Origin of the sequence: Dyadobacter sp. NIV53 (assembly GCF_019711195.1) — a bacterium.
Lineage (GTDB): Bacteria > Bacteroidota > Bacteroidia > Cytophagales > Spirosomataceae > Dyadobacter.
On record NZ_CP081299.1, the window covers coordinates 3171933 to 3287275 of the forward strand.

The following is a 115343-nucleotide window of genomic DNA, read 5'->3' on the forward strand; positions in this document are numbered from 1 at the left end:
ATGATTTTACAGGATCCATCAGAGCAGCTTTGATACTTTGGAAACTCACCGTAAAAAGTGCTACACTCATTGAGATAAGAGCCGCAATTATAAAGATCTCCCATGAGAGATCAATATGATAAACAAAGTTTTTCAGCCAGGTATTCATTGCATACCAGGCTAATGGAGAGGCTAGAATGATGGATACAAAAATCAGTTTCACAAAATCTTTTGAGAGTAATGCGATAACACCGGCTACATTAGCACCCAGCACTTTTCTGATTCCGATTTCTTTGGTCCGCTGTTCAGCAGTAAATGCAGCCAGGCCCAATAACCCCAGACAGGAAATAACAATAGCCAGAATTCCAAAATACCTGATCAATGTATTAACGATCATTTCTGAACGATACATCTTCTCATAATCTTCATCCATAAAATGATAGGAAAAAGGATAATTCGGATTGAACTCACGCGCTGTTTTCTCAATGTGTGATACCGCTTCCTGTGTTTTTCCAGGCTTTGTCCTGATCATCATATATGAAGTGTTCAGGCCTTTATAATTGACCAGGATTAGCGGCTGGATTGCTGTATGAAATGAACTGAGGTGGAAATCTTTCATTACGCCGACAATCGTTCCTTTTCCCATCCAGAATTTCACCTGTTTTCCCACCGGGTCTTTCATTTTCATCATTTTTGCAGCAGCCTCGTTAATGATATAATTGGCAGTATCAGCTGCAAATTCCTGTGAGAAATCCCGACCGTCCAGCATTTGAATATGCATGGTTTTGGCAAAATCATAACCCACAAAAGTAGCATTGACCGTATTGACCAGATCTTTATCCCGGCCATCCCAGTCCAGATCACCCGAATTGCCCTGAATATTGGTTGGCATGGAACCTGTTGTTGTAGCAGCAGAAATGTACTGTGAATTCAGTATTTCCCGACGAAAAACTTCCAGCTTGTTATACAAATCGCCTTCAAGAGAAATATACAGAACGTTTTCCTTATCCAGACCAAGACGTTTTGTCTGAATGTAATTCATTTGGCGGGCAATCACGAGCATGCCAATAATCAGAAAAATTGATAATCCGAACTGAAAAACCACAAGGCCTTTTCTCAGAAATGCACCTTTGTTCGTAAAAGTTAATCTTCCTTTCAAAATTCTGATAGGCTGCAAGGAAGACAGATACAAAGCCGGGTAACTGCCCGCAACCATTCCAGTAATGAGTATTAAAGCAATGACAGAAAACCACAGAGACGGATCAAATGCGGTAAGGGTGATCAGTTTTTGTACGACTTCGTTGAATGCAGGTAATAAACCAATAACAAGTATAATGGCCAATGAAGCCGCCAGTATGCTTACAATCAGAGATTCACCCAAAAATTGCATGATCAAAAATTTCCTTTCCGCACCTACTACTTTTCTCACACCTACCTCTTTCGCTCTTTTGACGGAACGTGCAGTAGACAAATTCATAAAATTAACACAAGCGATCAGCAGAATAAATATAGCTACTATGGAAAATACACGTACATATTCAATGCGTCCGCCGGAAGGTTTCAGATTTTCATATTCCCCGTGCAGGTAAACATCTCTTAATCCCTGAAGAATGGGAAAACTTACAAACTGAGGCGGGGTATTCTTCTTAATTACCTGCTTAATAACCATTTCCGCATGCAAGGGATCCGCCTGCGGTGTGAGCCTGACAAAGGTTCTGAAACTGAAATTTCCCCAGGTTTTCATCCAGTCCTGTTCCTGCACTTTGAAGTTAACAACCCAGTCCAGCTGAACGGATGCGTTTTGAGGTATATTCTCAAAAACGGAACTTACTGTAAAATCACTTGCATTATTTAGTTTGAGTGTTTTGCCAACGGCATTTGATGTACCAAAGTACTTCTCAGCGAGTTTACGGGAGATGGCTATGGATGTTGGCTGACTGATGGCTGAGCTGGCATTTCCTGCTACAAATGGGGTTTGAAATACTTTAAAGAAGTCCTGAGTGGCATATATTCCATTTTCTTTCGTTGATTTTTCTCCGACCTGGACAAGGAAATCACTATTCCAGGTAATTTTGGTTATCGCCGCAACTTCCGGAACTTCCTTTTGAATGGACTCCGACCATGGTCCCGGCGTAGCTTCTCCAACACTTTTTTCGCCTTTCCAGTCGGCCCCGGAACGAACGAGATAGATTTGTTCAAGATCAGGGTAAAAGCTGTTATAAGAAATTTCATCTTTTACCCAAAGCCATATCAGAAGACTACACGACATGCCCAAAGCAAGCCCAAAAATATTGATAAACGAGAAAAGCTTATTTTTCAACAAACTGCGGATCGCGATTTTAAAATAGTTTTTGAGCATGATCACATCATTTTAACATAAGAAAATTCAAATCGTAGCTGTACTCCAATTAGAGCTGGATTTTTCTTTAAAATTGATGTACCAATGAAAAATAACTTTTTAATTGGCTTTAAATCAATTAGTTAATTTGAGTGAAGTTTATAAAAAATGTCCGCTTCTGAACATGGATGAACGTAAACGGACGGCGGAGAAAATAAAAAGTATTTGAAACCAGACTTTCCAAGGCTTAGACCGAAAGCCTGTCAACCAATTTCAAAAATTCCTCTTCCCAACATTAAAACTAATCACCTTACTTCCTGCAACGCCTTTATTTGTAATTCCCTGAATAACCACTTTATAATTGCCCACCTGGTCAGAGGTATAAAATTGTATCTGTGCCTTGCCGTTTGTGTCCGTTGTTACATCCGGAGCCCAATGCAGCAGGTTTCTGAAATCAGGAACACGTGTTGACATATTGATCTGGTTGTCATATTTGGGTGCATAAAATTCTCTTTGCGCCTGCACGCCTTCATACGGCAAAACCAATACTTTCGGATCCAGTTCAAAACCAGCCAGGTCATTTTTATACGTCGAGAAACTGGTGATTCCGGTAAAAGACATAGAACCCAAAAAGAAACGTGAACTCATTAGTTCAATCTTTTTGATTTTCAACGGATCAATTTCCATGAATTTGTCATTATTGAATATTGGAATACCATCCAGTAAAACCAGCGGATCAGTTACGTAAAAAGTGCTTGGAACCAGTTTATCTATCATTCGGAAATGAAATTTTTTCTGTCTCTTTCTTACCATAACTCCTTTTACGTATTCTCGCAAAACCTCCTCCATCGTCGGGAACCTGGTAAAATCGTCCAGAAAATACTTTTCATCGGGTAATCCAAAAAAAGTAAGGGAATCTGTTAAAACCTTCTTCCGTTCGGAAAATATACGCGGTAAAAATGCATTACCGGTTTGCATATTAATACTGCGCGTCAGCAACTGCTCTTCCAGATTTTTATTAAACAAAAATGACGGAATAATACTGGTAGAAAATTGTTTTGAAAACGGATTGCTGATTTCGAATTTATAAATGGAATCCTTTGATATATCTGTTTGTAAAGTCAGTTCTTTTGGCCCTGTAAAGTTTTTCAATTCGAACATGATATTTCCGCTTCTGTCACTTTGATTTACATACAGTTTTGCAGGAAAATCAAGTGCAGCCATATATGTATCAATACCCGAAGCCGGGGAATTGTCACTGGTTTTTAGAACTTTACCATAAACAAAATGTCCGTCATATTCCGGTATATGCTGATACTTGGGGATCGTACTGTCAAAAACTTCTTCCCATTTGAATCTCCTCCATCCCTGCGAGATCATTAAATTATCCAGATCCTGATCGGTTTCTTTTGTATTATTTTCAAAATAATACGCCGGATTTTCAACATTTCCTTTGAGATCCGAAGTCAGGAAAATATAACTGAAAATATCATTTTGCGGCAAAGTCCTGATACTGTCCGACAAGAAAACAGACACCGACATATTGGCAAGATCAGATAAATTGGTTCCGGTACCTGCCGTCATATCCAACGTCACTTTTTCCCTTCCCGCGTACTCCCTTTTGTCTGTATTTGCACCTATATTCAATTGTTCTGCCGGACGCTTGAAATACAACCTTTCACAAACTGGTTTAAGCCTTTCGTTCAGGATAGTGATATGGGAAATCCCTTCTCCAAGCTGTTCCTTTTTGATAAAAAACTCAGTCTGATTATTTGTTAAAAGATGCTTCTCTACAATTTGATTGGCATGCCTTGTGTGCGTAATAATATATACCGGCACTTTATCTTCCTGTTGTAATGTACTTAAAACCGTTACTTTTAACTGATCAGAAGCCGAGTCAGTCACACGCATTACATACCCTCTTTCCTGAACTTCGGGCAATGAAAATGAGCTTTGTTTTCCTTTAACATCTATAATAATAGCCTTATACCCACTTGTTTTTTCGGGTTTAAACATAAAATAACCTATTCCGAACTTTCCAGGCCGAAATCTTGCAATCGTATCATTTTCAGGGCCAACGATCAAACCTCTGAAATCAATTCCTTTTGCATCCTGCCCTACTGCCCTGAATGCCATTTTACTTTCAATACCTTTTACCAGATATCCGCCTTCCGGGAAGAACTGGACATCATAAGCCGTTTCTTTATTTGCATCGGGTTCGGGATCAAATTTTACAAAAGGATTGATGATGGAAACATTGGTCTCAAAAAAGTAATCCGCATTGAAATTTTTCATCCAGTTGGTGTAACATCTTACTTTGTAATTACCACTGGCAATAGCTGCCGGGATCAGCAATGAACCATTCCCTTTTCCGCTAAGCAGCGAAAATTTGGTTTGGGCTACTGCATTATTCTCTTTATCCAGGATTTCCAGATAGGCAACCTTGCTCATATCCAGAAAGCGATAAGCAGAGCCATCCAGATAATACGCTTTGAACCACATCGTTTCACCAATCAGATATAATGAGCGGTCTGTGTGCAGGTAGATTTTTTCCTGCAAAGACGTTTTGCCATACAGGTCAAATCGTTCCTTTATGGATTTCACCATCGGATCTTCCTGCCCGTATCCCAACGCAGGAATAATCAGAAGGATAACAGAAAAAAATATAATTGCTTTATGTTTCATTTTATTCAAATATCAATCATGAATAATATTATTCCCAAAAAGGAGGTTTAGTCGTGGTTCCACCTTGTGTACGACAATCCGCACAACCGGTTGAAGTGCTCAAAACTTTCTCTGACCGGTCTCCGGTATAACTTATGAGCATTGCACCGGGACTACTTATTGCCTCTCCTATCGTCAGAGTATCCGGAGGATCGCACCTGGGATAGCTACCCAATCCGGGAGTCATGAAAATTCTTTTTGCAGCTACTGTTGAAGCACTGAAATACCCAAATACCAGTTCTTTTGCATCAGTCGTATTTTTAATGTTGCCGGTTACCTGTGAAGGTTGCGGATCAAACAAGCTACCTGTTCCCTGCGTAGTTTTTGCCAGATCAGTCCAATACTCAAATGCTTCCTGTGACAGGCCATACTGCTTCACCAGAATGCTGTATTTAATGTAAAATTTATTGGTATTTACAGGCACGACATTAAGTGGAAGATCCCTGATTTCATCAGCGCTTAATTTGATGGTAGAACCCAGCATAATGTTGGTCGACTTATTTGTTTTCCAACACAGATTAATATCATCTTTTCTGAAAACCAGTGTTTTATTTATAACATCGACTATCAAAGTTGAGTAATAAGCCGCCCGGTACTGAAACGTTTCTTCAAATTTCCATCTGTAAAACCGTGTATTATTCTTCGGATCGTGTGTATTTACACTAATTACCACCGCATCACGGCCAGCATCGTAGCGATAGCCAAGGCTGTCAATAGGAGGTGTTGTAATTACTGCTACGTCATTTGATACATATTCCTTGCCATTCAAAGTTTTAACAACCAGATGATATTTTACGGTTCCACTCATATTTGCCGGAGGAAGGAAATATACCCCGTTTCCTGCTTCAGTAAAATCATACGTTTCCCCGTTTTCACTTGCTACTGATACTCTGGCACCGGTTTCAGATATGTATGATGAAAAATCATTGGTATTTTGTGTGTATCTCAGCTCAACTTTACTGGTATCGCTGCCTATATTCAGAAAACCATCTACAACCAGAAATTGAATGGGTGAATTGATTTCAGGTGGAGAAAATGGTTGTATACAGCCAAATACCAAAACCGATAATGCACAAAGTGTGATAACGGTTTTGTATATTTTTTCTTTCCTGTCAATTTATTCCACATTATTCAGTGAGTTAATGATTACATATAGGGCGGCCTGGTAGTAGTGCCACCCTGTAAACGGCAGTCCGCACAGGAAGGAGCAACAACAAATACAGAATCAGACCGCCTTCCATAAGTTTGCAAAAGCAATTGTGAAGTTTTCAGACCACATTCAGAAACCTGATCAGAACATTTTATAGGTATCGTATCCGGGTCCATACATCGTGGATAACTTCCTACTCCCGGCGCAATCACAATTCGTTTTTGTGTTTCGGTAGACGCACTGAAATACCCAAAAACCAGATCGTCTAAGTTCGTTGTACTCCTTATATTACCAGTAATTTGTGATGGCTGAGGATCAAACAATGTTCCCGTACCCTGCGTGGTTTTGGCCAAATCAGTCCAGTATTCAAATGCCTGCTGGGACAATCCGTATTGTTTTATAAGAATGCTGTATTTGAAATAGAGTTTATTTGTAGATATAGCAACTATGTTTAGCGGAAGATCCTTGATAATATCACTGCTCAGTTTTACCGTAGAGCCAAGCAAAATATTGGTCGACAGCGATTTTTGCCAGCATATATTAATATTGTCCCTTCTTGGTACAACTTCTTCATTAACTACTTCAAGACCTGAATAATGAGCTGCGCGGTATTCCCAGGTTTCTTCAAATTTCCAGCGGTAAAACCGTGTATTATTCTGAGGATCGTGTGTATTTACATAAAATACGGCAGCTTCGCGGCCCAGATCAACTTTATAACCAATACTGTCGATAGGCGGTGTTTTGGATACGCCTACATATTCCGAAAGGTATTCCTGTCCACCCGAAGTAATGATCCGCAAGCGATATTGGTCAGAGTCGCTAAACTGATCAGGAAGTAAAACATATTGCCCGTTGTTTTCCTCACTAAAAAAATACTGTCCGCCTGTTTCACTTTCCACGGTAAGTTTCGCGCCTGATTCCACAACGGGATTTGTAAAATCATTTGTGTTCTGAGTCCTTCTCAGCGTAATCCTGCTCGTATCCCGCCCGACATTCAGGAAGCCATCCACAACCAGATAAGAATATGGCGAATTTACTTCCGGCGGGGAAAATGGCTGTATGCAGCTATCCACGAGAAGTATCAAAGCAAAAAAACTAATTTTCAGCAAATAGTATTTCATCACTTTTTTCTAGAATCTAAAATTGTAAGTAATGGTTGGTATCGGCTGGCCAAATATGGAAAGCTGATATCCGTTAACCTGCCCGGCAATAGTCTGGAAATAAACCGACGAAGCATTTTTTCGTCCCAGAACGTTATACACGGCCAAAGTCCAGGAACTATGCGCCAGTTTTTTTACCCGGTGATTTCCTTCAATATTCATCGCAACGTCCGCGCGGTAATAATCCGGAATCCGGAACTGATTTCTATCTGCATAATAGACTCTGTATCCCCCATCAATATAATATTTACCGATTGGAGGCGTGTAAGGCCGGCCTGTACTATATGTGAAATTCGCAGAGATACTAAAACGATGAGAAAGCCGGTAGTTGGTGATCATCGTAAAATCGTGCGGCTTATCATAATTGCTTGGATAGAAATTGCCATGGTTCGGTGCATCAGGCGATTCCCTGTCTATGGCCCTGAGTAGTGTTCTCGAATAGGTATAACTTATCCAGCCATTCAGTTTTCCGGTTGCTTTCTTTACCAGAAACTCAACTCCGTAAGCTTTTGCTTTGGTATTAAGCACGGCTGCTTCAATATTATGGTTCATGATAAGCGAATCACCACCTTTATAATCCAGGAAGTTTTTAATGTTTTTGTAGTAACCTTCCAGTGAAACTTCAATTTTGTTGCCTCTGAAATTCCTGTATAATCCTACCGAAAGCTGGTCGCCAATCTGTGGCTTAACGTATTTATCACTTAGTTTCCAGATATCCGTTGGAGAAACGGTCATGGTGTTGGTCAGCAAATGGATATATTGTCTTAATGTATTGTAGCTGACTTTAAGTGAAAGATTATCAAAAACGCTGTAACGAACCGAAGCACGATATTCGGGGCCGCCATAGTTCTGGATCTTTTTACCGGAACCATATACTTTGGTACTATCCTGATAAATGTAATCAATCGGAAAACCAGGAACGTAGGTATTTACTGTTTTAGGGCCTAAATATTGAAAAAAGGAATAGCGGATACCGGCAGTAATAGAAAGCCTTGGATTTACTTCAAATTTATCTTCTATAAAAACAGCACTTTCTGTGGCTTGTTCGGCTTCCAGCCTGTCTGATATAATCAGGGATTGTGTTCCCCGTGGTGTAAACGTTCCGGGATTTAGTTTATAATAAATGGAGCTCAGCCCGAAATTAAGCGTATGGCGCGGATCAAGTTCGTAGCTTAAATCCGCTTTAAAATTGGACTGGTTAATATTGAATTTCAGGTCAAACGAATTAAGAGGCAACCCTGACGCGCCCATTGCATACTGGTACCTGCTGTGGGAAGCCGTGAAAACACCATATAATTTTTCATTGAAGGTATGTTTCCATTTCAGGGCAGCCAGTTTGTTCTGATAGCTATAAAGTGTATCGCCGTATAACCGGAAACGGTCATCGCTCACATAACCTGTTAAAAGCAGGCTGTTCTTTTCATTAATTTCATGACTTACATTCAGGTTCAGATCATAAAAAGACGCAGAACTTTGGTTGTATGCAGGATTGTCCAAGGCTTTGATCACCCAGTTGGAATAGGTTGATCGTCCGCCCAAAAGAAAAGAAGTTTTATCCTTAATAATTGGCCCTTCAACGGTCAGCCGGCCTGTAACCAACCCGATTCCACCTGAAGCAACATATTTTTTCTTATTGCCATCACGGCTGTTGATGTCCAGCACAGACGATAACCTACCTCCGAATTTTGCAGGAATTGTACTTTTATAAATTTCGACATCCCGCAGTACGTCCGGATTGAATGCCGAGAAAAACCCGAAAAGATGGGAAGGATTGTAAATAACCGCATCATTGAACTGGATCAGGTTCTGGTCTGTCGAACCTCCGCGTACATTGAGCCCGGTGCTATTTTCTCCTACAGATTTTATTCCGGGCAAGGTCATAATCGTACGAAGCAAATCAGTTTCACCAAAAACGGTCGGAACCTGTTTAAGATCCTTGATGGTAAGTTTGACGGTTCCCATTTGAGTTCCGACCACATTTTTATCCATTCCTGCTTTTACAAAAACTTCCTTTAGGGCGATAACACTTTCACGCATTTCCACGTCCAGTTTTCCGTCCGAGTAAAGAACGATCTGACGTTGTGTTTCACGCATTCCGGTACTTTTGACTTTGATCAGATGTTTTCCTCTTGGGATTGTAAGTGCATATAATCCAAGAGCATCGGTAGTTACACCAATAGAAGGAGATTCTATAAAAATGGCAGCTCCAATAACAGGTTCGCCGGTTATTGCATTGCGGATGTAGCCGGTAAGTGTAGAGTTTCCGGGAGATATACGTGTTTTTTTTATTCCAATTTCATGCAGTTTGCTCTCCGCAGAAGACAACAGCTTTTCCTTAGCATCATTTTCAGGGCCTTCATAAGAAACCGGACCATCACCTGGGCTATCAGGATTAAATAATCCCGGCTGAAGCTGTGTAATGATCTTTTGCCCTGCTGTTATATAAATCCTGTTCTGTTTATCGATCGCATACTCAAATTCTGAGCCTTTGAATACCTGATCCAGCACTTCACGAATAGACTGGTTGCTTACATTCAGGTCAAGGGCCAGGCTGTCGAACCTGGTAGCATCGTAATAAAAATAATAATTGGTCTGAGATTCTATCTGTTTTACAAAATCATAAAAACGTGCTGAATCCAGCCGCATGGTGATCTTTTTTTCCGGTTCATTTTGTGCATAAGAATTTTGAAAACCCAATATTGAACAAAACAGAATAATAAAGAGTAAAGTTATCTTCATGGCTTGGTTAGGTCATCGTATGTTGCTACAATTTTGGCAATGGCAGTTTCACGGTTTTGCCTGAATCTGATCCTTTCATCCCTAAGCGCTTTTCTCAGCTCTCTTTTTCGTTCCGGGAATAATTTCAGGACAGATTTTTTGGTCCGGACAGAATGATACGAGCCGTTTGTGCGGATATAATAGAAATCCTTTTCCGGAAAAAATGCAATTATTTTTTTATCTACGATTTTTTCCTGCCGCTGTTTGCTCCTGCGTACCAGTGTTCTTGATTTGCCTTCATACAAAATATCGTAAAAGCCTGTACGCATTTGCGGATTGATATCTTTTCCCGCTTCAAACCTTCTGAATGTATGATTGTCTTTTAAAAAGTAATTTACTTTTTCAGATTGCAGCATTTGATGATCACCATAAAAATGTTTGATAATCAGTTCATCTTTTACAATATCATAGATCATCGGGATGCTGTCAAAACGTTGTCCATCGTAAAATACGACTCCTTTTTGCCATTTCCTGTCACCAAAAAACTGATGTTCTTCCATTCTTGCATCATATAAATAATACAGGCGGCCGTTGTAAATATTCTGGGACTGGGCAGTAGCTTCCTTGTATAAGGAAATCGGAAATTTTGTTTCAGGCAGGACTTGCAGTTTGTTTATTTCTAATAAGTTCTCATCCCTTACAACGAAACCGGAATCAGTTTGTGAAAAAGACAAACAGGATTGAACTACCAGAAAAAATAAAATGGTACAAAAACGCATATATACACTGTATTTTATTTCTATACGAAATTATAATTGTTGTTTGTTGCAAAGAACAGGTAATAAATATACAAACAAGTACACGTAAGTTACTTAACATTTTTCGGAAATATTAAGGCGTCTGGGGATTATACAATTCCTTAAACAGTGCGGCAAAGCAAAAAAATATTTATATAACTACCCTTTCTTATTGAATGATTCTAACTTTGAAGCTTAATTCATCCACACATCTACTCAAATTTTATTCATTAATATTTTTCTATGAAAATTCTTATTACAGGAGGAGCAGGTTTTGTTGGTTCTGCTTTGGCTATATCACTAAAATTAAACTATCCGCATTACCAAATATTCGCATTAGATAACCTGAAACGCCGCGGTTCAGAACTAAATTTGAGCAGACTCAAACAACATGGAGTAGAGTTCGTTCATGGTGATATCCGTAGCAAAGAAGATTTTGACAATATACCGGCAGTAGATACGGTAATAGAGGCATCTGCCGAACCTTCTGTTCTGGCAGGATTGGACGGAACACCTGATTATCTGATTAATACAAATTTATTCGGCACTGTAAACTGTCTCAATTTTGCATTAAAACATAAGGCAGCTTTTATCTTCCTTTCTACAAGCCGCGTTTATCCAATCAAAACCATTGAAACCTTAAATTTCGTGGAAGAGGAAACCCGGTTTTCTTTATCGGATGAACAGTCGGTACCAGGTGTTTCTTCAAAAGGAATTGCTGAAGATTTTCCTTTAACCGGTGCAAGATCATTGTATGGAACCACTAAGCTTGCTTCAGAACTGATCATTCAGGAATACAATGAATTTTATAATCTGCGTACCGTTATCAATCGCTGCGGCGTAATTACAGGCCCATGGCAAATGGGCAAAGTGGATCAGGGTGTGATGGTATTGTGGATTGCAAAGCATTATTTTGAACAGCAACTGGGTTATTTCGGCTACGGAGGTACTGGCAAACAAATGCGCGATATGCTGCACGTTGCGGATCTGTACAGACTGATTGACTGGCAATTACATAATCTGGATAAAGTTAACGGGGAAATAATAAATGCAGGCGGCGGTTTACAAAGCAGTGCTTCGTTACAGGAACTGACCAAAATATGCCAGGAAGTTACAGGCAAAACGATTCCAATTAAGGTAGTCCCTGAAACCCGTACAGCAGATATCCGTTTGTACCTGACCGACAATACAAAAGTTACGGCAATGACAGGATGGGAACCAAAAATCGGCATTCGCCAGATTGTAGAGGAAATTACGGCCTGGCTTGCAGAAAATGAAAAAGATCTGGCTCCGATTTTGATGTAGCCGATTGCCTGCTCCGATTTGCAATCGGGGCGGTAATGGTTTCGCGTTTGTAACGCGTTAAATAATAAATGTGTTAAGCGCGTTACAAACGCGAAACCATGGAAACCCCGATTGCAAATCGGGGCTAGCCACATGAAAATCATCGAATGTCCGAGAGATGCATGGCAAGGCCATCAACCTTTCATACCGACGGAACAAAAAATCAATTACCTGAACAAATTGCTTCGGGTAGGTTTTGACACGATTGATTTTGGAAGTTTTGTTTCGGCCAAAACAATGCCGCAGGTAAGCGATACTGCGGCGATTATTGAAAAACTCGATCTCAGCCATTCTTCCACAAAATTAATGGCTATTGTTGCTAATGAACGTGGTGCAGCAGATGCATGCCAATTTGATCAGATCACTTACCTGGGATACCCGTTTTCTATTTCTGAGACTTTTCAGCTGCGCAATACGAATGCAACGATAGCAGAATCAATTTTGCTTGTACAAAGAATAGCTTCACTTTGCAGACAGTCAAAGAAGGAACTGGTAATTTATATTTCCATGGGCTTTGGAAATCCATATGGTGATAACTGGAACCCGGAAATTGTATTGGAATGGATAAAAACACTGAGTCAGTTTGGAATCAAAATTTTTTCACTGGCTGATACTGTTGGTGTTGCCAAAGTAGAAGACATAGAATCTTTGTTTTCAGAAATTATCCCAAAATGGCCGGGCCTGGAATTTGGAGCACATTTCCATACAATTCCGGATAACTGGAAAGAAAAGACAGAGGCTGCATACCTGGCTGGCTGCCGTAGATTTGATGGCGCTTTATTTGGATATGGTGGCTGTCCAATGGCTCAAAACGACCTGGTCGGAAATATGCCAACAGAAAAACTGATTGATTTTAGCAATGAAAAGAAGGAGTTGTCAAATCTGAACTTAAAAGAATTACAGGAAGCAAAGGCTATGTTTCTTCAATTGATCGGTAATTAAGCATCAGTCAACCTCCTTTATATTGCGTTTCCAAAGACCGTATCCCAATGAAAAATGATGCGACCATGCTAGCTGAGCATGCGAATGAACTGCATAATCAAAATAAAACTTCCCTCCTTTGAAACCAGCCCCGAAATGATTGGTAAGCGGCCGTGAAGCTAAACCCGTTCTCAAATACAATTGTTTCCAAATCTGATATTCCAAACCTGCTTTTACTGAAACCGGCAGATCTGTATTCTTATTAATTTCTGTACTTAAAGAAATTGTTTTTTGAGGCTTGTAATTAAATCCGGCACGTAAAGTGGTAGGAACTTTGTTACCATAATCTCCGGAGAAAGAAGATTGCGTAATATTAAAGGCATGAGCCCCAAATGAAAAATCAGATGAAAGCTGAACAATACCACCGAATTCAACAACCACCGCTTTTCTATTGAGTACTAATGTCGGAGCATTTACTACATTTTGAAGATAATTGACTTTAATACCCAGGCTTACTCTTCCAAGCCGGTGTCCTGCCCCAATTCCCAAAGAAAGCTGATTGTATAAATTATCACCAAAACGCTGAACAGAAAATCCAGTGCTCAGATCATCATTAATCGGCAATATGCCTGCAAAACCCAACGTATTGAGACCATCAAAACCATAATGTGAATCATAACTTGAAAAAAGCATAGCTTCCTTCAATCCACCAAGACCGGCAATATTATTCATGCCGGATGAATAATCGGAGCGCGCTACTGTCGCGTTTCCTATTCCCCAGGATGTGGCACCAAGAGGAAATGGAAAACCCTGCGCAAGACTTTTTGAAGGGCTCAGGCAAAAAACCAGGAAAATAAGAATGAAGTTTTTCTGTCGAGATAAATATCCAGATTGCTCTTTCATATTCTCTGCGGCAGTTAAATGCTTCCGGTTATGTACCGGAAGACTTTATATCATACAAATTACTTCATCCTAAAAGCCGTTATTTATAAAAGCTCCTAAAATAAATAGTCCTTAGTTAAATTTTCTCTTTACAATATTCAGAAGTTCCAGAACTGCTTCCCCATTTACATCCCATGCATATTTAGACGCATATCTGTGCCAGATCAGATTTTTGGCTTCTTCAAAACTTTTTACTGAATCCAATTCATAAATAGCTTTGTCAAAATGTTCACTATTCTTGCTAAATAGCTGATTAACAAACATAAAACGCTGACCTAAGGGAATAGAAGAGGCAATACTTTCTACTTTCATAGGTATTGTCCCGTACGATTTGTCCTCTGAAGGCCTGGGAATATCTACTTTATACCGGCTGTTAACAGATTCTCTTTCCTGGGCATTGGTTTTGGCAATAATCTCTGATAAAACAGCCACGCCCGATTCAGCACGCTGAGGTGCAGATGGAACGGGGGACGAAATTGTTACCGGCTTGGTAACTTCCTGTTCTATAAATGCAGAATCAAAGAATGATTTTGATTCATGCCTGGATGCTGAATGTGCATGAGCGCTTTTTGTATCTTCCTTGGGTACGAGCTCATCCAGGTTCAGCGGGAATATTTCTCCGAACTGAATAAGATACGGCTCTTTATCATCAAGCAAACCAGCATTGTTCTTGATTTCATATATCCAGCTTGTAGCCTGAGTCTGATAAACTGAATCAGAGCCACTATCTACCAGTTTTTGGAGCAGCGCATCTCCCATTGCATGGTGAATGTGTGTATATTTAACCAGCTGCTCGGCCTTTTCAATGGTGAAATCAGTTTCAGAAGCTGCCCTTATTTTCTCCTCAAAATAAATTTCCGGAGTAAATAATAATTTCAATGCATCTTTAACCGAATCAAGCAATAATGGTTCAAGATCACTGCGTTTTACAGCAATGTGCTGAGAAGCAATATTCATGAATGCTTCCAGGGCTTCCTTTACTTCTTCATTTTCAAAATCAAAATATATACTTCTGAATGACTCGGCGTTGGTTTTCCACTGTTCGAATAAACGATTAAGTATCCCTAAATTAACCTGACGTACTGGGGTGATTTTCAGCAGTTCAGCACCTGTAACTATATCTTGCGAACGGTAAACTTCATTTAAAATGGTAGTTGAAAACCGTGCAGCGTATTGATTGAGAGCTATTGAATTCAAATTATTCGGCATGACGAATTTGAGCTTTTTAACGAACGTGTTTGAGAAAATTGTGTTTGCTTTGTAAAGATAAATAAAATTGGCTGTTACCTCAGGCAGTTATTGATCAATTTATATTGAGCACATGTTCATCGAACCATTAAACAGGAAGGAATATCAAACCCAACGAACGGGCTGGATCGAAGTGATCTGCGGCTCAATGTTCTCCGGAAAAACAGAAGAATTGATCCGCAGACTTAACAGGGCCAAAATTGCAAGGCAGCAAACACAAATTTTTAAGCCTGCTCTGGATAAACGATATCATCCCGAGAACATTGTTTCTCATAACGACAATTCTATACCGTCCATTCCGGTATCATTTGCTCAGGAGATCATTCAACTTGCAGGAGATAGCGAAGTAGTCGGACTGGATGAAACCCAGTTTTTCGATGAAAATATTGTGGAAGTTTGTAATATCCTGGCCAATTCCGGCAAACGTGTAATCATTGCCGGTCTGGATATGGACTATCTTGGAAAACCTTTTGGCTGTATCCCACAACTGATGTCCATTGCCGAATACGTAACGAAAGTACATGCTATATGCATGGTTTGCGGAGAAATTGCTTCATATTCATATCGCCTTTCATCTTCCAATGAAAGGGTTTTATTAGGGCAGACTGACTTATATGAAGCGCGTTGCAGGAGATGTTTTAATCTGGGAGAAAACGCTAAGTACCGTGAATAGATAGCGCGAACGTCCCCGTTCGTGACCCTTATTTTGAGGCCTCCGGTCGGTTTGATCAGTTCAGGACAAAAAACCGGCCGGAGGCCTTAAAATAAAATCACGAACGGGGACGTTCGCGCTATCCTTACTTCAATTCCTCTTTCAAAAAATATCCGGTATAACTTCCTTTTACTTTCGAAACCTTTTCCGGTGTACCTTCTGCAATAATCCGGCCTCCCAATGCACCGCCTTCCGGGCCAATATCTATAATATGATCAGAAACTTTGATCACATCCATATTATGCTCAATAATGAGCACTGTATTTCCTTTTTCAACCAGCTTGTTTAATACGTTTAGTAAATGCCGTATATCCTGAAAATGAAGCCCGGTTGTTGGCTCATCCAATATATACAGCGTTTTTCCGGTATCTCTTTTTGAAAGCTCTTCCGAAAGTTTCACACGCTGTGCTTCGCCGCCCGACAATGTTGTAGCATGCTGTCCTAACGTAATGTAACCCAGGCCTACGTCATTAAGCGTTTGTACTTTTCTTAAAATGCGTGGAAGGTTTTCAAAGAACTCCAATGCTGTTTCTACCGTCATGTCCAGAATATCTGCAACAGATTTTCCCTTAAACCTTACTTCAAGCGTTTCCCGGTTAAACCTTTTTCCCTTGCAGGTTTCACAGTTCACATGTACATCCGGCAGAAAATCCATTTCAATTTTTTTCATCCCCGCACCTTCACAATCCTCACATCTTCCGCCTTTTACATTGAAAGAGAAACGGCCGGGTTTGTAACCACGTATTTTAGCCTCAGGTAATTCAGCAAAAAGCGAACGGATATCAGTAAAAAGATTGGTATAAGTAGCCGGATTAGAACGTGGTGTACGCCCAATTGGCGACTGGTCTACTTCAATTACTTTATCAATATGTTCCAGCCCATCAATACTTTTATAAGCCAAGGGTTCACGCCTGGATTTATAAAAATAATGGTTTAATAATGGAAATAACGTTTCATGTATCAATGAAGATTTTCCGCTTCCGCTTACGCCCGTAACAGAAATCATCGTTCCCAATGGAAACGTCATGTTCACATTTTTAAGATTGTGCCCTGTACAGCCTTTCAGAGAGATAGTGCTTCCATTTCCTTTCCTGCGCTTTTTAGGAATTACAATACTTTCCCGTCCACTCAGATATTCAGCTGTCAGTGATCCGTTTTTCAGAAATTCTTCCGGTGTTCCTGCACCCACAACATGGCCTCCATGGCGGCCTGCACCTGGCCCTATATCCAGGATATAGTCCGAAGCAAGCATCATGTCTTTGTCATGCTCAACTACCAGAATCGTATTGCCAAGGTCACGCAAGCTTTTTAAGGAATTGATCAGCCGTACATTATCGCGCTGGTGTAATCCGATACTCGGCTCATCCATGATATACAATACGCCGGTAAGCTGGGTGCCAATCTGCGTTGCCAGCCTGATCCGCTGCGCTTCACCACCCGAAAGTGTGCGCAATGCACGGTTTAGCGTAAGGTAATCCAGCCCGACATCTAAAAGAAAACCGACACGTTTACGAATTTCCTTTAATACTTCATGAGCAATTACGCGTTGCCTGTCTTCCAGTCTGTCTTCCAGGTCCGTAAGCCATTCTGATAGCTGGCGAATGTCACTATTGGATAATTCTGCAATATCTTTCTGATCTACTTTGAAATGTAGAGATTCTTTCCTCAAACGTTTTCCCTGACATTCAGGACAGGTTTGTATGGTCATAAAATCCTTTAACCAATCCTGTATCTTGTCATTTCCTGTTTCCTGCTGGCGTTTCAAAAAGTTAATAATCCCGTCAAATTTTGTTTCCCATTCTGTTCCCGGATATTTTTTTGAAGGAACTGGTACAGCATCTTCACTGCCATAAAGAACCAGCTTGATTGCTTCTTCCGGAAATTTTTCCAGCGGAGTTGCAAGGGTCACTTTAAATGGTTTCAGCAAAACTTCCAGCTGCTTAAAAATCCATGCTTCCCGGTATTCACCCATTGGAGCGATACCACCATGGGTAATACTTAATTTTTTGTCCGGAATGATAGAATCTTCCGTTATTTCCTCCACAACACCAAGGCCCTGGCAAGTCGGACACCAGCCATATGGTGAATTAAAAGAAAAAGCATTAGGCGCCGGGTCATCATAACTGATGCCAGATTCAGGATCCATCAGATTTTGGGAAAAATAGTAAGTTTCACCTTTTTCATCCAGAATCATTAATGCTCCTTTTCCCTGCTTAATAGCAGTAGCAACTGACTGGCTTAACCTGTACCTTGATTGTGGATCCTGTTCTTCCGTCTTGGGAACAACCCGGTCTATCACAATCTCAATGTCGTGAACCTTGTAACGGTCCAGCTGCATTTTTGGGACTATATCCTGTACTTCTCCATCTACGCGTACCTTCGTATAACCCAGACGGGCAATTTGTACAAACAACTCACGGTAATGTCCCTTCCTGCCTTTTACAGCCGGGGCAAGCAACACTGTCTTTTGCCCCAAAAACTGGGTCATCAATTGATTAACAATCTGATCCTGTGATTGTTTAACCATTTTTCGCCCCGTAACATAGGAATAAGCTTCTCCAGCACGTGCATAAAGCAGCCGAAGAAAATCATAGATTTCTGTTACTGTACCAACCGTAGAGCGCGGATTCCTTGAAGTTGTTTTTTGCTCAATGCTGATTACCGGCGAAAGCCCGCTGATCTTATCTACATCAGGGCGCTCCATTTCACCAATAAATCCCCGGGCATAGGAGGAAAAGCTTTCCATGTAACGCCGCTGGCCTTCAGCATAAATTGTATCAAAAGCTAAAGAAGATTTGCCGCTTCCACTAATTCCTGTTACTACCACCAGCTGGTTGCGGGGAATATTAACATCAATATTTTTCAAATTATGCTCGCGGGCGCCCTGTACTTCTATCAGATCCTGCCCTGCAAGTTCATTATCATTCAAATGTTTCAAAATAGTCGTATTGGTTTGAAGCTTTAATCAGAACAAAGTATTACTGAATAACCACAAAAGTAAGTGTTGAGTTGCAAAAAGTTCAAGTGATTGTCCGACATATAAAGCATTTTTCTATCAGCATAAAATCCGCATTTAGAAATATCCATAAATCACTGATAATTACTTACCAGTCACAAAAATACAAACAAGTAACCATTAGTATATCAATATTTATTCTCAAATTAATTACTTATTAGTATTTAATTATCGTGGTCAATTCGTATTTTTGATATTATTCTGATAAAAACTAATACATATTTTACATTTTAACTATCCCCCTTTTATGAAACAAAATTTACGTTTTCTGTTCTCTGCTGCTATTCCATTGCTTTTAGCAATACTTATGAGCAGCACTGTGTATGCACAGGAAAAGCAGGTCACTGGTAAAGTAACTTCTTCCACAGATGGAATAGGTTTGCCCGGTGTCAATGTACAAGTTAAAGGCACTACAACAGGTACCGTTACCGATACTGATGGAAAGTATACGATCTCTGTAAAAGATAATAGTGCCACACTTGTATTCTCTTCCATTGGATTTGGGAAACAGGAGCTGCTGGTCGGCTCCAAATCGGTTTTGGATGTAAATCTGGTTGATGACGTAAAGAGCCTGAGCGAAGTCGTTGTTACGGGTTATGGGTCACAATCCAAGAAAGAAATCACCGGTGCCGTTGCAACGCTGGATTCCAAACAATTGCTGACCACTCCGGCTACCAACCTGGGCCAGGCATTGCAGGGTAAAGTACCAGGCGTTGTGATTGGTAACGAAAACAGTCCAGGAGGTGGTGTTTCTGTACGTATACGCGGGTTCGGTACCATCAACGACAACTCACCTTTATATGTAGTAGATGGTGTTCCGACAAAAGGTGTAGGAGCAAATGGCGTATCCAATACTCTGAACACGCTGAACCTGAATGATATTGAATCCATGCAGATTTTGAAAGATGCTTCTGCGGCTTCTATCTATGGATCACGTGCAGGTAATGGTGTTGTTATTATAACAACAAAAAGAGGAAAAGTCGGCAAACCTGTTTTCACCTATGACACATATTATGGTACACAGCGCCCAGGCAAGTTATTAGACATGCTGAATACGCCACAATACGCAGACCTGACCTGGAAAGCCAGAATCAATACGCTGAATCAGGCATCAATGGTAGATGGTGCATTTCCAACAGGTACCACTTTGGTGTACCCAAAACATGCCCAGTTTGGTAATGGTGAAACACCTGTTATTCCTGATTATATTTTCCCCGCAGGGGCAGGTGCTCTGGTAAAGGATCCAGTGACAGGTGTACTTGGACCTGACCCAAGATTGGCTCAAAATCCGGACGGAACCTATGTTAATTATAGTACGGATGTAAACTCTGCTAATTTTAATAAAACCAAATGGTTAATTACAAAAGCCAATAAGACAGGAACCAACTGGCTGAAAGAAATTTACCAGCCTGCTCCTATTCAAAACCACCAGATTGGTGTATCCGGTGGAAGTGAAACAGGACGTTATGCCATGTCATTGAACTATTTCAACCAACAGGGGTTAATGATTCATACGAGCTTTAAACGCTATACTTTACGTTCCAATACTGAATTTAATATCAGTAAGCGTATCAGAGCCGGTCAGAATTTCCAGGTTGGATATGCTTCAAGAATTGGCCAGCCCAATGGAAACAATGCTGAAAGTAACCCAACATCTTTTGGTTACAGGGTTCCTCCGATTGTTCCGGTTTATGATGTAGCAGGAAATTTTGCAGGAACACGTGGAGCTGATGTCGATAATTCGGTTAACCCGGTTTCATTGCTTTACCGTAATAAGGACAACCAGCAAAACGAGGTAAGATTATTCGGTAATGCTTATGCAGAAGTAGATATCCTTAAAAACCTTACAGCCAAAACCAGTTTTGGTATCGATTATAACTTGTATAATTATCGCAACTATGTTCCCCGTGACATTGAATCCGCGGAAGCAAGGAGCACACAAAGTTTGACAACGACCAATAACTATGAATGGACATGGACATGGTACAACACTTTAACCTACAATGTTGTATTGAAAGATGCTCATAAACTTAACATTATTGCTGGTACAGAATCCATCAAAAACAACTATGAAAACTTTGATGCAAGCCGTACAAACTTCCTTGTAGATGCATTGGACAACCGCTTTTTGAGCGCCGGTACCGGTGTACAAACCAACAACGGAGGAGGTGCCAACTGGCAGCTTGCTTCGGAATTCGGAAGAGCAAGCTATAGCTATTCAGGAAGATATTTATTCGATGCAACCATCCGTCGTGACCGGTCATCCCGGTTCTCTGCTGCGAATAACGTAGCTTATTTCCCGGCTGTAAGTGCCGGATGGGTTCTATCCGATGAAAGTTTTGCAAAATCATCAGCAAACTGGCTTTCTTATGCTAAAGTAAGAGTGGGATGGGGACAAACCGGTAATCAGGAAATCGGTAATTTAAATCCATACACGCTTTATTCTACGAACCCTGCCCTTTCTTTTTATGACATAAATGGTGCTAAAACGTCAGCAACCGCCGGTTATGAATTGACACAATTTGGTAATCCAAAAGCAAAATGGGAAACTACGACTTCTACTAACTTAGGATTAGATGCAGCTTTGTTTAAAGGAACAGTGGACGTTGCTTTTGACTGGTATACCCGTACAACTACTGATATGCTTTTCCCTGTTGCTCCTCCTCTGACAGCAGGGGTTGCTGCTTCTCCATTCCAAAATATCGGATCGATGAGAAACCGCGGTGTGGATTTGGGTATCAGCTATAACGGGAAAGCTTTGGACGGTGATCTTACTTTCACAATCGGAGCCAATTTCAGTACCTATCGTAACGTCGTAACCAGAACAAACGGAGACCCGAACACCCAATATTTTGGTATCAATGATGAACGTATCCAGAACTTTGTAGTAACACAACAGAACCATCCTATTTCATCTTTCTTCGGCTACAAACATGACGGGATTTTCCAAACGGATGCTGGAAGCAAAAGAAGCTCCTAAAAATAACCTGGGTTCAAATGAAAACAGAGCTGGGCGCTTCAAATTCGTTGATGTAAACGGTGATGGTGTGATCGACACCAAAGATTTAAGTATCATTGGAAGCCCGCACCCAGATTTCACTTATGGCTTAAATGTAAATGTTAATTATAAAGGTTTTGGCCTGGCAATATTCGGTGCAGGTGTTCAGGGTAATGAAATTTTCAACTACACAAAATACTGGACAGATTTCCCAACATTCTTTGGTAATAAAAGCACTCGTATGCTGAACCAATCATGGGAACCAGGCAAAACGGATGCTATTCTTCCTCAATTAAATTCAAGCGATCAGGTGAGTATTCTTCCGTCCAATTATTACCTGGAAAATGGTTCATATTTCCGTTTCAAAAATATTCAGCTGACTTATTCGTTGCCAAAATCCCTGGTTTCTAAAATTGGCCTTGGACCTTGCCGGATTTACGTTCAGGGACAAAACCTGGTTACCTGGACAAAATATTCAGGTATGGATCCGGAAGTTAACCTTCGTAACTACGGAGCTGGTAACGACAGACAAATTGGTGTGGATGGTGGTTCTTATCCGGCTTCGAAACAATATATCGTGGGTCTGAACATCAGTTTCTAATTACATAGTCCTATTAAACAGAATCACTTTTTAAAGTATTCCAAGTAACTGAAATTTTAATTTTTCAAAAAGATGAAAAAAATTGCCATTATACTATCATCCATCGTGCTGGGGATTCTCAGCTCATGCTCTGATTCATTTTTGGAAGTAACGCCCAAAGCAGCACTGGTTTCCACTACACTTCAAAACAAAGTAGGTGTGAACGCATTGCTTATTGGCTCTTATGCATTGCTGGACGGATGGGCAACTGCCGAAGGTGCTTACAGATCTTATAACGTTGGTGCTGATAACTGGGTTTATGGAAGTGTGGCTTCTGATGATGCCTACAAAGGAACCAATGCTGGTGACCAGCCACCTATTTCCCAAATTGAACAGGGAAACATTGCTGCTGACAATATTTATTTCCGTGGAAAATGGAGAGGAATGTACGACGGTATTGCACGCACCAATGATGTGCTGCAAAATCTGGCTAAGGCAACTGATTTTACCGATGCTGAACGTGCGGAAGTTGTGGCAGAGGCTCGTTTCTTACGCGGACATTATCATTTTGAATTAAAGAAAATGTTCAATATGGTACCTTATATTGATGAAACGATCTATGATCCGAATAATCTGGAAAGTACCAAAATCCCTAACACAGCAGATATTTATCCTAAAATCGAAGAGGATTTAAAAGCTGCTTATGACGTACTTCCAACTTCTCAGTCTCAGCCTGGCCGCCCTACCAAATGGGCAGCAGGGGCATTGCTGGCAAAAGTGTATATCTTCCAAAAGAAATATGCAGAAGCAAAGCCGATTCTTGAAGCAATTGTGGCAAGCGGAAAATACAGATTGGTTGATAAATACCATGACAATTTCCAGGCGTCAACCAACAATAATGCGGAATCTATTTTTGAGGTTCAGTATTCTGTAAATGATGGTGCTGCTGGTGGCGAAAATGGCAATATTGGTTCAACACTAAACTATCCTTATGGTGGTGGTGCATTTACCACCTGCTGCGGATTTTTCCAGCCTTCTGTTAATCTGGCGAATTCATTTAAAACAGATGCAAACGGACTGCCTTTGCTTGATACTTTCAACGATACCGATCTGCCTAATGACCAGGGAATCGAATCAACAGCTCCGTTTACACCGTACACTGGAAATCTTGATCCGCGTTTGGACTGGACAGTTGGACGCCGTGGAATTCCATATCTTGACTGGGGTGTTCATCCGGGTAAAGCTTATGTCCGTGACCAGACTTACGGAGGTCCTTATTCTCCAAAGAAACACGTTTCTCATAAATCTGATCCGTCGTTTGCTTCCAACAACCGTTTGAATGCAAACAACTTCCGTCTTATCCGTTATGCACAGGTTCTGTTATGGCTTGCTGAAATAGAGACTGAAACCGGAAGCCTGGAAAAAGCACGTGGCTATATTAACCAGATCCGCGCAAGAGCTGCCAAACCTGAAGGTTTTGTAAAAAATGCAGATGGGACAGCCGCAGCAAATTATATAATTAAAGAATATCCGACAGCGTGGACAGATCAGGCTTATGCCCGCAAAGCCGTAAGATTTGAAGAGCGCCTGGAACTTGGAATGGAAGGTAACCGCCGTTTTGACCTTGTACGCTGGGGTGTTGCAGCAGAAACAATGAATGCCTACTACACCGTGGAAGGGAACAAACGTTCTTACCTCAAAGGATCCCAGTTTGTAAAAGGGAAACATGAATATTTCCCGATTCCGCAACAGGAGATCCTAAACAGCCAGGTAGCAGGAAAAGCAACTTTAACCCAGAATAACGGGTATTAATTTTTAATCAGTACAAAAAAACCGGCTCGAAACAGCCGGTTTTTTTGTTGCTTCTTTCATAATAAAATATCTTTGAAGAAATATTGACAAAAATAAAATCGGTAAGAAAAATGACAATCAAAAACGAAACAGAATACGAAAAAGCTCAGGAAAGAGCAGATGAAATTTTTGGTGCAAAAAAGGGCAGTCCGGAAGACAGGGAATTACAGGAACTTCTAAAAGCAATCAAGGAGTATGACGACGATTTTATCCGAATGCTGAAGGAGAATGAGTAGGTGGGAAAAAGTGAAATTTCATTTAAATGGATTAATAATAGTAAGTCTTTCCTCTACAACCATTCCATGTTGCATATCTTCAGAAAACAACAGAGCACAATTTGATTCTAATGCAGATGCTACAATTATAGAGTCAAAAAGTTGAAAATCGTATCTTTTGATTAATTCAATTGCATATTTCATTGTGGTTTCTTCAATATTCACAAAAATACTATCATTAATAAGGTCAGACCAAATGTTTAAAACATCAATTTTCGAATAGCTGAACTTTCGTTTACAAACGTTTCCTACTTCCACAAGTACCTGTGCATTAAGAAATGGTGAGCCTGCCATTATTTTTTCCGCAATCTCTTTTTTACTATTGTCTTTATCCAATAAATAAAGAATTATATTGGAGTCAATAAAAGAATTAACTAAAATCATTTGCATCATCACGATTAAAAGAAAAATCTGATAGATCGATACGTGGATAAACTGAATATTTTTTTCTAATCTTTTCCACTTTATCACTGATATCCTTAGACTTAGTTCCTTTTTTTCTACTATAGCAATTAATCTTACTTCCTGACCTACATAACTATCTGGCAACTGGATTGTTACGGATGGAGAATCAGGAATAATGGTTTGAGTATACATAGCACAAACAAAATTAATTTGTATTAATTGACAAGTGAAGTTACGAAAGAATTAGAGAAATTTTTGTTACACGAAATGCGGGGTCATTATTTATATCAGCTTCATCACCAGCCCTTCCACTTTTTCACACCTTGTAACAAACCGCTCAACCAAGGTAGTCCTTACCTCCACAATCATCCGGCATTGCATTTCGAATTGCTGTTCAGTAACAGGCAATTCCATTTCTTTCACAATCCGCATGACATCATTCATCCGGATGTATGAAAACACGAGTTCATAAAACTGAGTCAAATGGCAGGTAATAATTTCAGCTTCGTCGAGTGCGCTTTCTGTTGCCGTTTTATATGCATTGATCAAACCCGGAACACCCAATAATGTTCCTCCAAAATAACGTACGACTACAACCAGAATGTTGGTAATATCCCTGGAATAAAGTGTATTCAGAATCGGTCGTCCGGCAGTTCCGGAAGGTTCACCATCATCGCTCATTCTATAACTCATTCTGTCCAGGCCTAACCGGTATGCATAACAATGATGAACCGCTTTCGGATGCAGTTCACGAAGTTCTGCAAGAAAAATTTTAGCATCATTTTCGCTGGGTAAAGGATAGGCATAGGAAATAAATTTGCTCCCTTTATCCTTAAAAAAACCTTCTGCCAACCGGTTAATGGTTTTGTAACTATCGTCAAATAACACGTGTTGGCCGTTTTTTGTATTGTTGTATAAAAATTGAATAGATCAGGGCTGCTCCTGCAAAACCGGCCATACAAAGAAATACAAATGGTAAGTTTTCTCTTTTATTTGCAAAAAGCGCTGCTGATAAAAATGCTCCCAGTCCAATTCCTGCTTCCAGACAAATAAACATGGTAGCCAAAGCCCGGCCACGGTTAAGGTCTCCACTTAAATCAACCGTCCAGGCTGAGAGTACAGGCGAAAGTATGCCCATTGATGCCCCAAAGAACGCGGCTCCTATCAAAAACGTGGTAACAGAACTGGCATATCCGGTAATGATCAAAGCCAGAATCAGTATGGAACATCCCGCAATAGTAACCGGAATCCGGCCATGCTTATCAGATATTTTACCAGCAGCAAGGCGAATCAGAATAGAAAACAAAGTAAATACCATGAAATACACCCCACGGTTCTGCAAACCGACATATCCGCTGAAATCAGGTACAAGTGTAACTACTGCACCATAACCGAAATATGCCAGAAAAGTAACAAATGCAGGATTGAACACATCCGGTTCAAAGATATCACGCCAGGTGATTTGAAATGCTTTAATAGACAAAGGCTCTTTTACTTTCAGTGTTTCTTTCATGTTCAGCAAGATCACAATAGAAAGCAGTGCAAACATGGAAGATGTATAAAAGAGCGCATTCAGTGAAAAGGACTGGCTGATCATACTCCCGACAGCAGGGCCAAAAGCGGATCCCAAGCCCATACACATACCATGAATACCCATTGCTTCCCCACGCCGGTTGGCCGGGACAATATCTGCAACATAAGCAGAAGTACCGGTTGGTTTAAATCCTGTTGAAAAGCCATGAACCAGCCGCAATAACAAAAATGGCATGACTGTTGTAAAAACCGGATATAAAAAACCGCAGACGAAACATACAATCGAGCCAACTGCCATAACCGGTACTCGTCCGATACGATCCGTAAGCCGGCCGCTGAAAGGGCGCGATAAACCGGCAGTCAATGTGAATAAACCAATAATATATCCTTTATACTCCGCACCTCCCATAGCAGATAAATAGCTTGGAAGTTCCGGAATGAGCATATTAAAACTTGAAGAGAACAAAAATGAACTCAGGCCCAGTAACCAGAATTGTGTTGTGAATATTCCTTGAGAAGAAGTATTTTGCATTACGCAAAATTAGATAAAAGAAAGAAAGGTTTCGTGCAGAGCAGAAAAGATTTTAGAAGGATGGCATAAAAAAATCACTCTTCATCCTCTAATATCACCTGTATTATCAGTATGAGGTTTTATTTTTTAAACCTTTCAAAACTTTTTTCGCTTCTTCTAATTTTTTAAGCACAAAAGGATCTGAACTATGGCTTTTTATATCCCGATCAACTTTTATTTCAAAAGTATTCGTTATCTTTTTCCCTATTGATTTCATAAGTTTAACATTATTTTAAAGTCATAATAAATGCTTCTTAATTGGTATTCTTGCTAAATACCTCTACTTCATTATCATATATACCTTGAATCAGAAATTGTTCTTTCCAATTTTCTATTTCCTTACTAATAATAATTTGATAAAGCCGGGTTCGCGAAGGAGTACTTCCGCTGAAAAACAACGCTTTATTATTATTTAGTTCAAAAAACACCAGAACCGTTTGTATAACAGTGGCTAATACTTATTCCATGTCCTGATTTCCACTTACAGACAGATCATTTAGCAATCCATTTTCGTCAATATCTCCAAAAGCTAAATTATAAATATTTTCATTTATTGGAACATATTCAATTGCTTTACGGATTTTACGTCCATTAGAAATACTTTCAAAAGTAAAAGTGAGATAATCACCAGAAGTTTTATATGGATAAAATTTTTGCTTCACTAAATGTGTGTGTTTTGTGTAAAATTACAAATTCAAAACATAGGAGTAGTAGGTTTATTAAATAACTAGTAACATTGTCTGCTTACTTTGCCTTTTTTCTTTTCCGCTTTGCGTGAAACCTTTCTTTCCCTTAATTTTAAAAAATGGTACGTATATTTTATAAAGAAGGGCGTTTGATCAAACGTGAAAATGACATTCGGGAACTTGGCAAGGTAAAAAATCTGGTTTGGGTTGATTTACAGTCGCCTTCTGCCGAAGAAGAAGAATGGGTGGAAAACAAATGTGATATCAGTTTTCAAACACCACAGGAAATTGTAGAGATTGAAAGCAGTTCACGTTTTTTTGAGCAGAATGATACTATAAATGCAAACTCCAACTTTCTGAAAATTGATCAGAGTGGGTATGAAACTTATCCGGTTTCATTTATTCTTAATAAAAATGTCCTTTTTACTTACCGCCGTGGTGATTCCAAAACTTTTGCTGATGCAGTAAAAAAGATGAAAGTAAGTCCTGATACCTTTCACAATGGAGTCGACTTTATGCTTTTACTTCTGGAAACGCGGATTGAAGCAGATGCGGATTCACTGGAGGCAATTTCAAAGGATATTTCAGCTATCAGTAAGGACCTCAATCATGAGCAAAGGGCAAGGCAGGAAGTACTGATCCGTATCAGTGGTCTGCAGGAAATAACGATGATGCTGCGGGAAACAAGTATTGACAAACAACGTGTGCTCTCAGGCATTTTACGTAGCCAATACTTTCCGGAAGACAGAAAAGAACATTTAAGAATTATTCTGAAAGACATTAGTTCACTGCTGGAATACACAACGTTTAACTTTGAGCGGCTCGAATATCTTCAGAACACTTTTATGGGTCTGATCAATCTGGAACAAAGCCAGGTAATTAAGATATTTACCGTAGTAACAATTATCTTCATGCCGCCAACGCTCATTGCAGGAATTTTTGGTATGAATTACAATCATATTCCCTCCACCGGTGAACCATGGGGATTCTGGGTTTCGCTTTTGCTCATGCTTTTGTCCTCACTGGTAGTACTTTGGTTTTTCAGGAGGAAGCGCTGGATTTAAAAGTTTAAATAAAGATTTTTAACGCAATAGACGCTAAGGATTTCGCAATGGGCGCAAAACCCTTAATGGTGAACAATCCGTAACAAAAATTGCCTTTTTGAATTACGTTGGGCTAAATTAGATTACTATTATTTCAGTTATACATGAATACGATTATTCCGGATCAACAAGCTATACAATTTGACATTGCACGTACCGAAGAAGATTTACACCAGATTCTCAGTCTTCAAAAATTGAATTTAAAGAATGAAATTTCTGATGAAACTAAAAAAGAACAGGGCTTTCTGACGGTCAATCACAAGATTGAAGAATTAATACTAATGCAGCAAAGTACGCCTCAGATCGTTGCCAGAGCAAATGGCCGGATCGTTGCATTTGCATTGGGCATGCTTCCGGAATTGGGAAAACTAATTTCTGATCTGCAACCGATGTTTACCTTACTGGAAGGATTAAACTGGCATTCTGTAAAGCTGCCAGCTTACCGGTATTACATTATGGGGCAGGTTTGTGTTGATGTCAATTTTCGCGGACAAGGCGTTTTTGATCAGCTGTATCAGAAGCATAAAGAAGTTTACAGTACTGAATATGACCTGTGTATCACAGAAATTTCAACATCAAATACAAGATCCCAGCGTGCTCACGAACGTGTTGGTTTTGAAACAATACATACCCATCTGGATCATGTAGACGAATGGAATGTAGTTGTCTGGGAATTTTAAGATCAAAAAACTAAAAAGTACCTCTTATCCTTTTAACAAGATTCTTTAAGCGTATTGGCAATGGAATATCCAGTTCGCTTAAAGGGCCATCATAAACTTTTCCTTTTTTCAGGTAATATCTGGAAAAGGTACCTGAGGTCAAACCCCATTTGTTGATAAATGTATAGTAACCATTATTTTTTTTAACCCGTTTCACCGATGTTGAACCGAAATGATACACACGGCTTTCACTGACACCCTTAAAAATCCGGATTCCCATTTTCCATAATTTCATGGAAAAATCCGGGTCTGAATACATTCCCGGTGAAAATTCAATACTATAACCACCTATTGTATCCCAAACATCTTTATGCACTACATTAGGCGGCCAGGTTGCTCCCTGCCAATCCTGCATCGGCAATTTATTAAATTCTTTAAGCAACCTGTCTTCCTGAAACGAAGAAGTATCACATCCGAAATCTCCTTTGATCGAGCAGCTGCTTTGCGGAAAAGCTTCAATGGCGGTTCCGGAAATAAAAAACTGATTGTGACCTATATTTTTTATTTCCTCATATATATTTTTATCCCAGTCCGGGCATACATACATATCATCATTTAAATACAAAATGTAATCAGTAACTGCCAGTGTAGCAGACGTGTTCAGTGCATAACATACCCCGATATTCTGCTTACTTGAAGAGTAATCAATGTCTTCCTGTTCCTTCACCCATTCCAGTGTGCCATCAATGCCTTCGTTTACATGTACAATGATCTGGTGTTTGAAACTCGAATTTTTCCTGATACTTGAAATACATAGTTTAAGGTACGCCAGATTATTCCACGAAGGAATCAGTATTGAAAACAGATAGTCATTTTTTTTACGTGACCTGGTTACTTTTTCTTCAATCATCAGCGGGTTACCTTTAATCAGTATGTAATAACAGAATTTTACAGCTATCTGCGATTTCCATATTAAAACATTATTCTATTTTAAAAAACATTTTCATGCAAAATAACCACCTGCGTAATTCTTTACGTTTTTTATAGGCCGTGATTTCTTTCCTATACCTGAAAAAAATTATCATTCTCGTAAAGTTATGACGCAAAGAAAAATTCTGATAGCTTTTGTGTAATGAATAAAAAACTTTTTTTATCTCCGGCAAACTGTCCGGACATTTTTCATACATCATTTTCATCCGCTCTCTGATTATTTCGTTGCGGCTCTCCTTTGTTATTTTTTTCTTCCGGGTTGCTTTGGTACCACCAGAATTAACACCTATTACATTTCCACCATGCTGCCGGTACAAAACCAAAACTTCATCAACAAATTTTATCGGGCTAAAAAGCGTAGATACAAACCCAATCCAATAGTCGTGCGTAACAATCACGGGCAATGGCAAACTCTGTTCTATCACTTCTCTTTTTACGAGCATCGCATGCCCCGAAGCCGTGCCTCCAACCACATAATTTAATGGCGTCCAGAAATCCAGTAAATTTTTAAGATCCGTCAGTTTTATTCCCAAACTTTCCCCATCTGCACCTATCAGCTCTGAATTACAATAGACCATTGCATGTTCACCTTTTTCTTTCATGAGGATACTTATTTTTTCCGGAAGCCATATATCATCCTGATCGCTCAATGCGATATAGTCTCCCTTACAAAGCAACAGGCCCTTTTGAAAATTTTTAATATAGCCCAAATTTTTCTCCGCCTTATAAACACAGATATTTGGGTAGGATGCAGCATACCGTTCCAGTATTGCAATTGTACCGTCATTTGATGCGTCGTCTACAATGACAATTTCCAGATTCGGATATGTCTGATTAACAATACTGTCTAGTTGTTCACGCAGAAACCGCTCTCCGTTGTATGTTGCCACAACGATTGATACAAGCTGCAATTGTAAGGATTCTTTAGCCTGGACAATCATTTTAAAGATTAGAATTAAATTATAATATTATTTATTATACGTAAGAATTTTTCTAAACAAGATTGATTTCTATTTGAGATTGTAGTTCAAAGCATGTAGATTTGTTATCCTTCAAACCTGAACTTTCTGATAGGGACGGTTGTAAAATTACTAAATCTGATCCAAGTAAATAATTAAATTAGTATGTCACAAGAGCTTACCAATCAAGGGAACCTGCCGCAGGATCGCCTGCCGGAACCTTTGTTGATAGAAGACCCATTGCGCTTCGTTTTATTTCCGATCAAACATGGAGATATATGGGAAATGTACAAACGTCATGAGGCCTCATTCTGGACTGCCGAAGAAATAGATCTGTCTCAGGATCAAAAGGATTGGGACAATCTAAATGATGGCGAACGTCATTTTATATCACATGTCCTGGCTTTTTCGCTGCTTCTGACGGAATTGTAAATGAAAATCTTGCTGTTAATTTTCTGAGTGAAGTACAGTATGCCGAAGCAAAATGTTTCTATGGTTTCCAGATAGCTATGGAAAATATCCATTCCGAAACTTATTCTCTGCTGATTGACACATACATTAAAGATCCTAATGAAAAAGATCATTTGCTACGTGCTATTGATACGATTCCATGTGTGCAGAAAAAAGCTGAATGGGCTTTAAAATGGATTAACAGCCCGGTTTTTGCTGAACGTATCATTGCATTTGCTGCGGTAGAAGGAATTTTCTTTTCAGGTTCTTTCTGCTCTATTTTCTGGCTGAAAAAACGTGGATTAATGCCGGGACTTTCTTTCTCTAACGAGCTGATTTCCCGCGATGAAGGTTTGCATTGTGAATTTGCGTGCCTGCTTTATACACGTCATATTGTTAATCAGCTTCCTCAGGAACGTGTGATTGAAATTATGCTGGATGCGGTAGCAATTGAAAAAGAATTTGTTACAGATTCTCTGCCGGTTTCACTGATCGGGATGAATGCTGAGCTTATGAACCAATACATTGAATACATTGCCGATTTCTGGCTTGAAAGACTGGGCTGCCCAAAACAATTCGGTTCTGCCAATCCTTTTGATTTTATGGAATTAATATCACTTCCGGGTAAAACCAACTTCTTCGAAAAACGTGTTGGGGAATATCAGAAAGCCGGTGTAATGAGTGGACTGAACGATAAAGATTCAGGACATAAAATTTCCTTTGACTCTGATTTTTAATGACTTTTAGCGATTAGCAAAATGCTAATCGCTAATTTCTTCAATTGCCTTCCAGATCAGCTCGCTTTCATAGCCTTTTCCCATAGCATATCTTGCCAGTTTTTGTTTGAGTTTAAATTTATCGGTTTCTGTCCGGTCAAGTAATGTTTTCTTTTTGGTTAAAAGCTCCTTCAATCCTTCCTTGTAGGCTTGATCCCCTATTTCTTTCATTCCCTTTTCTATGCTGTATTCGCTCAACCCACGGCGGTGCAGCTCCTGTTTAATTTTCATCCGGCCCCAGTTTTTCATTCTGAACTTTCCACCGGCATAAGTTTTCGCAAATCTTTCTTCGCTCAGGTAGTTTAAAGAGATCAATTCGGCAATAATTTCATCTGCTTCTTCTCCCCAAACATCCCATTTTTTTAACCGAAGCCTTACCTCGTCCTGGGTACGCTCCTGATAAGCACAATAAGAAGCTGCTTTTTGAAGAATAAGACGGTCCATCAGAGTTTGATATTAAATATTGTTAACATGATGCAAGATTAAAGAAAATATCAATGATGAATAACTATTTTTGACGGAACATAATATCCTAATCCGAGATCTGAAAGCAAATGATTTTTAAAAGACGTTCATTTTTGAAGTTGCTGCCTGTTTTGTCTGGTGTTCCATATCTGGCCAGTTCAGAAATAGTTAATCCGGCTGCAAAAATTTCAATGCGGTTTATTGTTGCTTCTGACGGCCATTACGGCCAGCCTGATACAGATTATAAAACTTTTCATTCTGATCTGATCGGCTGGGTCAACAGGGAAAAGCTGCAAAAAGGAGTGGATTTTGTTTTTTTTAACGGAGATATGATTCACGACGATCCTACATTGTATTACGACCTTAAAACGATGCTTGCCAATTTACACGTTCCTTACTTTGTAAGCAGGGGAAACCATGATAAAGTTGGTTTGGATGTGTGGCAAAGTACATGGGGATATGGCACCAATCATAGCTTTGCAAAAGGCGAATATGCATTTGTGGTAGGAGATACTTCCAATGAAAAAGGAGAATACCTTTGTCCGGATATTAACTGGATGCGTAATGAAATAGCAAAGTATAGCGATAAAAAAGGCATTTTTGTTTTCCTGCACATTACGCCGGCAAAATGGACACCAAATGGTGTTGACTGTAAGGAAGTTGTCGAATTATTTGAAAACACGCCTAATGTAAAAGCTATTTTTAACGGACACGATCATGATCAGGATAGTAAAAAACAGAATGGCAAAAAACCATATTTCTTCGACGGGCACTTTGGCGGAAACTGGGGCACTTCATACAAAGGTTACCGCATCGTTGAAATTTATGAAGACCATACCTGGCAGACTTATCAATACAACCCAACGGCTGCACCGGTATTAAATTCATTTACAGGGAAATAAAAACCCTGGGCCGGAACCCAGGGCGAATTATTCTTCAAAAATATCTTTAACTCCAATTTTAAAACCTTTTCTTACTTCTGCTTTCAATATTCCTTCCCGGAGTTTTTGCGCTAACTGAAACTGCTTTTGATCTAGCAAATACTGTTCAACTGAGAGATTTTCAGGATCAACAATCCAATATTCCTTTATACCGTGAAGAGCGTAATCTGTCATTTTGATGCCATAATCACGATCTTTTGTGCTTTCAGAAAGAATCTCTATAATGAAATCAGGAGGTGGAAATGCAGACTGGGTTTTACCGAAATTTTCAGCCTGGCCTTTCAGCCAAAAACAGATATCAGGTTCATAATCATTTCGGGTTAACCGGATCATTACTTTTTCGATTCCCACTTTTCCCAGATTATTTTCCTTTACAAATGGTAGTAACCGGGTTAGAATATTAGAAGATGCCATCCAGTGTCTGCCATATATGGGTGAGTGGTATATGATTTCACCTAATATAAATTCAGCTTTCCGATTCTCATCGACCTCTGCCCAAAAAGTATGGCGCCGGATTTGTTCTTCACGCCAAATACCTTCAAGCTCGTCCAGCAAGCTTCTAAGGTCAGGGATCTTTAACAATTCGTCTCTTACATTCATACTTTCATTTAATGGCTTCATAATATGTCGAACCGGAAAACATTAAATCTAAGTTACACAATCCAAAAGGATCCGACAAACCTGCTTTTGAAATCATACGTCAAGCGTCCGCCCTAAACTACCTTGATCAAGTGATTTTTCTTTCCTTTTGAAATCAGTAAAAAACTCTCCTGAAGTAAAGTAAAATCCGATCTTGACTGATCCGCCGAAGTTACCTTTACTTTATTAACACTTACGGCATTTTGCTGAATTGCCCGGCGTGCTTCACCTTTTGATGCGTATACTTCCGATTTGGTTACAGTCGAAATCAGATCTGTTACATTCAGGCACTCATTCCATTCTTCTCTGGTAATTTCAGTTTGGGGAACGCCATCAAAAATTGTATCGAACTCGTCGAGTTCAATGCTTTGTAAAGTTTCAAGTGTCGCTTTTCCAAACAAAACTTCCGAAGCTTTCAGAACCAGTTCATATGCTTTCTGAGAATGTATCCTGATTGTCAGTTCTTCTGCCAATGCTTTTTGCAATACACGCAAATGTGGTGCTTCTGCATGCCGGCTTTCAAGCGCTTCAATTTCTTCTTTATTTTTAAACGAAAATACCCTCAGGTAACGTGGAGAATCTTCATCGCTTTGGCTTAACCAAAACTGGTAAAATTCATATGGAGATGTTTTGGCAGCATCCAGCCAGATATTCCCGCCTTCACTTTTACCAAATTTTGATCCGTCTGATTTTGTTAGAAGTGGCGTTGTTAATGCATAAGCTTTGAAATAACCATCTTCATCCCCTTCTTTCCTGCGAATGATTTCAGTTCCGGTAGTAATATTACCCCACTGATCCGAACCACCCATCTGAAGACGGATATTCTTGTGTTTGTACAAATGGTAGAAATCGTATCCCTGCAAAAGCTGGTACGAAAATTCGGTAAAAGAAATGCCGGTTTCCAGTCGCTTTTTTACTGAATCTTTCGACATCATATAATTGACACTCAGAAATTTACCTGCTTCGCGTAAAAATTGCAAAAACCCCATTTCCTTGAACCAGTCGTAATTATTGACCATTTCGGCAGAATTGGCACCACAATCAAAATCAAGGAACTGTTCCAATTGTTTACGAATCCCTTCCTGATTGAACCTTAATGTATCTTCATCCAGAAAAGAACGTTCCGATGCTTTAAAAGAAGGATCGCCAATCATACCAGTAGCACCGCCAACCAATGCAAACGGTTTATGGCCTGCACGTTGAAAATGAACCAGAAGCATAATTGTAGCCAGATTGCCAATATGCAGTGATGAAGCAGTAGGATCAAAACCGATGTATCCGGAAGTCATTTCTTTTCTCAGCTGATCATCTGTTCCCGGCATCATATCGTGCAGCATTCCCCGCCAGCGCAATTCCTCTATAAAATCAATCGTCATTTGTATGTTATTTCTTATTTCAAATCAAACCGCAAAGGTAAAGGTTATAGTTTTTAAAAGACGCAAAGAGAATAATATTTGGTCATGAAAGTTATTCACTTCAAAGTGCCTATTTTAGCATCTTTAAAAGAAATAAATGTAACTATACACGATTCAAGTCATGCCAAGACTCACTTATACCACTATATTATTTTTAGTACTGCTTATTTTAAGCTCTATAAACGGATACGCTCAAAGCCAGGCAACTTTTTGTAATCCAATGGATATTGATTACAAATACAACTTTGAACAACTGAATGAAAATATCTCATACCGTTCTGGCGCTGACCCGGTTATCATTAACCATAAAAACGAATATTATCTTTTCGTAACAATTTCCGGCGGTTACTGGCATTCCAAAGATATGATCCACTGGAAATATTTAACAGCAAACCGCTGGCCATTTGAAGATATGTGCGCGCCGGCCGCCGTTTCCGTCAATGATACTTTATTTTTATTTCAATCTACTTTTGAGCAGCGCCCCATTTTGTATTCCGTAGCACCTGAAAAAGGAATCTGGGAATTTTATAACAGATGGACACCACGTTTACCCAAAGATATTGGCCCCTGGGATCCTGCTCTTTTTCATGACCCGGATACAAACAAATGGTTTATGTACTGGGGTTCGTCCAATGTCTATCCCATTTTCGGAGCAGAACTGGATCATTCTAAAAAACTTGCTTTTAAGGGACAATACAAAGCAATGCTCTGGCTGAATCAGTATGAACACGGCTGGGAACGTTTTGGCCCAAATCACTCTGACCCTTTCAAACCATTTACAGAAGGTGCCTGGATGACCAAAAATAACGGCAAGTATTATCTCCAGTATGGTGCGCCAGGAACGGAATACAATGTTTATGCAAACGGAACGTATGTGGCAGATGATCCGCTTGGCCCATTTACTTATGCACCTTACAATCCGGTATCATACAAGCCCGGCGGATTCGCAACCGGGGCAGGTCACGGTAATACATTTCAGGATAATTATGGCAATTACTGGAATACAGGTACTTCGTGGATAGGACTGAACTGGGCTATGGAACGAAGAATAGTCATGCATCCGGCGGGATTTGATAAAGACGGACACATGTTTGCAAATACGCGTTTTGGAGATTTCCCCTATAAAATGACTACTAAAAAATGGGATGGAAAAGGTGATGATCTTTTTGCGGGATGGATGTTATTGTCTTACAAAAAACCTGCTACTGCTTCTTCCACTATGGACACGATGTCAGTTAACAAGATAACAGATGAAAATCCAAGAACTTTCTGGGCAGCTAAACAAAACAAACCTGGTGAAACCCTGACGATAGACCTGCAAAATGAACAGGATATTAAGGCTATACAGGTTAATTATACCGATTATAAAACAAACATTTTCGCTAATGATCCTGAAAAGGTTTATACACAATTTAAAATTCTTACTTCAAAAGATGGCAAAAAGTGGGAGTTGGTAAGTGATCTGACGAAAGAGCCAAAACGTGACCGCCCCTGTGCTTACATCGAATTGCCACAGCCGGTACGGGCGCGTTATGTGCGTTATGAACACGTTTATGTAGCCGCCCCAAATCTGGCAGTCAGTGAGTTCCGGATTTTTGGGAACGGATCAGGAAAAGTACCTGAAGTTCCGAAAAAATTCACTGCCAAACGCCAAAAGGATACACGAAATGCAGATTTGAGCTGGGAAAAAATTCCTGGTGTAGTCGGCTACAACGTACTTTGGGGAATTGCACCGGATAAATTATATCAAACCTATCAGTTCTGGAACGATGAGCCCAATGCATTCGAACTCAGGGCATTGAATGTAGGTGTACCATATTACTTTGCTATTGAAGCTTTTAACGAGAATGGGGTTTCGGAAATGAGCGAGGTAATAATGGCGAAGTGACAATACCGGTTAATTGTTGATGGTAAATTGTTAATGAGCTGTTATTAACGATTTGCCATCACTCATCGTACCAGACAATTATCGTATCATAAAACTTCTTCCTCTGCCTCAAACACAATTCCTTCATAAATAGCCGAAACAGGCATTGTAAAATTGAGAAGATCAAATGATATTACTGATTCAGGAGTATCGAAAGACTGATAAATCCAGACGCCTTCCTGATCGGTTCTGGTATAAAGTTCTACGTAGCATTCATGCTGGGCAATCAACATGTAATAATTTGGAGAAGCAATATTTTTATATCTTCTCAGCTTAAAATCCCGGTCCCATCATAAAATTCATGACGGATTTCACTTCTCTCCTCCATTTCCAGATACTCAGAAACTGTATATTTCTTTTCTGCTATTTGTGCTTGTCCCATAGTATTTTCACATAACTGTCAGAAAAACTACACTAAATTAAATTAGTTGCAAAAAGGGAAGATTATAAAGTAAGGGAAGTAAAAATATCAAACCAAAGCATCATTTTCCCCACAAAAGCGAAGAATCACCATAACTTAAAAAGCGGTAATCGTTATCCAGCGCCTCTTTATAAATTCGCTTCCAATCCTCTCCTACCAAAGCTGCTACAAGCAAAATTAATGTGGAACCGGGTTGATGATAATTGGTAATAAGTCCTTTGCATAAACGAAATGTATATCCGGGGAAAATAAATATTTCTGTTTCGCCAACAATAGAATCCAGCTTTTCCTTATCCATGTAGCGTGCAATAGCACTGAGTGACTCTGTTGCAGATGGCAGTTCAGATTCTTCAAATGGGTATGGATACAGTTTCTCAATTTCAAAAACTGTCGTTTCTGAACGATACAATTTTACACCGTACCAATACAGACTTTCCAGGGACCGCAGCGAAGTAGTACCAACCGGAACAATGGTTTCGGTATTCAGAAGCAATTCATTAATTAAACCGCGTGTGAATACAACCTGTTCCGAATGCATTTTATGTTCGGTAACTGTATTTGCTTTAATTGGCTGGAATGTACCGGCACCTACATGAAGCGTAAGAAAAGACCTTCTGATTCCTTTAATTTGAAGCTCATGAAATATCTGATCTGTAAAATGCAACCCGGCGGTTGGAGCAGCTACGGCACCATCATGATTGGCGTATACAGTTTGGTAAGTCTGTTTGTCAATTTCTTCTGTTTCCCTGTTCAGATAAGGAGGTAGCGGAATCTCTCCCAATGCTTTGACAATCTCCAGAAAAACAGCATCCGTATTCCAGATTAACCTGACTTGATTCTTTTCATAATCAGCATATTCAACCCGCAATTGAATTATTTCCCCATCGACAGTTATCTGTGTAGATAAAGAATCAGATACTTTCCAGCGTTTTTTATTACCAATCATGCATTCCCATACGCACGACTGAGTTACCAGCATCGCATCATTGATAACGTGTGTAGGCTTTTCAGGATGAAGCAATAAAATTTCTATAGTAGCACCGGTCTCCTTTTGAAAATATGCCCTTGCAGGAATAACTTTCGTGTCATTAAAAACAAGCAGCGTATCAGCAGGAAGATTTGCAGGTAAATTCGTAAAATGACTGTGATCAATTTGTCCTTCTTTATAAATCAGGAGCTTTGAACTGTCACGCGGGACGACTGGATAACGGGCAATTCGCTCGTCTGGCAAGTCATAATGAAAATCCTGCAAACGCATAGCTTCCGCTGCTGCTAACCAGTTATTCTTCATTCAAAAAATGATTTGTAACAAATAAATTGCCGGATATGAATTAAAATATTTCATATTGACTTCTACAATTTATCTTCTGGTGCCGGTGTCCACAACAAGCGTAATGGCAGAATAAATACCATCACCATCAATGCAATACTGGCATAATAAAGCCATGAAAAATCGAAAACATCCAGCTTATACTGGTTGCTGTTGATAGTAGCCAGCGCAAAAAGACTGAACCCGATAATTGTATTGATTACAGCTACCAGACAATAAAGCCAATTGATCAAATGTTCGTTCAGGTCAGTACGATGCCTGGCCCATATCTTGCGGTTTATTATAGGTAAATACTCAGGGTCGACATTCGGAATTTGTTTGGCTAGTCCGGAAATAACAACATTATTTACCAGGAACAAACCCATTACAATGTAGAACACATGCTCTTTGTTCACATATCTTTCTGCCAGTCCGGTATCGGAAAAGTCTACCGCCACCATATCGGGGAACAATGAATAGGTCCAAATTAGCGCTCCGATTACCAGTAATACCGATAACCACCGCCATATTTTAATAACAAACGTTCCAACTTTCATGAATGAATAACCTTTGCAGGATTTCTTTTTTCGCCATAGTAATTTGGGCGCAAAATTAGGTCGGGGAGTTTCTAAAACCTAATTGAAGCGGTATCAATCCAACATTAATTAAATAACACATATAAAATATTGATAAAAGTCAGACCGATCATACTAAGCTGAAATAATTTACACAAATCAAATCGTGATCAGATGACCAAATTTTGTAAAATTCATGCTTATTCGTGTTATTCGTGGCTGGCAAAAAACCGAATAATTATCAGATAAAGAGGCTAATCACTTATGAAAATCTACACAAAAACCGGTGATAAAGGCACAACTTCGCTTATAGGAGGTACACGACTAAGCAAAGCGCACGTACGTATTGATGCTTATGGCACAGTGGATGAGCTCAATAGCTACATTGGCTTACTTGGCGATCAGCCGGTTAACATAAAGCGTAAAGACCTTTTAAAAGAAATACAGGACCGCCTATTTACCATTGGGTCACATTTGGCATCGGAGTCGGATAAATCCAGAAAAATATTGCCCGACTTACTGGAAGACGACATCGTTTTACTTGAAAAAGCCATGGATGAAATTGACAGGCAGGTTCCTGCTCTTCGTGCATTTATACTGCCTGGAGGCCACGAATCAGTTTCGTTTGGACATGTAGCCCGAACCGTTTGCCGCCGGGCCGAACGTGCTGTTATACATTTGCAGCAGGGAGAAGAAGTTGAAGATATTGTAATCCGCTACCTGAACCGGTTGTCAGATTATCTTTTTATGCTTTGCAGAATCATGACACTTGACCTCGGAATAGAGGAAGTAACCTGGAAGCCAAGGGTTAGCAAATAATAATTGTTATACTAAATATCTTCCTAATGTTGATATAATTTTGCTAAATTGCAGGACTAAATTCAGAAGTAAAAGTTCATTATATTCAGCATAAATTTGAGGCATTATGACAGCCGATACATTGCAAATAGAAATTCAGCAAACAAGTAAATCACGTTTGCAGGAGGTTGATTTTAACAACCTTGTCTTTGGAAAGAATATTTCCGATCATATGTTTATCTCCGAATATCGTGATGGCCAATGGCTAAATTCACGCATTGTACCTTACGGAGATCTGTCCCTCAGCCCTGCAACAGCCGCCCTTCATTATGGCCAGGCTATTTTTGAAGGAATGAAAGCATATAAAAATGAAGAAGGCGAAGTACTTATCTTCCGTGCTATTGATAACTGGAAACGACTGAACAAATCTGCTGAGCGTCTTTGTATGCCTGTCATTCCTGAAGAAATTTTTATGGGTGGGCTTACAGAATTACTGCGTCTGGATTCAGAATGGGTACCTTCGCAGGATGGCTGCTCGCTTTATATCAGGCCGTATATGTTTGCAACAGATCCATACATTGGTGTAAAACCATCTGATAGTTACTATTTTATTATATTTACAAGTCCGGTTGGTACTTATTATGCCAAACCACCCAGAGTAAAGGTGGAAACACATTTTATAAGAGCTGCGGAAGGCGGAGTAGGTGGTACCAAATGTGCAGGAAATTATGCAGGGTCACTTTATCCTGCCAAACTTGCGCAGCAGGAAGGTTACGATCAACTTATCTGGACTGATGCCCGTGAGCATGCTTACATTGAAGAATCGGGCACGATGAACATTATGTTTATGCTCGATGGCAAACTGGTTACTCCCTATGTTTCCGAAACCACGCTTGATGGTATTACGCGTAAAAGTATTGTTGCCATTGCACAGCACTGGGGCGTTCCGGTCGAAGAAAGAAGAATCAGCGTAAAAGAAATAATAGATTCATTAAAAGACGGAAGCCTTGAAGCGGCTTTTGGTGCTGGTACTTGCAAGTGGTAATATCTCCGTTTGCAACCATTGCATTTGAAGGTGTTGACTACGCCGTTCCGGAAGTAAAAGCAGGTTCTTTCGTTGCCAATGTAAAAGATTATCTGACTAATATCCGTACAGGAAAAGAAGAAGATACTTTTGGATGGACGCTTAAAGTTTAGTTAAAGTTTTGATTTTAAAGTTCAAAGTAAACAGATTTGCAGGCTACTGTAAACTGTTTTACTTTGAACTTTTTACTTGTACAATGGACTTCTTCCCAGCGTAATTATCCCGGAATTCCTTAGGCGTACATCCGTTTTTGCTCTTAAAAATACGGTTGAAATAAGATAAATTATTGAATCCGCAGCGATAAGCAATTTCTGAAATCGTATGGGTTGTATTTACCAATGAATGGGACGCATGCCCCAGCCTTATTTCATTCAGGCTTTCTATAAAAGTCTTTCCTGTCCTTTTTTTGATAAAACGGCTAAAAGACACTTCCGACATTCCTGCTAATCTGGAGACACCATCCAGTGTAATTTCCTTGTCATAATTATCACGCATATAACTAAATACCTTTTCAATTCTCCGGCTGTTAAAATTGATGTTTTCATTCGTAAAAGTACTGTTTGATAAAGTTCTCATGTTACTGGAAACAGATAAATCATGCAATATGGACATCAGTTGCAGAATCGAATCAAATCCATTTTTTTCGGTTAACAATTTGAGTTTTGGTATAACCTTTTCTATTGTCTCCGCTGAAAAAGCAATGCCCTGAACAGACTTTTCCAGCAAGGAACGAACGAAGAACAACTGGTTACGGCATAAAAACTTATCATCAAACAAATCCCGGTGAAACTGCAAGTGTAATTTCATAAATTTCCGGCATACCTTCACTCCATTGATAACTATGTGTTATCCAGCCATGTGGCAGATTACTACCTAATAAAACCAGTTCGGCATCATTAATAATTTCGACGTGATCCCCAACTATTCTCTTTACACCTTTCCCGTTAAGGATCAGATTGAGCTCCAATTCATCATGATTGTGCAATGGAAAGTTAAAATTGGTTTTATTACGTGCAAGAATGGAAAAGCAATCATATTCCGTTAAGGAGGTAATTTCTCTGTAAACTTCATTCATAGATTCACTGTTGAGTAATAAAAAAATTGAATAATTAAACCGGTAAACAATATTGGCACTTTAATCTATTCATTATCAAACTGAAACGCATATTAGTATAACTTCACAAGCAGTAATAATTTTCCAAAAAAGTCCGATCGAAGTAAAATATCACTATAAATAATAAGTAAATTACTAATTAAATTCATCTAATTTAGTCAAAAGTCATACCGTAATTATAAAAAAAATTAGAAATATTATTTTATTTATTCAAATAAGCTAATAACTAAAATTTGACACACTTGCTGCCAGATAATCTGATGACATCAATACCGGTCATTTGAAAGATATATTGGACATTAATAGATTTGAGCTCCAAGATGTCATGAATTTTTTAGGGTATCTTTTTGTATTTTATCCTAAATTTGGGATTCAACGTGATCTCATCCAATAATTCATTTTAACATGATCCAATCATTTACCGCAGCAGCCGATAAGGATGTTGTTTTCGAAAAAGTCGGACAATTTATTAAAGAACAAGGCTTTACCGTAGTTAGTAAAGACCATTCGCGTCCATGGGGTGGATTTTTGTTTTGGAAGAAACAGAAGCACCCAAATTTATTTCGACTTTCTTTCCTCATTTATCACTGGAAGATTTTGCAGGTTACGATAAATTGAGCCCAAAAATTCTGGTAGTAGCTCCTAACAAAAGGCTTTCGTGGCAATATCATCATCGCCGTGCCGAAATATGGAAAGTAATTGGTGGAAATGCAGGCATTGTGATCAGTGATACGGACGAAGAAACCGAAATGCAGCAACTGCCGATTGGCACAGTTATTGACTTAAAAAAAGGTGAACGTCATCGTTTGATTGGTGTAGATGAATGGGGAATTGTAGCCGAAATATGGCAGCATACCGATCCTGCAAACCCTTCGGATGAAGACGATATTGTACGTGTACAGGATGATTTTGGCCGGTAAATTCTATTCAAGACTTTCCAAGTCTAGGCGTTGGCGTCTTTAAGACCTGGAAAGTCTAATCCGGCTTAAAAACATTCCGTTTAACCAAAAAGTTATGCAATTCGGAAAAGTTAAAGACCCGGTAGAAATTGATTTTATTTTACCAGACGACCATCCTGATACAAAAAACGTACTGGATGCTAAAAAAGGCAATCCCAACATTTATGTTGGTTGTACTGGCTGGAGCAGGGCAGATTTAAAAAACTTTTACCCAAAGGGTACTAAAGATGAACTTGCTCATTATGCGGCAAAATTCAATACAATTGAGTTAAACGCAACGTTCTACACCATCTTCCCTCAAAATACCATTGAAAGCTGGCATGAAAAAACACCGGTAAACTTTCGGTTTTGCCCCAAAGTATACCAGGAAATCAGCCATAGAAAAAGACTCAAAGACGTAAAAAATGTAACAGATATTTATCTGGATGGAATGGCACTTTTACGTGAAAAACTTGGCTGTATGTTCCTACAGATGCCGGAAAACTTTGGCCCTGAAAATTGGCAGGTACTACGGAAATACCTGGAAGAATGGCCTTTGGGCTTTCCTCTTGCACTTGAATTAAGACATCCTGACTGGTATAGCGGTTCCTGGAATAATGATGAACTATATACCCTGCTTGAAAAGCAAAATATAGCTCATGTCATCACCGATTCTCCCGGGCGCCGTGACCTGTTGCACATGCGGCTGACGACAACGACTGCCTTTATCCGTTTTAACAGCACAAACCTTGATTCTGATTACCCTCGTTTGGATGACTGGTTTGACCGTATAAAATTATGGGTGAATGAAGGAATTGAAAATATTTACTTTTTTGTTCATCAGGATCATGAAAAGGTTTTTCCTGACCGGTTTGTTTACCTGATTAAAAAACTAAATTCTGAGTTGGGAATAAAATTAAATATCCCGCAAAATCCAATGGCAACCGGGCAGCTGAATTTATTTGGTAACTAATAGCACGAACGTCCCCGTTCGTGCTATTAGTCATTTTTCAAGCAGCCCGTGGTAATAAGCCATGTAATAAGGCAGTAAAAAGAAAGTCCCTTCGTGTTCATCATGCCCGTCTCCTTCGGAAGCCAGCAATGCAAAACCATCCCGATCCTGACGAACATGCCCGCGCTCATCAATAGGCACTGCATAACCATTTGCCCGCCAGCCAACATTTGGTTTTTGTAACGGAGATAAATCAAAAACTACATCCAGCCGGTGTGTATTGTCCATCGTATAACCAATCAGATCAAGCGGGATTTTTTGCAGATTTTCAAGAATATAGCTTTGGTTATTATTTCTCTTATAATAGTTTTTCACCACTTTCGGTGCATAAAGTCTGTTTTCAGGAAACAGATTACCTTTTTCAAATATCTTCTGATCAGCCATTATTGTAAACTGATTAGCCAGTGAAGCATAAATTGCATCCCAAAATGCATTTTTTTGCTTACTGATATGCTGCCACGCAGTTTCCAAAGATTGCCTGTACATTAGCATCAATGCAGGATCAGTTTCATATTTTATCAATCCATACATACTCATCAGGCAAAGATTATTGTCCCATGGAACTACATTTTCCGGAGGGAAGAACTCTTTTGGATGCATGGCGTAAATGTGATAATTGTATTTATCCCTGAGTATTTTAGCTTCCTTATCGTATTTCGTGTCACCAGTCACATGTTTGGCTACGTTCAAAAACGACAGCATCATCATTGAATTCAGGCCACGCTGATCGTAGCCATAAACCGAAGCAAAATATTCAGGAGAATAGTCTCCCCAACGCGTCACTTTTCCATCATAATCTACCAGTTTGTAACCATGCCGAATAAGATGATCCATCATATCTCCCACCACCTCACGGACTGCCTGCTTTTCTTCCTCCGTCCTGGCAACCAGATCATAATAAATACCATAGAAAAAGAAATGCCCGGCCAGCTCGTCTGAACTGGTATCGCATTTCCATAAATATTTCCCGTCTTTGCTTTTAGGAAAACGCGGATAAATATCCTTCCACATGGGATCCTTTTTCTGGTTTTCAAGATTATCTTCCCGGCTGTAAATTTCATTCACAGGCTCATGCCAGTCAACCGGAATAATTACACGTGCCGGAAACCCTTTTTCATGCGTAATATCCACCAGCCATTTACAGGCTTTAAAACTTTGATCAGCCAGTTTTTTTGCTTCCGGATCGCCTGTTGCAGCATAGCGGAATGCGTTTGCAGCTCCATACATGGATGTATACATACCATCATTATCCGAAATGCCCACTTCGGAAGTTGCTACATTGAACTGTTCTTTTAAGTGGCTTGGTGCAACAAATCCCATACGATTATGCCGTTCTTCCACTTGTTTGGTAAAATACCTGGCTTTTTCTTCCAGCGACATTGAAACGGGCGTAACCTGACTTACTCCTGCATTGGTAGCAATCCAGGCGGTACCATTCTTTTGTACAACAATACTATTTACATAGTCATCTGGTAGCCAGCGCCGGCTAAAGCGGTATTTAAAATCATCATGATCTGCTTCAATAGCACCTTTTTCAGTTCCAAACCAGACAGTACCGTTAACACCGGCAGCAGCACTGGTAAATTTATTATAGGGCAGTCCCTCTTTTCCTGTAAACAATTTCCACGATTTCCCTTCCAGATATCCAATACCTTCTTCGGCACCGAACCAAAGCCTCCCTTTGGAATCAACCACCAGTGCGGCAACGTTTTTTAATACCCAGTTGTACGTATCATTTGCAGGAAAGATTCTGGTTGGTTTTTTAGCTTTATTGTAAAAATAAAGCCCCCGATTACAGCCAATTGCATAACCATCTTTAAACGGAACGGAAGATAAAATAACAGCACCCGGAATTACTGGTAACTGAGAGGCAATTGCTCCCTTGGAATCAGCTTTTATAACACTCCATTTCGAATCCTTAAACCCAAAGCGTTTTCCCGAAGCTTCTGCTACCGGATATTCATTTTCCAGGACCATTTTATCAATCCTACCCTCAGGCAGCCCTTCTTTTGAGGAATGAATCGTTACAACTTCCTGTATAAATTTCTGATCACCAACTGATTGGGCGAAAATCGAAAAGGGCAAAAGCAAAACTAAAAAAATCAAAAGCTTCATATACGTTCCAGCATTTATTGTATCAAGACTCCCGCTTTAATAACGGACTTTGTTAAATACTTGCAATGTGAACGAAGAGGCTATGAAAACGAGGAATATTCCAATTATAAGCCAAAGCCAACGCCTTGTTCAGGAATAACCAGTTTGAGCCGAAGTAAATTGTTTTCCCTTAATTGTGCCCTTATTTTTTCTTCATTGTTTCCCGCCGGCTTAATGTGTGTAATGATTATGTTCAATTTCTGCATATTCTCTTTTCCTGCCAATTCCGAAAGTTTGTTCATTTCCTTCATCAGCCATTTTGGTGTTAAATGCCCGTATAATTTATTGTCTGGTTGCTCATTTGGATATGACACTTCCAGAAAAACCCCTTTCAGTTTTCCTGCTTTAATTAACGGACTTATATCTTTCCAGATAGCTTGAATATGATCTGTTTTTTCAACTTCATCCGGCCCGGTATCCCCGAAATACAATACATAAGCATCACCAGTTCTGATCAGAAATGCTGCACTTTCGTATGGATTTGAATGGCTGAGTTTATAGGCTTTTACCGACATTTCAGTTTGTTCTATTTTCAGCTCCTTTCCTTCTATTAATGGTTTATAAGTATATTTATTTAACAAGAACCCATTTCCTTCATTTCCGAAATTCGGCCAGCTTTCCCAGTTAAAATAATGATTTCTGATCGTTTCCAGTGTATTTGGAAAAGCGTAAATACTTTTCGTCGTATCATCTGCCGAATTAATAATAAGTCCCGATATATGATCGAGATGTGCGTGGGAAATCAGATATCCCTTTATATAATTTTTCAGTACAGCATCTTCTGAAACTGAAAAAGCCCCATTCTCAATCGCCTTACGAATCCCTGTATTGAGCGTTCCTGCATCCAGACAGATATATGCCTCTGAACCGGAAGGTGCAATCATATAAGCCGACAAATTCCCTTCCTGAATTCCACCTTTTACACCCAGCGGAACGACCCGAAAAGCAGATTGTGCAAAGCTGATTGAAAAAAATAACTGAGAAAATAAGAAAACAGCGGAAATGAAACGGATCATCGAAATTTGAATTAAGTACTTATCGTACAATTATAATATATCAAAAATAATAGTTGTCTCAAAATTTAAACCAGATTGTCAGAAAATGAAAAATAGATGTTGTCTTTACCGGTAAATAAAAATAACCACGAAAAAATAACAACTTTTTTTCATTTGTATTTACTGCGTATTAATTTGAATGTTAATTCATTACAGATTAAAAGTCAGATTTTATGACAAATGGTGACATCGTTTAAAATACTTCGAATATTGTATGAATTCTCTTGAAATGGTTTTGGTCATTCTGGCCGTCTGGAGACTTACACACCTGCTTTCGGAGGAAGACGGTCCGTTTGACATCATTTTCATAATAAGAAAAAAGCAGGAAATGGCTTTTTCGGAAGTTTGCTCGACTGTTTTTATTGTGTAAGTATATGGATTGCTTTTCCATTTGGAATGTGGATCGGAGATAACTGGTGGGAGAAAATAATAATGTGGCTGGCATTTTCAGGAGCTGCCTGTTTACTCGAACAGGCGACCACCAAAACCGGCAGGAATACCAATAAACCTGATTATTACGAAGACTAAACTTTTGAAATCATGTGTAATTGCGGACAAAAAAGAATTGAAATGTCTGATTCAGCTGAATACAGTTCATCAGAAAAATATAGTTTGAATGACACTTTTTTTGAGTATACTGGTAAAACCGGCCTTACGGTAACAGGAAGCGTTACCGGCAGGAAATACAGATTTAACAATCCCGGCGATAAGGTTATCATTCATTATAAAGATATGCCGGGTATGCTTACCATTCCTGTATTGAAAGAAGTACTGGAAAAAGAAACCGCCTGAGAACAGCTTATCCAATAAAACAGAATAATTACAGCAGATTATGAAAACGGTCAGCCATGATGGTGTGAGGATAAATTATGACATTTATGGAGCCGGGCATCCTGTATTGCTATTCGTACATGGTTCCTTTAATGATCAGACTTACTGGCAAAAGCAGGTTGAATATTTCAAAAAGGAATATCAGGTTATAACCATGGATCTTGCCGGCCATGGTCAGTCGGGGCTAAACCGTGATACCTGGACAATAGAAGAATTTGGCGAGGATGTAATTGAACTGTTGAAACAGCTGGAATTTACTAGTGTAATTCTGATTGGGCATTCTTTGGGGGCAAATGCTGTTTTGGAAGCGGCCGTTGAATTTCCTGATCCTGTTATCGGAATTATTGCTGTCGATAATTTTAAAAATGCAGGAATGCCGCTTGCCAATGAATACCAGGAACAGGCAAACCAGATCATTCAAAATCTTAAAACGGACTTTGCCAATACATCAGGCGATTATGCAAAAATGGTTTTACTGACTAATAAAACACCGCCTGTTATCACCGAAAAAGTCATAAATGCTTACCGGAATGCCGATCCTAAAATGGGCGCAAAATCTATTGAAGCAATTTTCGATTATTCGGCACGGGAAAGAGAATTGTTACAGCAGCTTAATTTCAAATTGTATCTCATCAATGTAGACTATATGCCAACCAATGAAGAGACTCTGAAAAAGTATGCCCGGCAATCCTACGAACTAAATATCATTCACGGCACAAGCCATTTCCCTATGCTTGAAAACCCTGATGAATTAAATAAATCTCTGGAAAAAATAATAAACGAAATTAAAGCAGGTATTTAAGACAAAGGCCATGATTCTGTCTGTCCGCATTCTTAAAAATTCAGCCTGGGTCATTCAGGCCTTGTTGTTTTTCAAAAACCATTTGTCCGTTATCCTTGGATTGGGGCTTATTGCTGCTTTTGGAAGAGCCGCACAACTTGGTGCTTTCGGGCCGGTTACTTCTTTTTATCATTATCTTCTGGAAATCATTATTCAGTCGGCGAGAATATCTATTTTCATATACACTTTGGGATTAACCAATCTTAAAATGGGAGTAGTCCGGTTAAAAAAAATATTATCTGATAAAAATACCTGGCAGGAACATGGAAAAATTGCTGTCCGAAAAATAAAAAAAGAATGGGTTTCTCTTTTGACAAGTTTTGTTATTTATCTTATTATTGCCTTCATTATCAATAGCCTCATCAATTTTGCTACCTATCAGACCTGCCTTTATTTTAAATTAAAAACCAGCGAAATTATTTCTGACAAAGCATCGGAATGGGTTATAATTCTTTTTCTTAAAAATATTTCCGTTATTCCGTTCAGTCTGGTTTTCAATGCTGTATTCTTACTTTGGATTACAAACAAAATGAAACCGGTATCTTTCAATAACTGATTATTCAGCATTATCATATTACCCAAATGAGCAATATATTAGGTTTAAGAACTACCATCTACAAAGTGCCCGATGTTACGCTGGCAAAAGAATGGTATGCCAAAGCATTTGAAACAGCGCCTTATTTCGACGAACCCTATTATGTCGGTTTCAATATTGGCGGTTATGAGCTGGGATTAATTCCTGATGTTTCTCCACCGGTTACAAAATCTGAAAACGTAGTAACTTATTGGGGCGTGAAGGATATTCATACAGAATTTAAAAGATTGACTGATCTGGGTGCCGTTACCCACGAAATACCGGAAAATGTAGGAGGCGATATTATGACGGCTACCGTAAAAGATCCCTGGGATAACCTGATCGGGATTATTTACAATCCGGAATTTAATCTGGAAAATCAGTCCTAATCCTTTCCTGTGCACTTGTAAATGACCGAATCCTCTCAACGCCCGTTTTACCATCAGCTTTCGCACACACTTTTAGCCATTGGAATAATAACACTTGGTATTTATCTGGGGCAGGATATATTGGTCCCGCTGGCTCTGGCCGTATTACTCGCCGTTTTATTGAGGCCGGTTGAAGGATGGCTGATGCACCGCGGCATTCCAAAAGTGCTGTCGATCAGCATTGCTGTTTTACTGGCCGTTTTAATTTTGGCAGGAATAACCATACTGCTTTCCATGCAAATTTCTGATTTTTCAGATGATGTTCCCAAACTCAAACGGAATATCAATGACGCATATCGTGATGTGCGCCGCTGGATACGCCGTGAGTACAGCGTGAGTTACTGGCAACAGGACCAGTACGTAAAAAAGGCGCAAACCCAGACATTGGAAAGTTTTCAGAATGCCGAAACGCTTGGTGTTGTTACCGGGCCGCTTGGTTCTCTGATACTTCTGCCGATTTACGTTTTCCTTTTTTTGTATTACAGATCCATGCTTTTACATTTCATGATTGTCTTATTTGCAGAAAAATACAAAGCGCAGGTAATGGAAATCCTGGGAGAGATAAAATCCATTATACAAAGTTATATGGTAGGGTTGCTGTTGGAAACTGGTGTTGTAGCGTTATTAAACTCCATTGGATTATTACTTCTCAATGTTCAATATGCCATATTATTGGGGATAATGGCAGCTATTCTGAACCTTGTCCCATATATCGGCGGCCTCGTTGCTACGGCTCTTGCAGTAATGATAACATTTATAAACCATCCCGACGGATACACACTTGCAGGCGTTGTGGGTGTATTTCTTGCCGTTCAGTTTATTGATAATAATTTTCTGGTCCCGCTGGTTATTGGTTCCAAAGTGAAAATCAATGCACTTGTTTCTATTGTAGGTGTACTGATCGGAGGCGCTTTGGCAGGAGTTTCCGGTATGTTTCTTTCAATTCCTGCCATTGCTATGATGAAAGTTGTGTTCGACCGGGTCGATGGTATGAAGCCCTGGGGAATTCTGCTCGGTGACCAGACTCCCGAACAAGCCAACAATAAATTATTCGGGTTGGTAAGTATCAAGAAAAAGGTAGCCGAATAGCATTTTATCTTAAACCACTCATTCCGCCATCTACCTGAAATATCTGTCCGGTTATCCAAGCTGATTTATCGGTTAAAAGAAATTCGGCCATGTTTGCTATATCTCCCACTGAACCTATTTTTTTCAACGGATGACGTTGCGCATTAGCCGTTTTCTTTTCGTCAGTGCTTAGTAATGTTGCGGCCAAAGGTGTATCCGTAATGGATGGCGCAATACAATTCACCCTGATATTTGGTGCCAGTTCGGCTGCCAATGCTCTTGTAAGCCCTTCAATTGCACCTTTGGATGCAGCAACAATAGTGTGGTAATTGAAGCCGGTTTGAACTGCTACTGTGGAAAATAACACAATAGACGCATGTTCCGGCTTTTTTAATTTTGGCAACAGAGCCTGAATAATTTTTATAGCTCCTAAAACCTGCAACTGATAATCCTGTAAAAATTCCTCTGGTTTAATTCTGGCAAAAGGTTTCAGATTAATACTACCCGGACAATAAGCCAGTCCATCAATCGTATCAGGCAAAAAGGAAAGGTCTGCATTTTCATCCAGTACATTCAGGTAATGCAAAGAAACAGAATCAGTATTTTCTGTTTTATAAAAAGTACCAAAAACCGTTGCTTCCGTTTTTGAAAGCTGGCTTGCCAATTGTTTACCAATACCGGACGATGCGCCGATAATAACGAAATTTTTCAAAGTGAATGTTTAAGTTTTTTTAAGTAACAATTCATTATTGTTGCTCGTATTGCAAACTGACAGCTTATCCGTGGTACGGCTCGCAATGCAACCATTTTCACTAGAAAACAATCAGGCCGGACAATTTGAAATTATCCGGCCTGATTAAAATAAATTCAAAAAAAATTATGATACAAACTGATTCGCTCTCACGACGCCAGTTGCAATCGTAGCTTTCAGATCATGCAATAAACTGAACAATCCGAAGAATGTTCGGTTGATATAAATGAAATGTTTAGAACCGCGGTTCACATTCATTTTTTTCAATTCTTTATCATTGGCGTATTTTTCTCCCAAGGCCGCAAGTCTGCCAAAAAACTCTTCATCAGAAAAATCAAACGTTTCTGACTGGAATGGCTGGGTAAGCAGGGAAAGAATTTCATAAAACAATTTGGAAAAGAAAACTGTTTCTGTCGGCGTATCTTTATCCAAAAGGATTTCCAGATCAATCAGCCTTTGCCTGAACAACTCCGGATTATTCAATTTGTCCGGTTCTGCCAGTTCGAAATAGGGTTCATAAAAAGAATCAGGAATGGCTTTCATACAACCAAAATCAATCGCAATCAGATTTTCCTGATCATCAACCAGAAAATTACCCGGATGCGGATCGGCATGTACTTTTTTCAACTGATGAACCTGATACATATAAAAATCCCAAAGTGCCTGTCCCACTTTATTAGCCGCTTCCTGTGTAGGATTGGTTTTAACCCATTCCGACAAATGTTTGCCAGTCATCCAGTCCATAGTAAGCACGCGCTCACACGAATACTGACTGTAATATTTCGGGAAAACCAGATTTGGAATATGGGCACAAGCTGCTGCAACCTCATTACTCTGGGCCAGCTCCAGCGTGTAATTTGTTTCTTCAAAAAGCTTCGTTTCTACTTCCTGAAAATATTTGTCCGAATCTTTTGCCTGAATATTGAACATCGCCATTGCAATCGGTTTTACCATCGCAAGATCCGACGAAATACTTTCTGCTACGCCGGGATACTGAATTTTAACCGCCAGTTCTTTTCCATCTGCAAGTGGCTTTGTGAACCTGGCCGATACTTGCAGCATTAATTGCATTGGCATCAAATGTGTCAAAGATTTCAAGCGGGGATTTACCAAAATATTTCCTGAAAGTCCTGATAACCAAAGGAGCTGACAATGGGGGAACCGAAAACTGGGAAAGTGAGAATTTTTCCACATATGCCTGGGGCAGAAAATTCTTTTCCATGCTTAGCATCTGGGCAAATTTCAATGCACTTCCTTTCAGGTTTTTAAGGCCATCGTAAATGTCCTCCGCATTATTCGTATTCAGATTATCCCTTGCCGATTCAGGATTTGTTATTTTTTCACCATAATACTTCAGATAGTTACCTCCAATTTTTACTCCGGTGGTAATCAGTTTGCTCGCACGCTGAATTTTTGAAGTAGGTATTCTGTCAATTGTTTCCATTCCTACTTCAGTCTTTCTTTGATTAAAAATTTACCAAAATCGATTACACTTTCCAGCGGTGTAATATCAATAAGATCAAAAGTTGCGCGAATTGATTTCTCAATAAACAAATCGGTTTTTTCAAATCTGATAGATTCATCGTCCAGCCAGAACCGGAGAGTAACCAGGAATTGTATCCATGCCCCTTCTTCCAGTGCATCCTGCTGTGCTTTCCGAATCCGCTCGCTTTTCACTTTTAAATAGCCTTGGCTAGCTTCTGCAATAAACTGCTTGAAATCCTTTCTGAATTCTTTCAGTTTCGCCAGGTTATTCATCCGGTTTTTATCCTCTTTCAAAGTAAAAACAACATAACTTCTGTTAGCCGTCAGTATTTCAAAATAGGTATAATAGTAAGTAAGCAGCTTATCGCGGAAACCTGTTAAAGTATCGCCGCTTTGATTGATCAGCTGGATAGTGAGTTTATGAAAACTGGAAAAAACACTTTTCTCAATCGATTCAATAGAGGAAAAGTGGTTATAAAAATCCTTTTCAACAATCCCATTCAGCTTACAGAACAAATAAACCGACTCAGGCTTTTTATTATTCTCCAGACAATAATGCATGTACAATTCTGTAATTTTGTCCGCCGTAATATCCATGGGAGCTGTAAATTCCTTGCTTTTTGTTGCCATTATGATATTGAATTAGTAGTCAACCTGATGATTTTCAATAAATTTAACGAAAAACGTATATTTTTCTTACGTCCGTTTTTGTGAAGATCTCCAACTGTAATGATTACTTAGTGATAAGATCATGCCAGCAAAATAACCAACAATTAATCAACAAATTTATGAACGGAATAGTCCATTTTGAGACATTTATTTTAGCAGGATTATTACTGAATCTAACCCCCGGAAACGACACCATTTTTATATTAAGCCGCAGTATTGCACAAGGCAAAAAAGCCGGGATCATTTCTGTACTGGGCATTACTACAGGTTCTCTCGTTCATACTTTACTGGCGGCATTCGGGCTTTCAATCGTTATAGCAAAATCGCTGTTTGTTTTCAATATTATAAAGTTTGCCGGAGCAGCATATTTGTTTTATGTCGGTTTCAAAATGCTGACAGACAGAAGTCCGTTAAACACAGAAAATTCAAGCTTGAGTAAAGAAATTAATCTGATGAAAATATACAGGGATGCAGTTATAACCAATGTATTGAATCCGAAAGTTGCCATGTTTTTCATTGCCTTTTTGCCTCAGTTTATTAATCCTGCTGTAAACAATACGGTTATACCTTTTCTAACATTAGGCATAACTTTTACTATTACAGGCATGTTATGGTGTCTGATGCTGGCTAATTTTGCCGCCCTGATTTTTTCCGGGTTAAGAAACAATAAAAAAATATCGGGGTATATCAATAAAGCCTGCGGTACAATACTTGTAGGATTGGGAATGAAAATTGCACTTACCAGCAGAACATAAATCTTCCGCAACCGCCCTATTATACTTCTTTGTGCAATAGGTTTTCCCATAAAAAATTCAATTCAAAAAACCCATCAATGCTCGAAATACGAAGAACAAACAGTGATAATCCTGATTTTCATCAATTAACACAGCAGCTCGATATTGCACTTTGTGAAATTTATAACACGATGATAGAAGATTATGAAGAATATAACCGGATTGTGAATCTAGACACAATAGTTCTGGCTTATTTTGACGGAGAGCCGGCTGGCTGCGGATGTTTCAGAAAATTCAATACCGATTCCATGGAAATAAAACGGATGTATGTAGTTCCTCAACATCGCAAAAAAGGAATTGCATCGCGGATCTTATACGAAATGGAGACTTGGGCAATTGAGCTGAATTATACTTATGCCATACTTGAAACGGGGAATAAACAACCGGAAGCTGTTGAATTATACCAAAATCTGGGCTATACGATTACCAGTAGTTATGTAAAAACAGATTACAGTGTGTGTATGATAAAGAGTTTGTGGGCTTCATGATCTTTAATCCTTTCAGATAGAATATATATGATTTTAGGTTAACCCCGGTTGCTGCCGGGGTTATTCACATTACAGCAATTAGTGCTTGCCGGATGTAATCATTTTAACTCCTGAATATATTTGTATTTAAAAAATCATTTCTGAATTTTCCCTTTGGGTCATATTCTTTGGCTATTTCCCGGAATTCAATCAGTTTAGGAAATAACTTTTCGAGTTGGGCCGGTGCTATCGTAAATAGTTTTCCCCAATGTGGTTTGGCGTTGAATGGTGCCAGTTCTCTTTCAATAACCGGCAATAATTTGCTCACTGCCGGCCAATCCTGTTTCCAGGTAAAATGAATAGTAACACTATCCTGTTTGTAACAAGGGCTCATCCATAAATCATCAGCAGCAATTGTTCGGATTTCTGACGTAAATAAGTGTGGGCCAATCTGGCTTCCCATTCTGGAAATTGCCATAATTGCGTCCACTGCATTTTGACGCGGAATATAATATTCGGTTTGCAGCTCTACACCACTGCTTGGCGTAAAACCCATTTTGAAATGTGGCATACGTTCATACCAGGGACCGGCTACTCCCATTTGTTCAGTACAATTTTCTGCTGAAAGTTCGGGGATCGGATGCAGGTTTTTGGTAGCAAGTTTAGCTCCAAGCCATTCTGCTTCCGGCATTCTTTTGTCATCCGCACGTCTTTTAAGCCATATTTCAGTAATATGCTGACTTTGCCAGTTGGTGAACAGACTTACGCTGTAACCGCTTCCTTCAATTTCATCAAAATGATCCTTCAATTGGGTAATTGGCATGTTTTCATATACATGCTGCGTCATCTGAAATGTTGGCTGCAGATCGAGCGTGACCTTGGTAACAACGCCCAATGCTCCCAGATTTACAACAGCTGCTTTGAATTTTTCACCGTCCTTATCCCGTGAAAGTTTTACAATATCACCTGCCGCTGTAACCATTTCCATTGCTGACACAGCCGTAGATAAATTGCCATTTTTTTCACCGGATCCGTGTGTTGCAGTAGCACATGCACCGGCAACGGATATGTGAGGCAAAGAAGCCAGGTTATGTAATGCGTATCCTTTTTTATCCAGATAAGGACTGATCTGACCATATTTGATACCAGAATTAACCGTTACCGTTTTTCCGGAAGGATCAATAGAAATATCATCTGCCATGTTGACCAGCGATATAAAATTGTCCTTTGAATCGGCGATCGTGTTAAAGCAATGCCTGGTTCCCAGCACTTTAAATCGGTCATATTTTTTTACCAGCTCCTGTACCTGTTGTATAGACTTTGCCTGATCCAGTTTTTCTGTGCTATAAGTAAGGTTACCAGCCCAGTTTTTTAATTTTTCGCCGGTTGCCCAGCCAGTCAAAGGTGAAAATAATGGAGCTGTCATTAAAGCAGATGATATTTTGAGAAATTGTCTTTTTTTCATTGTGCGGGCAGGAGAAATGAAGCTAATAATATGATTTTATTGACAAATTACTTAAATTATTGAACATTTCAATTATGGTTTATTTCTTGTTCATTTCTACCACCTGTTTCAATATCCCCAAAGACTTCCCAATTTCCGATTCATTCAAATTTCCAAAACCCATTCTGACCGCACTTAATTTTCCTGTTTGAAAAAGAAGCGTTTGTGGTAAATAGAGATCTTTTTTCAAACACTCCTTACTCACTTTAAGCAGATTAATATCCGTTTCCCATTCTGTCCATACAGCCAGGCCTCCCGGTGGTACCGTATATGTACAATAATTCTTAAACTCGCTTTTCAGTAATCCGCAAAGTAAGTCACGGCGTTCCTGATATATCTTTTGCGCTTTTTTCAGGTGGCGCTGAATTTCGCCTTCATTGAGCAATTCCCCCAATGCCTGTTCCATCATCAGATCTCCCTGACGGTCAATAATACGCCTTAATTTAGCCAGTTCAGCTATGAAATTTTGGGGAGCCACAATGTAGCCTGAGCGTAATCCGGGAGCTAATGCCTTGCAAAACGAACCGATATATACCACCATTCCCGATGCATCGGCACTTGCGAGGGGTAAAACCGGACTACTGTGGTAGTGAAAATCGTAGTCATAATCGTCTTCCAGAATGACAAAACCATACTGAACCGACAGATTCAAAAGTTCAATCCTTCTTTCTGCACTCAGTGTAACCGTAGTTGGATAATGATGATGAGGCGTGAGATACAGCATTCTGATCCGGGTAGTAGCACATAAACTTCTTACGGCTTCCACTGAAATTCCCTGATCATCAACAGGAACCGAACGAATATTTGCGCCGGCCTGCTGGAAAATCATATTGGCAACATAATAGCTCAGGTCACCTACAACAACATGGTCTCCGGGTTCGATCAGGAGCATGGAAGCCAGGTAAATTCCCATCTGAATACCCCGCGTGGTCATAATATTTTCTTTTCCAATATGTAAACCGCGGGTATTATTAAGGTAAGAAGTAAGCTGTTCCCGAAAATATTCATTGCCTTCTACATGCGAATAACCCAGATATCTATTATTATTTTTTCGTTTCAAAACACTGGAATAGGCTTTTGATAGCTTATCCATTGGTGCCAAACGAACATCTGGTAAACCGTCCGTAAATTCCAGTTCTGCTTTTGAAACCGATACTGACCTGTCGAGCAGCATGCTTTGACGAAAAGTAAAACCTGTTTTTTCAGGATAAACTGCCGTGTAATCCAATTTTTGCCTTAAAGGCCCGGATGGCATAACGAGCGATTTCATGGTTACAAAAGTTCCTTTATTCGGAATGGTCTCAATCCAACCCTGGGCGTCAATCTCGGTATAAGCAGCAACTGCGGTCTTTCTATGAATTTGTAGGATCTCTGCCAACGCGCGTGTTCCGGGAAGTTTTACACCAGGTACCAGTACACCATGTTGTATTGTATTGATCATTTTACGCGCAATCTGCATATAGACCGGTGTCTCGGAAAATCTGTCTATTGCCAGTATATTTTTAAGTGGTATTTCAACCGGACTACTCATAATATCAAAACCGGATCATGTTAACAGTCCGGAAAGGTAGTATTTTTACATCGGCTTTCGGCAGTTGGCTTTCGAAACCTGATGATCAATTTTATCAGTTTGTTACCCGCTAATGGAAAGTGATAGCTGACCGCCGAAAACCGAAGTACTCTTTACATCTCTTTTCCATGAAAAAAACTTTATTTAAATCCGTCTTTTTATTTTCCATTGTTGCTGCCCAGGTAACTTTCGGTCAGGAAATTTCTCTTGATCCTGTGACAGTTACTTCTTCTCTGATCGAAAAACGTGCGTCTGAAACGGGCAGGAATATAGCTGTCATTAAAGGTGATTATTTTCAAAATCTGCCGGTTCACAGTATTGATGATTTGTTGCGTTATGTTCCGGGTGTAGAAATCCAGGCCCGTGGACCAATGGGCTCACAAAGTGATATTGTACTTCGTGGCGGTACGTTTCAGCAGGTTTTGGTGGTATTGGACGGTTTGCGGCTGAATGATCCGAATACAGGTCATTTCAACAGTTATATTCCTATTGCGCCTTCAGAAATTGAACGGATCGAAGTATTAAAAGGCGCTTCATCTGCTATTTATGGTTCCGAGGCTGTTGGTGGCGTTATACATGTAATATCAAAAGCATTTGCAGCAAAACTACTGTCTGATGGATCTCCGGAAGAAAATTCTTCTGATAAAACGGCATTAAATATTGGATTAACAGGTGGAGAATACGGATTAAAGAACGCAAATCTGGGTGCTTTTGTACAAAGAGATAAACTTGCCGTATCTGGCGGGTTGTTTTCCAATAATGCTACCGGCGTACAGCAAAGAGGGACGCGTGGATATTTTCATAATAACACAGCTTCCGTTTCAGCAAATTATGCGATTTCTCCGGATTTCAACCTGGCATTAAGAAGCTCTTATGACAACCGGGATTTTGCTGCACAGAATTTCTATACAACTTCCAGGGCAGATACGGCAAACGAGCAGGTAAAAACATCCTGGAACCAAATTAAAGCTGGTTATAAAAAAGGCAAATCGGCGTTTTCTGTTGACGGAGGTTATAAATATGTCAAAGATCAGTACCTGTTCAATTCTGCTTCAATCCGTAATAACAGTAAGTCGCGGCTTTGGCAGGGGTTAATTACCTGGCAACAGTCTTTTACTAATAAAACGCAGCTTATAACGGGGCTCAATTACCAGCGTAAAAGCATTTCGTCCAACGACCGTGGTGATCATTCCATTAATCAGCTGGCTCCGTTCATTTCATTATCACAGCGGATCGGCGAATATTTTACAGTGAATCCGTCTATCCGTTTCGACTGGCGCCAGCGAATTGGCACGGAAACTGTGCCGCAAGTAAATATCTCATTCAAAAAAGAAAAACTTCAATTACGTGGAAGTGCCGGAAAAACAATTCGTGATGCTGATTTTACAGAAAGATATAACAACTACAATAAGCCAATAGTAACTACCGGTAGTAAAATAGGCAGTCCCGGTTTGAAGGCAGAACGTTCCTTCAGTTATGAAGCCGGAGCTGATTTATTTCTAAATGATATAAAAGTATCAGGTACCTTTTTTCAGCGTTTACAAAAAGACCTGATCGATTATACCAATACATCCTACGCGGAAATGCCACGAAAAGACAACCTCATTTCGACCGGGACTTATGCGTTGGCCAAAAATGTAGCGAGTGTGAATACCACAGGTTTTGAAGTTGATCTTCAATATGCACGAACAATTAATGAAAAGCAAAAATTGTGGATTACAACAGGACTTACCCGGTTGAATAGCGCAAGCAGCGATTTGAAACCCACATTCTATGTTTCTTCCCACGCCAAATTTCTTATCAATTTTTCTGTTCTGTACCAATTTTCCGGATTTTCTGTGAGTGTTAATGGATTATATAAAAGCAGAGCTGCACAGGAAGCAACATCCTTGCAAACTTCGGTTTCAAAAGAATATTTTATATTAAATGCCAAAGCGGAGTATGCATTTCTTAAGAAAACATTATCAGTTTTTGTTCAGGCCGATAATGCTTTTAATACTAAATACAGTGATTTATTGGGCTCTCAAATGCCCGGGAAATGGATGATGGGAGGAATAAGGTACAGTTTTACAAATTAATCAGAGAAGCCGATATTTGACCTAAATAAAAAAAGCCAAGTAAACAATAAATTAATACACCTATTTATGAATTAATTGTGAATTTTACTTTGTTTATAAAAGTAATTCTACTATTTTTATTAAAAATGTAAAATAAATTTACAGATAGTGTATTTTTTTGCTAACATTTTTTTTACAATAGATATAAGCGTAATCAAAGAGTACTGTAGTTTTATTTAATCATACTCAACTTAATCCGGAATCTTCAAAAGTACAATTAGAGGAATTACGCCTGTTAAATGAATTGTTGTTAAAAAAAACGAAGATGGAAACAATTTACAATTGTAGCCCAAATCTATTTAAAATAATGGTTGAGAGATTACCGGTAGCGGCAATTATCCTTGATCATAATTTTAATCACATTTATTCTAATCCGGCATTCCTGAATTTTTCCGGATTAAGTTCTTCACAAATTGTACTCAGGGATTGGTCGCTGTTTCTTGATAGCAACGATAAGGAGTCATTATTTCATTTGCTGTCCGAAATAAATGCTTCCGGAGCGTTTTCTGAGGATAAGTCACTGACAATTTTTAAAAACAAAGGCAGCAATAATTCCCCGGCGGTGGTCATAACACCGATGAATGATCCCACAACGGCGAATATTTATTTACTTTCTTTTTCAATACCAGCTGCTCAGGAATATAACTACGAACTCACAGTCACAAATGCACCAACACAAGAATTAATACATAAAAAAGCGGCGCGTTACAGTCCAAAAAATGTAATTAAAAATAAAATTCAAAATCAGAAATTAGCAAAAAATCAAATTCTGAGAAATCAGTCTGGTACAGAAGAATATATTGCCAGTTTGAAAAAGGCAAATGAACTCAAAGATAAAATTTTAGCCATTATTTCCCATGATCTCCGCGGGCCGATCACTTCATTGAAAGCCCTGAGTTCCAGCTATTTTTTTGAAGAACTTACAGTTGCGGAAAGAAACGGGTTCAGAGAAAGCTTGTTAAAACAGCTTGATGCAGTATGTGACCTTACTGAAAATTTGCTGCGGTGGGCTACATTGTCTTTTTTGAAACAGGACTCAGTTGAAAGCAAAGCACTGAATATATTTGAAATTGTGAAACAGAATATAGAACTGGTCAGTCAGCATGCACTTTCAAAAAGCATTGTGATACTCAATAAAATCCCCGATGGTATCATGACAAGAGCAAACAGGGACCAGATTGATATTGTGATCAGGAATCTTATTTCTAACGCAATTAAATATACTCCAGCCAATGGCACAGTAAGTATCTCGGGTGTTGATTTACAAACACATACACAAATCTGCATCACAGATACCGGCATTGGAATTACCAAAGAACAACTCTCAAAATTATTCACTTATTCACATAGTAATACTTATGGCACTGACGGAGAAAAAGGGACCGGCCTCGGATTGCTGTTATGTAAGGAATACGTGGAGTTTAATGGTGGAAAAATATCTGTTTCCAGTGAGGTAAATACGGGTACAACCATTGTTATAGAACTTCCCAATGCTGAAATAAGTCATAAAAACTATAATGCCGCTAATAGTCCCGCCAAAATAGAAGTTGCCAAAGCGGCTTGATCTGTACCTTTTTGTTTTCTTCAATTTCCAGGTTGCTTTGTTGCATCGCCTTTAAACTTGGTCTATACTAATAATTTCCTGTTATAGATTAATTGGAATATTAAAATCTATACACTTAATTGAATTTTTGCAACAACACTATTTATATAGATTATTAATTATTTAGGTCAGATATACGAGTTCACCCCAAATTGGTGATTATATTGATTAATAAGCAATTACTTCTTAAAAAATATTAAATAACTCACAATCAATTATTTAATATTAAAAATTTATTTCAAAGTTCATCTCAATCTTTTTTATATCGGTGCTTTCACCCCAAAAACAATGTAAAATACTCTTTCACCTATTAGTTTTGAGATATGAAAGTAGTTAAGCAGTGGTTTGTATTTAATACAGATCGCCTTCACTATCAGAGTAAGCTCTACTCTAAAAAGTTACTACCAAAGAAATAAACTCAACGTTATCTTCATTTAGAAAACCTCGCCGGACTGGTGAGGTTTTCTTGTTTTCACACGTTTGTTTAAATTAATTTTTATTGCCCGTTTACTTTTTCTTTTACTGACAACAACTATAAATTCCTGTATTTGATCGAATTTTGCAATCAATCATCAGCATTCATCAATGACCCGCCACCGGTATTTTATTATTAACAAGCCTGCAAATATGGTTTCCCAGTTTGTCAGTCCTGATGACGTGCGCTTACTTGGTGACCTGCAATATGACTTTCCGGAAGGTACTCATGCAATAGGAAGGCTCGACAGCCATTCGGAAGGCTTGCTGATATTAACTACAAACAAAAAAGTAACAAATTTACTGTTTCAGGGAGAAGCTCCTCATAGGCGTACATATCTGGTACATGTTGGCCACGTAGTCACGCTTGAAACCTTGCACACGCTAAGGACAGGAATTGGCATTCAGATCAAGGGCGGAATAGAATATGTTACTTCGCCTTGTGAGGTCGAAATTGTTGCCAAACCTGCAAATTTATCTATCGAAAAAGGAGAAGAACGGGACATACCGCACACCTGGCTGCTTATCACCCTGACAGAAGGGAAATACCATCAGGTAAGAAAAATGGTGAGAACAGCCCGGCACCGTTGCAAACGGCTGATCAGGATGAGTATCGAAAATCTTACGCTCGATGATATGAAACCTGGTGAAGTGCGGGAAATTGAGGAAAATGATTTTTTCCAGAAATTAAAAATCGGAAACTGGAAATAATGTATGGTGACATTTCCTTAAACCGTAGAAAGACCGGTAAAACGGAGTGTTTGCCAATTATCAAAAATATGTTCTTACTGTTATAAGCCTGGTTACTTTTACCACGTTGGTAATTCGTTTATCCTGGATTGAAATAAAATATTGGCTATGAATTTAATCGGTAATATTATCTGGCTTGTTTTCGGAGGTTTTGTGGTATTTCTACAATATATGATTTCCGGCTTTGTGCTCTGTCTTACTATCATTGGAATCCCGTTTGGCATTCAATGTTTCAAAATAGGATTTCTGACGTTGCTTCCGTTTGGCAGGGAAGTACGCGAAATACCGGGCAACACAGGTTGTTTGTCAACCATTTTCAATATTATCTGGATTGTCATAGGCGGTATCTGGATCGCCTTAACTCATCTGTTTTTCGGAATTTTGCTCGCTATCACCATCATTGGATTACCTTTTGCCAAGCAGCATTTTAAACTGATGAGTTTATCTTTCACACCATTCGGAAAAGAAATTCATTGATTATAAAGGCAGTAACAAGCTTGTCAACAGCAAACGTGTTACTGCCTCCAGGTTTATTCCACAATCCAGCGGTTGAGATTATTGTATTTTGCTTCCAAAACAATTTTGAAAAATCCGGATGGATATTTTGATATATCTACTTCTGCTTTTTCATTGGTAACAGGCACTTCGTCCATTAAAAAATACTGATCCCTTTCCCCTTCTTTAAAATGGTTGGTGGTTGAAATCCATATTTTCACTTTTCCTTCCTGATCCAGGGTTTTCCAATTCAGGCTTATTTTATTATTTACCTTCTTTACCGTTGGATAGATAATAGAAAGTTTACCCGTTATGGATACTCCATCTATTTCAAATGACTGTTCTTTGGGAATATAAATATCTAAATGTCTTGCAATTGCGGGCATAATGTCGATGATTCCGGGGATATTAGCAGGGGCAATCCTATTGGTCGCCAGTGATGTATTAAAACTGGCATTTAAATCTTTCGCGTTGGTAACGATCCACGTTCCTCTTTCACGGTCCGATTGTCCACCATGCCCTTTTCCGGTTTTAGAATCACGGCCATGATCTGTGGTAATTACTACCAGCCAGTCTTCATTAAAATTTTTCTCCCGGTATTGCACCGCCTTCCACAACCGGCCCATTTGATCGTCCATCATTTGAATCGCTTTATGGAACTGGTCACTGTCACCATATTTATGCCCCATATCATCCGTATATTCCAGATATACCCACGACAGGTCCGGACTATTGGACTGAATATACGAGGCTGTTTCGTCTACTACCTTTTCATCAATCTGATGGATGTATTGTTTTTCTTTGTCATGTGGAAAATGAATAGTATCAAGTTCAAAACCATCAAAAGGATAATTGATACGGATTTTGTTGGTTTCTGGTAAATTTTCTCCGATCAGTCTGGTCCGGTTATCGAGCCAGGTGGAAAAGACAGCACTTCTCTTATTTGGGTATTGTTCCTTCAAAAAACGAAAAATGGTCCAGTAATTATAATTTGGATCTTTGATATCATTATCCCAGACATTATGCTTATTGACCCAGCTACCAGTCAGCAAGCTGTTGTAACCCACTGCTGAAATAGTCGGTGTTTCAGAATATGTCCCCCTTTCGCCGCCAACATGTGCCCTTGTATAACCGCCGATTTTCGCTATGGCATCCAGGTTAGGTGTAGCAATTTTCTCTTTCGAATCGCTTGAAATCCCATCTACTATCACAAAAAGTGTTTTCTTGATTTTCTGTGCATATGTCATTTCATATCCGCAGAACGAAAACAATAAAAAGAACAGTACTCTACTTTTATTAATGGACATGGCAGATAAGATTTTAAATTTGGTTACAAAAGTAAAATAGCAGCCCGGTATTACACAGGCTGCTATTTTACTTTTATGTTAATTCATCGGCAAAAATTATTCACCAAGTAATTCCTTACGTTTTTTAACAAAAATTTCTTTTGTTTTTTCAAGCTTAATTTTTTCCGCTGCTGACGCTTTCGCAATTTTAGCATCAAGACGGTCGATTTCATTAGTAACCGCAACATATTCTGCGTGCGCCGATGCACTTAGCTTATCAGCTTTTGAATCTGCTGCGTCAGCTGTTTTGTTTGCAGCATCTTTTACATCTGAAACCGCTTCTTTACCCGCGTCTTTCACATCTGTTGCAACCTCTTCAGCACCTTCTTTTGTGTCTGCCGCAGCTTCCTTAACATCTTCGCTCACTGCTTCAGTTGCTTCTTTGGATTCCTCCTTCGCTTTTTTCGAGCAGGAAGAAAGAGTAAAAACGCCCAGCAAAAGTGCAAATCCAATATTTAAAAAGTCTTTTTCATTTGGTGTGGAATTTGATTTATTAATAAGTGTAAATAATATTCTAAGTAAAATCTTGTCTTTGGTAAATAGGACGCGAAATAAAAATCAGGTAACAAAAAAAGAATACGCTTTTGTTTATTGTTTCTGATCTGCAATGTCTTTCTTCTTTTTATTAAAAACATAAACCACTCCAAAATGGCTTTTCAAAACCCCACTGTCAAAACCGTCTTTGACATAGGGATTGAGTTCCAGGGCAAGCTGAATTTGCCTGTTTTGAGGAAGCGGAGCAATACGCACGCCGACATTAACCGAATATCCGTCAATCGTAATCAGATCTGCATCAGAATCCGCAATACGGTATAAAGGATTCAACCTTACACCGCCGCCAATATACCATTGTACTACTTCTCCCCTTTTCAGGTTAAACATTGGAAGTATATCTACACTCAGGCTACTGAACAATGAGTTAGTCTGAAAACGTGAATCCAGCCAGACTGCCCTTTTGGGATTGGTACTCACCGATAGCAAACTACTCCATGGATAATACCCTACAGATGGTTGTGCTTTAAGGTTTTCGCGGCTGCATAGCGTGAATAAGATAAGCAGTAAAATTACTTTTTTCATGATGAAATAATAAAACCAGAAACTGGCATGATGCTAAGAATAAACTAACGGCGCATTGCTTTGCCAAGTTTTCCAGCTGCCTGCATCGTGTTCATTTTCTTCATCATCTTTCTCATTTCATCAAACTGCTTGATTAAGTTATTCACCTGTAAAATGGATGTTCCGCTGCCCGTTGCAATTCTTTTCTTACGGCTTCCGTCAATCATATCAGGATTTTCACGTTCCTTTTTAGTCATGGACTGGATAATTGCCTCGATTGGTTTGAAAGATTCATTATCAATGTCCATATCTTTCATCGCATTGCCCATTCCCGGAATCATACCAATCAGATCTTTGACATTGCCCATCTTTTTGATCTGCTGTAACTGGCCCAGAAAATCGTCAAAATCAAATTTATTCTGACGCATTTTGGCGTTGATGCGTTTGGCTTCGTCTTCGTCAAATGCCTGCTGGGCACGTTCAACAAGAGAAATAACATCACCCATTCCCAGAATCCGGCTCGCCATACGATCCGGATAGAAAGAATCAAGTGCTTCCATTTTTTCACCTGTACTAATGTACTTGATAGGTTTATCGACAATCTGCCGAATGGAAAGAGCAGCCCCACCACGTGCGTCACCGTCTAATTTAGTAAGGACAACACCGTCAAAATTCAGCCTTTCATTAAAGGTTTTTGCAGTATTTACTGCATCCTGTCCGGTCATGGAATCCACTACAAACAGAATTTCGGAAGGATTAACAGCAGATTTGATATCCTGTACCTCCTGCATCATCACTTCATCCACTGCCAGACGACCGGCTGTATCTATAATGACAATTTTCTTACCTATTTTTCTTGCATGCGCAATGGCATTTTTGGCAATTTCAACAGGATTTTTGTTTTCTAGTTCGGAATATACCTCAACTCCAACCTGTTCTGCCAGTACTTTAAGCTGTTCTATCGCAGCCGGACGATAAACGTCACAAGCAGTTAAAAGAACTTGCCTGCCTTGTTTTTTAAGCAAATAGGCCAGTTTTCCGGTGAATGTCGTTTTACCCGAACCCTGTAAACCTGCAATTAATATAACAGCCGGATCACCTTTGATGTTAATTCCTTCTGCCTGGCCGCCCATCAGCTCAGTCAGTTCTTCCTGAACAATCTTAACAAACATCTGGCCAGGTTCAACCGATATCAGAATTTTGCGGTCAAGCGCTTTTTCCCTGATCCTGTCAGTAATATCCTTGGCAACCTTGAAGTTAACATCCGCATCTACCAATGCTTTACGAACCTCCTTAGTAGTTGCAGCAACATTTATATCTGAAATTCTATCCTTTCCTTTTAGTGTGCGAAAGGCATTATTAAGCTTATCCTGTAAGTTTTCAAACATGGAATGATATGTATGATTCTGAACCCTAATTGAAATAATTCACAAAGGTATAAATAAAATAAGGAGTACAGGAAAGATGCTCCCCATACTCCTGCAAAAAATCAATATATTAAAAGAGAAAATCTACCCTTATTGTTTCAGTGCAACACTTACTTCAGCAGGTTTTGGTGCCTGAATTCCATCTAATGCAAATTGCCTGCTAATCCCTTCCTGTACATGATAATAAGTATCCCAATATGCTGAACTTGGTGTCCAGACACGCACATCGAAGAAGATCGCATTTTCAGTCAGTTTAGTAACCAGAATATCATGCTGTACATCTTTCAGTGCTGTTGGACAAGCATCGGTCACTTTTTTAATGGCTGCTCTTATTTTGTCAGCGCCATTCTGGCTTCCGGCAGCAAAAACCATATCAACACGAATTTTGCCTTTGTGCGATATATTAGTAATCGGCGCGGTAGAAAGAGAGCCGTTTGGCAAAATGATCGTCTTGTTATCAGGCGTAACCAGAATCGTGTTAAAAATCTGAACACCTTCTACAACACCCGTAAATCCCTGAGCATTAATAAGATCTCCTACCCGATAAGGCTTAAAAATTAAAATCAGAACTCCGCCTGCAAAATTCGCCAGGCTTCCCTGTAAGGCCAAACCAATTGCCAAGCCAGCTGCACCAAGTACGGCTACAAAAGAGGACGTTTCTATTCCAATAATACCTGCAATGCTTAACAGAAGCATCACATTCAGTAAAACAGTAATGAGTGAAACGAGGAACGGCTGAACATCACGGTCAACTCTCCTTTTTTCCATCACATTGGCAATAAGCGAAGTAATCTTCCCAATAACGATCCTACCTATAATAAGGGCAATAAGCGCGAGTACAATTTTGCCGCCGTATAATGTAACAGCAGACAACAGCTGGGCTTTAATAACTTCGAAATCCATAATTTAAGCGTGTTTTTGATAGTGATTCTGAGTTTCCAAATCTCTCTATGAAGGATAAAAACGTATATTATACGCAATAATCCATTTTTATTCCCGAATAATCAAGACCGGACACCAAATTAATTCCTGGATCCATTTATAAAGTGCTTATCTTAAAAAATAAAAGGACAGGCCGCGGCAAATAGCGCAACCTGTCCTTTTTAAATAAAAATCTTATTCTGTTATCTATTAAATTTCGCTGCAATCCATCGGAACATTTTTTTCTCTTTTTCCCAAAAGAATGAAAACTGTCCTAAAAGAAAACCATATAAAAGTAAAAGACTCTGATAAGTCGGAAATATAAATAGAATATATGTGATGGTTTTCAGCCACATCGGTGTGGTTTCATCATATCCTAAAAGGTAGAAGAGGCCTTTGCGAAGCCAAACTACGGATGATCCTGATAAACTAAAAACGGCTAATACTAACAAAACCTGTCTGGTTGTTTCCAATCCCCATTTTGCCTGCATTTTACCTAACCAAGGCTGTGCGTTTTTTTCTCCGCTTTGCATATGTGTTTAATAGTCAGCTGTAAATTTTTCACAAAGAAACAACGCATATCGCAATTTTCCTTGATTTTAATGAATGTTTAATAGTGACTTTTATCAGTGGAAAAGTTATAATACTTATGTACATAAATAATATATATACTTACAATCTACTCTTCCAGCAATACATTTATATCCTCAATCAACTGCTTCGTTCCTTCTTCCGTTGTTCCGTCGTACATACCACGGATATGTTTGTCTTTATCAATGAGTACAAAATGACCGCTGTGAATGTATCCGCCTGGTTCATTCGGATCTTTTCTGGCACTTACCAGATAATGCTTTTCTCCGATCTCATAAATTTTCTCCCTATCGCCGGTTACAAACTGCCACATATTTCCCGTCACTCCCAAATCATTCGCATATTTATTCAGCACCGCTACGGTATCGTGTCCGGGATCAATAGAATGAGATAAAATGCGCACATCCGGATTCTCACGATATGCCTGATACACTTTAAGCATATTCTTTTTCATGACCGGGCAAATGGTAGGACAGGTTGTAAAGAAGAAATCCGCCACGTAAATTTTATCCTCAAACGTTTTTTCTGTTACTGTTTCTCCGTTTTGGTTTTGAAAAGAAAAAGCCGGAATAGAAGGATAAATTGTTTCTTCAATTTCCTTACCATCCACTACTTTCTTAACAATGTCAGATTCACCTATAAATGGCAATTTCTTTTGCTGGCAACCCATAACAAAAATGGCTGACAGACTTAGCAAACCAAAAATCAGTTTTTTCATGTGGATCATTTTTTCTGAATAAAGATTTGCGCCTCGCTTATGCTTTTATGCGTCAGGTCACGAACAGCCTCTATTTTTTGTGTTTGATCTGTAATGTACGCCGCTACATGCTCTTTATCCATTTTGTTTAGTGTATCGGCTTTGTACTGATGCATCCAGTTCATCATTTCCTGATCGGCTTTTTCCAATTGTGTATGAAGAAGAAGCGCTTTTTCTTTTCTCTCTTTCAATATGTCGCTGGACTTTACAGCAAGCAAACTGTCCATATTTTTAATTTCAACAGATATTTTTTTCTGTAAATCCATCAGTGATCCCATTGCAGGCATAATGCTGTCATGAATCGCCATAATGCCTTTGTTCAGTTCATTGGGCTTTTGCTCTTCATGCAGGTGTGCATGATTTATAGTTTCTTCTGTATTTTCTCTCTCTTTATTGGTATTACAGCTAAGTAAAAACAGGGCCAAAAAAGTGGCTAAAACATATTTTTTCATTATAATTTTCTTCGTTAAATAAAACTTAAAATAACCAGCCCACCTGAATCATACCGCGTGAACGCGCCTGAACGAAACCTGCTGAAAGATCCTGGGATAGCGGTTTCTGTGCATTGATTCCCAGTGTCCAGCGATTGGCAAAAAGTGTAACACCGATTGTTCCGCTCACAAGACGGCCGCCAGTTTCCAGTACTTTCTTACCTTCTTTGGTTCCCAGATCTGATTTTTCTCCATAGACTCCTATATTGGGTGTTAAAGTAAATTTGCCAATCGGAAAGGAATGATAAAGATCAATCGTCCCATAAAGCTGATTTCCGAAACGGTAATGCTCCACATTGGTCGTATTGAATTTCCTGGAAGCATTCATGGCAAGTCCCCATTGATTTTTATTCACAGTATAAAATGCATTTAGTATAAAATCAGTACTTCCTGTTCCCGACTGGAAATTGGCATTGGCTACATCGGTCAGGTTATTTTCGTCGTATTTAAAGCGTCCGGTCGGAACTTTAACCCCACCACCGATCAGAAGCGTATGATTAAAGCTCGAACTGGATTCTTTATCCATCAGCGTATTGATCACATTGTAATTAATCAGCACCGTTGCGTCGCTTATTCCGTTTTGCTTTTTTGTATCGGAAGTGGTGATCTGCTGGGCGAAACGATAAGGAAGAAACGCCATCACCTGCACACGTTTAATTGGGAAAAACCGCGCATAGAGTTCGGTAACATTAAAACTTTCTTCCGTCCGCAAAACATGGCTGTCGGGGTGTGTTACAAAGTTCAGGTGTTGGTAGCGAACACCAATTAATGACTTGTTGGATTGTGGCATTAATCCAAAATAGGCCCCGCTGTTAGAACATCCGCAGGCATCGCAGGCAAAGGTGGCCGGGGAAAGAAACAGAAGAATATAGAAAAGAATATATTTAATTTTCATAGTTGAATTCGTTATAATGATGTACCAACGCCCGGATCAGAAAACCGCTTATCAGTAATATATTGTTCGTCACTCAGTGTTCTCAGAAAAGAAATAATGGATTGTTTTTCTGATGCGGTTAATTTAATTCCCTTCTTCTGGCCTGAAATCTGCAAAATCGGATCGAGCGAAGGTGCATCATAGATACTATCGGTGGAACTGCTGTTTTGGTCATTGGCATAATGATCCAGTACCTCCTGTAATGTATAGTAGCGTCCGTCATGCATATAAGGAGCTGTTAGGCCGACATTTCGTAAACTTGGCACTTTGAATTTCAGCCGATCTGCTTCGTTTAAAGTTATGCTATAACGGCCCTGATCCTTGATTTTATTAGGAACCAATCCATTGTTACGAAAGCTGTTATCTGTAAAAAGTTCGCCGCTGTGACAGGTTGCACAATTTTGTTTAAAGAGCACCAATCCTGATTTTTCCTCCGTTGTAAGTGCCGATACATCACCTTGCAAGTAATAATCATAACGGGAAGTAGCCGAAATCATAGTCATCATAAATTGAGACAGCGCTTTCATCATACGGTCCGAATTGATTTCATCAGTTCCAAATGCAGCTTTAAACATTTTGGGATAATCCACCTGTTTTGCAGCTCCGGCTACCGGCGTGTTACGTAGTTTTTCAACGACATTACCAACTCTTTCTCCCATTTCAACCTCGTTTTGAATAGGAACAGGAGGCACCAAATCGAGGTCATGCACACCGCCATCCCAAAAGAAAGACGTATTCCATGCCATATTTTGAATGGAAGGTGAATTCCGTGTTCCAAGTAAATCGTCCACACCATGGCTCAGATCATGGCCATGATGCGTGAAAGCTGCCTGCTGCTGATGGCATGTACCGCACCCGATTTTATCTGTTCTCGAAAGAATTCCGTCATAAAAAAGAAAGCGGCCCAGTTTTACACCTTCTTCTGTAAGCTGATTTTTTGACAGATCGTAAACCGGATCAGGAAAATAGGAAGGTTTGGTCCAGCTAAGCGGGGTAGGCGTAGTTGGTTCGGGTAGGGGCGTTTCTGTTTCAGGTTCTGATTTGCAAGAAACCAGTACCTGAAACAGATAAACAACCGCGACACCCAAAAACAGGATATTTTTCATTGCATAAAAATGAAAATCAGATTTAATCTGCATGAATATGATCTAGTGTGAACATATTCACATAATTATCAGCAATATTTTTCGAATAATCTTCAAACATGACACTGGTATATTTACTGATACTTAATTGTGTTGAGCCGCTGAATATTTTCAGAACGTCAGCCATCAAATGTACTTCCGGGCTCAGTTCTGGTGTAACAATTGCCTTTTTACCTCCAAAATCAACCTTAGCAGTACGGAGGTTGTTGATGGTTTTTTCAGTACGTCCGCCAAAGCCACCGATATGATAGTAGTATTTACCGTTTGCTGATGTTGTTGAATCCGAAGTACCTTCTATTTTCAGGAATATATATCCCGGGTTCCAATCCCAATACATTGCTTCCTCGTTGGTAGGGCCTGAACCCGTATCCAGAATCCCCTTACGTTTTGAAGCATCTGCCACACTTCTTAAACTGTCCACACCGATCATAAATTCAACGCCGGTATACTCGCCGGATGGCACATTGTTGATCGTTACTTCCTGTGATTCTGCATCAGCTTCACGGATCAGGAAATAGCTTGAATCCTGTGGAACAACAAAACTGCTGCCATTTGCCATAAGCAGTTTGATGTTGGATACGTAGTAATTCAGTTTGGTTACAGTGAAGGGCTGATTCGCTGCATTTTTGTAAGTTCCGGTATTTAGAACCAGGTCCCTGTCTCCTACAATGTTGTCAAATTCAATTCTTAAACTACCTGTTGTAGCTGGATCAACAACCGGATCATTGTCGTCGTTACAGGATGTTAAAACAAAAGAAAGAGCAATTAAAGACAGGAATAAGTATATAGATGAAAATTTGAATTTCATGATTTTGTAATAAAAAATAATTGTTTAGATAAGTACACCCAACGTAACAGATTGTTTTTAAATCAGTTGGATTGAATGATAAATAAGCGCTATTTTCCTGAAAAAGGAAACGTTAACGCAAACCAGTAAGTTAAAGGAAATAATTAAACGAGAGGAGGATGGAAAATATCCTGTATGTGGTTGAAAGATCTGAAAGCGGTATTAAAATTGAATTTAACCGGTTCCAACGTGATAAATACGTATTCAGATTTGTTGAGATCAGAACCGACAAGTGCTGATAAATCTGTCGCGGAAGAAAAAAGTTTGGTGAGATAATCACTTTCTGCTTGTTTTTCTTCCTGTTTTTTAGCTTCCGCTAACCTTTTTGCGAGATAACATTTTCCGTTACAATTCATCATCGGACGATTGCGGTTTACGCAGAGATTGGCAACAATGTAATCCCGGCGAATTTCAAAATCCAGATACAACAAAGGTATCACCCATACTTTTACAAGCATAAGGCTCAGCAGACTGAGAGATATCAATTGTTTGACCGAACTTTTCACAATAGTCTTAACGAATAGAATACAGATAAATGTATTTCGGGGCAAAGGTATATACCGAATCAATACGGCTGACGAAATTTTGAAAATTTATCGGGTTCCAGACAAGAATTCAAAATCATATACTTTTACCATTTGATACCTTAACCCTAATTCCGTTTAGGTTTCGCTATTTTTGTTAAAACACCCTTTTTATGATGCCAACTGCCACACAAACAATTTATACAGAAACTGAGTACTTCCAAATGGAAGAAAAAGCCGTTTATAAAAGTGAATATTTCCGGGGAGAGATATTTATGATGGCAGGCGGCACACCAAATCATAATCGTATTAAAGAAAATGTATCTATTGAAATTGGTATTATTTTAAAAAGAAGGAAAAGCTGCCGCAGTTACTCAAGTGATCAGCGTATTCACATTCCTGAAAATTCTCTTTACACTTATCCGGATATTGCAGTGATATGCGGACCGAATAAATACTCAGAAAAGGACAAAAATACAATCATAAACCCTACTGTCATTATTGAAGTTGTTTTTGACAGCACAGGAGCTTATGATCGGGGGGATAAATTTCGCCATTATCGGGATATTGAAAGTTTGCAGGAATATATTCTCGTAAACTCAATAAATGTGGGCGTTGAAATTTACAGACGAACAGAAGATAATCATTGGCTATTGGCAGAATCAGCCTACAAACTATCCGATACTACAACTATTCAATCTATCGAAGCATCCCTTCTTTTGTCTGATTTATACGACGGTACCGAAAATGTAAAAGAAGGATGGATTACGCGTGAAGCGTAATTTTTCTATCTTTGCCCCTTAAACAATAAGCCGGGCCTTGTACCGTTTATGTTCAAAGCTGTTTTCTAACCGGATTGACCTCTATTTTATACGCTTAATCGTTCACTTTCACTATTAATATGATGCTTCTACAAGCACTTACTGACTCTACTTTGGCAGCACCAGCCGCTAGCCAGGGACTTTCTATTATTGATCTGCTTGCAAAAGGAGGCTGGGTAATGTTTCCTCTCGGGCTGCTTTTTGTGGCCACTCTTTTTATAATCTTTGAGCGTTATTTAGGAATTGGGTCAAATGGAAAGATAGAACCACAATTTGTGGACAATGTAAAGGATTTTATTCAGCAGGGAAATCTTAAATCTGCGGAGTCGTCTTGCCGGAATCAGCACAATGCAGCAGGCCGTATTTTCGAACGCGCAATTGGTCGTATAGGTTATCCGATCAAAGATATTGAAACAAGCATTGAAAATGCCAGTCAGATAGAGATCCAGCGCATGGAAGGAAATCTTGCCTACCTCGGTGTAATTGCGGGTATAGCACCTATGCTTGGGTTTGTGGGTACAATCTCAGGGATTATTCGTATTTTCTATGACATTTCCATATCCAATGATTTCAATATCAGCACGATTGCAGGCGGTATGTATGAAAAAATGATCACGTCCGGATCAGGTCTGATCATTGGTCTGATCGCTTATGCGGGTTATCACTTGCTGAATATGAAAATTGACCGTTTTGCTTTGAGGTTACAAATGGCGGCTTCGGACTTCCTTGATGTACTGCAGAAACCAGTAGCTTCAAAGTAATATAACAGTCCTCATTCTATCATTCACTCATTGAAAATTGTTATATGAAGATACGTCGGAAGAGCCGGTTTGCCCCGGAGGTATTTACGAGCTCCCTCAGCGACATTATGTTTTTCCTGATGCTGTTCTTTTTGATCATTTCCACGATGTCCAATCCGAACGTGATCAAACTGATGTTACCAAAAGCGTCGGCTTCACAGCAGATGTACAAAAAACAAATTACCTTGTCAGTAGACGATAAAAAAGTTTATTATATTGATAAACAGGCAATTCCTTTTGAAAATCTGGAATTAGAGCTGAAAAATATATTCGCCGGAACAGAAGACAAGACCATTATTCTCAGAGTAGATAAAAACCTTGCGGTTCAGGATCTGGTGGATGTACTGGAACTTGGAGCCAAGCAGGAAATTAAAATGGTAATGGCAACATCAAAATAGCTTCGTCGGAACCTGCTCTCTTTTTATATTACGAAAAAAACCAAAATAAAACGCCTTGTGAACAAAAGTCACAAGGCGTTTTATTTTGCACTCTGATAAATTCTCTCGATAATTTCCTGTAAAATGGCACCTTCTTCTGCTGAACAAATATTGCTTGCCTTCCCATTACAAGCATCAACAAACGCGGTAGTATTTTGAAGCTGAATGTCGGTTTCCGTCAGATATGGAAAAGATACATCCGCCAGTTCTCCGGCCACCTCAGTAAATATCGAAAGCGGACGTAATATAGCGCCTGATTTCGTGCCAAAAACTTCAAGATTAACCGTTTCTTCTTCCTGTCTGTTCAACGCAAATGAACTGGAAAGCATGATACTTGCATTATCCGGAAAAGACAAATAAGCAAAACAGGCATCTTCCACTTCAAATTTTTCGGGATCCCAGTCCCCTTTTAGTCCCTTGCCACCTGCTTTTCCAATGAAATCATAAACATTAGCTACAATGCGATCTGGCATCTGATAATCAAGCATACCCAATGCAAGATCCAAAACGTGCACACCCAGATCAATCAGTGCCCCACCACCCTGAATGGCTTTATTTGTGAAATTACCCCAGCCTGGTATTCCTCTGCGTCGAAGAAAATTAGCCTTAATATGATATACTTCTCCAAACCTGCCCTGTTGCAGAAATTTCTGCAATAAAATATACTCCGGCGATTGCCTCCGCTGAAAATTATAAGCCAGTACTTTTCCTTTTTCCTGTGCGAGATCAGCCATTTCTTTTGCTTCCTTCGCATTCATTGCAGGTGGTTTTTCGCATAACACGTGGCACCCGTTTTCAAGTGCCTGCATCGTATACGGATAGTGCAGATTATTAGCAGTGCAATTGATGACCAGATCAGGCTTTTGCTCGTTATTAAACATTTCTTCAGCGCTGTCGAATGCAAACGGAATATTATATTTTTCTGCCAGCGCTCTTGCTTTGTTAATATCACGACTACAAACAGCAATGACTTCTACCTGGTCTTTTAATGCCTTTAATGCCGGAATATGGTTTTGATCGGCAATATGTCCGCCACCAATAATGGCTGCTTTGAGAAGTGACATTCAGTTGAGGTGTTTAGGTTAGTTTTATTTTAAACAAAAATATCGAAACATAATTTACAGTTGCCATAAAAAGTTAAATGCCCGGCTTGGAAAGCGCGGGCATTTAGTATAAAATCAATTATTTACTCCTTTTCTAAGGCTTCCTTGTTGTAATTTGTGCTGGCTGCACGCTGTAATTCATAAAAGTAGAAGTCGTTTGCTTGAACTGATTACTATTAGGCTCAGAATTTAACACAATGTCGTCAACATATTCAACCTTCCTGCTGAGAAATTTTCCAATTTCTGTCATGGTTGGAAGCGTATATTTTTCAGCTTCAGTTTCCTCTGTTTTGTTATAATTGTTAAAACCCTGGCGTTTGTCGCTGGTACCATTCGAATTTGTTTTGTTAAGTGCAAACCGAATAAATATGCTGTATTCACTTCTTAATGGATTCCCGTTTTGTATGGCAGGTTTCCAGTTGGGCATATTCAAAATTACCCTGGTTGCTTCGTCATCTATCCCAAATCCCAATCCTTTAATAATTTTAGGTTTCCGGATCTCTCCATATTCGTTCACAATAAAAGAGATTAGTACAGTTCCACTGATGTTGGCTTTGGAAGCTTCAGAAGGATACCTGATATTTTGAGCCAGGAATTTTATCATCTCTGGGTTTCCTCCCGGAAATTCTGCTTTTTCTTCAACAACAGAAAATTCTTTTATACGGTTTGTTGGGTTTTGTTGGCTTTCCTCTCTGTCAGTATGGATAGTTGGTGTGTAACCGGCAACTTCGACTCCATCAATAACATTCTGTTCGGATATAAGTTTAACAGTATAATCTAAAAATTTTGACCTCCCTATTCTGATTTCATAGGATTGGTAATTGACATGACTTACAACAATCTGACTAAATGCTGGGACGTCTTTTAATTCAAATTTGCCATTCTCGTCTGTTAGAGTTCCCCTGGTTGATCCTTTCAAAATTACAGTCGCATTCGGAACAAAATTCCCGTTTTCATTTTTGACTGTTCCCCTTACAATCACTTTTTCCTCTTGGGATTCATGATTCAATTGTACATTGGATTTTTGAACTGAATGATTCGCTGCACTACCAAAAGGTTCTCCCAGATCCAGAGTTTCTTTGATGGATCGGACAATCTTTATTTCCGCTGGCATTATCGCATGTTTACGCGCAGCAGTTAAAGCCGTCATAATTCCGATAACAGGAATGATTATGAAGTATTTACTTAATAACCATTTCGAAGTACGGTTTTTATAAATCATCCTGATCCGTGTTTTAAGTAAAGAAGATTTGAAGAAATGATTGGTGAGCGACTTAACGGGAGAGTTTAAAGCATAGGAGACCAGAAAAGTTGTGTAATGCTCCCGGTTCGGAGCTTCTTCATCTGCCAGATATTCATGTACTTCCTGTAAGGAATGCTTATAAAACCATAATACAGGATTGAACCAAAATACAATTTTGAGCGATTCGATAAGCAGAATATCTAAACTGTGGCGCTGTTTGATATGAATGCTTTCATGTCGGAGAATGGTATCAAGATGATTTTCGTAATCATTACAACTTACAACCAGCCATTTTAGGAAGGAAAATGACCCGATACCGGAACCGGCTGGCTGATAATCAGGTAATAAAATCAGGTTATAATCTTCGAATTTTATGCTTTCGCCCTGTTTTATGATTGAAAATATCTTGTAAAATCCACGAAGTAATTGATAAAGCATGAAACAAACACCAAAGCCATACATTATCCGGACAATGAATATCCATTCCACGGGTTGGTCAGGAATTATAGAAGTAGCTGTTAAAATTGGAGAAACTATTATTGGAACCTGCGTTATGGAGGCACTGTAAACGGTTTTGGGAATGACGATTTCTACGGGCCCGGGAAATTTCACAATTGGCAAAATGAATGCAATCAGCAAAGATCCGCTCAGATAGAATCTGTTCCATTGGAAAAATGTATGATTACGGAAGAGTAACCAATAGCATGCATAAAATAAGAGCCAGTACAAGTTTACTTTCCCTAAGTAAATTAATAACTCCATTTTACTATTTTTTCATAATGATAGATACCACTCCACCTTTGCCTCTTTCTCCATATGCACTTATAGCGGCCTGGTCTTTTAAGACAGATACAGACTGCACTTTTTCAGAATCAATTTTCTTTATAACATCAGGATCTTCTTCAATCTTCCCATCAATAACGTAAACAGGATTGCCCCCGGTAACACTGATCAATTGTTGTCTATTTTTTTGGTATGATTCAATTATTCTGCCATTTGTCATCAATGCCGCTTCGGATTTATCAGGATTATTAAACACTTTTTTAATATCTGATACCTTTTTGGCACCTTTCAGCTCAAAGTTGATGGGCAAATTATAGCGCACATTAACTGGAATTCCACCTTGCTTACCTGGCTGCCATTTTGGAAATGCCTTCAATACTCTTACTGCTTCTGCATCACATCCGTAACCGACACCTTTCAAAACTATAATATCTTCAATTTCGCCAGTCGCGGTAACTACAAAGGACAGGAATACACGTCCGCCAACATTGGCTGTTGCCGCTGCCTCGGGATATTTAATATTATTACCCAGAAATTCATACATAGCCTTTGTACCACCAGGAAACTCAGGCTGCTCTTCAACCACTGTGAAAATTTTCCTGTCAGTTACATTCACATTTTCCGGAGCCGAATTCTCGCTCAGATATGCATATGATTTTAAACTATTATGTCCCAAAGGTGCTAACACAGCGTAAATTGAAGTCTGATTGGTGATTTGAACGGTTAAATTCTGAAAACCTTTACCACTTATTTTAAGCGAACTATTTTCCGGGGCCTGGATCGTGTAATTACCCTCACTGTCTGTAATTGCTCCGTTATGCTTCCCGGCAACAATCATGGCACCTGAAATGCCTTTTTTATCCGAATCAACAATTCTGCCTTTTATTGAAACCTTATCCATACTCTCATTACTGACGTTTTCAGCATCATATTTCTCCCGCTCACAACCAGCAACAAACAGAGCTATTGTTCCTATAAGTAATACTGCTGCTAAATAAGAACTTAATAGCCATTTAGAACTACGATTTTTATAGATCATCTGAATCCGGGTTTTGATTTGAGATGGTTTGAAAAAATGATTAGTCAACGAGGCAATTGGTGCATTTAAAGCATAAGAGACCAGAAATGTTGCATAATTTTCCCGGTTGGCAGCTTCGGCATCAGCCAGAAATTCGTGTACTTCCTGTAAGGATTTTTTATACAGTATCAGTATCGGGTTGAACCAAAATAATATTTTCATCAATTCAATGAACAATATATCCCAGCTATGGCCCTGTTGCATGTGAACCATCTCATGCCTTAAAATGGCATCAAAATGATTTTCATAATCGTTACGGTTTACAACGATCCATTTTAGAAATGAGAAAGAACCGACATGGTTCGAATTGATCAAAATGATTTTACCCACTTCCATATCTATTTGTTCACCTTCATTTAGAAAGCCATTAAGCTGACGGACATGGTTATACAATTTAAAACTCATGAACAATATGCCTGTGATGTAAAGCAATCCAACGAGATTTGTCCAGGTAAATAGTGAAACCTGTTCATTCTGAACTGTTGAAACAACAAATGACGGACTGCTTACTTCATAAATAACGGGAATTGCAGGAGCAGATTCGGGATAAATTATAAAAGGAAGCGCAAATGAAATAAGAAGTGAGGCAATCAGATATATCCGGTTCCAGACAAAGAATGTTTGCCGGCGAAGAAATAACTGATAACAAACGTAAAATAACGTCCAGTACAAGCTTACTTTTCCTGCATAAATAAGAATTTCCATAACAAACAATAATTAAGGTTCATTTTTATGTTCATTGATCAGTTTCATAATCTCTTCGAGATCTTTCGATTTCAGATCATTTTCTTTTACAAAAAATGAAACGAGGTTTGGCAAAGAATTATCAAAGTAATTGACCATCAGCTGCTGCATCTCGAAGCGTTTGTATTCTTCTTCACTAATCAGCGGGTAGTATTCATGGGTTTTTCCGTAGGCCGTGTAACCAACAACTTCCTTTTTCTCTAAAATCCTGATAATAGTTGATACCGTGTTATAGGCTGGTTTCGGTTCCGGCATTTCGGCAAGTATATCCTTTACAAAAGCTTTTTTCAATTGCCAGAGAATGCGCATAATCTCTTCCTCTGCGCGGGTCAATGTGCGTATTTCCATTGTTATATATTTGTATTACCTGTATTAAAATTGGTTTTCAAAGTTATTACTATTTTATTAGTTTCAAAACTATTTTATTAGTTATTTAAATCAAATAAAAAAACAATGAAGATTTCTCATTGTTTTTTACTTAAATTCTCATCTGGACTGATCAGGCAAATTCCGAACCTTCCTGTTTTAAATAATTCCCTACATTGAAGATTATACCATCAAAAATTTCAACGTCTTTATCCCAATCCTGTATTTCCCAATTGCCATGCGGCGTAGCAATCATTATATTTCTAGATTCACTCAAAAACCAGATGACCTTTTCGGCCCCAAATTCCAATAGTTTCCTGGTTTTAAGAAAAATATAGCTGTGTTCAGTAAATCCCTCCAATTCAATATCAAGATCTATTTCAATTGAAATTTTAGGCGGAACATTTGAATAATGTTTATTGATCTTATCAATAGTCAGCACTTTTTTATCAAAAATGAGAATATCCCCTGCCAGGTTATTCCTACGGTCTAAATGCAGCCCGGCTTCATTAGTCGCAATAATATATTTAGTCCTGTCAATATTGGGATAAAGTATACCAAGAAGATAATCAATGATAAAAAACTGCAAAGAACTTGAACCCATAATATCCTCGATATTTTTGGTTTTGGCCAATACTTCCCGATAGCCTTTGCGGTATAATGGCTTGCCGTCTATTATTTCATGGATCAAAACGCTGGGTATATTCTTTGCAGGGATTTTTTGCAAAACCTTGCGTGGGCCTGGTGAAGCTATCATGACTCAATTAGTTTACTTTACCAATATATGCAGAATATCGGTAAAGCCTGCAATTCACTAACAAATATTGAAACATGGCACACAGCAGTAAAACAAGCCGGATTATAAATATAAAAAGCAACAGAGAAACTCTCTGCTGCTTTTTATAAACCTTAATTATGTTTTTATTCTACCACACTCAGTTTAACTGTGTTGGTTTTACGTTGTCTTGAAACGGGCATACTTAATGTGTTAATGAAAACATCACCTTTCTGCAATTCACCTTTTTCGATCAGGAACAATTTAATATCCTCAATCAGGTCATCCGTAGATACATCCTGGTCGCGGTCATAAAAGTAAACCTTCGTTCCCCAATACAATGCCAATTGATTCATCAATACTTTGTTGGAAGTAAATATGATCAGATTAGCTTTCGGGCGATGATGTGAAAGGCGGTAAGAAGTATATCCTGAACGTGTAATTCCAATAATTGCCGTTGCAGATGTATCACGTGCCAAACGACAGGCACTCATAACCACATTGTCATTCAATTTATTTTCACCCGAATGTTCGTTCACAAAAGCATGGTGTTTGAAATAAATGCTGTTGGTAGATGTTTCTACTTTTTCGATTGTACGGGTCATGCTTTCCACCGCCAGTACCGGGTATTTTCCGGAAGCAGTTTCAGCACTTAGCATTACAGCATCAGCTCCATCCAATACTGAATTAGCAACATCGTTCAATTCTGCACGTGTTGCACGCGGGCTTTCAATCATGCTCTCAAGCATTTGCGTAGCGACAATAACAGGCTTTCCTGCTTTGTTACATTTGTCTACGATCATTTTCTGGATCATCGGAACTTCTTCCGCAGGTAACTCAACACCAAGGTCACCACGCGCAACCATTATTGCATCTGTTGCCTCAATGATTTCGTCTATGTTAACGATTGCCTCAGGTTTTTCAATTTTAGCAATAAGTTTTGCTGTTTTCCCTTTGCTGGCAATATATTCTTTAACTTTAATCACCTCAGAAGCCGTACGTACGAATGAAAGAGCAACCCATTCAACATTGTGTTCCAGTCCAAAATCAAGATCTTCATAATCTTTGGCTGTAACAGAAGGCATTGAAACACGCGTATTAGGAAGGTTTACACCCTTTTTCGATTTAAGGTAACCACCGTAAATAACCTCAGTAATTACGTCAGAACCATCTTTACCAGTTACAAGCACTTCCAGTTTACCATCGTCCATCAGAACGCGGTCACCTATTTTCACGTCATTGTACATACCGTCGTAAGGCGTACTTACTTTTTCGGCAGTACCTAATACTTCAGTATTTGATAATATTAATTTATTACCTGCTTCGATCAAAACACCGTCTTTTTCTGCTACCAGGCCGATACGGATTTTCGGGCCTTGTAAATCCTGTAAAATAGCAAGGTTCAGTCCGTATTCTTCATTAATTTCACGAATAGTGTTCAGTCTGAGAAGGTGATCAGCATGCGTACCATGTGAGAAATTCAGACGAAATACGTTTACTCCAGCCTTAGCCAAGGCATATAACATTTCTTTTGTTTCGGAAGTTGGACCGACGGTAGCAACAATTCTGGTTTTTTTGGAAGACATAGGTTAATATGCAGTATTAAATTGATTTTATACACAGTCCACGTCAATGACAACGTAGACACTTTTTAGCGTCTTATCGGTCAAAATATCAATGACCTTTTCTTGGATAAATGACTTTGCCGCCTTAAAATTAATCTTTTCTCGCTCAAGTTTAATGAGAATGTCGAACAAAAACAGATTTCTTACTCTTTCAACGAGCGGTGGCTGTGGTCCAAGTACTCTGCTTGCGCCCAAATTAACTGTTAATTTTTCAGCCAAAAGCACCGCTGCACGCTTAGAAGTAGCTTCGTCCAGGTGTTTAACCGTAATTTTTATCAATCTGGTAAAAGGTGGATAGTGGAATTTTTCACGCTCAGCGATTTCAGTTTCATACATGCCGGAATAATCCCCTTTCACAATCCGGTCGAGTAATTTCTGTTCGGTATTAGCAGTCTGGATCAATACTTTACCAGGTTTATTCGCTCTTCTTCCTGCCCGGCCGCTTACCTGGGTCAGCATCTGGAAAGCGCGTTCTGATGCCCTGAATTCGGGAAAATGAATCATTCGGTCAGCATCAAAAATCCCAACGATACTTACATTGTCGAAGTCAAGGCCTTTACTGACCATTTGCGTTCCGACCAGGATGTCGATCCCGCCCGTTTCGAACTCCTGGATAATTTGCTGATACGCATTTTTTGCACGTGTAGAATCCAGATCCATGCGCTGTACACGCGCTCCGGGGAAAATGTTATGTAATTCATCCTCAATTTTTTCGGTACCATATCCCATTGTTTTGACTTTGGGAGAGCCGCAATTAGGGCATGTTCTGGGTACTTCCTCTTTATGCCCGCAATAATGGCAGCGAAGTTCGCCCACTTTCATGTGGTAGGTGAGGCTTACATCACAATTGATACATTCGGAGATCCAGTTACATTCTTCACACTGCACATAAGCGGAGTATCCCCGGCGGTTTTGAAAGAGGATCGTTTGCTCTTTATTTTTAAGATTGTATTCCAGGTGTTCCAGCAAAACGGATGAAAATTCATTTTTCATCTTTTTTTGCTTTTTCTCTTTTTTAGTATCAATCAGCTCAAAAGTAGGTAATGCTGCATTGCCAAACCGCTCTGTCATTTCCACAAGTCCATAACGTCCGCTTTGGGCGTGATAGTAACTTTCCAGTGAAGGTGTAGCAGAGCCGAGCAAAACCTTGCCTTTATGCATATAAGCCATCATTACAGCAGCATCGCGGGCATTGTAACGAGGTGCAGGATCATGTTGTTTGTATGAAGTTTCATGTTCTTCATCCACAATGATCAGTCCAAGATTGTCAAAAGGAAGAAAAACGGAAGAGCGAACGCCGACTACAAACTGAAATTTGCCGTCCAGAATTCCTTTCCAGACTTCCACACGTTCATTATCCGAGAATTTGGAATGATAAATTCCCATTGTATCGCCGAATATTTTTCTTAATCTGACAACAATCTGCGTGGTAAGTGCAATCTCCGGCAAAAGAAATAAAACCTGTAAACCACTTTCCAGAACCTGTTTGATCAGTTCAATGTATACCTCTGTTTTACCACTTCCCGTGATTCCATGAAGCAGCACGACCTCTTTTTTAGTAAAAAGGTCATGAATTTCACTGGATGCCTTTTTTTGGGATTCAGTAAGCAGGATTTCCACGGGCTTATCCATGGTAATATCGTCAAAGCGGGAAATAAAGATTTCAAACTGTTCGAAAATCCCTTTTTTGATAAGTGTTTGCAATGCAGAATCTGACAAACCATCATTCTTTAAAAAAATGGATTTATCAAGCCCTTTCAGGTTCAGGTCAGGATTATTGTAAGCCGGGATGTAGCTTAGGTAACGGATCAGGATTTCCTGTTGCCTGGGAATTTTATCCAGTGACGAAGTAAGTTGCACAAGCGATTCATTAGTAAGAAAAGCAGAAGTTAACCTGACCTTTTTTACCACTTTGGGTTTGTATTTTTCTTTTACTTCTTCAAATAGAATCACTGCCCTTTTACCAACCAGGGACTTAATGAGTGAAGTTATATTGGACTTCTGCATCAATCGCTCCACTTCTTCATAAGAAAGCGTCTGGTGTTTTTTTATTTCATCAAGGATCACATGTTCTTCGTCCGTAAGCAGTTCATAGTAATCAAATTCAGGATTAAACTGGATACGCGACTGGCTGGTAATTTTAAGTCCGGCCGGAAGAGCTACATTCAGCACTTCACCAATATTGCACAGATAATATTCTGCTATCCAATTGAAAAGTTCAAGCTGTCTGTTAGTAATGATCGGCTGTTCGTCCAGTAATTCCAGAATATATTTTGCCTGATATTTTACTGGTGGGTTTGTATGCAAACGTGCCACAGCAGCAGTAATAATCCTTTTCTGGCCAAATTGTACGATTACCCTTGCGCCAACCGTGATCAGCTCGCTCATTTCCCTTGGCACTCTGTAAGTAAAAAGTGAAGGTATAGGAACCGGTAATATTAAATCGGCGAATAAAGTGGTTTCTTCCTCGAAAAGAGAGGCCATTGGTTGTGTTAATGTTTACTTCTTGAAAAAAGGTAAAAAATCCAGCTGGTTAACTTTCCGTACATCGAAAAATACATTGTGAGGATGATCAAAATCAGCATCTGTTGTAACAAGCTGAAGACCTAAAAGAGCAGCTAATGAAGCAATCCAGAGATCATTTTTACCCATATTTCTGGGTGTGGTGAATGGATATATATGGAAGCCAGGATTACGTAATTGAGAGTATGCATCAATTTCAGAATAAGCACTCAGATTTAATTTACTGATATCTATTATGGTTGATTGATCAAGAATTTTTTCCAAAAATTCAATCTGTTCACTCCCCAATTGTTTTGAAGGGCAATAGAATTTATTTCACCTTCAGAAACGACCGAAATATATGTTGAAAGATTCGTTGGATTAAGAAATTGCGTTATGCCCAAAGTGTCAACCGACCTGACAATATTAATAATTATGTTTGTATCAAATAGAAGATTCATTATTTATCACGTTCAAGCTGAGCCAATAAGTCGTTCCATTCTTCTTCTGTAAATGGTTCGATAGGTGCTGCATTCTCGAGTGCGTGAATAAGTGTCTGGTTATTCTTTCCCGATTTCCTGCCAAAAGCGGTTGCTCCTCCGGCGGCAAGTATTTCATCTGGTGAATAGGATCTCTGTGTTTCAGATAACCTGATACTTCCTGAAGATATGTCTGCTTTCATATTTGTGCATGTCTTATTTAATCAAATATACAAATAATAACGCTTTGTTGAGATGCCTGAATCGTATGAGATCCCTGCTTGCCATAAATAATATGATAGCATTATCAGAATATTGCATCGATTCCCAAAGCCACCGCATTTTTCCAACTTACCATTGCATTAAACAATTTTATATGACTGTATTTAGCAATATCCTCTTCCCTTATAACAGCCTTTTCAATAATTCCTGAATCAAGTAAAAAGCTCTTTGTGTTCCCGGAAGCAACGGTGTATCAGGTGTTAACCATTTTTTTCCATCAAAAAAAGCGACGTTATAGTAAAATGAATCAGTCACCATTCCCTGTTTAATGATCAGGATTTCATCAGCATCTTTGCGCTGTTCAAAAAGCTGGTTAAGCCCGGGTCTTTGATCATATTTATAGGAGTATTCAACCGAATCGTCATAAACAAGCCGAATTTTGTTAATTGTCCTGAGAGAATAAGGCTCCCATTTTACAGCATCTATTTCAAAGCCGTAAGCCAGCCTGCACTTATGTAAATCATGCGTAACTGAATCAGGAATTACAATCATTGCTGATAAATCCCATTGATCCCGGTAGCCCCAAAGTTCGTTTCGCGTTTTGTTCAACCGTACCTCGTGGTATTTCAGGTTTTTAAATTGCCGGTTCTCAACCGCGATGGTCTCAATGCAAAGCATTTATAGTATTTGGAAATGGAAGATACACTTTGTCAATTAATTCCTGGTATTCGTCTTCTGCTTTACTTAAAGCCGTAATTCCTCCGCCACTCTTAAATATCAGATTTCCTTCCTGATTTTCTATATAACGTATCATCACTGCACTTTCAAAATTTTCACCGTCAAAATAACCCATTACACCTGTGTAATATCCACGTTCATAACCTTCTGCATTTTTGATTATTTTCTGTGTACTGGGTTTTGGCGCACCCGTAATTGACCCGGCCGGCAATAATTTCAAAAGTAAATCACCAAATTTTCCGCCAAAATCTTCCGGTAAAATTCCGGCTATTTCTGAACTGACCTGCAAAAGTGTTTTTTCATTGGTTTGAATAAGATCAATATAACGATATTTTTCAACCCAAACCTTTTCAGCAACCATACTCAGATCGTTACGGATCAAATCTACAATCGTGGCATGTTCGGCAGCTTCTTTCGGATCGTTTAATATCACATTTTCCGCGTCAGGAATGGAAGCATCGATAGTACCTTTCATTGGAAATGAAGAAATCCGGTTTTCCTGAATACGAATAAATATTTCGGGAGAAAAACAAACAAACTGATCTTTATACCAAAAACGATAAGGCGCCTCACTGCTTTTAAAGATATCAGGCAAGCTTAAATTTGTCTCTATCGGTGTCGGTACTGAAAGATTGACCAAAAATGAATTTCCTGCTTTCAAATTTTCAACAACGTACCTGAACCTTTTCTGATATTCTGAAAATGAGACCGGAAATTTTTGAAAAGTAAAATCCAGCACTTCTCTGCCGTTTCCATTATTTGGATAATTCCGAAAACCATTCAGATCAAATAAAATTTCATCCGGATTTACATCTTCCAACTTCCAGGCAACCGGTTTCTCAGCCAGATAATCGACAATGAAAACAAACGGAATTTTCCGTTTCCCCCAATCATTGAGGTTGCTGGCAAATGTCCTGATTGCGTCTGTCAATGTATGAAATTTGTAATATTCATGGAAACATTTTTAACAGTATGCCAATTTACAAAGTTCAGAAACCAATATATAAAATATGGAGTTAAGCAATAAAGAAGTGGCAAGGGTCAAAAGTAGAAAAGAATGAAGGATGTTGCTGAAAGCCAATTGCCCAAAGCCGAAAGCTAAAAAAATATTTATGCATATCTACGACGTTATTGTTATTGGTGGCGGCCCTTGCGGGCTGGCAATGGGAATTGAGCTTGCTAAGGGTGGTTTGGATTATTTGATTTTAGAAAAAGGAAATCTCACTGAATCTATTCGTCGTTATCCGAGAAGAATGCGCTTCTTTTCTACTGCCGAAAATATTGAGATTGGAGGCATTCCGTTTGCCATTTCCGAAGTAAAAGCAAACCGTACCGAAGCGTTGCAATATTACCGGAAAGTGGCAGGTTATTACCATCTCAATTTTAAACTTTTTGTGGATGTTGACCGGGCAGAAAAACAACCTGATGGTACTTTCCTGATCTACTCCAATGACGGACAGATTTTCCAGTCAAAAAAAGTAGTACTATCAACCGGCTACTTTGATGTGCCGCGGATGCTGAACGTACCTGGCGAAAATCTGCCGCACGTTTCACATTATTACGATGAACCATTCCAGTACTCTTTTACCAATGTAGTTTTGGTTGGCGGTTCCAATTCATCCGTAGAAGCTGCGCTCGAATTGTATCGTCATGATGCACATGTAACTATTGTACATAAAGAAGCAGATTTCCGTACCAAAGTAAAATACTGGCTGGTTCCTGATGTCAAAAACCGTGTAAAGGAAGGAAAAATCCACACCAGGTTCAATAGTATTACCAAAGCGATCGAACCCGGACGGATGCAGATCGAAAATATAGAAACAGGTGAAACAGAATGGATTCCTGCTGATTTCGTGTTTTTGCTTGTTGGTTATTTACCCGACGAACACTTGCTTTTCCGTTGCGGCGTAGCACTTGATCCGGCCACTAAAGTCCCGACTTTTGACCCGGAAACTTTTGAAACAAATGTTGAAGGTTTGTATTTATGCGGAACTGTTATGGCCGGTGTTTTTACTGAAAAAATATTTATTGAAAACGGCCGCGATCACGCAGCCGCCATTTCTGATCATTTATTGGGTAAAGAAGTAAGGAAAGTGAAAGAACTGATTGACAGGATATAAATTAAAAGTTAAGAATGGAGAATTAAGAATGTGGAGTAGTTATTAATCTTCTACAAACTTGATTTTCCTTTTATTTTTCTTGGTGGAAACCTTATCAATTTTACCTATCAAACCTTTTCCTCCAACTGCAAAACCTACATTTCCTGCAAAACTTACGGCATGGAAAGGTTCTTTGCCAATTGATCGCCAGGTTTTACCACGGTCAACCGAAGAGCTGCTTCCTGACGGGCCTACTGCAATAAGCGCATAGTTATCTGCGCGGATCTGCGTATCACCGTTCCATGTTGCGTTGGTTTTATGGTAAATGGCAACGCATTCTTTCAATCCGGCAGGCTTGGTCATATTCTTTTCCAGTTCCCAGGTTATTCCACCATCATCAGTTGTAAGCACATTTAATGTAGAATCGGTTGTTTTTTTATAATCACCTCCTACCGCAATACCACTCTTTTTAGACCAGAACCGAAGTCCGAAAATACCGCTTGTTACTCCTGCTGCAAGTGGTGTTTCTGAAACTTTCCAGGATCTTCCATAATCTTCTGAGCGGAATACACGTGCTTTTTTACTTCCTCCCGTTCCTATAAAAACATTTCCTTTTCCATTGGTCAAAATAGACGTCCCGCTTGCTGCAAAACTGGCTTCTCCCGGCTCCCCGACCGGACGGTTTTCAAACGGTAATTCCTGCCAGGATTTCCCGTTGTCTTCTGTGGTAAGTATGAATAAACGACCGCCTATGGGATCACCAAGGCAGATTCCTTTATCTTTATCCCAAAAGTCTATACCATCCAGAAATACCCCAGTTTGTGTAGATTGATATACAAGAACCCATGTTTCTCCACCATTTTCCGTACGGTAAATTCGTGCTTTCCCATTCTGTGCTTCTCCTGCACTCATAGCAACGGCAGTCTGTTTATCAAAAGCATGGATATCACGAAAGTCGAGAGAATCGCCTCCCGGAACTTTGAGGGTAGTCCACGAATGTCCGCCATTAGTAGTTCTTAAAACAGTGCCCTGACTGCCTCCAATCCAACAAACATTAGACGAAACAGCATGGATACCACGCATATTAATAGTCGTTTTAATATCAAGAATTTTCCATTGGGCAATGGCTGGAAAAGAAAATCCTGAAATGAACATTGTTAAAACCAGAAAATGCAGACTGATTTTATTGAAACGTATAGACATAGGTTGATTTGGCACGGTATTTTTGTTATTTTCGGGACTAAGTTTAATATCATCACGCAAAATAAGTCAATTCGTATGAACAAGGATCAAAAATTTCTAATAGGAGCGGTAGCAGCATTATTAACTGGTATTTCAATAGGACTTTTAGTGGCTCCAAAAAGTGGTAAAGAATCACGTAAGCTTATTAAACATAAAGCAACTGATCTGGGCGATACGGCAAAAGATAAATATGAAAAAAGCCTTGAAGAATTATCTATTCTTGCCGATAAATTAAAAGAAGGTTTTCTTAAAAACGTTAGCACGGTAAAGGACAAAGCAGGTTCGGTTGCTGAAACTGTTAATGACAAAGTTCGCAGCGTAGTTAATAACGCATAACACATACTTTGAATTTACATATACGAGGGTCAATTCTGTGAAAGAGTTGACCCTTTGTTGTATATTAATTGGGGATTTTCTTAAAAATGTCATTCATAACCTGATTGACCTTATCCGAAAAATCCTTACTCTTTGGCAGAATCCCCTGGCTTCCGCCTCGCCAGACCATTTTATTATTGGTGAGGTCTACAAAATCAATCAGTATTGTACCCTCTTTGTATTTTCTTACCGGCACTTCTTCGCTTTTCCAGGAATATCTCCTTTGACCCATGTAACGGGGTAACCCGTCTGTACGAAAGTCAGTCTGACGGGTTTGTACTTCTTCTCTTACCGATAAAGCAATGTTAATTTTTAGCGCCGGATCTTGTGCTTCGTTCAAGCCTTTTTGCTGTAAATTTCTTGCAATAGCTTCTTTAATAATACCGACATTTGTTTCAAAAGTTTTAGAAGAAGTATCGCCACTGACCTCTATGTCATAAAAGCCGAATGTGGGATAATCCGATAACCGGAAACCGTCTTCTTTTTCAGATTTAAGAAGTTGGTAAGAAGGCTGACAGCCTGTAAGCCAACAACTGGCAACGAATAAAATGACTATGTAAGTTTTCATGTGGTGGTATTGTTGAGTAAACCCGGAAATATTTATGACCTTTTAATAGAAGCAAATTTCATAAAAAGTTTTGATAACGGAGAAGGCTGTCCCTGGCGGTGAACAAAAGAAAAAGTACGCTCGATATTCAATCCATCTACTTCCAGAATGGTAAGCCTGTCGTCAGTTAATTCCTGCTGTACACTGTAAATTGACAGGAAGGCAAAAGTGTCTGAACACAAAAGGTAATTTTTAATACTTTCTGTCCCGCCCAGTTGCATTTGAATGGTTAAATCTTTGAAATTCAAGCCAATTCCTGACAAATGTTCATCAATAATTTCGGAAGTTCCCGATCCGCTTTCCCTTATCAAAAGCGGAAGCCTGGTTAATTCTCCGGCATCAATGATACGCTTTTTTAACAAATTGTTTTTAGGCCGCATGACCAGTACAATTTCGTCTTTCAGAAACGGAATATATTTTAAGTCACTATTATGAATAGAACCTTCAACAAGGCCAAGATCAATCTTTTTTCTTCCAGCAATTGCTCTATTACCAGCGAGTTCCCATTGGTGAGCTCTATTTTAATATCCGGAAAACGCTGGTGAAAATGAGCCAGATAAGCGGGAATAACATACTGAGCAATGGTAGTACTGGCACCAATGTGCAATGTCCCTTCCGTTTTGTTCTGGAAGCAGATTAAGGTCAAATTCCAGCTTTTGGTACTGTTCGAAAATAAGATGGGCATGTTGCAACAGAACTTCCCCTGATTTCGTCAGAACAATATGCTTTCTGGTGCGATCAAAAAGTGTGGTGACATATAGCTGTTCCAGTTCTTTAATATGCTTTGTAACAGCGGGCTGACTGATATTAAGCTGCTCCGCTGCCCGGTTAAAGTTCAAGGTCTGGGCAACGGTGTAAAAAACTTTGAGGCGAAAGTCAAGCATAAATGATGAGTAGAACGTAGGAAATTATTTTTAAATTAAAACCCTGAGCCGGATTTTAACCAACTACCCTGCCTAAATCTCTCGCAGCTGCCATACTTATCTCTTTATAGTGAAGAAACTCCTGCATAATAGACATCTGTTCTTCCTCAGATTTCGCATTTTTTTGCTGTTGCATGCACAAATGCATCTTTTCTTCAATAAACTCCTTTTTAAGCCTCAGTATATTGTTAAAAGCAGTTTTATCTAATACATCAGTTTCAAACGGAACATAAATTTCAAATTTGGAAAGCCACAGTTCACTAAGTTCATGTCTGCTGCTCATCCAGGTAATCGTTAATTCCCTGATTTCGGCCTCCCGGTGATTTTTGAAATAGCTTGTAGACAATAAATTATTTTGATTGAAATTCTCCCTGAACAATGTCAGAAGATGACCGAAAATAGGATCTTTGAACTCTATTCCCTGTATTTCTCCCAAAACATACTGGCATACTGTTATATTAGGTTCAAGTTCCCTGGTTCCGTGCAGAACCAGCAGCCTGATAAAAGCTTCTTCCTGATAATATAATTTTGAGCGCTGAAGAGCCTGGTCATCTTCCTGAAATGAAGGTTCAAACAATCCTTCCGGTGGTCCATCAAATGGAGATCCGTCAGACGGCGGCCCGTCAAACGGATTATGGTCTGGTCCTGAATTAGCAGATTGCCTGCCTGCACGCATTCCATTCAGATCACCAGGGCCATTGGGAACATTATTCGCCGACCGGCTGCTGCGTTCCTGAGGTTTCTGCGCATGAAGTTTCCGAAGCAGTTTGTTTCCTTCTGTAATGAGCATCTGCTCATCCACTTTCATCATTTCAGAAGTACGATGAAAGAAAACCTGCCGCTTAATAGCATCCGGAATTTTAATAATACTATTGACAACATCGCCAATTACGGTTGCCAGTTTGAAAGGATCATTACCGGCGTCTTGTAATAATGTTTCGGTTTTGAAAGTGATAAAGTCTTTTGAAGCTTTGCGCAGATAATCCTTAAAAGCTTCTGCACCAACTTTCCGCACATAACTGTCCGGATCGTCTCCATCCGGAAAAAGCACAATACTTACATTCAGCCCCTCCTCCAATACCAGATCCAATCCGCGTAATGCCGCTTTTATTCCGGCCGCATCGCCATCATAAAGTATGGTAATATTGGGAGTAAAACGGCCAATAAGTTTAATCTGTTCTATCGTAAGCGAAGTTCCCGAAGAAGCAACCACATTCTCAATACCCGCCTGATGCAACGAAACAACATCAGTATAGCCCTCTACCAGATAGCAAAGTTCCTGCTGGCGTATGGCATTTTTAGCCTGAAATATTCCGTATAGAATATCACTTTTATGATAAACCTCCGTTTCAGGCGAATTAAGATATTTAGGCTGGTTTTTATCAGATTTAAGAATCCGGGCGCCGAAAGCAATTGTTTTTCCTGCAACATTATGGATCGGAAATATGACCCGCCCCCGAAAACGGTCATAACCTCGGGACTGGCGGTCAGTAGCATTACTTCCTTCTTTATGGATCAGCAGGCCGGCTTTTTCGAGCAGTTCGGATGTATATCCTTTTTCAAGTGCATGTTTTGAAAAAGCGTCCCAGTTGTCAAGGCTGTACCCAAGTTCAAATTTTTTCTGTATTTCATTATTAAAACCCCTCTCTTTGAAATAACTTAATCCTACTGCAAGTCCTTCGTCACTTTGATGAAGCTGTTGCTGATAAAAGTTTTTTGCAAAATTGAGAATAATATAAAGGCTTTCACGTGCATTCTGGCGTGCAGCTTCTTCATTGGTAACCTCCTCTTCCTCTATTTCAATATTGTACTTATTGGCCAGATACCGCAAAGCCTCACCATATCCGATTCCATCCACATCCATAACGAACTTGATAGAATCGCCTGCTGCGCCACAACCAAAACATTTATATATCTGGCGAACCGGATTTACGTTAAAAGAAGGAGTTTTTTCATTGTGAAAAGGACAGCATGCAGAATAATTCGCACCTTTCTTTTTTAAAGACACAAAATCCCCTACCACTTCTACAATATCAGTGGCTAACTTAATTCGGTCTACCGTTTCGGGATTGATGCGCATTTAATTTATTTCAGAAATTGTGATGATTTTGATTTTAATCCAACCGCTCTTTCAATTTCACAGGATGAGTTACTTTTTTATCCAGTTTCATATTTAAAAGCTCCACCAGGAATGAAAAAGCCATGGCAAAATAAGCATAACCCTTAGGTATTTCGTAGTGAAATGCCTCTGCCACGAGGAGCGTACCAATCATCAACAAAAAAGACAGCGCTAAAATTTTAATAGAAGGATGATTATTTACGAAATCGCCGATTTTAGCCGCGAAAGCGATCATAATAAATGTAGAAGCAACTACGGCGGCAATCATAATTGGAATCTCTTTTACTAACCCAACGGCAGTTAACACAGAATCAAACGAGAAAATGATGTTTAGCAATGCAATCTGAATCAGAGCATTTCCAAACGAAAGTCCTCCTTTTCCCGACTTTCCGGCCTCAGCAGAAGGCAGGTGTTCCGCTTCCCCTTCGAGTTTATGGTGAATTTCCTTGGTGGTACTATATAATAAGAACAACCCTCCTCCTAATAGTATCAAATCCCGTCCACTGAAACCATGTCCGAAAACATTGAGCAAATCTTGTTTTAATCCAATTACCCACGAAATAGCAAAAAGTAATGCAACACGTAAAACAAGTGCAATCAGTAAACCATTATTCTGGGCTTTCTTGCGTTGGTCAACTGGTAATTTACCTGCAACTATTGTAATGAAGATGATGTTATCAATACCGAGCACTACTTCGAGCAGGGTAAGAGTCAAAAAACTTATTAGTGCATCTATAGTAAGCAGTGATTCCATGAAGTATATATTATACAGTTAGATTACGCGAAAATAAGAAGTGGCATGCCGGTTTCAACAATCTTTCTTATATATTTTCAGTATTTTTTGGTTGTTTATGTCTTTTATAAGTCAGATTGGGGATAAAATGGAAACATTCTTATTAGAATTTAGAAAATCACAACAGAAAGTTTTTTTCTAATTACTTTAATTTGTTATTTTGCGGTATAGTAAGTTATTTAGATAATTCTTAAAGAGATATATAGAAATATTAAAAATATAGTGTGTGTATAGTGTGAAACAGGGCATGGAAGTTTTTCTATGCCTTCGTTTTTTTCCAGCCACTGTCAAATTAATATTTGAATCCCCGCTTTTCCAAACCTGCTGCTCAGGATATACACCTGTTATAAAGTAAGATTACTTCTCCTACTGTATCAAAAAAATCCTCTTTAATTTGCCTCTTACTATTCAGCTTGTTTACCTGAAGCTCCTTTACAAAGTCAATTTTAGTAATATCGGTAAATAAGATACACTCCGGCGGACGTGAAACGCAGGCCGTAGCGAAAACCAAAACCTGACAGGATATTGCTTCATGAATTGAGATGGAATCTCCATCTGTGGTTGTATTTCGTATAAATGCGTTCGAAAGTTTCAGCACATTCCAAAAATCGTGTGCCCCGGTTATGAATAATACATTCTCCGGTATTTCTTTTAAAGAATGTATAGCATAATTTTTATAAATCCCGGATGGATCAGAAATGACAAGCGCAGATGCTCCAGTACAGGAAATATTTGTTATCAGTTGTAATATACCATAAATCTCCTGGCCATTTTTATCAAAAGTAAGATTCGAGGCATTGGTACAAAACAAATATTTATATTTCGCTTTCAATGTGAGTACGTCCCGAAATACATAATTATCAGGCGGAAGGACATTTATTGGTGGAATATATGCTGAAAGTAAAATGGCGTTTTTATTCCACTTCTGCACTTTTATGAGACTTTCCTGATTTTGTACCAAAGCTTCAAAAGCAAACCTGGCTGATAAACCTGCCGCAAAGTTTTTTAAAAATCCGTATCTGCCCCAATTACCATGATAAGTAATAATTGATCTGCTATTGAACAAACGGCAGTACACAGCAATGATAAGCTGAAAATACACATGTGAAGTGTGTAAGTGGACCGTTTTATACTGCGGTATTTTTAGAAATATATTCCAGACAGATTTCTTTTTAAAATCATAAAAGCAAAAGGAATCGTAATCTCTGTTACGTAAATTTTCCAGCAGCCGAAGAACATGAACTGTAACACCTCCGACTGGTGGCGGAATCCTGCCCAAAATTAAAACTTTGTTTATTTGCTTAAATACGCTCATTTTTATTCCGGATTCCTATTATCTGAAAAATCATGTTCAAATCTTCCCTGCCAATTATGAAGAGAGAAAAGATTTCTGAATTTCCTTTCTCGTACTTTTAGTATCATTAGTAAACAAAGAATAAACCCGGTTGCAGAAGCGCATATACTTGCATAAGAAAGGCCTGAAACACCAAATGAAGGGCAAGCAAACGAGCAAACAATTGCTAATAATGCTAATTGCAGCAATTGAATCCCCGATACAATCATATTTTTACCTGATGCGGCCAGATAATTTGAACAAATTCTTCCAAGGCTATGGAACAAAACTGATATAAGTAATAGCAATAAAAGATCCCAGGTTTTACCAAATTCAATTCCGAAGAAGTAAATGAAGACTGGCTTGCCAAATAGAAGCGTAATGAATAAAATCGGAAAAAGTAATATAACCGTAAATCGTAACGATATACTTAAAAGTCTGGTGTTCGATCCTTGTGAAGCAATTTTGTTAAAAATAAGTGGTGTTAAAGAAGTATTGATTACAAGAAATGACTCGGAAAGATTGGAAGCTAAAATGTAATATCCCAGATCTTTATTACTTAAATACTGACTGCCTATCAGAACTGCAAAACGGGCAATTCCAAATTGCAGAATTACCTGTGGCCATGCATTTAATGAATATCTCACAAAAATGATCAACAGATCTTTATCAAACCGATATCTGAAATTCTTAAAGCTGATAAAAATAAGTGCCGTAACAATCGTTGAAATCCAATATATGACTTGTGCCCAAATAATAAGATCCAATGATTTTGGTGAAAAGTATAAAGCGGCTATAATAACCGTTTGCAGGAATAATGGCAGAATTTGGGTAAAGGAATATTCTTTGATCTTACCAGATCCTAATAATAAAATCGGTAATGTCATCGACAGCATGATCAAAGGCAGAAATGGAAAAAACCTTAGATACACCAATTGTGCATTTGTATCAGACTTGAACTGCCAGTCCAGTATTTCATTTTGGAAATAAAGCAGAAAAATCAGATTAATTATTCCTATTAAAACAGAAGACAAAATTGCATAAATGAATAAGGTGTTTTTTTGCTGTGGAAATTTACTATTGGTGAATTGGATGGCTGGTGCAATTCCCAATGATCCCCATCGGCTGATGATTGATGCAAAATTCAAAGCATTTCCAACAGAACCTAAATCGGCAGGGCCGAGTATTCGAGCTGTTAATATCCTGGATATTAGCAAAATAAGTAGAGAAACGATCTTAGTCCCAAGTGAGTAATAAAAGGAAGTGATGAATTTCATGAATGCGTGAAGTTGCTTTTTTCATGACCGGACAAAATACTTTCCTCACTTTTGGCATAAAAATAAATGCAGATTAAAAGGATTGGGGCAATGCAGTTGACTGTAATACTTTTACCCGGTAAAATCACAAAAACGCTTCCAACAGTATGTTTAAAAATCAGGTAAAAAAGAATACTCATCAAGAAGACAGTATATTCTTTCCCTGCTTTCAATATCTGTTTTGCAAGAAATACAATTAATGCCAGGAAGACTCCATAAATATAAACCGTACCGAGAATACCTTCTTCGGCCAATAAAGTATACCAAATAGAATGCGCCTCGCGATATCCCGGGCCAAGTGTTTCGAAACTTCCTATCCCAAAACCTGTCAGCGGGCTTTTTAGAAATAGTGAATAGGCTATTTGATGGATTTCTACTCTTCCACTTGCTGACTCCAGTTTATTCAACAGCGATTCCAAAGAATTCATATCACCAAAACGAAGCTTCCAGAAGTACGTCAGGTCCTGCTTTTCAAGAAATTCAGCAATTGCGGAATTGTATAAAAGACTAACAATCAGAACTGGAAGTATCCATTTCAGGCTAAGGAAACCTTTGGTAAGTAATGTGGTAAGCAACAAATAAGGTATAACAATCAGAACTGCACCGCGGGAAAATGAAAAAACTACTACTCCTGCTAACAACAGGATCATGGTTAATTTGAAGGGTTGCGAAACTGAGTTTCTGGTGCAGTAACGCAATACAAATGGCCATATGAGAATAAAATAAGCGATTGTCACATTAGTATCAGCAATATTTCTGGTGGCAAGCAGGTTGTCACTGCCTTTGTAACCAGCACCAGCAAAGACAAGTCCGAACGTACCCAGAGCAAGAATAATGAATGCAACACATAAATGTTTTTCAATTTCGGACTGGAAATTAATCGCTTGAATCGTAAAGTTTAAATAAGAAAAAAATAATGGTAAAGTGAACAAATACAAAATGATTCCGCCCCATATAATTCTTTCAAGATTAGGAGAAATCAGCAGAAAAAAGGCATGGACAATCAACCAGGAAAGAATAAATAGTCTGCTGCGTTGCGTAACAATATTTTTCTTCTTTAAAAAGAAGAAAATTAAATACAGGTTCAGGATTAAAAATGGAAGCAATCTCCATAAAGAATTGGCTCCGCCGGTAAATGAATACTTTTGAAAAATATGAATAAACTGAGTCAGTACAGGCAAGGACAAAACATAAAATAATTTATGGTGTGAATAAGTGAAAAGAGAAATAAAACAATAGATGTAAAAAGTAAATACAGTTAAACTCTGAAAAGTACTTTCTCCAATGGTTAATATTTCCGGAAACAGAAAACTGGTAAAAGCAACTAAACCTATGGAAACCAGTGCCTTTTTGCACATGTCTGTCATTAATTCAACCATTGATCTATGTATTTCATCGAGGTTGATACGCCAAAAGGCCCGGAATGGCAGGTAAACTTTTCTATCCCTTCAGTATAATTTATTGCTGGTAAAGAAGACTTATACAGGATTTCGTCCAGAGAACTGAATAACTCATTTTTACTGAAAACCATGTGATCTATTCCAAGGTCATTTAACGGAACCTGATGAGAATAAGCATAAAATCTTTGTACAGAGTGCGTTAATTCGGGCTTTAAATTACCATCGTAAGCTATACTAATACCCGGTTTGTTACATACAGCCGCTTCCAGCCGTATCGTTGATGCTACATTCAGACACACATCGCAATAAATCAGCATTTCAGCAAGGCTTAGAGGAGTTTCCAAGCCGGGGATGCGTTTTGAAATATTGTAAGAATTATGAGTATTGTCCGGATGCCATATTCTCAAATCCGGCTCTTGAAGAAACTTTGTATAAAACATGGAATGGTCACCGGCATGACATCTTACTATAACTGTAATATCCTGTTTTTGAGATACATATTCAAGCAGATGTTCCACAATATCCGCCTGGTTAGGGAAATGGTTTATGGCACTTGTTGTAAATAAAATAACTTTATCTGAGGCACCTATCCGATATCTTTTCCTGAATTCAGAAATAGAATAATTTTCAGGAAGTTTCTGAAAATAAATGTCAAATCTGGGAATGCCAGTAACACAAATCTGTGTGTCCGGAGCATTAAATGAGGAATAAAAAAGGCGGTATTCATTGGCCATCAATTCATTCCATGCCAGCACATAATCATGATCTGCATTGATAATACCTTTGGAAGTGAGATTGTCCCAACTGATGATCATTGCCAGTGAAGAAATATTTTTTTCTTTAAAAAATTGACAATGCTATTCTCCCGGATATCCAAAGGAGAAGTAGAGATTACCCCGCAAAAATTGTAACTACCCAGCCCTTTTAAAGCGCTTTTATTGGATGTAAAACGAATAATTAATTTTCGTAAAATGCTTAACAACAGCTCGCTTAATCCTAAAATTTCAATTGCATTGAGAATTGAACCTATGACAAAGTGATACCAGAATCCTTTTTGTTTTTCTTTGATTTTTTGTGTACCAATTTTATAAAAGCGAAAGAAAATGGCCTTTTCCAACAGGCGTAAAATCCTGATTAAACCGCTTTCGTTTGGTAAGGGAATACCAATTTTGTGAAGTTTAATATTAAAATGTTGGCTGATTTCTTCGATCTCCTCTTGATAAATCAGATCGGAAATAATGTAAACCTCGTATTGCCCGGCAAGCGGTTTGATGAGACCGCTATGGATTACATTCATAGTTGCATAAATGTTGGTGATCAGCAACAGAATTCGCTTTTTACTATTGGAATCCATCTGTCAGGTGTTTTTCTGCCAATGCCCAGTCTTCCCAGGTATCAATATTAATATCCGGCTCATTCTCATTGATATAGCCAAAAATATCACCTCCCAACAGCATTCCTTTTTGTATTTGTTCCACAGTAGAAATGTAAATTTTGCCATCTCTGTAATAACGATCGGGCAAATCCTGACGTCGGGTAATGATATGCTTTTCACCAGTTGATACAGATAAAATATTGTCTTTCATCCCGAAGGTCCAGTGTGGATTGAATTTATCAGGAACTTTTCGGATCGTAGTCAGACTGTCGGTTTTAACTTTGAGGATCTTATCAATAGTTTTGTCAATCAAATCATCATTTCTGAACGGCGATGTTGGTTGTAACAAGCATATATAATCGAATACTTCGCCGATCTTCTCGTAATATTTCACTGCATGCTGAATTACATCAATCGTTGGCGTATTGTCGGTTGCAAGCTCTTTGGGCCTGATAAATGGTGTTTTAATCTGTGGATATTGTTTAGAAAAATTGATAATTTTCTCGCAATCAGTTGACACTAAAATAGTGCTTAGTTTATCCGATAAAAGTGCAGACTGAATGGTGTATTGAATCAGAGGTTTACCGGCAAGCAAACGGATATTCTTATTCGGAATACCTTTCGAATCGCCTCTGGCAGGAATTATCCCCAGAATTCTTGGTTTGTTGTTCATCTAATAAGTCATTGTTTTATGAGAACATAGAGGAACCGTTGTGAGCAAAGCCGCTATTTTCTGACCGGAATCCCCATTCCCATAAATGAAATCCGGTTTATAATGGCCATGAGCCAACTGATATGCTATTGCATTAGTAATTGCCGCCACATCATAGTCGACATCCAGCACATTGCTTGCTCTGTCACGCCCAGCTTGTCTGCTGCCAATATTTACAACCGGAACACCTAAGAATGAACATTCCCTGATTCCTACACTCGAATTACCAATGAGACAGGAAGCATTTTTAAGCAGCATCAGAAAATGTGCAGATTCCATATTCTTAAAAAAGCGTATTGGAAACGTTTTATTTATCTCGCGAAAAGACCTTATTCCTTTTGCAGTTTCATTTGTGCCGGGATCCGGATTAGGCCAAAACCAGAATGTTGGGATTTTCAGTATTTGGATCGCATTTAATGTGCATTCAATCTGCTCTTTGGCAAAACCATATTCCGTAGTTACCGGATGCTGCATTACCACGATATAAGGTTTTCTATGATTGAAAACGGATCCCACACCGCCATATAGCCTAAACGGATTGAACCCAGGTAGCTGATTTTTAAGAATACCGGCGGCGATATCAATGGATGGACAGCCCGTATTATAGACATTGTCACTATTTTCACCCATTCGTATTACCCTGGTTCTGGCGTTTTCACAAGCAACAAAATGGATATCAGCAAGTTTCGTAATGGAGTGCCTTACTTTCTCATCAATATTGCCCGTAATTTCTCCTCCCTGAATATGTACCAATGGAATATTCATATAGGATGCAGCTACCGCAGTGGCGAGCGTTTCGAACCGGTCGGCTATGGTAACAACAACATCAGGTTTTATGGCATCAAACCAGGTAGCCAGTTCGGACATTGCCGAAGCTGTGGTTTTAACGGCAACGACAGGATTGTTGCCTTCATAAATGGTATACAAACTTGCCGTAACCTTAAATCCGTCATTTTCAATTTGATTGATTACAGAACCATACTTTTCTAGTAATATGCTGCCGGTCACAATCAGCTGCAATTCCAGATCAGGATGTGTGTTGATAGCGGTAAGTACAGTTTTAATCCTGCTGTAACTGGCTCGGGCCGTGATGACTACACAAACTTTACGCATCAGTATATATCGTTTTCAGTAAGGAATGCCCATTGATCCAAGTCTTTGTTGAGTTGTTTACCAATTACCATTTCATATTCTTTTACTGAAATCCCTCTTCCTTTCGGTTTCTTAGTTTCCAGATCTTTTATTGACAAATAATGGCCTTTCGAAAGCTTTTTATTAATAGCCAGAGATTTTTCAAAAATGTCTTTCAAATCTGAGAATGAAGAATTATCCGTTTTATTAACCGGATTTTTTAGTGCTGTTTCTATCAGCCTTACACTTTCTGCCAATGTTGCAGCCTGATCAATAGTAATTGAAGAAGTTGAATCCGGGCCAGCTATTCTCTTATCAAAAACGACATGGAATTCCAGGATTTGTGCGCCTAAATTTGCTGCTGCTAAACATGCAACAGTACCGCCTGAATGATCTGAAAACCCAATTGGAATGTTATAGCGGTCTTTATATTCCTGAATAAGATTTAATCCCCATTGATCCGTTTTTGTCGGATAAGAAGAAGTGCATTGTAAAAGAGATATTTTATTATTTTTGGATTTCAGGAATTGTATTGTTACATCGAGCTCCTGCTTTGAACTCATTCCCGAAGAGAGGATAATATCTTTACCGGTATTGGCAATATGTTGTAACAACAAAAGATTACTGGTATCGCCGGAACCAACTTTAAACTTCTGTACTCCCAGCTTAATCAGTAAATCGGCTGCTGCCAGACAGGATGGTGTCGCAATAAATTCGAGCCCCCTTTCTTCACAGTGATTTTTCAATCCGAACCATTGGTCAGGAGTAAATTCCATCCGTTTCCAGTATTCCATTCTGCTTTCGTTCAAATAGGGAATTGGAATTCTGAAAGGTTCATAAATACTGCTTTCCGCTTCTGCAATATGAACTTGGAATTTGGCGGCATTGATTTTGGTGTCTGCCAAAGCATCAATGTAAGAATGAGCTACACCTAAATTACCATCATGGGCTTGCCCGATCTCGCCAATAATAAATACATCTGATTCCATAATGTGTGTTAGAGTCATAGTTGTATTCTTTTCAATTCACGTTGAGAAAAGCCGTATTAGTAATAATCATAGCCATATCCGTATCCCGGAATAGCTTTGACATCGTTGAGAATTAAGTTAAGTTTTGCCAAAATATTTTGTTTGGAAATCTGCTGAATATCTTTGATCTGATGCCGGGAGGTAAATTTCTGGCGGATTACATAAAGGCTCATATCAGCATGTGGACTCAAAAGTTTGGTTTCGGTCACTAAACCCATTGGTGCTGTATCTAAAATAATATAATCGTACTTTTCTTTTAGCAAATTAATCAGGTTCGCAATCTTTGGGGAAAGCATTAACTCCGTGGGATTAGGTGGTAACTGGCCGGAGGTAATTACATCAAAACCATCATTACCCGATGACTGAATGATATCCTCTGTATTGATGTCTGTGATAAGGTAATCTGTCAGGCCTTTACCCTTTAAATGAAAGTAACCTGCTATTTTTGGTTTTCGCAAATCAAACTCTACCAGGATTACTTTCTTGCCGGTTAACTGTAAAGTGGCACATAAATTTATTGAAATAAATGTTTTCCCTTCACCACTCATGCTCGAAGTCACAAGTACAACCTGATCATTTTCCGTACCTGTTACATATTTCAGATTGGTGCGAAGCGCCCTGAATTGTTCAGCAATTTGGCCGCGGTTATTTTGATGGATTATGTTTATAACGCCAGTCTGATTATGCCCAATCTCTGCCAGGATGGGTAAATCTACCAGATCCATAACGTCTGATTTATCAGTTATGGTGGTATTAAAAATGTCAATTGTGTAAAAAACTGTAATTGGAATACACAAAGCCAGAAGCAGGGCTAAAATCAGGGTCAATTGTTTATTAGGCGTAATGGGAATATCGTCTGCTTTTGCCGGGTCGATAACACGCCCGTTTGCAAGTGTTGAAGATTTGGAAATGGAAGTTTCAATACGTTTTTTTAATAGAAAAATATATAATTCCTGTTTAATTTCCTGCTTCCGCGTATAATCAAGAAACACCCTTTCTTTGGCTGGAATATGATCAATCTGAGACTGAAATCCAGATGTATACCGCTTAATTTCTCTGTCTTTTAATTGAAGCTCTTTTCTCCTGGATTCAATATCAGATATTAATCCATCTCTCATTCTTCTTAACTGAATGTCAAGACTTTGCAAACCGGGATGCTCGCTGGTGTGGATGGCAGACGCCCGTTCATGTGATAGTTGTGTCGTATTGTATTGTTCAACCATCAGGATAAAACCAGCCTCCTGCATAACGATTGAAGACGGAATAGGTTTGGTAGGATTTTCAGTTATAAAAGCCAGCAGCGATTCAATTACTTTTAATTGTACTTTATTGGTAACACGTTCTTTATCATATTGACTGTAATTATTCAAAAGCAATTTAGTCTGTTCGTTTATATCAGTTACCTGATTTCTGGTACGAAACTCTTCAATTTGCTTCTCAACATCAGTAAGTTCTTCCAGCACCAGTTTTAAGTTTTGATTTATAAAAGCGATGGTGCTGTCAGCAATCCGGTTTTTGTCGGTAATACTTGTATGGAGATAATTTTCAATAAGTTTTTCAAGTAGTATTTCTCCTTTTGAAGGTAAAATATCTGTTAGTTTCAGATCAATGATACTAACCAGTTTATTAGTTGCAAGCACTGATAATTCCTGACTGAATTTATTCACTGTTTGTTTTACACCCGTTACTTTAATGGAGTAAGTATCTTCTGATACAAGTTTGAATGCCGTCCTGGTTAATACCACATAGCCGGTCGGAAGATGAAAAGTATCACCAAATGCCTGATTCCAGGTTTGAATATTATCGGTTAAAGTGAATCGGTTTTTACCTCCGAAAGACAAATAATAAGTGATCTCATGATGAATAGACACAGCAGCTTCCGGATCAACGTAAGTGAGTAAAATGGGCGATTTATCATAAATTTCTGTGGTTTTAACGTGCCCTGAAGCAAAATACTGGACATAGAGCTGAAGGTCTTTCACAACACTTTCCATCAGTGTTCGGCTTTTTAGTATTTCTACTTCGTTATCAACATTGCTTTTTCCTGACGATAATCCTAAACCCTCCAATAAGGCTGCTTCTCCCGAATCGGTACCCTTCGTATCGTCTTTTACCAGAATTGATGCATGGATTTCGTACTTCGGTGTAGTGTAACGCAAGAAAATAAACCTGATGCAAAGACATATTACCAGTGACAAAGCAAACCAGTACCACTTATACAATAGCTGCCATAATTTCCTGATCAATAATTCATTTTGACCAGGATTTCCCAAAGTTGCAGTAACATTTTCCAAGCGGTTTGAACTCATAAATGTTTAGAAAGTAAGTCTGGAAATAAGGATGATCAATACTGATAATCCCGATGCTATCAGAGCATAATTACGTGTTTTGTTACCATCAGTAGAAGCTGTTATTCTGGCTTTGTTTGGTTCTACTATAATAATATCATGCTGTTTTACATAAAAATAGGGTGAACGAAAGGTAGCAGTAGAATTCAGGTCTAACCGGACAGCATGTTTTCTATCCGTGCTGTTTCTAAGTATAAGAACATTTTCTCTCCTGGCATAAATAGTTAAATCCCCGGCTATACCCAATGCTTCTAATACTGATGTCTTTTCATTGGGCAAATTGTAACTGCCTGGCTTTGCTACTTCCCCCAAAACCGTCACAGTAAAATTGGCAAAACGAATAGCAACAACCGGCTCTTTAAAATACTTCGAAGCCCGTTTGTATACCGAATCCTGGGCCATGGCCGTGGTAAGTCCTCCCACAATTATTTTTCCTAAAACCGGGATTTCTATCACTCCATTTTTATTCACCTGATAACCTGAAAAAAGCTGGGATGGCGACGAATTGGGAAGTGAAGCTGATATTGTATTGGCAAATCCATTCAACGGAGATTCAATTGTTTGGATTGTTATACTTAGAATATCATCGGAGAGAATAACAGGTTCTGTATAAACAGCAAGATTAAGTATGGAAGGTTGTTGAGAAACTGAATCAGGAATATCCTGGAAATAGGCAACTCTCTTTACTGTTTTACATGAAAAACACATAGAAAGAAAGCAGCAAATTGCCCAGATATATAAGCAGCGGACAGGCAATTGTATAATAGAAAGTGGCCTATCCATAATAATAAATTAAAAGAGGATTACGTGAATTGTATAAATTTCATGTTGAGATTGTTAGACGCGTTGGATTATATTAAGTATCAGAATAAATAATCGATTATTTACCAGTTCAGTTTGCCAAAAAAAGCAACTTTCTTAAATACAAAAAAGTACCGCTCTCAGGCTGTTTATGCCAAAAAGCAGTACTTTAAAATGATATTAAGATTTTTTTATGCGAAATGCGTTTTTACTTTTTTCAAAGCAGATCCAATAACCTGATGCATATCATAATACCGGTATTCAGCCAGACGGCCACCGAAAATTACATGATCTTCTTCCGCAGCAAGCGTTTTATATTTACTGAAAATCTCAGAGTTTTTGTCATCGTTTACAGGATAATAAGGTTCTGCACCTTTTGTCCATTCCTGGGGATATTCGTGTGTTATGACCGTTTTAGGTTGTGTTCCGAACTCAAAATGTTTGTGCTCGATAATACGAGTAAAAAGCGTTTCTCCATCAGTGTAATTAACCACTGCATTACCCTGATGGTTCTCCTCATCCAGAACTTGATTGTCAAAACGTAAACTGCGATATTCCAATGATCCGTGCAGGAATCCAAAATATTCATCAATCTGACCGGTATAAACAATCGTTTCTGCAAGATCGCTCAATTCTTCACGATCCTGGAAAAAGTCAATACCCAATCTTACTTCTATTCCTTCCAGCAATCCTTCCGTTAATTTATTATATCCGCCAATTGGAATGCCCTGATATTTGTCATTAAAGTAATTGTTGTCAAAAGTAAAGCGAACCGGGAGGCGTTTAATTATAAATGCAGGAAGTTCAGTAGCTTTTCTGCCCCACTGTTTTTCCGTATAAGCTTTTATCAGCTTTTCATATATATCGGTACCTACCAGGGAAATAGCCTGTTCTTCCAAATTCTTCGGATCGGTTATTCCTGCCGCAATTACTTGCTCTTTTATTTTCGCCTGTGCTTCCGCAGGTGTTTTCACCTTCCATAACTGATAAAAGGTATTCATATTAAACGGCAAATTGTACAATTCGCCATTGTAATTTGCAACAGGAGAATTAGTGTATCTGTTGAATTCTACAAATGAATTCACATAATCCCATATCTCCTTATCGTTCGTGTGAAAGATATGTGCACCATATTTATGAACATTGATACCCTCTACTTCTTCACAAAAGGTATTTCCCCCAGTGTGTGTACGACGGTCAATTACCAGGCATTTCTTTCCTCTTTTATTAGCTTCGTGTGCAAATACGGAACCCCACAAACCAGCGCCTACAATTAAGTAATCATATTGTTTCATTTCAACCGATTCTAATTATTTATGATTGTATTGATTTTTATTATTCGTTGAGTAAAGTTGTTCTGAAATGAGAAAGGCTCCCGTTGGGAGCCTTTCTCATTTCAATAATATTCCCATTATTATGGAAGAAGTTTCAATTCAACACGACGGTTCTTTTGAAGACCATCACGTGTTGCACTGTCAGCTATTGGTTTGAATGAACCGAAGTAGTCAACAATTACTTTGCTAGGATCTGTAAGGCCTGCTTCGTTGATCAGATAGTTTTTAACTGCATCCACACGGCGACGTGATAGACCCATATTGTAACGATCTGTTGCACGACGATCTGCGTGACCAGCCAATTGTAAGCGGCAGCCATTTTTGTTCATCAGCATAGCAACATTTTTAAGCATTTCCTGGAATTCAGGTTTCAAAACATTTTTATCTGTTTCAAACTGAACGTTAGCAAATATTTCGCTGCAAGCGGCACCTGTTGCCAATGCATTTTTAACATAAGTATCAAAGTCAAGAACACGACCGCTACCGTCAACAACACTTCCTGCCGGAGAATTTGGTTCTTTATCGAAGAAGTCAGAAACACCATCACCATCTGTATCCAGCAACAAACGAGGATCGATATCTTTTGGACGGTTTGCTTTTGCAACAGAATCCATTTCTTCAAGTGTAAGGATTTTTACAGGTTTAAGCAAAACCTTAGGATCAGTATAACGCAGGTTATAGTAACCATCTTCTGGTTTGTAATCCCATTTACCGTCAACTTTCTTCACTTTAAGTGCTTTCTTACCTAATTTGTAAGTCAGCTGAACTGAACCGTAACCGTATGAGTCCAGTTCAGAATTCCCTTTACGAGATGTTTTCTGATCTTTTATGCTAAATTCGGTAGGGTTCAAAGAATAATCACCACCATATGTAGCATCCAGATAATCAGAATTTGTATGGTTCAAACGGAAGTCAAGCCCTAAATCAAGGCGTGAAGTCAATTCGTAACTTACATTTAAACCTGTTGGAATCATCCAGTCATTTTTCTTACCAGTTTCGCGCAGAGTAGTTCCTCCTACAAGACTGTAAGCTGTTGCATCGTAGAATACCTGACCGATACCGGCATAGACATCAACTTTCCAACGCTTCATTTTGTTAGGTCCTAATAAAAGGCCTTTCAAATTTACGGTTCCGGAAAGACTTACATCGCCATAACCAGTTTCGAAATAACGTCCGTATGTACGGCGTTTCATTCCTCTTAGTTTACCGATGCTTCCATCCAAACGCGCACCAAATAGATAAGATAGTTGCTTGTTAATGGATATGCCTCCTTGAAAAGTGCCGGATTCTTTGTGGCTGTCACTGTTTGTTTTTGTTACAGGCCAGAAATCATATTCCCGTAAGTCTCCAAAAAACATAGATGGTCCAATGTGTGCAGAGATCGACCAAGTGTTCATTTTGTACGGACCGTCGTACGTAGCTTTTGGATTGTAATCTGGAGAATTCGGCTGCTCTAATGGTTGTGCGATAGAAGGCAATGCCATCATCGTCCCCAAAGCAAGCGAACAAATCAACTGGGATACTTTTTTCATACTATTCAAGTTAGCGTTATTAAGATTAACTAGGATTGATCTTTATTAGTCAATTACGAGTAAATAAACTAAAACTATTTCATGGCCATTTATCTTTTATCAAAATGCCTAGCGGGCACAAAATTAGGTTAACAATATGATTTAATCAACCTCTATTTATATAAATGGGTAACTTTCCTGCAATTATATTAAAAAACTTCATGAAAGAAACGTCCTTTTTTTAACTTTTAGAGCCGTTCCATCAATTTCTTCACCATTTCTTCTTTCCACGATGCAAATTTGCCTTCTATAATTTTTTCTCTAGCGGTGTTTACCAGCCACAAATAAAACGTTAAATTGTGAATACTTGCAATTTGCGCGCCAAGCATTTCCCCGGATTTTACTAAATGGCGTAAATATGCTTTCGAATAAAATGTACTCGCATACCCACCTAATTCGGCATCAACAGGAGACAAATCGTCCTTCCATCTTTCATTCCTGATATTAATGATTCCCTGTGTGGTAAAAATCATGCCATTGCGTGCATTTCTTGTGGGCATTACGCAATCGAACATATCAACACCCAAAGCAATACACTCTAATATATTAGCCGGAGTACCCACTCCCATCAGATAACGCGGCTTGTCTTTCGGCAAAATATCACATACTACCTCAGTAAGTTCATACATGATTTCGGCAGGCTCACCCACTGATAATCCGCCGATTGCATTTCCTTCTCTCCCATAAGATGCAACTACTTCGGCAGATTGTGTGCGCAAATCTTTATATACACTTCCCTGTACAATTGGAAAAAGCGTTTGATTATATCCGTAAAGCGGCTCGGTAGAATCAAACCGTGAACAGCAGCGGCCAAGCCAGCGATGCGTCATTTCCATGGACTTACGGGCGTACGTATAGTCACATGGATAAGGCGTACACTCATCAAATGCCATAATAATGTCGGCTCCAATCGTGCGTTGTATATCCATTACCCCTTCCGGGGTAAATATGTGTATCCCACCGTCAATGTGTGACTTAAATACCACACCTTCTTCATTTATCTTTCTCCCTGTTCCTGCCAGAGAATAAACCTGGTACCCGCCGCTGTCTGTAAGAATGGGTCTGTCCCAGCCGTTGAAGCCGTGCAGTCCACCGGTTTTACTTAATATATCAAGTCCTGGCCTTAAATATAAATGATACGTATTTCCTAGTATGATTTGTGCTTTTACATCCTCCTTCAATTCGCGCTGATGTACGGCTTTTACAGTTCCGGCTGTTCCGACAGGCATGAAAATTGGCGTTTGAATTGACCCATGGTCCGTTTCAATAACTCCGGCCCTTGCCTTTGACTGTGAATCCTGCGCTTGTAATTTGAAATTCATTCAGGGGTTTTAAAATATTAGAGCGCAAAAATAGCAGTAAGCTTTCTAACATTGCTGACAATGACCGTATATTTGTAATGAATATCATTTTTTTTACTTCTCTCTTCAATTGTGGCGGATTATTTACTCTTAGCACTAGGGACATTTGTGCTTATCCAGTTATTCTACTATTTCTTCTTTTTTACCCGCCTCGCATTTTATGAGAACAATACAAATTATGACTGTTCAACCCCGGGTGTTACCGTATTGGTTTGTGCATGGAATGAACGTGAAAATCTGGAAGAACTGCTTCCGTTGCTGGATGCACAGGAATATAATAATTTTGAGGTTATCCTGCTGGACGACCGTTCCGATGATGGCAGCGAAGAATTTATAAGAGCGCATATTAATGACTGGAAACATATCCGCTACATCCGGATCAACGATCAGTTCGAGCATGTAACTCCTAAAAAATACGCGTTGACAGTTGGTATGAAGCAGGCCAAATATCCGATCGCCTTAATGACCGACGCAGATTGCCGCCCTTTTTCCAATCACTGGATCACTGCAATGACCTCACGACTGAGTGATGAACGGGACATCGTTCTGGGTTTTTCTCCCTACCTGAAACAATCAGGTTTCCTTAACTGGTTTATTCGCTGCGAAACATTTTATACTGCTGTACAATACCTTTCATTCACCCTGGCCGGGATGACATACATGGGTGTTGGAAGAAATATCCTTTACAAAAGATCTGTGTTTTTTGCGAATAAAGGCTTTTATACCCATCGTCATGTGTTTGGCGGAGATGATGATATTTTTCTGAATGAAGTTTCTACCAGTTCCAATACTGCCATATCAGTCGAATCAGAATCCTTTGTTTATTCTACTCCAAAAACAACCTGGAAAACCTGGTTCAAACAAAAGCAGCGGCATTTGTCAGTCAGCAAACATTATAAACCAAGAAATAAAGTCCTGCTGGGATTGCTTTCCGGAGCACATGTAGCGGTTTGGACAATCGGAATTTTTGTTCTGATCTTTGGAATATGGCAAAAAGATATGCCCTTACTGGCGGTTCTTGGTGGTACTTTCACCGTTCGCTGGCTCATTCAATGGTTTCTATTGTCCAGGATTAATAACAAACTTGATAAAACTGTGGAAGGTTTTAGCTTTTTATTAATGGACTTCGCATTATTTATGTATTATATTATCTTCGGCTTCCTGGCGATGATCAAAAGAAAACCAAGGACTACATGGAATTAATTAAAAAGTACTTCCCCGACCTGACAGCTTCCCAAATGGATAAGATGGCTCAGATGGAAGAATTATATCAGTTTTGGAATGCAAAAGTAAATGTAATATCCCGGCAGGATATTGACACCTTATACGAACGGCACATTCTGCATTCCCTGGGCATTGCAAAAGTCATACAGTTTAAGTCTGGTACGAGTATTCTTGATGTAGGAACAGGTGGTGGTTTTCCGGGTATTCCGCTTGCCATAATGTTTCCGGATGTACAGTTTCATCTGGTAGACAGCATTGGAAAAAAGGTCAGGGTGGTGCAGGAAATAGCCCAGGCACTGGAATTGACAAACGTAAAAGCAGAGCAGATACGCGCCGAAAAGCTGGAAGATGAATACGAGTTTGTTGTCAGCCGTGCAGTTACCCGCTTAACGCCATTCACCGGCTGGGTTCGGAAAAATATAAGCCGCAATTCGTTTCACTCGCTCAGGAACGGTATTTTATACTTAAAAGGCGGAGACCTGACAGAGGAAATTGCAGAACTGAACCTTAAAACACGGGTGTACGAACTTTCTGATTACTTTAAAGAAGAATTTTTTCAAACCAAGAAGGTGGTATATGTACCTTTGTAGTCGAGTTTAGAGTTTAGGGTCAAAAGTTTAGAATTACGTTTAAGACCGATGGAACGGTATGAAGTAAAAACCGGAGCGTTAGAGAGATTTACAGCAAAGAACTTTGACTTTAAAATAATATCAATAAGTAATTTATAACCTCAACCAAAATGAACGAGAAATATAGTGCCAGCGGCTTAATGAATCCTTTTTTTCCCGACGAAGTGACTTTTGGAGAAAAGGGTGTGACATTTACTGTCAAGAAATTTTTGAAAAGCACTGACAATTTTGTGTTTTATACTGATATATCCGGCGTAGAAATTGACAATGGAGTAGTATTTTCAACAATTCGGGTTATTCCAAGGATGCGCCCCGAAATTATTATCAATAATTTTAGCAAAGGTGATGCCAAGAAAGTCAAGGAGTTAATACTTGAAAAGGTACAAGCGTAAAACTTTTTTTGGCGATAGACTTGCGCTATATAAATCTTAGGATTACATTTGCACCACAATTAGGTATAACAACCGGATTTAAAAATTCCTGAATAGCTCACAAAACGTTTGCCGACCGTTTAGAGCATCTGAAAATTAATCAGAGGAAAAAAAAGCAAAAAAGATTCCTGAATAGCTCAGCCGGTTAGAGCATCTGACTGTTAATCAGAGGGTCGTTGGTTCGAGCCCAACTTCGGGAGCCCTGAAAGTCAAGCACTTACAAGATAAAACTTGTAGGTGCTTTTTTATTTGATACACAATTTGATACACAACCGCTTTGGGA

General features: G+C 39.0%; 104 protein-coding genes, 1 tRNA gene and 6 pseudogenes (1 of these 111 only partly in view). 38 read left to right on the forward strand and 73 right to left on the reverse strand.

Annotated elements, in window-relative coordinates:
- From KZC02_RS12730 to KZC02_RS12755, 6 genes are all read right to left on the reverse strand, one after another.
- Positions 1-2338: the 5' portion of an ABC transporter permease gene (locus KZC02_RS12730; protein ID WP_221394440.1), read on the reverse strand. Its footprint begins 14 nt before the window's first position; the window shows 2338 of its 2352 coding nt (coding positions 1-2338); it begins with the start codon at positions 2336-2338; its stop codon lies beyond the left edge, outside the window.
- 252 nt (positions 2339-2590) lie between these two features.
- On the reverse strand, positions 2591-5002 hold the full coding sequence (locus KZC02_RS12735; protein WP_221394441.1) for a hypothetical protein: 2412 nt from the start codon (positions 5000-5002) through the stop codon (positions 2591-2593).
- A 28-nt stretch (positions 5003-5030) separates the two neighbouring features.
- The gene (locus tag KZC02_RS12740; protein WP_229254251.1) at positions 5031-6101 is read right to left on the reverse strand and encodes a DUF4249 domain-containing protein; all 1071 of its coding nucleotides are present in this window, start codon (positions 6099-6101) and stop codon (positions 5031-5033) included.
- A gap of 86 nt (positions 6102-6187) precedes the next feature.
- A complete protein-coding gene (locus KZC02_RS12745; protein ID WP_221394442.1) occupies positions 6188-7312 on the reverse strand; it encodes a DUF4249 domain-containing protein in 1125 nt (374 codons plus the stop codon).
- 9 nt (positions 7313-7321) lie between these two features.
- Positions 7322-10090 (reverse strand): TonB-dependent receptor, encoded by a 2769-nt coding sequence (locus KZC02_RS12750; protein WP_221394443.1) that lies wholly within the window; start codon positions 10088-10090, stop codon positions 7322-7324.
- Complete coding sequence (locus KZC02_RS12755) at positions 10087-10848, reverse strand: hypothetical protein (RefSeq protein WP_221394444.1); 762 nt, start codon at positions 10846-10848, stop codon at positions 10087-10089. Before KZC02_RS12755 ends, KZC02_RS12750 begins: the two co-directional genes overlap by 4 nt.
- Before the next feature lie 261 nt (positions 10849-11109).
- Between KZC02_RS12755 and KZC02_RS12760 the strand changes: the two genes are divergently transcribed.
- Positions 11110-12171 (forward strand): NAD-dependent epimerase/dehydratase family protein, encoded by a 1062-nt coding sequence (locus KZC02_RS12760; protein WP_221394445.1) that lies wholly within the window; start codon positions 11110-11112, stop codon positions 12169-12171.
- Between the two features lie 132 nt (positions 12172-12303).
- Positions 12304-13152 carry a hydroxymethylglutaryl-CoA lyase gene (locus KZC02_RS12765; RefSeq protein ID WP_221394446.1) on the forward strand — a complete coding sequence of 283 codons (849 nt, stop codon included), beginning with the start codon at positions 12304-12306 and terminating at the stop codon, positions 13150-13152.
- 3 nt (positions 13153-13155) lie between these two features.
- Here the strand turns inward: KZC02_RS12765 and KZC02_RS12770 are convergent, their stop codons facing one another.
- Together KZC02_RS12770 and KZC02_RS12775 are read right to left on the reverse strand one after the other, a co-directional pair.
- Positions 13156-14034 (reverse strand): hypothetical protein, encoded by an 879-nt coding sequence (locus KZC02_RS12770; RefSeq protein ID WP_221394447.1) that lies wholly within the window; start codon positions 14032-14034, stop codon positions 13156-13158.
- A gap of 111 nt (positions 14035-14145) precedes the next feature.
- Positions 14146-15282: a hypothetical protein gene (locus KZC02_RS12775; RefSeq protein ID WP_221394448.1), complete on the reverse strand. Its 1137-nt coding sequence runs from the start codon at positions 15280-15282 to the stop codon at positions 14146-14148.
- Positions 15283-15394: 112 nt separating this feature from the next.
- Here KZC02_RS12775 and KZC02_RS12780 point away from each other — a divergent pair, with 112 nt between their 5' ends.
- Positions 15395-15994, forward strand: coding sequence for a thymidine kinase (locus KZC02_RS12780; protein ID WP_221394449.1), 600 nt, complete (start codon positions 15395-15397; stop codon positions 15992-15994).
- Between the two features lie 124 nt (positions 15995-16118).
- On the opposite strand, the gene uvrA is transcribed toward KZC02_RS12780, so the two are convergent.
- The gene (gene uvrA / locus KZC02_RS12785) at positions 16119-18971 is read right to left on the reverse strand and encodes an excinuclease ABC subunit UvrA (RefSeq protein ID WP_221394450.1); all 2853 of its coding nucleotides are present in this window, start codon (positions 18969-18971) and stop codon (positions 16119-16121) included.
- Positions 18972-19296: 325 nt separating this feature from the next.
- Between uvrA and KZC02_RS12790 the strand changes: the two genes are divergently transcribed.
- From KZC02_RS12790 to KZC02_RS12800, 4 genes are all read left to right on the forward strand, one after another.
- Complete coding sequence (locus KZC02_RS12790) at positions 19297-22029, forward strand: SusC/RagA family TonB-linked outer membrane protein (RefSeq protein WP_310590436.1); 2733 nt, start codon at positions 19297-19299, stop codon at positions 22027-22029.
- Positions 21983-22648 (forward strand): hypothetical protein, encoded by a 666-nt coding sequence (locus tag KZC02_RS32915; protein ID WP_310590437.1) that lies wholly within the window; start codon positions 21983-21985, stop codon positions 22646-22648. The genes KZC02_RS12790 and KZC02_RS32915 overlap by 47 nt, the downstream gene beginning before the upstream one ends.
- 72 nt (positions 22649-22720) lie before the next feature.
- Positions 22721-24439 carry a RagB/SusD family nutrient uptake outer membrane protein gene (locus KZC02_RS12795; protein WP_221394451.1) on the forward strand — a complete coding sequence of 573 codons (1719 nt, stop codon included), beginning with the start codon at positions 22721-22723 and terminating at the stop codon, positions 24437-24439.
- 110 nt (positions 24440-24549) lie between these two features.
- Positions 24550-24714 carry a hypothetical protein gene (locus KZC02_RS12800; protein WP_221394452.1) on the forward strand — a complete coding sequence of 55 codons (165 nt, stop codon included), beginning with the start codon at positions 24550-24552 and terminating at the stop codon, positions 24712-24714.
- Between the two features lie 18 nt (positions 24715-24732).
- Here the strand turns inward: KZC02_RS12800 and KZC02_RS12805 are convergent, their stop codons facing one another.
- The 5 genes and pseudogenes from KZC02_RS12805 to KZC02_RS33330 all read right to left on the reverse strand — a co-directional run bounded on the left by KZC02_RS12805 (position 24733) and on the right by KZC02_RS33330 (position 27924).
- Positions 24733-25350: a PIN domain-containing protein gene (locus tag KZC02_RS12805; protein WP_221394453.1), complete on the reverse strand. Its 618-nt coding sequence runs from the start codon at positions 25348-25350 to the stop codon at positions 24733-24735.
- Positions 25351-25440: 90 nt separating this feature from the next.
- Complete coding sequence (locus KZC02_RS12810) at positions 25441-26046, reverse strand: YigZ family protein (protein WP_221394454.1); 606 nt, start codon at positions 26044-26046, stop codon at positions 25441-25443.
- Positions 26036-27223 carry an MFS transporter gene (locus KZC02_RS12815; protein WP_221394455.1) on the reverse strand — a complete coding sequence of 396 codons (1188 nt, stop codon included), beginning with the start codon at positions 27221-27223 and terminating at the stop codon, positions 26036-26038. Before KZC02_RS12815 ends, KZC02_RS12810 begins: the two co-directional genes overlap by 11 nt.
- 106 nt (positions 27224-27329) lie before the next feature.
- Positions 27330-27479 carry a hypothetical protein gene (locus KZC02_RS12820; RefSeq protein ID WP_221394456.1) on the reverse strand — a complete coding sequence of 50 codons (150 nt, stop codon included), beginning with the start codon at positions 27477-27479 and terminating at the stop codon, positions 27330-27332.
- A 37-nt stretch (positions 27480-27516) separates the two neighbouring features.
- Positions 27517-27924 (reverse strand): annotated as a pseudogene (locus tag KZC02_RS33330) (DUF6934 family protein).
- A 143-nt stretch (positions 27925-28067) separates the two neighbouring features.
- Between KZC02_RS33330 and corA the strand changes: the two are divergent.
- A complete protein-coding gene (gene corA / locus KZC02_RS12830) occupies positions 28068-29012 on the forward strand; it encodes a magnesium/cobalt transporter CorA (protein ID WP_221394458.1) in 945 nt (314 codons plus the stop codon).
- 143 nt (positions 29013-29155) lie between these two features.
- The gene (locus KZC02_RS12835; RefSeq protein WP_221394459.1) at positions 29156-29731 is read left to right on the forward strand and encodes a GNAT family N-acetyltransferase; all 576 of its coding nucleotides are present in this window, start codon (positions 29156-29158) and stop codon (positions 29729-29731) included.
- 10 nt (positions 29732-29741) lie between these two features.
- On the opposite strand, the gene KZC02_RS12840 is transcribed toward KZC02_RS12835, so the two are convergent.
- The gene (locus tag KZC02_RS12840) at positions 29742-30620 is read right to left on the reverse strand and encodes a glycosyltransferase family 2 protein (protein WP_221394460.1); all 879 of its coding nucleotides are present in this window, start codon (positions 30618-30620) and stop codon (positions 29742-29744) included.
- Between the two features lie 70 nt (positions 30621-30690).
- Positions 30691-31641, reverse strand: a complete 951-nt coding sequence (locus KZC02_RS12845; RefSeq protein ID WP_221394461.1) for a glycosyltransferase family 2 protein — start codon at positions 31639-31641, stop codon at positions 30691-30693.
- A gap of 303 nt (positions 31642-31944) precedes the next feature.
- Here KZC02_RS12845 and KZC02_RS12850 point away from each other — a divergent pair.
- Positions 31945-32846, forward strand: a pseudogene (locus KZC02_RS12850) (ribonucleotide-diphosphate reductase subunit beta).
- Between the two features lie 24 nt (positions 32847-32870).
- Here the strand turns inward: KZC02_RS12850 and KZC02_RS12855 are convergent.
- On the reverse strand, positions 32871-33329 hold the full coding sequence (locus tag KZC02_RS12855; protein WP_221394462.1) for a regulatory protein RecX: 459 nt from the start codon (positions 33327-33329) through the stop codon (positions 32871-32873).
- 110 nt (positions 33330-33439) lie between these two features.
- Here KZC02_RS12855 and KZC02_RS12860 point away from each other — a divergent pair, with 110 nt between their 5' ends.
- Positions 33440-34252 (forward strand): metallophosphoesterase, encoded by an 813-nt coding sequence (locus tag KZC02_RS12860; protein WP_221394463.1) that lies wholly within the window; start codon positions 33440-33442, stop codon positions 34250-34252.
- A gap of 27 nt (positions 34253-34279) precedes the next feature.
- On the opposite strand, the gene KZC02_RS12865 is transcribed toward KZC02_RS12860, so the two are convergent.
- Positions 34280-34912 carry a Uma2 family endonuclease gene (locus KZC02_RS12865; protein ID WP_221394464.1) on the reverse strand — a complete coding sequence of 211 codons (633 nt, stop codon included), beginning with the start codon at positions 34910-34912 and terminating at the stop codon, positions 34280-34282.
- Between the two features lie 92 nt (positions 34913-35004).
- Positions 35005-36300: a tyrosine--tRNA ligase gene (tyrS, locus tag KZC02_RS12870; RefSeq protein WP_221395036.1), complete on the reverse strand. Its 1296-nt coding sequence runs from the start codon at positions 36298-36300 to the stop codon at positions 35005-35007.
- 166 nt (positions 36301-36466) lie between these two features.
- Here tyrS and KZC02_RS12875 point away from each other — a divergent pair, with 166 nt between their 5' ends.
- Positions 36467-38233 carry a family 43 glycosylhydrolase gene (locus KZC02_RS12875; protein ID WP_221394465.1) on the forward strand — a complete coding sequence of 589 codons (1767 nt, stop codon included), beginning with the start codon at positions 36467-36469 and terminating at the stop codon, positions 38231-38233.
- Between the two features lie 86 nt (positions 38234-38319).
- Here the strand turns inward: KZC02_RS12875 and KZC02_RS12880 are convergent, their stop codons facing one another.
- The 3 genes from KZC02_RS12880 to KZC02_RS12890 form a co-directional block, all read right to left on the reverse strand.
- A complete protein-coding gene (locus KZC02_RS12880) occupies positions 38320-38505 on the reverse strand; it encodes a hypothetical protein (protein WP_221394466.1) in 186 nt (61 codons plus the stop codon).
- A gap of 249 nt (positions 38506-38754) precedes the next feature.
- On the reverse strand, positions 38755-39984 hold the full coding sequence (locus tag KZC02_RS12885; RefSeq protein WP_221394467.1) for an S-adenosylmethionine:tRNA ribosyltransferase-isomerase: 1230 nt from the start codon (positions 39982-39984) through the stop codon (positions 38755-38757).
- Between the two features lie 62 nt (positions 39985-40046).
- Positions 40047-40559 (reverse strand): hypothetical protein, encoded by a 513-nt coding sequence (locus tag KZC02_RS12890; RefSeq protein ID WP_221394468.1) that lies wholly within the window; start codon positions 40557-40559, stop codon positions 40047-40049.
- Positions 40560-40841: 282 nt separating this feature from the next.
- Between KZC02_RS12890 and KZC02_RS12895 the strand changes: the two genes are divergently transcribed.
- Positions 40842-41396 (forward strand): cob(I)yrinic acid a,c-diamide adenosyltransferase, encoded by a 555-nt coding sequence (locus KZC02_RS12895; RefSeq protein ID WP_221394469.1) that lies wholly within the window; start codon positions 40842-40844, stop codon positions 41394-41396.
- 106 nt (positions 41397-41502) lie between these two features.
- Positions 41503-42572: pseudogene (locus KZC02_RS12900) on the forward strand (branched-chain amino acid aminotransferase).
- 58 nt (positions 42573-42630) lie between these two features.
- Here KZC02_RS12900 and KZC02_RS12905 read toward each other — a convergent pair.
- Both KZC02_RS12905 and KZC02_RS31780 read right to left on the reverse strand, forming a co-directional pair.
- Entirely contained in the window at positions 42631-43266 is a 636-nt protein-coding gene (locus KZC02_RS12905; RefSeq protein ID WP_229254254.1) for an AraC family transcriptional regulator, read from the reverse strand.
- Positions 43229-43534 carry a hypothetical protein gene (locus KZC02_RS31780; protein ID WP_229254256.1) on the reverse strand — a complete coding sequence of 102 codons (306 nt, stop codon included), beginning with the start codon at positions 43532-43534 and terminating at the stop codon, positions 43229-43231. The genes KZC02_RS12905 and KZC02_RS31780 overlap by 38 nt, the downstream gene beginning before the upstream one ends.
- Positions 43535-43978: 444 nt before the next feature.
- On the opposite strand from KZC02_RS31780, the pseudogene KZC02_RS12910 reads away from it, so the two are divergent.
- A pseudogene (locus KZC02_RS12910) lies at positions 43979-44493 on the forward strand (phosphoheptose isomerase).
- A gap of 94 nt (positions 44494-44587) precedes the next feature.
- On the forward strand, positions 44588-45484 hold the full coding sequence (locus tag KZC02_RS12915) for a DUF72 domain-containing protein (protein ID WP_221394470.1): 897 nt from the start codon (positions 44588-44590) through the stop codon (positions 45482-45484).
- A 30-nt stretch (positions 45485-45514) separates the two neighbouring features.
- Here the strand turns inward: KZC02_RS12915 and KZC02_RS12920 are convergent, their stop codons facing one another.
- Positions 45515-47638, reverse strand: a complete 2124-nt coding sequence (locus KZC02_RS12920) for a hypothetical protein (protein WP_221394471.1) — start codon at positions 47636-47638, stop codon at positions 45515-45517.
- 104 nt (positions 47639-47742) lie between these two features.
- Positions 47743-48693, reverse strand: coding sequence for an MBL fold metallo-hydrolase (locus KZC02_RS12925; RefSeq protein WP_221394472.1), 951 nt, complete (start codon positions 48691-48693; stop codon positions 47743-47745).
- Between the two features lie 253 nt (positions 48694-48946).
- On the opposite strand from KZC02_RS12925, the gene KZC02_RS12930 reads away from it, so the two are divergent.
- From KZC02_RS12930 to KZC02_RS12960, 7 genes are read left to right on the forward strand one after another with little or no spacing between them, the layout of a single operon-like run.
- Positions 48947-49102 carry a hypothetical protein gene (locus KZC02_RS12930; protein WP_221394473.1) on the forward strand — a complete coding sequence of 52 codons (156 nt, stop codon included), beginning with the start codon at positions 48947-48949 and terminating at the stop codon, positions 49100-49102.
- A complete protein-coding gene (locus KZC02_RS12935) occupies positions 49078-49260 on the forward strand; it encodes a hypothetical protein (protein ID WP_221394474.1) in 183 nt (60 codons plus the stop codon). The genes KZC02_RS12930 and KZC02_RS12935 overlap by 25 nt, the downstream gene beginning before the upstream one ends.
- Before the next feature lie 42 nt (positions 49261-49302).
- Positions 49303-49524, forward strand: coding sequence for a hypothetical protein (locus tag KZC02_RS12940; RefSeq protein WP_221394475.1), 222 nt, complete (start codon positions 49303-49305; stop codon positions 49522-49524).
- A 40-nt stretch (positions 49525-49564) separates the two neighbouring features.
- Positions 49565-50365 carry an alpha/beta fold hydrolase gene (locus KZC02_RS12945; protein ID WP_221394476.1) on the forward strand — a complete coding sequence of 267 codons (801 nt, stop codon included), beginning with the start codon at positions 49565-49567 and terminating at the stop codon, positions 50363-50365.
- A gap of 10 nt (positions 50366-50375) precedes the next feature.
- Positions 50376-50960 carry a hypothetical protein gene (locus tag KZC02_RS12950; protein WP_221394477.1) on the forward strand — a complete coding sequence of 195 codons (585 nt, stop codon included), beginning with the start codon at positions 50376-50378 and terminating at the stop codon, positions 50958-50960.
- Positions 50961-50986: 26 nt separating this feature from the next.
- The gene (locus KZC02_RS12955) at positions 50987-51367 is read left to right on the forward strand and encodes a VOC family protein (protein ID WP_221394478.1); all 381 of its coding nucleotides are present in this window, start codon (positions 50987-50989) and stop codon (positions 51365-51367) included.
- A 21-nt stretch (positions 51368-51388) separates the two neighbouring features.
- Positions 51389-52495 carry an AI-2E family transporter gene (locus tag KZC02_RS12960; RefSeq protein ID WP_221394479.1) on the forward strand — a complete coding sequence of 369 codons (1107 nt, stop codon included), beginning with the start codon at positions 51389-51391 and terminating at the stop codon, positions 52493-52495.
- Between the two features lie 4 nt (positions 52496-52499).
- On the opposite strand, the gene KZC02_RS12965 is transcribed toward KZC02_RS12960, so the two are convergent.
- The 3 genes and pseudogenes from KZC02_RS12965 to KZC02_RS12975 all read right to left on the reverse strand — a co-directional run bounded on the left by KZC02_RS12965 (position 52500) and on the right by KZC02_RS12975 (position 55340).
- Positions 52500-53186 (reverse strand): SDR family NAD(P)-dependent oxidoreductase, encoded by a 687-nt coding sequence (locus KZC02_RS12965; protein ID WP_221394480.1) that lies wholly within the window; start codon positions 53184-53186, stop codon positions 52500-52502.
- A gap of 165 nt (positions 53187-53351) precedes the next feature.
- Positions 53352-54669 (reverse strand): annotated as a pseudogene (locus KZC02_RS12970) (ABC1 kinase family protein).
- A gap of 2 nt (positions 54670-54671) precedes the next feature.
- Positions 54672-55340, reverse strand: a complete 669-nt coding sequence (locus KZC02_RS12975; RefSeq protein WP_221394481.1) for a TetR family transcriptional regulator C-terminal domain-containing protein — start codon at positions 55338-55340, stop codon at positions 54672-54674.
- Between the two features lie 158 nt (positions 55341-55498).
- Between KZC02_RS12975 and KZC02_RS12980 the strand changes: the two genes are divergently transcribed.
- A complete protein-coding gene (locus KZC02_RS12980; protein WP_221394482.1) occupies positions 55499-56134 on the forward strand; it encodes a LysE family translocator in 636 nt (211 codons plus the stop codon).
- Positions 56135-56211: 77 nt separating this feature from the next.
- Positions 56212-56661, forward strand: coding sequence for a GNAT family N-acetyltransferase (locus KZC02_RS12985; protein WP_221394483.1), 450 nt, complete (start codon positions 56212-56214; stop codon positions 56659-56661).
- Between the two features lie 103 nt (positions 56662-56764).
- Here the strand turns inward: KZC02_RS12985 and KZC02_RS12990 are convergent, their stop codons facing one another.
- Both KZC02_RS12990 and KZC02_RS12995 read right to left on the reverse strand, forming a co-directional pair.
- Positions 56765-58105, reverse strand: coding sequence for a D-arabinono-1,4-lactone oxidase (locus KZC02_RS12990; protein ID WP_221394484.1), 1341 nt, complete (start codon positions 58103-58105; stop codon positions 56765-56767).
- 79 nt (positions 58106-58184) lie between these two features.
- Positions 58185-59675: a PLP-dependent aminotransferase family protein gene (locus KZC02_RS12995; RefSeq protein WP_221394485.1), complete on the reverse strand. Its 1491-nt coding sequence runs from the start codon at positions 59673-59675 to the stop codon at positions 58185-58187.
- Between the two features lie 167 nt (positions 59676-59842).
- Here KZC02_RS12995 and KZC02_RS13000 point away from each other — a divergent pair, with 167 nt between their 5' ends.
- The 4 genes from KZC02_RS13000 to KZC02_RS13015 all read left to right on the forward strand — a co-directional run bounded on the left by KZC02_RS13000 (position 59843) and on the right by KZC02_RS13015 (position 65135).
- Positions 59843-61792 carry a TonB-dependent siderophore receptor gene (locus KZC02_RS13000; protein ID WP_221394486.1) on the forward strand — a complete coding sequence of 650 codons (1950 nt, stop codon included), beginning with the start codon at positions 59843-59845 and terminating at the stop codon, positions 61790-61792.
- Positions 61793-62096: 304 nt separating this feature from the next.
- A complete protein-coding gene (locus tag KZC02_RS13005; protein ID WP_255637430.1) occupies positions 62097-63395 on the forward strand; it encodes a PAS domain-containing sensor histidine kinase in 1299 nt (432 codons plus the stop codon).
- 624 nt (positions 63396-64019) lie between these two features.
- Positions 64020-64619 carry a pseudouridine synthase gene (locus KZC02_RS13010; protein WP_221394488.1) on the forward strand — a complete coding sequence of 200 codons (600 nt, stop codon included), beginning with the start codon at positions 64020-64022 and terminating at the stop codon, positions 64617-64619.
- A gap of 147 nt (positions 64620-64766) precedes the next feature.
- A complete protein-coding gene (locus KZC02_RS13015; protein WP_221394489.1) occupies positions 64767-65135 on the forward strand; it encodes a YccF domain-containing protein in 369 nt (122 codons plus the stop codon).
- A gap of 53 nt (positions 65136-65188) precedes the next feature.
- Here KZC02_RS13015 and KZC02_RS13020 read toward each other — a convergent pair whose 3' ends face one another.
- The 12 genes from KZC02_RS13020 to KZC02_RS13075 form a co-directional block, all read right to left on the reverse strand.
- Positions 65189-66460: an alkaline phosphatase family protein gene (locus tag KZC02_RS13020; protein ID WP_221394490.1), complete on the reverse strand. Its 1272-nt coding sequence runs from the start codon at positions 66458-66460 to the stop codon at positions 65189-65191.
- A 96-nt stretch (positions 66461-66556) separates the two neighbouring features.
- Positions 66557-66937, reverse strand: a complete 381-nt coding sequence (locus KZC02_RS13025) for a hypothetical protein (RefSeq protein WP_221394491.1) — start codon at positions 66935-66937, stop codon at positions 66557-66559.
- A gap of 150 nt (positions 66938-67087) precedes the next feature.
- Positions 67088-67576 (reverse strand): hypothetical protein, encoded by a 489-nt coding sequence (locus tag KZC02_RS13030; RefSeq protein WP_221394492.1) that lies wholly within the window; start codon positions 67574-67576, stop codon positions 67088-67090.
- 44 nt (positions 67577-67620) lie between these two features.
- Positions 67621-68943, reverse strand: a complete 1323-nt coding sequence (ffh, locus tag KZC02_RS13035; protein WP_221394493.1) for a signal recognition particle protein — start codon at positions 68941-68943, stop codon at positions 67621-67623.
- A gap of 129 nt (positions 68944-69072) precedes the next feature.
- A complete protein-coding gene (locus KZC02_RS13040) occupies positions 69073-69885 on the reverse strand; it encodes a mechanosensitive ion channel family protein (protein ID WP_221394494.1) in 813 nt (270 codons plus the stop codon).
- Positions 69886-70106: 221 nt separating this feature from the next.
- Positions 70107-70436, reverse strand: coding sequence for a DUF6787 family protein (locus KZC02_RS13045; protein ID WP_221394495.1), 330 nt, complete (start codon positions 70434-70436; stop codon positions 70107-70109).
- 146 nt (positions 70437-70582) lie between these two features.
- On the reverse strand, positions 70583-71212 hold the full coding sequence (locus KZC02_RS13050) for an SCO family protein (RefSeq protein ID WP_221394496.1): 630 nt from the start codon (positions 71210-71212) through the stop codon (positions 70583-70585).
- A 5-nt stretch (positions 71213-71217) separates the two neighbouring features.
- Complete coding sequence (locus KZC02_RS13055; protein ID WP_221394497.1) at positions 71218-71703, reverse strand: hypothetical protein; 486 nt, start codon at positions 71701-71703, stop codon at positions 71218-71220.
- A gap of 25 nt (positions 71704-71728) precedes the next feature.
- Positions 71729-72637 carry a hypothetical protein gene (locus KZC02_RS13060; RefSeq protein WP_221394498.1) on the reverse strand — a complete coding sequence of 303 codons (909 nt, stop codon included), beginning with the start codon at positions 72635-72637 and terminating at the stop codon, positions 71729-71731.
- Positions 72638-72648: 11 nt separating this feature from the next.
- On the reverse strand, positions 72649-73815 hold the full coding sequence (locus KZC02_RS13065; protein WP_229254265.1) for a cytochrome-c peroxidase: 1167 nt from the start codon (positions 73813-73815) through the stop codon (positions 72649-72651).
- Positions 73805-74629 carry an MbnP family protein gene (locus tag KZC02_RS13070; protein ID WP_221394499.1) on the reverse strand — a complete coding sequence of 275 codons (825 nt, stop codon included), beginning with the start codon at positions 74627-74629 and terminating at the stop codon, positions 73805-73807. Before KZC02_RS13070 ends, KZC02_RS13065 begins: the two co-directional genes overlap by 11 nt.
- A 143-nt stretch (positions 74630-74772) precedes the next feature.
- Positions 74773-75126 carry a hypothetical protein gene (locus KZC02_RS13075; RefSeq protein WP_221394500.1) on the reverse strand — a complete coding sequence of 118 codons (354 nt, stop codon included), beginning with the start codon at positions 75124-75126 and terminating at the stop codon, positions 74773-74775.
- A 239-nt stretch (positions 75127-75365) separates the two neighbouring features.
- Between KZC02_RS13075 and KZC02_RS13080 the strand changes: the two genes are divergently transcribed.
- The 3 genes from KZC02_RS13080 to KZC02_RS13090 all read left to right on the forward strand — a co-directional run bounded on the left by KZC02_RS13080 (position 75366) and on the right by KZC02_RS13090 (position 77211).
- On the forward strand, positions 75366-75974 hold the full coding sequence (locus tag KZC02_RS13080) for a Uma2 family endonuclease (RefSeq protein ID WP_221394501.1): 609 nt from the start codon (positions 75366-75368) through the stop codon (positions 75972-75974).
- Between the two features lie 119 nt (positions 75975-76093).
- Positions 76094-76774 carry a MotA/TolQ/ExbB proton channel family protein gene (locus KZC02_RS13085; protein ID WP_221394502.1) on the forward strand — a complete coding sequence of 227 codons (681 nt, stop codon included), beginning with the start codon at positions 76094-76096 and terminating at the stop codon, positions 76772-76774.
- Positions 76775-76818: 44 nt separating this feature from the next.
- On the forward strand, positions 76819-77211 hold the full coding sequence (locus KZC02_RS13090) for a biopolymer transporter ExbD (protein ID WP_221394503.1): 393 nt from the start codon (positions 76819-76821) through the stop codon (positions 77209-77211).
- A gap of 80 nt (positions 77212-77291) precedes the next feature.
- Here KZC02_RS13090 and KZC02_RS13095 read toward each other — a convergent pair whose 3' ends face one another.
- The 11 genes from KZC02_RS13095 to KZC02_RS13145 form a co-directional block, all read right to left on the reverse strand.
- Positions 77292-78314, reverse strand: a complete 1023-nt coding sequence (locus KZC02_RS13095) for a Gfo/Idh/MocA family protein (RefSeq protein ID WP_221394504.1) — start codon at positions 78312-78314, stop codon at positions 77292-77294.
- A 133-nt stretch (positions 78315-78447) separates the two neighbouring features.
- Positions 78448-80358, reverse strand: coding sequence for a M56 family metallopeptidase (locus tag KZC02_RS13100; protein WP_221394505.1), 1911 nt, complete (start codon positions 80356-80358; stop codon positions 78448-78450).
- 4 nt (positions 80359-80362) lie between these two features.
- Positions 80363-82162: a TonB family protein gene (locus KZC02_RS13105; RefSeq protein ID WP_221394506.1), complete on the reverse strand. Its 1800-nt coding sequence runs from the start codon at positions 82160-82162 to the stop codon at positions 80363-80365.
- 12 nt (positions 82163-82174) lie between these two features.
- A complete protein-coding gene (locus KZC02_RS13110) occupies positions 82175-82549 on the reverse strand; it encodes a BlaI/MecI/CopY family transcriptional regulator (RefSeq protein WP_221394507.1) in 375 nt (124 codons plus the stop codon).
- A gap of 151 nt (positions 82550-82700) precedes the next feature.
- On the reverse strand, positions 82701-83324 hold the full coding sequence (locus KZC02_RS13115) for a Uma2 family endonuclease (RefSeq protein ID WP_221394508.1): 624 nt from the start codon (positions 83322-83324) through the stop codon (positions 82701-82703).
- A gap of 164 nt (positions 83325-83488) precedes the next feature.
- Entirely contained in the window at positions 83489-84928 is a 1440-nt protein-coding gene (gene pyk, locus KZC02_RS13120; RefSeq protein WP_221394509.1) for a pyruvate kinase, read from the reverse strand.
- Positions 84929-84955: 27 nt separating this feature from the next.
- Positions 84956-87451, reverse strand: a complete 2496-nt coding sequence (priA, locus tag KZC02_RS13125) for a primosomal protein N' (RefSeq protein ID WP_221394510.1) — start codon at positions 87449-87451, stop codon at positions 84956-84958.
- Between the two features lie 15 nt (positions 87452-87466).
- Positions 87467-87754, reverse strand: a complete 288-nt coding sequence (locus KZC02_RS13130) for a hypothetical protein (RefSeq protein ID WP_221394511.1) — start codon at positions 87752-87754, stop codon at positions 87467-87469.
- A gap of 175 nt (positions 87755-87929) precedes the next feature.
- Complete coding sequence (locus KZC02_RS13135) at positions 87930-88151, reverse strand: hypothetical protein (RefSeq protein WP_221394512.1); 222 nt, start codon at positions 88149-88151, stop codon at positions 87930-87932.
- Positions 88152-88353: 202 nt separating this feature from the next.
- Entirely contained in the window at positions 88354-88848 is a 495-nt protein-coding gene (locus KZC02_RS13140; protein ID WP_229254267.1) for a hypothetical protein, read from the reverse strand.
- On the reverse strand, positions 88835-89839 hold the full coding sequence (locus KZC02_RS13145; protein WP_229254269.1) for an aminodeoxychorismate synthase component I: 1005 nt from the start codon (positions 89837-89839) through the stop codon (positions 88835-88837). Before KZC02_RS13145 ends, KZC02_RS13140 begins: the two co-directional genes overlap by 14 nt.
- Positions 89840-90020: 181 nt before the next feature.
- On the opposite strand from KZC02_RS13145, the gene KZC02_RS13150 reads away from it, so the two are divergent.
- A complete protein-coding gene (locus KZC02_RS13150; protein WP_221394513.1) occupies positions 90021-91028 on the forward strand; it encodes a YpdA family putative bacillithiol disulfide reductase in 1008 nt (335 codons plus the stop codon).
- 42 nt (positions 91029-91070) lie between these two features.
- Here KZC02_RS13150 and KZC02_RS13155 read toward each other — a convergent pair whose 3' ends face one another.
- The gene (locus KZC02_RS13155) at positions 91071-92210 is read right to left on the reverse strand and encodes an oxidoreductase (RefSeq protein ID WP_229254271.1); all 1140 of its coding nucleotides are present in this window, start codon (positions 92208-92210) and stop codon (positions 91071-91073) included.
- A gap of 75 nt (positions 92211-92285) precedes the next feature.
- Here KZC02_RS13155 and KZC02_RS13160 point away from each other — a divergent pair, with 75 nt between their 5' ends.
- Complete coding sequence (locus tag KZC02_RS13160; RefSeq protein ID WP_221394514.1) at positions 92286-92585, forward strand: YtxH domain-containing protein; 300 nt, start codon at positions 92286-92288, stop codon at positions 92583-92585.
- 64 nt (positions 92586-92649) lie between these two features.
- On the opposite strand, the gene KZC02_RS13165 is transcribed toward KZC02_RS13160, so the two are convergent.
- From KZC02_RS13165 to tgt, 18 genes and pseudogenes are all read right to left on the reverse strand, one after another.
- A complete protein-coding gene (locus KZC02_RS13165; RefSeq protein ID WP_221394515.1) occupies positions 92650-93192 on the reverse strand; it encodes a DUF4136 domain-containing protein in 543 nt (180 codons plus the stop codon).
- 32 nt (positions 93193-93224) lie between these two features.
- Positions 93225-93838: pseudogene (locus KZC02_RS13170) on the reverse strand (LysR substrate-binding domain-containing protein).
- The gene (locus tag KZC02_RS13180) at positions 93753-94115 is read right to left on the reverse strand and encodes a LysR family transcriptional regulator (protein ID WP_221394517.1); all 363 of its coding nucleotides are present in this window, start codon (positions 94113-94115) and stop codon (positions 93753-93755) included. Before KZC02_RS13180 ends, KZC02_RS13170 begins: the two are co-directional and overlap by 86 nt.
- Before the next feature lie 55 nt (positions 94116-94170).
- A complete protein-coding gene (dnaG, locus tag KZC02_RS13185) occupies positions 94171-96234 on the reverse strand; it encodes a DNA primase (RefSeq protein ID WP_221394518.1) in 2064 nt (687 codons plus the stop codon).
- 34 nt (positions 96235-96268) lie between these two features.
- A complete protein-coding gene (locus tag KZC02_RS13190; protein WP_221394519.1) occupies positions 96269-97027 on the reverse strand; it encodes a TerC family protein in 759 nt (252 codons plus the stop codon).
- 367 nt (positions 97028-97394) lie between these two features.
- On the reverse strand, positions 97395-98381 hold the full coding sequence (locus KZC02_RS13195; RefSeq protein ID WP_221394520.1) for a hypothetical protein: 987 nt from the start codon (positions 98379-98381) through the stop codon (positions 97395-97397).
- 2 nt (positions 98382-98383) lie between these two features.
- Complete coding sequence (locus tag KZC02_RS13200; RefSeq protein ID WP_221394521.1) at positions 98384-99676, reverse strand: oligosaccharide flippase family protein; 1293 nt, start codon at positions 99674-99676, stop codon at positions 98384-98386.
- Positions 99673-101094, reverse strand: coding sequence for an O-antigen ligase (locus KZC02_RS13205; protein WP_221394522.1), 1422 nt, complete (start codon positions 101092-101094; stop codon positions 99673-99675). Before KZC02_RS13205 ends, KZC02_RS13200 begins: the two co-directional genes overlap by 4 nt.
- Positions 101082-101930: a CDP-glycerol glycerophosphotransferase family protein gene (locus KZC02_RS13210; RefSeq protein ID WP_221394523.1), complete on the reverse strand. Its 849-nt coding sequence runs from the start codon at positions 101928-101930 to the stop codon at positions 101082-101084. Before KZC02_RS13210 ends, KZC02_RS13205 begins: the two co-directional genes overlap by 13 nt.
- Positions 101927-102469: a hypothetical protein gene (locus KZC02_RS13215; RefSeq protein WP_221394524.1), complete on the reverse strand. Its 543-nt coding sequence runs from the start codon at positions 102467-102469 to the stop codon at positions 101927-101929. The genes KZC02_RS13210 and KZC02_RS13215 overlap by 4 nt, the downstream gene beginning before the upstream one ends.
- Positions 102456-103163: a cytidylyltransferase domain-containing protein gene (locus tag KZC02_RS13220; protein WP_221394525.1), complete on the reverse strand. Its 708-nt coding sequence runs from the start codon at positions 103161-103163 to the stop codon at positions 102456-102458. The genes KZC02_RS13215 and KZC02_RS13220 overlap by 14 nt, the downstream gene beginning before the upstream one ends.
- Positions 103164-104315: a UDP-N-acetylglucosamine 2-epimerase gene (neuC, locus tag KZC02_RS13225; RefSeq protein ID WP_221394526.1), complete on the reverse strand. Its 1152-nt coding sequence runs from the start codon at positions 104313-104315 to the stop codon at positions 103164-103166. It lies immediately after the preceding gene.
- Positions 104315-105340 carry an N-acetylneuraminate synthase family protein gene (locus tag KZC02_RS13230; protein WP_229254273.1) on the reverse strand — a complete coding sequence of 342 codons (1026 nt, stop codon included), beginning with the start codon at positions 105338-105340 and terminating at the stop codon, positions 104315-104317. The genes neuC and KZC02_RS13230 overlap by 1 nt, the downstream gene beginning before the upstream one ends.
- A 38-nt stretch (positions 105341-105378) precedes the next feature.
- Complete coding sequence (locus KZC02_RS13235; RefSeq protein WP_221394527.1) at positions 105379-107670, reverse strand: tyrosine-protein kinase; 2292 nt, start codon at positions 107668-107670, stop codon at positions 105379-105381.
- A 6-nt stretch (positions 107671-107676) separates the two neighbouring features.
- Entirely contained in the window at positions 107677-108417 is a 741-nt protein-coding gene (locus KZC02_RS13240) for a polysaccharide biosynthesis/export family protein (RefSeq protein ID WP_221394528.1), read from the reverse strand.
- Between the two features lie 284 nt (positions 108418-108701).
- Positions 108702-109805, reverse strand: coding sequence for a UDP-galactopyranose mutase (glf, locus tag KZC02_RS13245; RefSeq protein WP_221394529.1), 1104 nt, complete (start codon positions 109803-109805; stop codon positions 108702-108704).
- A gap of 119 nt (positions 109806-109924) precedes the next feature.
- The gene (locus KZC02_RS13250; RefSeq protein WP_221394530.1) at positions 109925-111376 is read right to left on the reverse strand and encodes an OmpA family protein; all 1452 of its coding nucleotides are present in this window, start codon (positions 111374-111376) and stop codon (positions 109925-109927) included.
- Positions 111377-111603: 227 nt separating this feature from the next.
- Entirely contained in the window at positions 111604-112737 is a 1134-nt protein-coding gene (tgt, locus tag KZC02_RS13255; RefSeq protein ID WP_221394531.1) for a tRNA guanosine(34) transglycosylase Tgt, read from the reverse strand.
- Positions 112738-112848: 111 nt separating this feature from the next.
- On the opposite strand from tgt, the gene KZC02_RS13260 reads away from it, so the two are divergent.
- The 4 genes from KZC02_RS13260 (at position 112849) to KZC02_RS13275 (ending at position 115260) form a co-directional block, all read left to right on the forward strand.
- Positions 112849-113979: a glycosyltransferase gene (locus tag KZC02_RS13260; protein WP_221394532.1), complete on the forward strand. Its 1131-nt coding sequence runs from the start codon at positions 112849-112851 to the stop codon at positions 113977-113979.
- Positions 113970-114590 (forward strand): 16S rRNA (guanine(527)-N(7))-methyltransferase RsmG, encoded by a 621-nt coding sequence (rsmG, locus tag KZC02_RS13265; RefSeq protein WP_221394533.1) that lies wholly within the window; start codon positions 113970-113972, stop codon positions 114588-114590. The genes KZC02_RS13260 and rsmG overlap by 10 nt, the downstream gene beginning before the upstream one ends.
- A 149-nt stretch (positions 114591-114739) precedes the next feature.
- The gene (locus KZC02_RS13270; protein WP_221394534.1) at positions 114740-115021 is read left to right on the forward strand and encodes a hypothetical protein; all 282 of its coding nucleotides are present in this window, start codon (positions 114740-114742) and stop codon (positions 115019-115021) included.
- Between the two features lie 165 nt (positions 115022-115186).
- Positions 115187-115260, forward strand: a tRNA-Asn gene (locus KZC02_RS13275).
- The last annotated feature ends 83 nt before the right edge of the window (positions 115261-115343 follow it).

Coding starts and splice junctions, on each gene's coding strand:
- KZC02_RS12735 (WP_221394441.1), bottom strand. CDS start 5,002: ATGAAACATAAAGCAATTATATTTTTTTCTGTTATCCTTCTGATTATT.
- KZC02_RS12745 (WP_221394442.1), bottom strand. CDS start 7,312: ATGAAATACTATTTGCTGAAAATTAGTTTTTTTGCTTTGATACTTCTC.
- KZC02_RS12750 (WP_221394443.1), bottom strand. CDS start 10,090: ATGAAGATAACTTTACTCTTTATTATTCTGTTTTGTTCAATATTGGGT.
- KZC02_RS12755 (WP_221394444.1), bottom strand. CDS start 10,848: ATGCGTTTTTGTACCATTTTATTTTTTCTGGTAGTTCAATCCTGTTTG.
- KZC02_RS12760 (WP_221394445.1), top strand. CDS start 11,110: ATGAAAATTCTTATTACAGGAGGAGCAGGTTTTGTTGGTTCTGCTTTG.
- KZC02_RS12765 (WP_221394446.1), top strand. CDS start 12,304: ATGAAAATCATCGAATGTCCGAGAGATGCATGGCAAGGCCATCAACCT.
- KZC02_RS12770 (WP_221394447.1), bottom strand. CDS start 14,034: ATGAAAGAGCAATCTGGATATTTATCTCGACAGAAAAACTTCATTCTT.
- KZC02_RS12775 (WP_221394448.1), bottom strand. CDS start 15,282: ATGCCGAATAATTTGAATTCAATAGCTCTCAATCAATACGCTGCACGG.
- KZC02_RS12780 (WP_221394449.1), top strand. CDS start 15,395: ATGTTCATCGAACCATTAAACAGGAAGGAATATCAAACCCAACGAACG.
- KZC02_RS12790 (WP_310590436.1), top strand. CDS start 19,297: ATGAAACAAAATTTACGTTTTCTGTTCTCTGCTGCTATTCCATTGCTT.
- KZC02_RS32915 (WP_310590437.1), top strand. CDS start 21,983: ATGACGGGATTTTCCAAACGGATGCTGGAAGCAAAAGAAGCTCCTAAA.
- KZC02_RS12795 (WP_221394451.1), top strand. CDS start 22,721: ATGAAAAAAATTGCCATTATACTATCATCCATCGTGCTGGGGATTCTC.
- KZC02_RS12800 (WP_221394452.1), top strand. CDS start 24,550: ATGACAATCAAAAACGAAACAGAATACGAAAAAGCTCAGGAAAGAGCA.
- KZC02_RS12805 (WP_221394453.1), bottom strand. CDS start 25,350: ATGTATACTCAAACCATTATTCCTGATTCTCCATCCGTAACAATCCAG.
- KZC02_RS12815 (WP_221394455.1), bottom strand. CDS start 27,223: ATGCAAAATACTTCTTCTCAAGGAATATTCACAACACAATTCTGGTTA.
- KZC02_RS12820 (WP_221394456.1), bottom strand. CDS start 27,479: ATGAAATCAATAGGGAAAAAGATAACGAATACTTTTGAAATAAAAGTT.
- corA (WP_221394458.1), top strand. CDS start 28,068: ATGGTACGTATATTTTATAAAGAAGGGCGTTTGATCAAACGTGAAAAT.
- KZC02_RS12835 (WP_221394459.1), top strand. CDS start 29,156: ATGAATACGATTATTCCGGATCAACAAGCTATACAATTTGACATTGCA.
- KZC02_RS12840 (WP_221394460.1), bottom strand. CDS start 30,620: ATGATTGAAGAAAAAGTAACCAGGTCACGTAAAAAAAATGACTATCTG.
- KZC02_RS12845 (WP_221394461.1), bottom strand. CDS start 31,641: ATGATTGTCCAGGCTAAAGAATCCTTACAATTGCAGCTTGTATCAATC.
- KZC02_RS12855 (WP_221394462.1), bottom strand. CDS start 33,329: ATGGACCGTCTTATTCTTCAAAAAGCAGCTTCTTATTGTGCTTATCAG.
- KZC02_RS12860 (WP_221394463.1), top strand. CDS start 33,440: ATGATTTTTAAAAGACGTTCATTTTTGAAGTTGCTGCCTGTTTTGTCT.
- KZC02_RS12865 (WP_221394464.1), bottom strand. CDS start 34,912: ATGAAGCCATTAAATGAAAGTATGAATGTAAGAGACGAATTGTTAAAG.
- KZC02_RS12875 (WP_221394465.1), top strand. CDS start 36,467: ATGCCAAGACTCACTTATACCACTATATTATTTTTAGTACTGCTTATT.
- KZC02_RS12880 (WP_221394466.1), bottom strand. CDS start 38,505: ATGTTGATTGCCCAGCATGAATGCTACGTAGAACTTTATACCAGAACC.
- KZC02_RS12885 (WP_221394467.1), bottom strand. CDS start 39,984: ATGAAGAATAACTGGTTAGCAGCAGCGGAAGCTATGCGTTTGCAGGAT.
- KZC02_RS12890 (WP_221394468.1), bottom strand. CDS start 40,559: ATGAAAGTTGGAACGTTTGTTATTAAAATATGGCGGTGGTTATCGGTA.
- KZC02_RS12895 (WP_221394469.1), top strand. CDS start 40,842: ATGAAAATCTACACAAAAACCGGTGATAAAGGCACAACTTCGCTTATA.
- KZC02_RS12905 (WP_229254254.1), bottom strand. CDS start 43,266: ATGAAATTACACTTGCAGTTTCACCGGGATTTGTTTGATGATAAGTTT.
- KZC02_RS31780 (WP_229254256.1), bottom strand. CDS start 43,534: ATGAATGAAGTTTACAGAGAAATTACCTCCTTAACGGAATATGATTGC.
- KZC02_RS12915 (WP_221394470.1), top strand. CDS start 44,588: ATGCAATTCGGAAAAGTTAAAGACCCGGTAGAAATTGATTTTATTTTA.
- KZC02_RS12920 (WP_221394471.1), bottom strand. CDS start 47,638: ATGAAGCTTTTGATTTTTTTAGTTTTGCTTTTGCCCTTTTCGATTTTC.
- KZC02_RS12925 (WP_221394472.1), bottom strand. CDS start 48,693: ATGATCCGTTTCATTTCCGCTGTTTTCTTATTTTCTCAGTTATTTTTT.
- KZC02_RS12930 (WP_221394473.1), top strand. CDS start 48,947: ATGAATTCTCTTGAAATGGTTTTGGTCATTCTGGCCGTCTGGAGACTT.
- KZC02_RS12940 (WP_221394475.1), top strand. CDS start 49,303: ATGTCTGATTCAGCTGAATACAGTTCATCAGAAAAATATAGTTTGAAT.
- KZC02_RS12945 (WP_221394476.1), top strand. CDS start 49,565: ATGAAAACGGTCAGCCATGATGGTGTGAGGATAAATTATGACATTTAT.
- KZC02_RS12950 (WP_221394477.1), top strand. CDS start 50,376: ATGATTCTGTCTGTCCGCATTCTTAAAAATTCAGCCTGGGTCATTCAG.
- KZC02_RS12955 (WP_221394478.1), top strand. CDS start 50,987: ATGAGCAATATATTAGGTTTAAGAACTACCATCTACAAAGTGCCCGAT.
- KZC02_RS12960 (WP_221394479.1), top strand. CDS start 51,389: ATGACCGAATCCTCTCAACGCCCGTTTTACCATCAGCTTTCGCACACA.
- KZC02_RS12975 (WP_221394481.1), bottom strand. CDS start 55,340: ATGGCAACAAAAAGCAAGGAATTTACAGCTCCCATGGATATTACGGCG.
- KZC02_RS12980 (WP_221394482.1), top strand. CDS start 55,499: ATGAACGGAATAGTCCATTTTGAGACATTTATTTTAGCAGGATTATTA.
- KZC02_RS12985 (WP_221394483.1), top strand. CDS start 56,212: ATGCTCGAAATACGAAGAACAAACAGTGATAATCCTGATTTTCATCAA.
- KZC02_RS12990 (WP_221394484.1), bottom strand. CDS start 58,105: ATGAAAAAAAGACAATTTCTCAAAATATCATCTGCTTTAATGACAGCT.
- KZC02_RS12995 (WP_221394485.1), bottom strand. CDS start 59,675: ATGAGTAGTCCGGTTGAAATACCACTTAAAAATATACTGGCAATAGAC.
- KZC02_RS13000 (WP_221394486.1), top strand. CDS start 59,843: ATGAAAAAAACTTTATTTAAATCCGTCTTTTTATTTTCCATTGTTGCT.
- KZC02_RS13005 (WP_255637430.1), top strand. CDS start 62,097: ATGGAAACAATTTACAATTGTAGCCCAAATCTATTTAAAATAATGGTT.
- KZC02_RS13010 (WP_221394488.1), top strand. CDS start 64,020: ATGACCCGCCACCGGTATTTTATTATTAACAAGCCTGCAAATATGGTT.
- KZC02_RS13015 (WP_221394489.1), top strand. CDS start 64,767: ATGAATTTAATCGGTAATATTATCTGGCTTGTTTTCGGAGGTTTTGTG.
- KZC02_RS13020 (WP_221394490.1), bottom strand. CDS start 66,460: ATGTCCATTAATAAAAGTAGAGTACTGTTCTTTTTATTGTTTTCGTTC.
- KZC02_RS13030 (WP_221394492.1), bottom strand. CDS start 67,576: ATGAAAAAAGTAATTTTACTGCTTATCTTATTCACGCTATGCAGCCGC.
- ffh (WP_221394493.1), bottom strand. CDS start 68,943: ATGTTTGAAAACTTACAGGATAAGCTTAATAATGCCTTTCGCACACTA.
- KZC02_RS13040 (WP_221394494.1), bottom strand. CDS start 69,885: ATGGATTTCGAAGTTATTAAAGCCCAGCTGTTGTCTGCTGTTACATTA.
- KZC02_RS13045 (WP_221394495.1), bottom strand. CDS start 70,436: ATGCAAAGCGGAGAAAAAAACGCACAGCCTTGGTTAGGTAAAATGCAG.
- KZC02_RS13050 (WP_221394496.1), bottom strand. CDS start 71,212: ATGAAAAAACTGATTTTTGGTTTGCTAAGTCTGTCAGCCATTTTTGTT.
- KZC02_RS13055 (WP_221394497.1), bottom strand. CDS start 71,703: ATGAAAAAATATGTTTTAGCCACTTTTTTGGCCCTGTTTTTACTTAGC.
- KZC02_RS13060 (WP_221394498.1), bottom strand. CDS start 72,637: ATGAAAATTAAATATATTCTTTTCTATATTCTTCTGTTTCTTTCCCCG.
- KZC02_RS13065 (WP_229254265.1), bottom strand. CDS start 73,815: ATGCAGATTAAATCTGATTTTCATTTTTATGCAATGAAAAATATCCTG.
- KZC02_RS13070 (WP_221394499.1), bottom strand. CDS start 74,629: ATGAAATTCAAATTTTCATCTATATACTTATTCCTGTCTTTAATTGCT.
- KZC02_RS13075 (WP_221394500.1), bottom strand. CDS start 75,126: ATGCTTGTAAAAGTATGGGTGATACCTTTGTTGTATCTGGATTTTGAA.
- KZC02_RS13080 (WP_221394501.1), top strand. CDS start 75,366: ATGATGCCAACTGCCACACAAACAATTTATACAGAAACTGAGTACTTC.
- KZC02_RS13085 (WP_221394502.1), top strand. CDS start 76,094: ATGATGCTTCTACAAGCACTTACTGACTCTACTTTGGCAGCACCAGCC.
- KZC02_RS13090 (WP_221394503.1), top strand. CDS start 76,819: ATGAAGATACGTCGGAAGAGCCGGTTTGCCCCGGAGGTATTTACGAGC.
- KZC02_RS13095 (WP_221394504.1), bottom strand. CDS start 78,314: ATGTCACTTCTCAAAGCAGCCATTATTGGTGGCGGACATATTGCCGAT.
- KZC02_RS13100 (WP_221394505.1), bottom strand. CDS start 80,358: ATGGAGTTATTAATTTACTTAGGGAAAGTAAACTTGTACTGGCTCTTA.
- KZC02_RS13105 (WP_221394506.1), bottom strand. CDS start 82,162: ATGGAAATTCTTATTTATGCAGGAAAAGTAAGCTTGTACTGGACGTTA.
- KZC02_RS13110 (WP_221394507.1), bottom strand. CDS start 82,549: ATGGAAATACGCACATTGACCCGCGCAGAGGAAGAGATTATGCGCATT.
- KZC02_RS13115 (WP_221394508.1), bottom strand. CDS start 83,324: ATGATAGCTTCACCAGGCCCACGCAAGGTTTTGCAAAAAATCCCTGCA.
- pyk (WP_221394509.1), bottom strand. CDS start 84,928: ATGTCTTCCAAAAAAACCAGAATTGTTGCTACCGTCGGTCCAACTTCC.
- priA (WP_221394510.1), bottom strand. CDS start 87,451: ATGGCCTCTCTTTTCGAGGAAGAAACCACTTTATTCGCCGATTTAATA.
- KZC02_RS13135 (WP_221394512.1), bottom strand. CDS start 88,151: ATGAAAGCAGACATATCTTCAGGAAGTATCAGGTTATCTGAAACACAG.
- KZC02_RS13140 (WP_229254267.1), bottom strand. CDS start 88,848: ATGCTTTGCATTGAGACCATCGCGGTTGAGAACCGGCAATTTAAAAAC.
- KZC02_RS13150 (WP_221394513.1), top strand. CDS start 90,021: ATGCATATCTACGACGTTATTGTTATTGGTGGCGGCCCTTGCGGGCTG.
- KZC02_RS13155 (WP_229254271.1), bottom strand. CDS start 92,210: ATGTCTATACGTTTCAATAAAATCAGTCTGCATTTTCTGGTTTTAACA.
- KZC02_RS13160 (WP_221394514.1), top strand. CDS start 92,286: ATGAACAAGGATCAAAAATTTCTAATAGGAGCGGTAGCAGCATTATTA.
- KZC02_RS13165 (WP_221394515.1), bottom strand. CDS start 93,192: ATGAAAACTTACATAGTCATTTTATTCGTTGCCAGTTGTTGGCTTACA.
- KZC02_RS13180 (WP_221394517.1), bottom strand. CDS start 94,115: ATGCTTGACTTTCGCCTCAAAGTTTTTTACACCGTTGCCCAGACCTTG.
- dnaG (WP_221394518.1), bottom strand. CDS start 96,234: ATGCGCATCAATCCCGAAACGGTAGACCGAATTAAGTTAGCCACTGAT.
- KZC02_RS13190 (WP_221394519.1), bottom strand. CDS start 97,027: ATGGAATCACTGCTTACTATAGATGCACTAATAAGTTTTTTGACTCTT.
- KZC02_RS13195 (WP_221394520.1), bottom strand. CDS start 98,381: ATGAGCGTATTTAAGCAAATAAACAAAGTTTTAATTTTGGGCAGGATT.
- KZC02_RS13200 (WP_221394521.1), bottom strand. CDS start 99,676: ATGAAATTCATCACTTCCTTTTATTACTCACTTGGGACTAAGATCGTT.
- KZC02_RS13205 (WP_221394522.1), bottom strand. CDS start 101,094: ATGGTTGAATTAATGACAGACATGTGCAAAAAGGCACTGGTTTCCATA.
- KZC02_RS13210 (WP_221394523.1), bottom strand. CDS start 101,930: ATGATCATCAGTTGGGACAATCTCACTTCCAAAGGTATTATCAATGCA.
- KZC02_RS13215 (WP_221394524.1), bottom strand. CDS start 102,469: ATGGATTCCAATAGTAAAAAGCGAATTCTGTTGCTGATCACCAACATT.
- KZC02_RS13220 (WP_221394525.1), bottom strand. CDS start 103,163: ATGAACAACAAACCAAGAATTCTGGGGATAATTCCTGCCAGAGGCGAT.
- neuC (WP_221394526.1), bottom strand. CDS start 104,315: ATGCGTAAAGTTTGTGTAGTCATCACGGCCCGAGCCAGTTACAGCAGG.
- KZC02_RS13230 (WP_229254273.1), bottom strand. CDS start 105,340: ATGACTCTAACACACATTATGGAATCAGATGTATTTATTATTGGCGAG.
- KZC02_RS13235 (WP_221394527.1), bottom strand. CDS start 107,670: ATGAGTTCAAACCGCTTGGAAAATGTTACTGCAACTTTGGGAAATCCT.
- KZC02_RS13240 (WP_221394528.1), bottom strand. CDS start 108,417: ATGTGTTTTTCATGTAAAACAGTAAAGAGAGTTGCCTATTTCCAGGAT.
- glf (WP_221394529.1), bottom strand. CDS start 109,805: ATGAAACAATATGATTACTTAATTGTAGGCGCTGGTTTGTGGGGTTCC.
- KZC02_RS13250 (WP_221394530.1), bottom strand. CDS start 111,376: ATGAAAAAAGTATCCCAGTTGATTTGTTCGCTTGCTTTGGGGACGATG.
- tgt (WP_221394531.1), bottom strand. CDS start 112,737: ATGAATTTCAAATTACAAGCGCAGGATTCACAGTCAAAGGCAAGGGCC.
- rsmG (WP_221394533.1), top strand. CDS start 113,970: ATGGAATTAATTAAAAAGTACTTCCCCGACCTGACAGCTTCCCAAATG.
- KZC02_RS13270 (WP_221394534.1), top strand. CDS start 114,740: ATGAACGAGAAATATAGTGCCAGCGGCTTAATGAATCCTTTTTTTCCC.